Consider the following 88,289-nt stretch of genomic DNA (forward strand, 5'->3'; position numbering starts at 1 on the left):
ATGCTTGAAAGATTCAAAACCCAAGTACCACTTAACAAAATGTTAACCTACACAATCAAAGAGATAGCAGAGTTAGTAAATGAAAATAATATAGAAAAAACTATAGTAAACGATGAAAATCTAATTCTTTTAAAAGAGGGTACAGATTCTGAGAAAAATCTTTTTTTGATTCATCCGGGTAATGGAGAAGCTGAAGTATTTGTTGATTTATGTGATAACTTAGACGTAGACTATACTATGTGGGGAATAAGAGCGGATCGATTGAATAAGTATTCTCCTAAAAATAGTAAGCTAGAAGAAATTGCATCTAAATATATTAATAAAATTGAAACAATACAACAAGGTGGTAAATATAATGTTATTGGGTGGTGTATCGGAGGAAGTATAGCTTTTGAAATAGCGTTACAACTAGAGAAAAAAGGAAAAGAACTCGGCTTTTTTGGAATGATTAATAGTTTTGCACCAGATCGAAAATTCTGGGGGGAAATCCATGAGTTTACTGTAAGTACGGAAGAAAAGATGATTAGCGAGTTGCCAGAATATAAGACATTTACGGATAGATATGCTGGATTAAAAGATATACAAGATATCTGGAGCAATCTCATAGGTTATTATGATGAAATAGACTTATCTGTTGAAGTATTAAAGCAATTTGTATATGACGATATGGATAGAGCGATTCCTAATTATAATGCTGCAGATATAAATGTTAATGAAATAATATATTATATTAATGTTCTAAGAATGTTTGATAATATTAGAGCGTTATATGTCCCAGAGAGAAAATTAAAAGCAAAATGCCATTTTTTTGCTGCAACTGATGAAACTGCTGCTAATATTGAATTATGGAATGAATACTGTCATAAGCCGTTAAATATATACAATATTAAAGGTGATAATTTTTCAATATTAAGATACCCAAATGTGAAAGCGTTTTCTGATCTATTAAATAAACTATTGAGGTAATATTAATATGTAACGTTAGGATAGCGAAAGGAAAAGGTATAGATATGAAAAGTAAGCATGCAGATATGTTATTGATCTTGATTACGGCTATATGGGGATTGTCTTTCCCACTCATTCGAAACTCTTTGCCATATATTTCAGAAATTACATATTTGTTTTATAGATTTATGTTAGCCAGTATAATATTAGTATTGATTTTTTGGAAAAAATATAAATTAATTAATTCTTCTGTATTGATAAAAGGGACAATATTAGGTATTTCATTATTTGGAGCCTTAAGTTTTACAGTATTTGCATTACAATACACCACTGCTTCCAATGTTGCTTTTATTACAGGTCTAAATATTGTTATTGTACCGTTTTTTTATAATTTAATTTTAAAGAAAAAAATTGATTTAATAAAAAAAATTAGTATTATTATTGCAGTAATCGGTCTTGTTTTTATATCAGGAGGCTTACAACTACAATTTAATCAAGGTGATTTATTAGCATTTTTATGCGCATTATGCATTTCTGCCCAAATTATATTGACGGATATTTTTGCTAGATCTGAGGATTCAATTATATTAGGGTGTTTACAAGTTAATGTCGCTACCGTTATTTATTTCATTACTTGTTTTATTAGCGGTGTTGGATTTTCCTTTGATGTTAAAGAAATAGTAGTAATTACCATTGTATTTACGGGAATCGCGGGAACTGCCTTGGCATTCGTAGGACAAACTTATGTACAAAAATATACATCGCCAGCTCATGTGGCAATTATTTTTATATTAGAACCCGTATTTGGAGCTGTGTTTGCTTTAATAATACCTAATTTAGATGGTACAATCGAAATGATTTCCCCTATCAAGGGAATTGGTTGTGCATTATTGATTTTGGCGATGATTCTTACTGAAACTTTTGGACGGAAAAAAATTAGTAAAGTTAGTGAATGTGATTAATAGTAGGAGAAGATAGTTGTATTGAGATATTAAAGACAAATGCATAGAGGATAGTGAGTTCAAGAAAGACCTACATACTGATACAAGATATATCAGTATGCAGGTCTTTCTAATATATACTGTGTTAATATATCTTAATTTCTGATAGTAATAAAATAGTTACCAATTATAGTTAAATACTTCTTGACAAAGTAGCAAAAAGATACTAACATATCGATGTAGATAGTAGCTAAATAATACTAACATGAAATGGAAGGTGATAGGGATGCCAGAAAAGTTTACGAAGCTAGATAAGGAGTTTTTGGATAATTATGATAGTAGTACTTATGACAAACCGTCTATAACGGTAGATTTGCTTGTATTTACCATTGAGGAGGAAGAATTAAAGATAGTCATGATTAGACGTAAGAATTCACCATATAGAGGCATGTTATCATTACCTGGTGCCTTTGTAGGAATGGAGGAGACGTTAGATGAGGCAGCTAGTAGGGGAATTAGAGAAAAGACAGGACTTAAAGATATCTACTTTGAGCAACTCTATACATGGGGCGAGGTAAATCGTGATCCTAGAATGAGAATAATATCGGTATCGTATATGGCACTAGTATCCATAGAGGAATTATACCGGGTAGCAGGTTCGAGTGAGATTAGTAGCCATTTGTACTGTGTTGATACGCTACTTCAAAGTAAAGAAAATATTGCATTTGATCATATGGAAATGATTGCTTACGGCAGAGAGCGTATCAAAAACAAAGTGGAATACACGCAACTCGCTTTTGAGTTTCTTCCAGAAAAATTCACGTTACCACAGTTGCAAAAGATAAATGAAATATTGTTAGGTAAAGAATTGTACAAAGCGAATTTTCGTAAAAAGATAAAAGATATGGTAGTAGAAACCAAAGAGTTTACATCGGGTGGGGCACACAGACCAAGTAAATTGTACGTAAGGAAGAATAATAATGATAATATTGAGAATTAATAATCTATAAATGACTCATAGAATTTGATTAATAGAAATTAAGACGATGCGGGAGGCGAATAAATATGGAAAAGGTTAAGAAGTTTGCTAAGAATGAGTTCACTGGTTGGAAGAAGTGGGAAGTAGTATGGCTGATTCTTGCAACGATTATTATTACAGGATTATCTATATATTGGGGCGATAATCTTAGAGGAATTACTGCCGCAGTTACAGGCGTTATATGTGTAATCTTAACGGGTAAGGGGAAGATGAGTTGTTACATATTTGGGCTTGTTAATACTATTTTATATGCTGTGATTGCATTTGGCGCTAAGTATTATGGCGAAGTAATGCTCAATGCATTGTATTACGTGCCGATGCAATTTGTGGGCTGGTTTATGTGGAAGAAACACATTAATGAAGAAACACAGGAAGTTAAGAAAATAATGTTACCGATTAAATGGGATGTGATTTTGGGAGTTATTTCTGTAGCGGCTATCTATGGATATGGATTGGTCTTAAAACGACTTGGAGGAAATCTTCCGTTTATTGATAGTATGTCAACTTGTCTAAGTGTTTTGGCAATGGTGTTAAGTGTAAAGAGACTATCGGAACAATGGGTATTATGGATTGTTGTAGATGTAGTTACGGTATATATGTGGGTAATTGACTACATACAGGGGGGAACAGATGTAGCAACTTTGTTAATGTGGATCGTATATTTACTAAATGCTATTTTTATGTTTGTTAAATGGTTTAAGGAAAGTAAAGGTGGTGAAGTAGGATGAGATACAAAGTAGGAATGTATGGGGGATCCTTTGATCCACTTCACATTGGACATATACATGATATTATCCGTGCAGCAGCAATGTGTGAAGAATTGTATGTAATGATAAGTTGGTGTGAAGAAAGAGAATCAACTTCTAAAGAACTTAGATATCGATGGATACATAATAGTTGTATGCATTTGCCTAACGTAAAGTTAATTATGATTGAGGATAAAGCGGTAGACAAGGAAACTTATAATACGGATTACTACTGGGAAAAAGGTGCAGCTGATATAAAAGCTGAAATTGGTAAACCGATTGATGCTGTGTTTTGTGGTAGTGATTATCTAGGAACCAATCGTTTTGAGAGTCTATATTGTCCGGATAGTAAAGTAATTTATTTTGATAGACAAGAGGTGCCAATTAGTTCAACCGACATACGGGGGTGGGCTATGAATCATTGGGACTATATCCCGAAGGTTTGTAAGCCTTATTATACGAAGAAGGTATTAGTTGTTGGTGGGGAAAGTACCGGAAAGTCAACGCTGGTACAGAATTTGGCATTAGCTTACAATACCAATTTCGTGTCGGAGGTAGGAAGAGATGTAACAGAAGTAGCAGGTTGTGAAGACTTGATGATTATGGAGGATTTTCTTGAGATACTTCTTCGCCATAAGATGAAAGAGATGGAGGCAATTAAGGATAGCAATCGAATTCTATTTATTGATACGGATGCCATTACAACGAAATTCTATTCACATTTTCTATTGAACAATTCAGAAGAAATTGCAAAGTGTGATGCATTGGCCAATGCGATTATACATATTAATTCATTTGATTTAATTCTATTTTTGGAGCCTACCGTTGCATTTGTTCAAGATGGAACTAGAAATGAGATAATAGCCGCAGATAGAGAAATGTACAGCAATCAGATTAAGCAACTATTTGATGAAATTGGATTAAGATATAATTGTATAACAGGTGATTATCTAGACCGATTCAATAAATCTAAGGAACTTATAAAAGAGCAGCTAGATATTGATACGGTTTGGTAAAAGACAAACATAGATTTGATCATAATCGGAAAGGTGTGACTTAATGGGGAAAAAGAGGGTTATCGTATGGAGAATTACACAGACATGTAATATGACATGTAAATTCTGTTCCTATAGTAAAGAGGTTATAAGGCAACGAAATGATGCTAACTTAGAAGAAGTTGAAAGAGTATCAGATATCTTGGGTAAGTATAAGCAAAAGACAGGAGAGGAATTGTTAATTAGCTTCATTGGGGGAGAACCTTTCTTATGGGAGCCAATTCTTAATCTATCAAAAAAGATGGCAATGGAATATGGAGTTGAGATTAGTACTACCACGAATGGAATCCTATTAGCCTCAAGAGAGGTTAGAAAAACTATAATAAATTACTTTTCAGAAATCGTAATTAGCGTAGATGGTTTTGAAGAATGTAATGATGATGTCAGACAATGTGTAGGTCATTTTAAAACAGTAAGTGAGAATATTGCTAAGTTAGTTCAGGAGAAGAGAGAGGCTGGTAGCAATCTTGTTATTAAGGTGAATACTATCCTTATGAGAAAGAATATAGGACAGTTTGAGGAGTTTTGCGAATATTTAGCAAACTTGGGTGTTAATGAAATTACCTTTAATCAACTTGGAGGATATGATAGACCTGAATTTTATGGGGACAATAGACTTGAGCCAATGCAAGTAGCACAGCTGATAGAAAGATTACCTCACATAAGAGAAAGACTGAGCAAATATGGATTTATAGTTCACGGTAGTGAAAGTTACTTAGAAAGAATACTGCTAACAACAGAGAATAGAAAGAATCCGATTATAGAATGCAATCCCTGTTCGTGGTTTTGGTTTATCAATGAGAATGGTTACATAAGTCCTTGCAGCTATACATCGTATGAATATAAGTATGATACGAAACAAATCAAATCACTTGAAGACATAGCACAAGTAGAGCTGTATTACAGAGAATTGCGCCAATGCAAACGTTCAAAATGGTGTGAGGATTGCTATTGTACACAGGTATATGATAAATTTGAGTAGAAATGTTAGGAAGCAGAGGCTGTTGCAAAATATAGTTTGAATATCTATATCATATTTTCAGACAGAAAGCATTCCGTCTGAAAATATGCAAGCTATAAATTTTGCAACAGTCTCTTTTTTGTACTCTTTTTTGCACTAAAAAGACTCAATAAGGTTTCTATATAGAAATATGCAATATTTAGTAATAATTGACACTATTAGACCGGATTTTGTATAATGGGGTTATGTAAAACCATTCTTCTAGAGTATGGTTTTTTATAGCTTGTAGCAAGTGTAAGCAATAGTAGCATATTTAGGGGGAGGGATTCCAGAGACGACAGAGACAATGAAGCAAGAGTAAACAGCTATAGCGAAGAAGATGAACAAATTGGATACTTACGATAAGATAAGATACTTAAAAATACTTAGAAACGATAATTAAAAATGACAAAAGGTGAATAGTAATGAGAAAACGAAAGAAATGGGAAATTAAGCTAATAATGATCGCTACAATGGTTATGGTGGCAGTCATTATATCTGAAAGTAGGGAGTTAAAATCCTATACAACTACTAAGGCTGCAACTACTTCTTCAAGATTCTTAAGAAGAACTGGTAAAGTTAACGCAACAAGTCTTAATATTCGAAAAACTGCATCAATCTCTTCTACAAAACTGGCTACTATTAAGAAATCGACTTTAGTAAATGTATTAGATAAAAAAATAGTTGGCGGTAAAGAATGGTATAAGGTAAGTTTTAAAGTAAATGGAAAGACAATTACAGGTTATGCTTATAAGAAATATATTACCTTAGAAGCGACCACTGTACCTAGTACTACGTATACCCTTGGTAAGATCAATGAAAAAAGTGTACCGGTTTATAAAACAGCCAATACGTATGATACGAAAAAGGGAACACTAAGTAAGAATCAAGAGGTTATACTTTTAGGAACTCTTACAGTAAACAATGCAAAATGGACGAAAGTGAAGGTTAAAATTGATGGTACAGCAACTACTGGTTATATAAAAGCTAGTAAGATTACAAAGTTGACTTCTACTGCACCTTCTACTACGAATAAAAAGGGAGTTACTAGTAGTAAAGTAACGGCTAGAAGAATCGCAAGTACGTTGGCGTCAAGTAAAGGTACGTTGGCAAAGAATACGTCTGTAACTGTGAAAGCAACATTAACTGTTAATGGAAGTAAGTGGTACAAATGTACCTATAAGGTTGATGGTACTACAACAACGGGGTATATTCTTGCATCTAAAGTAAGTTTTCCGAGTGAGGCAGAGTTTTTAGAAATGCTATCTGAATTTCCGACCAGTTATCAATCTTCCTTAAAAAAGATCCATGAAGAATATCCAAATTGGAAATTTGTTGCTGTTAACACAGGGCTAGATTGGAACACGGTGATAAAGGAAGAGACTCGAGTTGGTAGAAATACGATTCAAAGTGAACTTCCTAATGGAGGAACCTATGGAGTACCATTTTCATACCTTTCAACGGAGTCCGGTGCTTATGATTGGTCCAAAGATAAATATACGTTAATGGATGGAACTAATTGGTTTACAGCGGATACGAAGGTAATCGAACATTATATGGATCCGCGTAATTTCTTAACAAGTGATAAAATATTCCAATTTGAAGCTCAAGCCTATGATTCAACTCAAAAAAGTAGTGTAGTTTCTAGTATACTATCGAACACCTTTATGAAGGGAAGTTATAGTGTAGTAGATTCCGCAACAAAAGAGACCGTAAAGGGGGCGTATACAGATGCATTTATGGAGGCAGGAAAACAATCAGGAGCAAGTCCTTACTTCCTAGCTGCAAGAGCAAAACAAGAGCTTGGAATAAATGGAAGTGATTCAGTAACAGGAACTTATCCCGGTTATGAAGGAATCTATAATTATTATAATATAGGAGCTTATGATACTGCTGGGGACGGAGCCATTGCAAATGGACTTAATTATGCAAAGACTGGGACCACATACAATAGGCCTTGGACCAATCCTTACAAATCAATCTTAGGTGGTGCAGAGTATATTGCTTCTTCTTATATTAAAAAGGGACAGAATACAAACTATTTTCAAAAATTTAATGTAGTGTATAGTCCTTATTATCTACACCAATACATGACGAATGTTCAAGCTGCGACTAGCGAAGCGAGAAGCACATATAATTCCTATAACTCTATGGGAATGTTAAAGGAAGCAATGATATTTTATATACCTGTTTATAAGAATATGCCATCTAAAATCCCAGAATTACCAGCTAGTAAAGGGAATCCAAATAGTTACTTAAAAACTATTACAGTAAATAATGGAAACAGCAATTTAGCCATAACACCTACTTTTAACTATAAAACTACTTCCTATACGATGGTCGTTCCGAATTCGGTAAGTTCTGTTACGGTAGATGCTACAGCAATTAGCAGTCATGCTAGTATAACCGGTAACGGTAATTATACATTGGAATCAGGCAAAACAAGAACAATAAGTATCAAGTGTACGGCAGGTAATGGAACAAGTACGACGTATCAAGTAAAGATTACAAGATTAGCCAAATAGATAGTACCAGAGAGGAGAGATACGATGAAAAAGAAATTAATAATTCCGGTTATTCTTGCATTAATATTAATAGGAAGTATCTTACTTAGAAATCAAAGAAATAGTGCAAAGGAAGTTCAGTTTTCCATAGAGGTAGAAGATAAAACCGTAAAAAAAGGCGATGACTTGAATTTAAAAATCAAAGTATCCAGTGATTATGAGATGAGTGTAGTAGATGCTTATATAACGTATGACGATGAACTATTAGAGTTTATCTCATCTGAAAGTGAAGGTGTTTTAGGAGCATCTGGAACTCTTCACATTACTGATCAGTTTGCTAAAGGTGCTACAGAAGCAGTATATGTAATTAGAATGAAGGCTTTAGAAGTCGGTTCCGCAGATTTCAAAGTACATGATGCGTATAGTATAGACGCAGAGAATTCTTCCTACATGAAGATTAAACAAACAAGCGCAAGTATTGATATAACAAAGAATGAAACAGAAATATCAAATGCAACTCTATCAGATCTACTTGTTATGCCAGGAACACTTGATAAAGAATTTCAACCAGAGATGTTTGAATATTCTATGAAAGTAGCCTACGATGTAGAAGAGGTAATTCTAAGTGCCATTCCTGAGTCTGAAGAAAGTGTGATTACTATAGATAAAGAGTTAAATCTAACAAAAGGAGATAATGTATTTACCATAACAGTAACGGCACCTTCTGGTGATAGGAATGATTACAAATTGAATGTATATCGAGCTTTTACAAAAGATGAGATTGTAGAGTAGATTAACGGAATGAGCTATGATAGAAATCGGATTTCTATCATGGCTCATTCTTGCAGTTCGCTATTTCAAATATAAACTAAAAAAATTAGAATTATTTATGTTCTAGCGGTAATACTAATCAAAATAAGATTAAAAGACCATAGAGAAGCTATGAAAATGTTTAGGAGTTTTGCAACAAAAACAAAGGAGATTCGAATTGATGAAAGATAAAGATATGTATACCGCTGATGATATTAAAGGACAAACAGAGCAAATTCCAGGAAAAGAAAGTGAAATGAATCCTGAACCCATTTATGACAATATAGATTGTAAAGGCTATGGAAGATTAAAGGGTAAAACGGCGATTATTACTGGTGGAGATAGTGGAATTGGAAGAGCTGTATCTGTTGCATATGCAAAAGAAGGATGCAATGTTGTTATTGTATATAACGTCGCGGATGATGATGCGAACACGACTAAAAAAGCGATTGAGTCATATAATGGAAAAGCTCTGCTTATTAAAGGCGATATCGGTGATAGTACGTTCTGTAATCAGGTAATAGAACAAACCGTTAAGGAATTTGGAGCCTTGGACATCTTAGTTAATAATGCAGCAGAGCAACATATTCAAAAGAATCTAGAAGATATTACAGATCAACAATTGCAAAAAACGTTCCAGACGAATATATTCTCCATGTTTTATCTTACAAGAGCAGCGCTCCCTCATCTTATGGAAGACAGTACAATCATTAATACCAGTTCAGTAACTGCATTCGCTGGTCATGCAGATCTTCTTGATTATTCTGCTACAAAGGGAGCGATTACGGCATTTACTAGATCGTTATCTGCTAATCTAGCTGGTAAGAAGATTCGAGTAAATCAGGTTGCACCTGGTCCAATATGGACACCTTTAATACCTTCTACTTTTGAGAAATCAAAGGTGGAGAATTTTGGCAATAACACACCACTGAAAAGACCTGGTCAGCCAGTTGAACTTGCAGAGGCATATGTATTCTTAGCTTCCGATGGTTCTACCTATATGACTGGACAAACAATACACATTAACGGTGGTACTATTGTAAATGGATAGAGAATAGTGAATGTAATGAAAGACCTTACTACTGATAGGAGCTATATCAGTAGTAAGGTCTTTCGTTATGTTGCCATGTTTCGTAGGAATGTATAGGTGATTAATACTGTTCATTCTTATGCGCTTCCAAATTACCGCATATCTTAAGTAAGATACGACAGAATGTTTCCATATCATCTTCTGAAATGTCACTACAGATTATCGTATCAAACTGGTTAAAAACTGTATCAATTTTACTTGCTTCCGCTCTCCCTTTTTCTGTTAGGCAGATTAGAAAGGATCTCCTACAGTCGGGATTTGTTTCACGGTTTAAGAATCCCATACTTTCCAGCTTGTCTAGATTTCTTGACATGGTGGCAGCATTTAGTTTGCATATATCTGCTAGCTCTCTTTGTGTAATATGATCCTTTTGTAATAAGTGAAATAATATTCCTGCCTGTCCCTGACCAGGGGTTAATCCAAGACTTGATAAGAATGGTGAGAGTATTTGTTTTCTGGCCCGTTCTTCACGTAGCAATAGTTCTCTAACAGTTTGTTTCATCATATCCGCCTCATTTGCTTTCTATTCATGATGGTTTGCGTAGTACTATTCCAGTTCAAATTGACCGGTGTGTAACTGATAATACCTTCCTTTTTCTTCGAGTAATTCTTCGTGACTGCCTCGTTCAATGATTTCGCCTTTTTCAAGGACCATAATCGCTTTGGAATTTCTGATAGTGGATAACCTGTGAGCAATAACAAAAACAGTTCGGTCTTGCATAAGGGCATCCATTCCTTTTTCAATAAGTTTTTCCGTACGTGTGTCAATGGAACTAGTTGCCTCATCCATGACAAGCACTGGAGGCTCCGATATAGCAGCCCTTGCAATGGCAATTAGCTGTCGTTGTCCTTGTGATAAATTACCTCCATCACTCTCTAGTAGCGTATCGTATCCATTAGGGAGACGTTTGATAAAGGAATCAGCATTTGCAATTTTTGCAGCAGCTTTAACATCCTCGTCAGAAGCACCTAGTCTACCGTAGCGGATATTATCTGCAATACTACCAGTAAATAAATGTGTGTCCTGAATAATTAAGGAGATGGAACGTCTTAAATCGGCCTTTTTAATATCCTTGATATCAATGCCATCATAGGTGATGGTTCCCTCATTTATTTCGTAGAATCTGTTGATTAAATTAATAATGGTTGTTTTACCTGCACCAGTAGAACCTACAAAAGCTATTTTTTGACCAGGCTTTGCAAACAGGTTAATACCGCTTAATATCATATGCTCTTTTGAGTAACCAAAGGCTACATCGTGAAAACGTACATCTCCTTTGAGTGGAGTCAGATGATAGCCGGTTGATTTAGTATCTGTGGAACAGGTAGGAGGAGCATCTATATCAGGAACTTTCCAAGCAAAATATCCAGTATACGTATCGCTTTCTGTTAAGGAACCATCCCCATGCTGTAAGACTTTGATTAGTGTAACGGTTCCTTCATCAACTTCAGGTTTCTCGGCCATCATATCGAATATCTTCTCTGCGCTGGCAAGGGCAATCATTAAAAAGTTAATCTGCATCGTGAATTGGTTCATTGGCATGGCACTTTGTCGTACATAGATTAGATAAGATGCCAAGGTACCAAGATCGGTCAACCCAGATATTGCAAATAGTCCACCAATGCACGCAGAGAAAGCATAATTAATATAAGAAAGAGAAACAATTGTTGGTACAGTCTTGCCAGTATACGTTGTGGCCTTGGTAGAAGAAATCCGCAAGTTTTCATTCAATTCACAAAATCTTTCAAAATCCTGCTTTTCATGATTAAAGACTTTCTCTACTTTCTGGCCAGCGACCATTTCTTCCACAAAGCCGTTAATATTACCGAGATTCTTTTGTTGCTCTTTAAAATACTTCTTACTCAATTTACCATTGCGTCGTATATATAATAACATAATTGCAAGGAAGAATATAACAATTAAGGAGAGTTGCCAATCAAGTACGACTAACATGATAACGGTACCAACGGCGGTAATGAAACTTTGGATTAATAAAGTAAAACTATTGTTAAGTGCTTCTGAAATCGTATCCACATCATTTGTAAAGTGGCTCATCAAATCTCCATGGGTATGGGTATCAAAATAATTTAGAGGTAGCTTTTGTGTGTGCTTGAATAAATCCATACGGATTTCACTAACTACTTGTTGGGAAATATGAACCATAATTCTATTATAAAAAAGGCAAGATAAAGCGCCCGCAAGATACATGAGTCCCATATAAAAGATCATCTTGATTAGTCCAGGAATATCTCCAGGTAATATATATCTATTTATCACCGGTTTTAATAGATAAGTACCGAGGATTCCTGATAATGCACTAATACATACTAAAGCCGCAATCAGTAGCAGCGAAATTTTATGATGCCCCAAATAGTTTAGAAGGTGTAGTAACGTTTTTTTGGCATCTTTAGGTTTTACGTTTTTGGTATTTTTCATCATGACAAATTCCCTCCTTTTTGCTGTGAATAATAAATATCCTGATATATTTCGTTATCAGTCAGCAGCTTATCGTGAGTTCCTATGGCATTGATTTTTCCATCATCTAGGATAATAATCTGGTCGGCATGCATGATAGATGAAATCCTTTGTGCAATAATAATCTTTGTCATACCTGGAAGTGCTTTTTCTAAACCTTCTCGTATCTTTGCTTCCGTAGCCGTATCAACAGCACTTGTTGAATCGTCTAATATAAGTACCTTTGGTGCTTTTAATATGGCTCTTGCGATGCACAGACGCTGTTTTTGACCTCCTGAAACATTGACACCACCTTGTCCAAGGTCCGTATCATAACCGTTATCCAGTCTGTCAATGAATTCATTCACGCAGGCAATGTTGCAGGCTCTCTTGATTTCTTCGTCGGTTGCATCTTCTTTTCCCCAGTAGAGATTTTCTTTTACTGTGCCGGAAAAGAGGGTGTTTTTTTGAAGAACCACCGCAATGGAATCTCTTAGATGTTTCTGTGTATATTCATATATAGGATGATCATCTATGTAGATATCTCCTGCGGTTACATCATAAAGCCTTGGGATAAGTTGTACCAAAGTACTTTTGGCAGCACCTGTCTGACCAATAATACCAATGGTTTGACCCGGTTTGATATCAAAGGAGATATCAGAAAGTACATACTCTTTAGCTGTTTCTTTGTATTTGAAATAAACATGTTCAAAACGGATACTTCCCTTTGTGACCTTAATATCTTTTGCACGGTCATCATTAATGGTAGGGTCTTCGTCTAGAACCTCTGATATTCTTTTCCAAGATGTAAGAGACCTCGTGAACAAAAGGAAAACACTTGAGAACATCATAAGTGAGTTCAGTACTTGTAGCACATAACTTAGAAAACTAGTTAAGGCACCAACTTTCATGTTACCAATCATAACAAGATCACCGCCAAACCATAAGATACTTAAGATTGTGCCATACATAACAAATTGAAAGGCGGGCATATTAAGAGCAGACAGACTGAATGCCTTTTCAGAGGAAGTTTGAAGATTTGAGTTTACTTCTTCAAATTTACTAGTCTCATAATCACTACGAACATAGGCTTTTACTACACGGATTGCGGTTAGGTTTTCCTGAACAATACGATTTACTAAATCAATGGCGGATTGCATTCTCGAATACAATGGTTGGACGTTTTTTATAATGAAGAATAAAATGATAGCTAGTATTGGGGCAGCAATTAGGAAAACGGTTGCCAGTTTTGCATTGATCATAAAGGAAACAACAATAGCCGTAATCATCATGACAGGGGAACGAAAAGCGGGACGCATACCGTTGGTGACTGAGTTCTGAATTGTGGTAACATCACTAGTGAGCCTTGTTACCAAAGATGGAGTACTGAAACGATCCGTATTTTCGAATGAGTAAGTTTGCATCTTCTGAAATTCCGCCATACGAATCTCTGCACCAATTCCATTTCCACAGGCAGCGGTGTATTTGGCACAGGCATGGCCAAGCAACAAGGATATGACAGCGCAGAGGACCATTTGAAAGCCCTTTAGAAGAATATAGCTTCTATCGTTATTTGCTACTCCAATATCAATGATGTTTGACATAATCATTGGTATAATCAATTCGAAAATTGTCTCAGTTTCAATGCAGATAATTGCCAGAATAAATTCTTTTTTATATTTTTTGGTATAAGACAAAAAGTTTTTCATTTTAATGCTCCTTATCCTTTTGTAATAATTGAATCAATTGACAAACCCCATATTGACAACATATCTGTGTTTTAAGGATATTGTAACAGCAGATATAAAACACTAGATTTGAATGTTGTCGTTACATAGAGTTTCACAAATAAATATAATAGTTACATATGTAACAGTTGCGTGTGAAACTAATTATAGTCTCATGAAATAAAAAGTCAAGGGTAGGATTATAATGTTTTGATATATGAAGTTTGCTCAATTAAGAAGGATTATTAGAAAAACAAAAAAGAGGCTCCAATAAGTGAGCCTCTTATATAATCATTTTACCTATTTAGGGTTCAACTCCCCAAACAAGTGTAGTATTAATATATCCTGTAACTTTTTCGGTATTAACATATTGATTACTAGTTGCATTAAAAGAGTAATCATTCGTTTGAGTATAATTGCTCCAATTTGATTTTGAGAATCTTGCCTGAATCTCAGCGCTTTGGCCAGGTTTTAAAGTTCCTGCAGAAGTTGAAAATGTTAACTCCAGATAATAATCAGCGCCTGTAACAGGATTGTCAAGCTTTACAAATTGATACTTAACATTAGAACTTCCTATACTAGCCCAATCACACCAGAAGGATTGTGAGAGATCACCATCAATTGTGTAGTAATAGCGTAAAGTAACTTCGCTTAAGTTAATATCTGACTCTCCATTGTTAATTAGTTTGAATTTAGGTGATAATCCATTGGTTGAGGTACTTATATTGCCGTTAAAAGATTGAATAACTAGGTCTCCAGTTGATACAGGAATATCTGTATTGATTACATTCACAGTTAATACAGAATCATTTCCACCACTGAATTGAAAGGTTAAACTAGTATCGCCAATAGCTAGAGTACAGAGGTAAGAGCTTAATAGGGTGATTGTATTATTTGATATAGTATAGTTTGTTCCTAGTACAAGTGTAGTATTCTTATCCAAGATATTCAAAAATTGATGACCATTAAGGGTAAGATATATTTCGATATCTTCTTGTTTATCCGTGGATTTATCAAACAATGCAGTAGATGGGGTAATCGAAGCAATTGGTGTGGTGTCTTTAATCGTAATCTTAAAAATAAGATCTTTACCTTTGTCAAAATCAAGGATAATGCTATACTCACCTGTTGACAATGTGGAGAGGAAAGTACTTGAAATCATTAGTTTAGCACCATTCAAGGTATAGTCTTGGTTTTCCTTTAATACAGTGTTTCCTAATTTGATTGCATTTAAAGTATTGCTATTGTAATCAATAGTAACTTCCACATTAGCTGGTAATTGTATATATTTATCAAATTCAGCAAAAGTAGGTGAGATAGAAGCGTTTGGTGTTTGATTATTACCCTTAAGATCTGGAAGTTCATCTAGTGTAATTACGTAATCACTTTGATAAAGCTCAATTAATGTTTCTTGATAATTAAATGCTGAGCTCATTAGATGTTCTCCATACCAAGGACAGAAATATAGCCATGCAGATTTTTCTTCTGTCAAATTCTTTACACTTGGTATTGTATCGTTTTCTGTCATTGCAACCATTTTCGTACCATCTGTTAAATCAACGAGTTGATAGAAGATAGAGGTGATAGCATCTTCGTTAGGTACTCCTGATAAGCCATCATAGCGATTGTATATAGTATTGTACTTATCATACCCGACAATATCTACCAAAGCATCACCAGGATACCATGCTGGCGAGGTGCTATAAACATAACTGTTATATGTCCATATTAAATTGTGAAGACCATAAGTTTCTGTTAAATCTGTATATAGCATTTCCCACAATTGTTTATAAACTTCTGCTCCTGCAGATGCCCACCAAAACCATGCGCCTTCTCCATTTAAACCACCATTACCTTCTGCTTCATGGTATGGTCTGAAAATGATTGGAACATTATGTTCTTGTAATATGAGCAATTGTTCAGCTAAATCCGCAGTAGCCAATTTAACATATTGATATTCTTTTGTTCCAGGAACAACTGCATTGGCAGTTTTGAAATTAGTGTCTGACGGTTTATAAGTAGCAGACTTCCAATCTACGAAATCTCCAAGTTTGTAGGAAGTAAAATCTTTGGGAACATTAATGTGCCAACAACCTGTGGCAATACCATCTCTGTTATTAACCCAATTGATAATACGATCGGTTGTTCCATCTTCCCAACCATAGAGTGGATTATAATTCATAAAATCAAAACCACGGATTGCTGGATATTTTCCAGTTAAATTATAGATCCAGTCAAACTCCAGTTCTGCATTGCCGTCATTGCCACCACCATAGATTTCTTGCTGTCCGGATATGATATTGTTACCATAAACTTCCGTTAAATAGTTCATTAAGATCTGTGTTTCCTCAGTTGCCTGCCTATCAGTAAGTATTGGTGATACATTTAGGTCGTGAAACTTAGCGTAATCTACAGTGAAGGTGTCAAAATAAGCAAATCCCCAACCTGCTTTAATTTGTATGGTATTATTACCTTTTTGTAATTTGTGCATTCCAAAACTAAAATCTGACCATTCTTTCGTATAAGGTAACATATAGGAGCCTGTGCTTTTACCATTAATGTATAAATATTGAAGTCTTCCATCAGCGCTTAGTTCTTGCATGTACCTTGTAGATATGGTATACATTCCTGTTTCTGGAACAGTGACATCAAAGGTTAATGTTCCGGAATTTTGCATCCACACAAATCCGATACCTGAATAACCAGGTTTTGGTTGTCCATATATTTCGGTGGCTACTTGAAGATCCGATGATAGCTGTGTGTCTTCACTTTCAATAACAATAAGCGCAGAGCTTGCACCAATATTAGAACTTGCCTTAACTGGTGCTACCATTGAATTAATCAATAGTATACAGGTAAAGATAATAATACTTGCTTTTTTAATGATTTTCTTCATTTACATTCTCCTTTCAGTTGTTAAAAATGTCAGGCAATTGCCTAGTTTAAAAGGTACAACAATAGAAACAATACACAGAACAAACAATCATTCTATACAACTAACTTAGCATAATAACCAAATTATGTAAATTTAATTATCGTATAATGTAGATAATATGGAATCAAGATGAAAAAAATGATTTATGGTACTTGTATTGTCTCAATTGGAGAGGTAATGAAGTGTGAAATTGGTGATTTTTCTCTAATCATGGATGCTTTCGAGAGAATTCAAAATATTGAAGAAAACAGTAGCCGGTATACAGTAGTAAAGTCAAATTGTAAGATAACTTAATTGGAGGATATATGGATATAATACGTATTTATTATGTTTGACTTTTGGTAGAAACAGTTATATTATGTTTCAATGAAATATGTTGTTTTGTTTAATATGTATAAAGGAGGAATTTATATGAGATTAGAAAATAAAGTTGTATTAATAACTGCCTCCACAAGAGGAATTGGTCTTGCTTGTGTTAAAAGATGTGCGAACGAAGGGGCAATCGTTTATATGGGAGCAAGAAATGTGGAGCGTGCCAAAGAAATTGCTAAAGAGCTTAATAGCAATGGTGCTAAGGTTAAAGTAGTTTACAACGATGCCACAGTTAAAGAAAGCTATAAAACTATGGTCGAAGAAGTTGTGAAAGCAGAAGGACGAATAGACGTTTTAGTTAATAATTTTGGAACTTCCAATCCAAAAGTTGATTTAGATATTAAGTCAACAGATTATGAAGAATTCATTCGTACTATAGATTTGAACTTAGCTAGTGTATTCTTAACAACACAAGCAGTAGTTCCACATATGGCTGCCAATGGTGGAGGCAGTATCATCAATATTTCTTCGATTGGTGGGCTTCGTCCAGATGTATCTCAAATTGCTTATGGAACAAGTAAAGCTTCAATTAATTATTTAACGAAATTAATTGCAACGCAATGCGCAAGAGATAATATAAGATGCAATGCTGTTCTTCCAGGTATGACAGCAACGGATGCCGTTAATGAAAACTTAACAGAAGGATTTAAAGAATTTTTCTTAAAACATACGCCAATTAAACGTATGGGAACACCAGAAGAAATTGCTGGAACAGTGGCTTATTTCGCTAGCGATGATTCTGCTTATACCACAGGACAAATTGTGGATGTTTCAGGTGGTTTTGGTATGCCTACTCCTGTGTATGGGGATATGATCAATTTATCAATGAAACGTTAGAAAAAAAGCAAGATTCAAAAAAGTACCGATGGAGTAACAGCATCGGTACTTTTTGAATTCTTCAACCTATATTTTCTAGTGCATTAATAAATTATAAAATGTGTGGTGGGTATAGTTCTAAACTATAGCAAACACACATTTTTTTGTATTTTTCAAGCTAATTAAAATGCTATATACTGATTGCAACAGGAAGTAAATAAAGGGATACAAATTAATTGTACATTTAACAGTTAGGTACAAGAAAGTTGCTAGACATAGTTAGTAAAATAGTTAATAGATAGGAGAGAATGCTTATGAATAAGAATGCGCCTTTTAGATTTGATATAGTAGGAAGTTTTTTAAGACCAGAATTCCTAAAGAAAGCAAGAGCAGAGTTTGCAGATAAGAAGATTACAAGTGAAGAATTAAAAAACATTGAGGATACAGCCATTACCGATTTAATTAAGAAGCAAAAAGAAGTGGGACTTCAAGCAATCACAGATGGCGAGTTTAGGAGAAGTTCTTGGCACCTTGACTTTATGTGGGCATTTAATGGTGTTGGACACCAAAAGACAAAAGAAGGAATTCCTTTTCATGGAGAGCCGGCCTTAATAGATGATACATACTTAACCGGTAAGGTAACGGTAGACCATCATCCATTTGTAGACCATTTTTCCTTTGTGAAACAATTTGAAGATGAGAATACAGTTGCACGGCAGACAATACCTGCACCAGCACAGTTCCTTTTTCAAATGATTACACCGGGGAATATGGAAAGCACCAAAGCAATTTACCCAGATGAGGAAGAGTTGATTAAGGATATTGCAAATGGATACAAAAAAGTAATTCAGGATTTATATGCGGCAGGTTGCAGAAATATTCAATTTGATGATTGTACATGGGGAGTGTGTGTTGATCCCAATGCTTGTTTTATACTAGGTACCGATGAAAAAGGTCTAAGAAGGGTTGTTGATAAGCTAGTTCGAATCAATAATCTTGCTATAGAAGGAAAGCCTGAGGACTTAGTAATTAATACACATATCTGTAGAGGTAATTTCCATTCTACATGGGCCTGTGAGGGAAGTTATGACAGCGTAGCAGAAGAACTTTTTGCGAATGAAAAGGTAGATGCATTCTATCTAGAGTTTGATGATGAACGTTCTGGTGGTTTTGAATCGCTTCAATACGTAAGTGAAGATAAGCAAGTTGTGTTAGGACTTATTACTACAAAATCACAGGTACTTGAAAACAAGGAATTGATAAGCAAGCGAATTGAAGAAGCAAAAAAGTATATTCCATTAGATCGCTTATGCTTAAGCCCTCAGTGTGGATTTGCATCAACAGAAGAAGGCAATAAGCTTACCGAAGAAGATCAGTGGAAGAAGTTAAGATTAGTAAAAGAAATAGCTGAGGAAGTTTGGAGATAAGATCATATATTCTATCTTGCTCAATGTTTAGATACGGCAAAAAGACAGACATAGTATAAAGAATCTGAAATCAGAATTTTTATATCATGTCTGTTTTTAGTATTCTTCTAATCAGGAGCATTCAACTTACTATTCAAATTCTCACTATTTCTTTCCCCTCAATTGTATTTTTAACTCTTTGGTTTACATAATAATCAAAATAGTTCTGCTCTGATGATATATAATATGGTGTAGGTTGTAGGATGACAAAATATATGTGATAATAAGTATTACTTAAATTTGTAATTTAAATGAAGCAATGGCAAAGACTTCAATTGGAGGAGATATGGATATTCGTGTTTTAAGATATTTTTTAGCAGTTGCAAGTGAAGGCAACATAACTAAAGCAGCAGAAAAACTGCATATTACGCAGCCAACACTCAGTCGTCAGATGATGGATTTAGAAGAAGAGATGGGAACAAGTTTGTTTATACGTGGGAAAAAGCAGATTATATTAACAGATAACGGAATCTTGTTGCAGCAAAGAGCAAAAGAAATAGTAGGACTTTTAGATAAAACAAAACGTGACATTGCCAATGAAGATGATTTGGTTGGTGGTGTAGTTTCGATAGGCTGTGTTGAGACGATTGCGTCACAGATACTTCCTAATGTGTTAAAGCAGTTTAGTGCAGAGCATCCTATGGTGAAATATGAATTATATAGTGCAGATGGAGATGATATCAGAGAAAAGATAGACCGTGGAGATATCGACATGGGAATCTTAATTGAACCAATAGAAGCAGCAAAATACGACTATATCCGTCTTCCCTATTATGATCAATGGGGTGTCATTATGAAGGATACGAATCCACTAGCGTCAAAAGAAACAATTAGTGTAGAGGATGTACTAAATATTCCGCTAATAGTTCCTAGGCGGACAATTGTTCGGGAGGAAATCGCTAAATGGTTAGATATATCTGATGAGGATAAACTTCATATTATAGCAAGCCATAATCTGTTGACAAATTCGTTACTTTTAGTACAAGAGGACATTGGATTAGTAATCTGTGTTAAAGGAGCATTCGCCATAAGAAAGCTGAAAGGTTTACACTTTGTACCATTTTCTCCAGAGCGTATTACGGGGCATGTATTAGCATGGAAGAAAAATGCTAGATTTAATTCAGCTACCTCATTGTTTATTCAGTTTTTGAAGAATGTATACTAAATAGATACGATAAAAAGTTATCCGAGGAACACCAGTATGGTGGTATACCTATGCACCAGCCATTAAGACGTTATTAATTCAGTATAATTTCACCAATAAAACAGTGTATCCCTTCATTACGAATGGTGGCTGGATACAACATACGGAAAGAGACGTACTTAATAATTGTAGAAATGCGGTTGTTAGGAAAGCAATTAATATTAAGTTTGATGGGGATAGACTTGCTTTATCTAATAAGGAGATAGAAAACTGGATACGTAGTCTTTTGTAGTCAATAAATTAATTAAGTAATATTACGTATTAATGTTGATAATGTCGAAGTACAGAAATGTATTTCGACTATTTTGCTTTAATGAAATACAAGTATAGTTCTAACTTTAATTAGGATAGAAGTTACTTAATGAAACTATTATTTGGAAACTACCTAGTGAACTAGTAGTAAAGTCTATACTTAAGTTCATCTTTTTAAAATTTCTTGAAAACAAACATAAGTTCTGGTAAAATAAACACAGAATGAATGTATTGTAAAGCTTAAAAAGATAGAGCTGTTACGTTGCAATAGCTCCTTCAAGGCTTATTTTGCCTGCTGCGGGTAGAGAAAAATCTTGGTAAACATAATGAAGGAATATGCTACTGGATAGAATGATAAAGTGTCTTTGTAGTATAATAAAGGATTATATCAGTAAAGTGAGGTGGCATCAGTGGCGCAAAATAAAACTTATGTTTGTATTGATCTGAAGTCTTTCTATGCTTCAGTGGAATGCATGGAGCGCGGATTGAATCCTATGACAACAAATCTTGTGGTTGCGGATCCAGAGCGTTCAGAAAAAACAATCTGTCTTGCTGTTTCACCATCGATGAAGGCATTAGGCATTCCAGGGAGATGCAGAGTATTTCAAATTCCAAAGAATATTGAATATATCATGGCACCCCCAAGGATGCAACTCTATATTGAATATTCAGCAGATATCTATGCGGTATATCTGAAATATATCTCAAAGGAAGATATCCATGTATACTCCATTGATGAGGTATTCATGGATGTAACCGATTATCTGCCTATGTATCAGATGTCTGCAAAAGAATTGAGTATGAAGATTATGCAGGATGTTTTGGATACAACTGGAATTACAGCGACTGCTGGAATCGGTACGAATCTGTATCTGGCGAAGATTGCACTGGATATTACAGCGAAGCATGTGGAGGACCATATCGGCATCTTGGATGAAGAAACCTATCGGAAAACATTATGGAATCATAAACCACTCAAGGATTTCTGGCGGATAGGGGCTGGTATCTCTAATCAGCTGGAACGAATAGGAATCTACACTATGGAGCAAGTTGCAGCTGCGGATGAATCGTTATTATATAAGATGTTCGGTATTGATGCAGAATTGTTGATTGACCATGCCTGGGGAAGGGAAATCACTACGATAGCGGATATCAAGACATATAAACCGAAGAGTAACTCTATATCTAGCGGACAAGTGCTTGGCTGTGATTATTCTTATGAGGAAGGAAAGCTAGTTGTAAAAGAAATGGCGGATCTTCTTAGTCTGGAGTTAGTGGATAAGGGACTTGTAACCGATTCGATTACTTTACATGTTGGATACACTAATCGGATAGAGCGAAAGTCGGCTCATGGAACTATCTCCATGACAGTCACAACCAGTTCTGCAAAGAAGATTATAGAATATACTTTGAAACTGTATGAGCAGATTGTACACCGATATACACCCATTCATAAAGTAAATCTGACATTTAACAATGTGGTGGATGAGATGTATCAGCAGTATGATTTGTTTACGGACCCTACAGAACTTGAAAGAGAACATAAGATGCAAAAGGCAATGTTAGATATCAAGCAAAAGTTCGGAAAGAACGCTATCTTAAAGGGAATGAACCTACAAGAAGGGGCAACAACAAGGGAGAGAAACGGCCAGATTGGAGGGCATAAAAGTGGAACATAAGATGAGTCGTGAAGAGCGTGCAAAACAGTTTATGCCTTTCGCTGCCTTAAAGGGATATCCAGATGCTTTAAGGAAAAAAGAGAAAGTTGTTGTACCGAAGATAGAACTTTCTCCAGAATATCAAGAGGAGTTAGATCTGAAACTTCGTCAAGTGCTAAAGAACGATATTGTTACGGTCGTATATTTCTGCAAAGATGAATATCTTCAATTAAGTGGTATGGTATCCAGATTTGATGAGACTGCCAGAGTATTGAAAATTGTAAATACTAAAATTTCTTTTGAAGATATATATGATATTACTGATATTCGTAGACATGATTTATCAGTACCTGTTTCAATATCAGGAATTAATAAAATAGTATAATCATAGCTTCACATTCATATTCTTTAGAATTGCAAAAGACTAGTGAGAATTCTATTCTATATGAGAATTATGATCAAGCTAGTGGAGAATACGATTCAACAAAATTACAATGGGATGGGACTAAATTTGTATCTAAATAAAAAGTACTCTTATTAATAGCTAGTAAAAGCCCACGCTGTAGTACTTTGGCTACAGTGTGGGCTTGAATATTATTAAATCAATATATATGTATTCATATACAATAAAACAGTGGCATGTCTCTTGTTCGTCTTTTATATAATTATACGTTTTGAGCATGAAATTATATACACTATAGGTATTAGACATTGTTTTTGTCCCGGTTATATAATAAATGACAGCAGATAGAATCCATTTATAAGGAGGAATTACATATGGATATGGAACAAGTGAAAAAAGACCTAGGAGAAGGTGCGGTATTTGATATCGGAGAAGAGAATACTGCGTTTGCGCAGTATTTTACAGGAGAGTGTTATTTAAAAATGTTGACTCTTGAGAGAGTCATAACTGCAAACGTAACGTTTGCTCCAAAAACGATAAATAACTGGCATGTACATCATAGAGGCGGTCAGATACTGCTTGTTACTGGCGGTAGAGGCTGGTATCAAGAGTGGGGAAAACCAGCACAGGAACTTCATGCGGGAGATGTTGTCAATATATCACCAGAGGTTAGGCATTGGCATGGAGCGGCAAAGGATAGCTGGTTTCAGCATATTGCAATTGAAGTTCCAGCAGAGGGAGCATCTAACGAATGGTTAGAGCCGGTGAATGATGAAGAATACAATGTCCTCAGATAAACTGTTTAGTAATAAAGATGTCTTCATACGCTGGATATGCGGCAACTGGAAGAATAAAGGATTTGTATAGAGTATAAGACTAAAAGAAAGAAAAGGAGGATTAGAATATGAATCGAATCGATAAATGTGAAGATGTATATGAGAAGCTGTTTGGCGGAAAACCAGCAGATCTAAAAACAGGAAATGACCCAGAGATGATGATGATCTTGCAAAGGTTTATATTTGGAGAGGTATTTGATATCGGTGAACTTAAGGAGGCTGACAGAGAATTGATAACAGTAGCATGTCTTGCTACTTTACAGGCAATCCCTCAACTGAAAGCACATACACAAGCGGCATTAAATGTTGGTAACACACCATTAACAATCAGAGAGGTCATTTATCAATGTGCTCCGTTTATTGGATTTCCACGTACTTTGAATGCAATAGAAGCGATGAATGAAGTTTTTGAGAAGAATGATATATCATTACCACTTGAACTTGGTGGAACGGTAAAAGAAGAAGAACGATATGTGAAAGGTTTAGAAATTCAAGCACCGATATATGGAAATGAGATTAAGGACAAGTATGCAGAGTTGCCTGATGGAATGGGCGAGGCACTTCCTCGCTTTTTGACAGAACTATGTTTTGGAGATTTTTATACGAGAAAAGGATTAGATAAAAAGCAAAGAGAACTTCTGATGCTCTGTGTTCTTGCAACATTAAGGGCAGACACGCAGATTTTAGCTCATGCAATTGGTAACCTTAAAGTAGGCAACAGTAAAGCAACGATGTACGGTGCAATGATTCAATGTCTCCCTTATATAGGCTTTCCAGCTGTGTTTGAAGCGATAAATATTATTAAAGATGTGGAGGAAGTATAGGCTACGAAATTGTTAATAGCAATACTAAAAACAACACTAAACAATTACAGATATAAAATGCCTATGACGATCATAAAGCTACGTCATAGGCATTCATCTATTTAAAGCTTATTTATAATTCGTACTTATTCTACTGACTTTAACGCTTCCAACATATCGACATGTTTCAATTTCTTGTTAATAAAGAATCCTAATACCACGGTTGTTACGGTTATAATGATAGCTGGAATAATAAAGGTAGTGATCCAAAGTTCCGGATTAAACATAACATCATCGGGTGGAACAGCAGTGATAATGTAACGATGAAGTAAGAATCCGAATCCATATCCCACTATAATACCAAACAAAGAAAGAATCAAAGTTTCTCTGTAGATATACATCGTTACCTCACCATTGTAGAAACCTAAAACCTTAATGGTAGAGAGCTCTCGAATTCGTTCCGATACATTAATGTTAGTTAAATTATATAAGATAACGATTGCAAGCAATGTCGCTACTAAAATTAACACTTTCATAATTTTATCCAAGGAATGAACGATTGTATCAATTTGTGTAGTCAAAGTTGTATTCTGCACAACACCTTTTACACCGCTTAATTTCATGAATTCTGTAGCTTGTATTTCTGTGTTTTCTTTGTTACTGGTAGTTAACGTAACAAGATTTGCATTTGCAGAATAATCTTTATTAAATGTTTCTTCAAAGGCATTTGCATTCATAAAGATAAAATGCCCCATGTACATTTCTGTAATATCATTTATTTTTATAGTGATTTCATTATTATCAGAATCATTTATTGTTATCTTATCACCTTTAGAAACTCCTAGTAATTTGGCTAAACGCTCAGAAACGATAGCTCCATCATCTTTCAAGGTTAATTCATCGTTTGTTTTACGATTTACTAATTCTATATATTCATTAAAAGTATCACTATCTTCTGGAACAATTAACTTAATTGTTTGCTTATCCTTTGTACTTCCTGCGACTTTGGTTAATTCTTCATAGTGAATAGGAGACTGCTGATTTACCGTATCTGAATTTAATAATTCTTCTATATCCTTTTCTTGATTTTCTGTTAAATTGTCATTCTTAGCTACAATCAAATCATAATGAATAATTTCACCAAATTGTCTTTCACCAATACCAGATATAGAGTGCTGTACTCCAAATCCTGTGAACAGAAGAGCAACAGAACCACATACACCAAAGATGGTCATGTACATTCTCTTTTTATAGCGAAATATATTACGGGCAGTTACTTTATGTGTAAAACTTAGACGATTCCAAATCGGTGTAATGTATTCTAAGAAGATTTTTGATCCACTCGTAGGTGGTTTTGGTAATAATAAATTAGCTGGTCTGTCTTGTAATTCTTTTTTAGCTACAACATATGCAGGGACTACAGCACTAATCAGTGCTAGAATCAATGCCAGTATGGATATACCCCAATTCATATGAAGTTCTATCTTTGGTACGGTAAATCCTGTTTTATAAGCACTATATACAATCGCTGGTAATACTGTGTGGCCGAGAATGATTCCGATAACCGATCCTAATATACTAGAAAGCAAGCCATAAATAGTGAATTTTTTAATAATATCATGATTACTGTACCCGAGAGCTTTCAGTGTACCTGAGTTAGTTCTTTCTTCATCAACAAATCGTGTCATGGTTGTGAAAGTTACTAACGCTGCAACAAAGTATAGGAAGATAGGGAACACATTAGCAAGAGAATCAATAATACTTGAAATACTATCATAGATTCTATATCCTTCTGATCCAGGAGTTTCTCGTCGACTATTTAATGAATATACAGGAGCTTTCAATTCATCTAAAGTTTCTTGTGCATCAGCAAGTTTTTCCTCATTTTCGGTTATTTCTTGTTCTGCTTCCACTTTACTATCTTGATATTCCTCCAATTTTTCTTTGTACGTTTTTTCCTTATCTGAGATTTTAACTTTGGCATCTTCTAGTTTTTGCTTATTCTCAGTTAAGCTAGCTTTAGCGGTAGTTAGCTGCTTTGTAGCTTGCGATATTTTTTGATTACCTTCTGCTAAATTCTGTTTTGCGGTTGCAAGTTTTTTTTCGTTTTTATCAATTTCTGCTTGCGCTACTTGTAATTCTTTCTGCTTCTGATCAATTGTATCCTGTGCAGCCTGAATCTTAGCCATACCTGGTTCATAAGTTTCAGTCGTAAATTGCTTATAGGCAGCTTTTGTTTGATTCAATTTCTCATTAGCAATTGATAATTGTGTTTTTAATGTTTCTTGTTCTTGAGCCGTAAGGTTTGGATTTTCTAAACTCTGATTGATCCCTGCAATTTGTTGCTCCAAAAGACTAATACCATCGGCATATTGTTTTTTCCCGGCCTTCAACTCTTTTTTATTCGTATCTATCTCTTTTTGACTTTGATCCAATTTCTCCTTAGCCGTATTTAATTCAGTTTTCTTTTCATTAAGTGCAGAAACGCTAGTATTATATTCTTTTTGCTTTTGCGAAAGGAGTTCTTTTTGTTTTTCTAATTCTTGTTCTTTCATACTTATTTCTGTTTCTGCATCATTTATCTTTTGCTCATTTTCTGAAACTTCTTCTTTGGCAGAATCGATTTTCTTTTTAGCATTATTTAACTTTGTTTCTGCATCATGAAGCTTTTCTTTAGCATCATATATTTTTTGTTGCCCCTCATCAATATCTGTTTGATACTCAGATTTAATAGTAGACAAACGATGTTCTGGTTGATCTTTTAGTAGGATTTTCAATTCATTCTTATGTTCTTGTATTAAGTCGATATAGTTATCCGAATAAGGATCAACACCAATGGTATCTTTGAAAGTCAATCGGGCCATCATATAAACATCGGAATCAAAAACATCGGGAATTACAACGGCATAGCCTTTCAAGTCACCTGTACCTGCAGTGGTTTGACCTAAATTAACGTTGGATATAATTTCGCTAGAATGCACATAACCTACCACTTTGAATTCGTGATTGGTTAGAACCGTATTTCCTGCAATATCATCTTTTTCAGTAAATTCAACTGTGTCACCAATGTTATATTTATCGCTATAGGAATTACTAATTGCAATCTCTTCATCTGTTTCTGGTAATTTTCCATCTACCAGTTCATAAGCAGAGATGCTTTCAGGTTTGGAAAAGATACGAATACTAGTTTTGGTATCTTCTATAACAACATCTTTTAAGTAGCCATATTCTATCTTATCAAGATTACTTGTCGCATTAATAACTGCTTGGTCATCCTCATCAATTCCATAATCACTAATAACCGTAATATCTGCTAGGTTAAGCTTAGTAAAGTAATGTTTCCCTGTTGCTCTCATGTCTGGGCCAGCTACTTTCAAACCTACTAATGCAAACGAACCTAGAATCATTAAGCAGAGAATAGAGAAGAATCTACCCCACGAACTAGTAAACGATTTACGTATATCTCTATGCAATGTCTTTTTTTTCAATTTCATCACCTACCATTCTATATCCGCAATTTCTTTTGGATGTGGATTGACTATAATATCCTTTACTTTAGCATCATGCATATGAATAACGCGGTCTGCAATTTGGGCAATCGCTGCGTTATGAGTAACGATAATTACAGTAGCGTTCTTTCTACGACTCATATCTTGCAATATCTGAAGAACTTGCTTACCGGTATTGTAGTCAAGTGCCCCTGTAGGCTCATCACATAATAGGATTTTAGGGTTTTTCGCAACAGCCCTAGCGATTGCAACACGTTGTTGCTCACCACCAGAAAGCTGAGCAGGGAAATTATTGATTCTTTTCTCTAAGCCCACGTCCTTTAATACTTGAACGGGATCCTCTGCATCTTTCACGATTTCAGAAGCAAGTTCAACATTTTCCTTAGCAGTTAAGTTTGAGACTAAGTTGTAAAATTGAAATACAAATCCAACATCTTCGCGGCGATAGGTTGTTAATTGTTTCGCATTATAATTTGAAATGTCTTTTCCATCAATAATGACTTTCCCCTCATCATTGGTATCCATTCCTCCTAGAATATTCAAAACGGTAGATTTACCTGCCCCTGAGGAACCTAATATAATAACTAATTCACCTCTTTCAATGGAAAAGGTGACCTTATTGTTTGCGATAATTTCGGTTTCACCAGTTTGGTACCTTTTATAACTATCAATCATTTCAATATAGCTCATGTTTTTGCCTCCCTTAATTAAACATCATGTTGATTTAACGATGGGTTTATTATAAAATATGTATAGGAAGCAATCAATAATCAGAATTTTTAAATGTGTTGATTTAAGGAGAAAATTTATGGTTAAGAAAAGAAATACGGAAACGAAGCAGCAAATCAAGACATCATTTACCAAATTACTCAAAGAAAAAGGAATGGATTCGCTGACAATTAGCGATATTGCAAGAGATGCTACTATTAACCGGGGAACTTTCTATCTGCATTATCTTGATAAATATGATTTAATGGAGAAACTAGAAAATGATGTTATTGAAGAACTAACCAGAATTCTTCTTAGCGATAATCCGAATGAGATTGACGATCCAATTGAAATAATACCGTATAATGCTATTCTTAATGCACTATATTATGTAAAAAGTGATTTCGAATTTATCGAAGCGTTAACGGGAACCGGAGGGGATCCGATGTTTGTTGAAAAGTTTAAAAGAATCCTTGAGAAACTAATACAAATCCAAATTGAAAAAACGGATAAACTTAATTTCTCGATGAAAGGACTTCCTGAGGATTATGCCCGTGAAATCTTGCTAAGTAGTGCTACGGCAATTGTTTTACTTTGGATCAAAAAAGGTGCATTGGAATCACCAGAACAAATAGCAGAGATGTTAAGCAAAGCAAAAGATATATCTCCATATGAATTACTGGTTTAATAGTAATGCAATATCATAAAAATTACTAAGACTTGCTTATTTTTTTTTATGTGTTATAATGAAGTTAATTAAATAAAAAAAGAACCGTCTTTTTAAAGAAGGGCTTTTGGTACTGTGCTTAATAAGTGCAGATATGAAAAGCCCTTCTTTTTTTTACTATTTGGAACTTTTTGGGATTATGAAAGGAGAGCGTTTCATGCAGTTACAGGGAAAAGCTATTAATCATGTTAAGTTTGGTAATGGAATTATTAGAGAGTTGAGAGATAAGTATTTAATTGTTGATTTTGTGCATGGAGAGAGAAAATTTCTGTTCCCCAATGTGTTTGCTGGTTTTCTTTCGCTAATAGACCACGATGCACAATTAGCAGTTGAGTCCATCATTGATGATGTAATTACAAAAGAAAAAAATGAAATAAAAGAAGAGATAAATGAGCAGGAGCGAATCATTAGAATTCAGAAGCTTAAGGTTCATCCAAGTTCACAAGTAGCCTTCGGATTAATACAAAACAATAAAAAGGATGTATTCGAGTCGTGGTCCGTATTTAGCGGCGAATATTTAAGCGGAGAATCGAAAGGTGAACCAAAACAACCAATCAGGATGAAGCTGAATTCTGCTTGTTTACTAACAGAATGTGCTAAGGGAGAACAGGAAAAAGAGAGACGCATCATAGGGGCGTTTATGGTTAGAGATGATTTCGATGGTAGAACATGTAACGATGGACAAATTGAAAGTCATAAAACGTATAGATTCAGACTTAATGAGTCTGAGATGCTACCATATTACAAATATTTTGAGACCAATTCCAAAGTATACAATTGGGGAAACACAGAGTATAAGTATTTTTCAAACGAAATCATGCAGTGTATCTTGAAAGATATACAAAAGATGATATTGGATGAGAATCGTTTGCAAGCGGTTAACGAATTCTACCAGTATTTTTGTTATGTTAATAGATTGAAAGAAACAGAGAATACAGAACTTAATACGGAATCCAGTACGGAGGAATTGGCTATGGAAGTGAAGAGTAGCTAAAGGTACATTGCAAAAGATTTGGAGGGATTCATTATTAGTTTTTTAGATTTACAAGAACTATTATTACAGGTCAATACCGTATCTATAATATTTCGGTTAATGTTATCTGTAATTTTATGTGGAATTATTGGAATGGAAAGAGGATTAAGAAATCGCCCAGCGGGCTTTATGACATATCTTTTAGTAGGTTTGGGGTCGACGATAATTATGATCACAAACCAATATATATCGACCTTATATAGTGACATTGATCCAACAAGAATGGCTGCTCAGGTTGTAAGTGGAATTGGATTTTTAGGTGCAGGAACGATAATAACGACTTCGAAAAATGAAATTCGCGGACTGACAACAGCAGCAGGAATCTGGGCAACAGCAGCAGTTGGCTTGGCAGTTGGAATAGGTTTTTATTCGGGGGCTATAATAGGAGGTATTTTTATTATAGGTTCTCTCATGTTTCTTAAGAAAATCGATGTGTATATTAAGACGCATGCCAAAACCATGGAGATTTATATTGAATATGATGAAGCGTTCTCAATGCAAAGTTTGACCGATTATTCAGATAATAATGGGTATGAGATTTTTGATATAGAAGTTGGTAGGTTAAAAACGATTAATGGTGAGTACGGAACGATGAGTTTTGTAATCGATTTTAAACAGAAAGTAAACCATTCATTAATTACCAATCAAATAAAGCAATTATCTGGTGTTAGTTATATTAGAGAAATTGCTTAGGACGACAACACCAATTTAAGGTTGGTATAGAGTGATGTCGATAGACTGGCTAGACGATGCCAATTAAGGAGGTGATCGGAAAAATATACGTGAATTATGTTTTAGAAGCTTAAATAAAAAACAAGATGGTGTAATCCAAAAAAACAGGAGGTCAATTATGAATATTTTAAATGCAGAAATCAGAAGTCCAAACCTAAAGGCAAAAGGTGTAAGAAAGAAAGGATTCGTTCCAGGTTGTATATATGGTCCAAAACTTGTAGAGTCCTTATCTCTTCAATTCAATAAAAGTGATATCATTCAGTTACTTAAGAGAAAGAGTAAAGGAAATACGCTTATGATTGATATAAATGGAGAAAAAATGGTTGCTTTATTAGATGAAGTATCCATGAATACACTAAAGCATGAAGTAGAACATATTAGCTTCCATGCGCTAGATTTAGAACAAAAAGTACTTTGCAGTGCCAATATAATATTAAATAACAAGGATAAGGTTAGTGGAATAATAGAACAAGTAATGTATGAAATACCATACAAAGCGTTTCCAGTTGATATAGTGGATTCTATTACTATTGAAATGGAAGGAATACAAACTGGAGATAAGATAACAGTAGCCGATGTTGAGTTCCCTCAGCAAGACAAGATCGAATTGGCTGTAAACGAAGATAGTATGATTTTAAAAGTAGTTGATAAAAAACTAGCAGCCGTGTAAATAGGTTAAAAAACGACAAATTTATATCCTGTTTAAGCATATCAATTTCTAATAAAATCTTTATAATAAAGATAGATAGTACAAATGAAAAGCTATCGACACTGAATCCGGATTCAGAAGATTGGAGGGTTTATGAGAAGAAGTATAAGATACTTTTTAGCTTATCTACTTGTGCTTTGTATGATTGTAGCAGTATTACAATTACCTACTGCGACAATAAGTGCAAAGTCTACAAAAGCTACCTTAACATATGAATTCACAGGTGAAGATGCCTCTACTCCTGGATATGCTGAAGGTGCTATTCGTTTGAAATCAACTACAGATGGAGATTACTATCTGTATTGGGCAAACGATAAAAAGGCCTTAAGCGGTTATTACGAGATTTCAAAGTTGTCGATAAAAAAAGGTAAAACGGGAACATTTACATTTGAAAATCATACAGCAATCCCAGCAGATGCAACAAAAGTAATTGCTGTAGAAGCTTCAAAAGCGAAAGATAATGTAAAAGTAAAAGATGCAGTAGCGGTGTTTACATTACCAAAGAATAAATTAATTGGATTTAAGTCAACACAAGCGTTGTATTCATTCAGTTCCTATTCTGATATTCATATTGATGAAGAAAAGTATGGTGAAACACCAGCATATTGGTGGATGCATTCAGAACAACACTGGGCTCAAGCACTTCAATATTCAGCTGATAAGAAGGTTGATTTTATTGTTTCCTCTGGCGATCAAGTAACGAATGCTAAATTAGCAAACCTTGAGACGGAATGGAAAGCATATCAATATATCTTATCAGATTCTGATTATGTAAATCCTATTTGGGAATCAGGTGGTAATCATGAAGTGAGAATCGATGGTGCAGTAGCTGAGGAATTAAAATCATATGTTGCAAATACTGGACTTGATAGTACTGCAGATACACTGAATAGTGGGAAATCTTATTACACTATGACAGAGCCAACGACAGGTGACATGTTCATATTCATGTCTTTAGAAGGCGGTTACAGACCTGCTCAATATGATGAATTTACGGATAAACAATTAGATTGGTTAGAAGAGGTGCTTACTGAGAATTATGGTAAAGGGAAGAATATCTACCTTATTCAACATGCTTTGATTTCAAGATATGGAGCAGGTGATGACACAGAAAATCCATATTATAGTGGATCAATTAATCCTGATTTACCATCAGCAAAGCGTTTTGTATCTATAATCGAGAAACATCCTGATATCGTCTGGATTTCAGGACATACACATGAAGCTTATCAATTAGGATATAACTATTCAAATAACGCTGGAACTTCTTGTAATATGATACACAATAGTTCAGTTGGAAATCCAACTCATATTAATTCTACAGGTAATGCACTAGATTATGCATTTAATGAAGACCTATCACAAGGTTATTATGTTGAAACTTTTGAGAATGCAATTATTTTCAATGGAGCTAATGTATGTGATCAAAAGATCTATCCAGCATATAGCTATATTATAAGTGGCAATACAAAACAAGTTTCTACAGGTGCAACCGCAGAATTTACTTGGGTTGATACGGATGTAACACCAGCTATGTTAAATTCTGCACTAGCTAATGTTAAAACAATGTTAGGTATTGAATATCGGTATAGTTCATATGATCAATACCAAACACTTAAGAAATGTTATTATAATTACAAAGATAGTGATACAAAAGAGATGACTGCAAGCAATCGCAAGATGGCATATAGTATGATTACTTCTTATATTAAGAGTTTACAAGCAATTATCAAAGTAGTTCCCCGATAACTATATAGATATTTACTTTGCAATTATCCTAAAATAATCACATTTTGATTCATCACGCAACTCTCCCCCAATTGAGATTGCGTGATGAATTTTTATGTAAAAGAGCCACTAGAGCGTGTAACTGATAAAAAAAGCTATGTTCTTCAAACGGATCGGTTTTTCTGATTTGACAGACAATATGGTGAGTGTTACCATAAAATTGTGGAGGTGAACATATGGGCTATGTATATGAAAAAGTTACATATAATAAGAATATTCCAGCTAAAATATTAATGCAAGATAAGCCAGGAGGAAGGTGTAATACAACCCTTCATTGGCATAAGGAAATCGAAATTGTATATATGATACATGGGTGCCTGCATGTTAAAATCAATGGTCACGAAAGTGAGATTAGAGATGGTGAATTTTATCTATGTAATAGTGAAGAGGTTCATATTACACGTGTTGATGATATGAAGGCAAACTATACGTATTTAGTAATTCTCTTATCCTATACGGAGATGAAGAGATTTGCTCCCGACATTGACGATTCTATTTTTAAAGTTACACATTCCGACTCATCGTATCAAAAGATAAAAAGGCAGATATTGAATCTATTAGGTACTTTGAAATCAACAGATCCGTATATTTTTCTTGTACAAGATTGTTATCTTCGTACAATATATCATACCTTGTTATCAGAGTGTAAAACATCAAAAGGTGCAAGAGCATATAGTAAGACAACGGTTAAAATTACCCACGCGAAACAGATTATTGAATATATTAATCAAAATTATCGTGAAAAGATAACATTAGACGATGTGGCACAGGAGGTCGGTTTTTCTTCCCAATACCTTTCTAAATATTTTAAAAATATTACGGGTTACAGCTTTATACAGTATCTTTTAAAAGTTCGATTAGAGCATGCACTAAAGGATATGATGAATAAAAATCTATCGGTGACAGATGCTGCATATGACAATGGATTTACGAATGTAAAATCATTTATTACAACTTGTAAAAAAGCGTATGGTGTAACACCACGGCATTATAAGAAAAAGGATGCGTAGTACTAATTTTATAGCACTACGTATCCTTTTTTTATAGTTGTTTTCAAGGCTTATTACGGTAAATTGCTGGTGTTATGCCTGCAATCTGTTTGAATTGCCGATAAAAGTGTACTTCGCTTGCGTAGCCGCAGATTTCTGAAATCTGTTCAAGAGTCAGGTTACTTGTACGGATTAGATGTTTCGCATATTCAACACGCATACGGATAAAATCCTTCTGGAAGGAAATACCGAACAACGCAGTATATAGATGTTGAAAGTAAGACTCGCTAATGTCGAGTTTTTTTGCTTCCTCTTTGATAAGATGCTTACTGGTGACAGAATTCTGTAATTCTAAGCGAAGAGACTGTAATTCATTCTGAAAAGGAAGGGACTTCTTTTGTTGTTCACGGTTTTTATATGCAGATAGCAGATGATGCAACAAAACAGAAAAAAGAGCATCTATATTCTGATTCCTGTATTCCTCCAGCTGGGTATATGAATTTTCCCAGAGAAGCTGCTGGATGAAAAAGGTCAAGGATTCAGGATTATCAATGGGAAAAGGGGTGTTTGCAATTGACTGGATTTCCTTTAGATATATACTTCCTGTGATAGAAAAATGTAGCCAATCATCGGAGTAGTTTCCTTCTGGATTACTATAGGAGTATGGTGTCTGTGGTTTTACAAGTATAGCATGATTAGGTGCTACGGTATACTCTTTATCGCCAATATGAAAGATACCCTTCGATTTAGTGATTAGGATTACATAGTGCATAAGACCTTCAGGTCGTGACATAAAAAAAGTACTGGGGTGTCTGGTTCTACAACCACCTTTTAGAATTTGAATCATTGTTTTCACCTCATTCAAAATAGCAGGATATGTTAGTTTTTGTGTAGTATACGATATTATTTTTAGAATGTCAATTATGTAAAATATATTTGTAATGATATGGTTTGCTATATGTAATTTCATGACAAGTATTTATTTGGCACTTAGGATAATAAACCCACTGTATAGAACAATAGTACAGTATATTATATATATGAATAAAGGAGAAAGAATTCTATGAATGAAAAAATATGGTTACAGGAAACGTCAGATAGGATAAAGGAAAAAATGCACAAAGTGGCAGAGCGGAATCAGCATAAGATTCCATATACAACAGTAGATGGAAGGTATGACGACTTAAGTGAAAAGGCTATCTGTTGGTGGACGAATGGGTTCTGGGGGGGAATCATGTGGCAGCTTTACTTCGCTACAAAAGATGAGTTGTATAAGGGGATTGCTGAAGAAACAGAATTAAAGTTAGATGAGAATCTGTTGACTTCAGGAGGTATGGATCATGATAGCGGTTTCAAGTGGCTTCCAACTGCAGTTGCCAACTATCAGATAACAGGGAATAAACAATCGTTTAGTCGTGGGATTCTAGCGGCAGATAATCTAGCAGGGAGATTCAATCTAGCAGGAAGATTTATACGTGCATGGAATGATAATGGTGAGGATAGTAAGGCAGGCTGGGCAATTATTGATTGCATGATGAATCTACCCCTCTTGTATTGGGCTTATGGACAGACAAAGGATCCAAGATATCTACACATTGCAAGAGCACATGCAGATACTGCAATGGAGTATTTTATTCGTGAAGATGGATCTGTAAAGCACATAGTCGAATTCAATCCAGTTACAGGTGCGTATATACAGGATTTCGGCGGACAAGGATATGGACAGGGGTCTTCATGGACCAGAGGGCAGGCATGGGCACTTTATGGATTTACCTTAAGCTATCTTCATACAAGGGAAGAAAAATATCTGGTTTGTGCTAGTAAAGTTGCGGATTATTTTATATCCAATATTCCAGAGACAGGATTGATTCCAGTAGACTTTAGACAACCTGAGGATTGTAGCTTGGAAGATTCTACAGCAGCAGCCATAGTTGCCTGCGGACTGTTAGAACTGGAAAAAGTGACAAAAGAGGAAAAGAGGAACAGTTACCGTGAAGCTGCTATTCATATGTTGAAAGCATTGACAAAGAATCGTTGTAACTGGAGCCTAGAGTGTGATAATATTGTAGAAAAATGTACCGCAGCTTTTCATGATGATAAGCATGAATTTGCAATTATCTATGGTGATTATTATTTTATTGAAGCGATTTGGAAATTAACCGAGCAGGAATTGTTTATCTGGTAGTTGAAGGAGGAAAAAATCATGATATTTGAACCTAAGACAGTGGATTATGAACGCAGTCCATATACAGGAATGACTAGAGAAAGCTGGATAGAGGCAGGGGAATTTCTATTACAAGGAATATTTCAGCATATTAAGGAATTCGAAGCACCGATTGTAATGCCAAGAAAAGAAACAGAGATTACATATCCACATTTGCATGCACCGGAGGCTACGCAGGAAGCAGAACGTAAAGCCGAGATGTTTGAAGGACTGACGAGATCCTTTTTTATTGCGGCACCCTTAGTTCACATTAAACCAGAACTGTGTATATGCAATTATTCAATAGCTGATTATTATAAGCAGCAGATACTGCGTTCCTGTACGAAAGGGGATCCAATCTGTGTAGGTAGCTACGAGCAGTTGCAAGAGATTACAAATTATGCGGATCCATTTAGGGCATTTCAGCAGACGGTTGAAACCTGTGCACTTGTGATTGGTCTGTGGATGAGTAAGGATGTAATCTGGGATACCTATACAAAAGAGGAAAAGGACAAGGTAGCAGCCTTCTTATCAAGCTTTGCACATGCGAATACGGTTCCACAGAACTGGCGATTGTTTAACATGTTAGATCTGGCGTTTTTACATAGGGAGGGATATCCAATTGATAAGGAAATAATGTTAGATCACGCACAGGCAATTCTGAATTATTATGTAGGAGATGGCTGGTACCGAGATGGACATTCTTTTGACTACTATTCCTGTTGGGCGTTTAATTTATATGCTCCTTTGTGGAATCAGTGGTATGGATATGAAAACGAACCAGAACTGGCAAGGAGGTTTGAAGAGCACTCCAATAAGTTAATGGAAAGCTATGCTGATTTTTTCGACAGTGATGGTTTTACGAATATGTGGGGAAGAAGTAATATATACCGCAATGCCGCAACAAGTGCTTTTGATGGTAATCTGTTTCTGAATAATCCTACAGTAGACCCAGGATTAGCAAGAAGAATATCATCTGGTTCATTGATGCAGTTTTTATCCAGAGAAGATTTCTTATATAAAGGAATTCCGACTTTGGGATTTTATGGACAGTTTGCTCCGTTAGTACAGGGGTATTCCTGTGCGGAATCTCCCTTCTGGCTTGGAAAGGCATTTCTATGTCTACACTTGCCACAAGACCATCCGTTTTGGACAGCCAGAGAGAATAATGGTACGTGGGAGAAATTGAAGAAGAAGGAAGTACGTTGCACCGTGCTAGATGGACCTGCGCTATGTTTTTCCAATCATGAAGCAAATGGGGAGACTGTTTTACGTAGTGGTAAGATTGTTAAGGACCCTGCGGACAATCATGGCATGTGGAATTATTCTAAGCTGTGCTTTAATACCAAGTACCCATGGGAAGCAACCCCGATTCTTGATAAAGTTGGAAATCAAGTAATAAGGAAAGAGGTGGAGTCTCAGCAGTATGTGCTAAAAGATATTACGACGGGTGAGCTTGAAAGATGTAATGTAACCTTCTGGAGCGGTGAAAGAGAGAACGTTTTATACCGAAGACAGTTCTTTTCCTATGATTTAAAGAGGGAGACACACTGGATACAAGCTATGAATTTGGCAGACTTTACAGTGCCATATGGGATTATGCGTGTTGATAAAATGAGGTTTCACCGTCATCCTGTAGCTCTGACACTGGGGGCATATGGTTTCCCGGATAATGGAACAGAGATTATGGAACGTACAAATGGTGATGCTAAGGCAATTATATTAAAAGGAACAGATTTTACTGGAAGAGAAAAACAGCTTGCCATGACAATATTCTTAGGCTGGAATAGCATTGATTATATGAGAAGTATTGGTACAAATCCAGATTCGGAAAAATCAATTATTGTCTATGCAGCGACAGAGAGAAAGAAGCAGTATGGAAGCTATGATCCATATGTGCTAATTTCACAAGTGATTACAAAAGAAAGCCATGAAGATTTTACAGAAGAAGAATTATTTCCGATTGCAGACATGAACTGCGAAGACAGTACACGAAGTGGTGCATATGGCACAACAACGATTACACTTAAAGATGGAACGGTAAGAAGGATTAATTTTGAGGGGGTAGAAGGAAGATTAAGTCTGTAATCATTTTGATTTTACCAATTTGCACAAATATATGTGTGAGCATGTTATGTCAAACGTAGTTCACTCGCAACGCTCACTCGCTTATGTGCTAATTGACGAAGGCAAGTTCACTAGAGGGTTTTGACACTATAACCAGTTATATAGAAAAACGTTCGAGGATCCAACGATCCCCGAACGTTTTTTTATATATTGGATTACTATATTCTAAACATAGAAGGTTGTTAGTAGATTCGTATTTTCTATTCAAGATATTACGAAATACATAGTATTTATGTTTTAATTAATATACGTAAGGTCGCGTTTGTACCAAGTCCTATGGTACTAGTGAATTGTAGACCAAAGGAATCACCACAATATAACTGGACTCTTTGATGTACATTGTGAATTCCATAGCCATGTGTGTTAGTAGATATAATGTTTTGACACATCTCCTTTGACATACCATTTCCGTTGTCTAAGATTCTGAAAATCAAAACCTCATCTTCCTTGTATCCATTTACGGTTAAGATACCCTTACCAGGAGTTGTTTTATGATCCAGACCATGGAGAATGGCATTCTCTACAAGAGGTTGAATTAACAGATTAGGCATTGAATACGAATAGATCTCTTCATCAATATCAAAGATAACATCAAATGAATTGGAATGCATCATACGTTGAATATCAATGTAGGAGCGAATGTTATCTAACTCTCCCTTTACAGTAATAATAGAATTCCCTTTGTTTAAGGTTGTCCGGTAAAAGGTTGATAGAAGCCTTGCCATTTTACCTATATCTTCTTGATTGTTTAATAAAGCTTTGCTGTTGATCATAGAGAGGCTATTGTACAGAAAATGTGGATTGATTTGCGCCTGTAGGGCTTTCATTTCGTATTCCTGTTTCGCAATACGGCTTCGTAATACTTCATTAATTAGATATTTTAAACGGTTTACCATATGAGTGAAGGAATCGATTAGTTGGCCGATTTCATCTTTGGAGGTGGATTTTACGGTTATTGTTAAATTATCCTGTTCAATTAAAGCCATATTTTCAGAAAGAGCCTTTAATGGTTTTACAGTAATTTTTGATAATAATAAGCTAGAACACAATACGATTGTAATACTTACAAGAATCATAATCATTACTAGAATGGTGATTTGATTTGCAGCCAGTGAAACTGTTTCAATCGGACGATAGAGGAACAGATTCCATGGAACAGATGAAAGTAATTGATATTCAATTACGTAATTTTTTGATAGTTGACTGGATACTCCATTGAATGTAAAAGCTTTCGAAGGAAGCGAATAGTTATCTGCTTTCGAAAATGAGGTATAATTAACTATTACTGAATCAAGGTCACTAACGATAACAGAGCCATAGGGAGTGTCATATAGAGCCTTAATGGGTGCAAAGATAGAGTTAGCATCAATTGTTATACAGATAATATTGATACACGAGGAATGATAATAGTAGACAGGGCATACTAAGTAAAGTGTTTTACCATCATTCGAAGGAATGAAGGTAGGGGAATTTTCCAGTCTATCTTCATGATACCACTCTTTCTCGCTGGCTTCAGTTAGTGGACGTAACACATTACCATGGGGATGTAAAGAACCATCGGAGTAAATGGTAATGGATTTTATCTCATTATTCATATTCCGAATGGTAAAAAACATAGGATCAATCACGTCCCGGTAAGCTATGTACATATCATAGTTATTGGTATAGTTTTGTGATAAAGCGGTACGCATACTTTCATTCCAAACAATAAGGTTAATTGCATCTAGGTAAGTATTTAACTTATAGTCTAAAGTCTGTACTTCTTGTTTTAGGGTTTCTTGTAAAGCAATTGTTTCCCGTTCAATCAGTAATCGTTTCATTTGAAGATAAGAAAAGGTACCAAGTAAAAGTACGGGAGCTAATCCAATAAAGAGACAGATTAAGGTAACTTTATGTTGAAAGCCTATGTTCTTTAATCGTTTTTTTAATCCCATACATCATTCCTCCAATTGTCCCTTATTACGGTATTTCTCAGGACTTATTCTGAATTCTTCCTGAAAAAGCTTGCAGAAATATGAGATATTAGGATAACCGACAGTGGTACCAATATCTCTTATTTTCATATTCGTATTTACCAATAACTCCCTGGCTTTTTCCATTCGGATATTCTTAATATACTTATTAATACTAATACCGGTAGTCTGGGAAAAGATACTACTTAGATACTTGGGGCTTAGATATACAAGGTCAGCTAATTGGTTTAAACTTATGTCTTCTCTATAATGACCGTTAATATATTGTTTAATCACATGAATAGAATATTTTGGAGCTTGCATCTCCTGTTTCATATAAGTTAAAGATTTCTCTAGGAAAGATTCTATAAATTCTTTTATCTCTTTAAATTGATTAAAGGTATAAATCTTATCTACACATGCTTGGAAGTGCATGGTTTCATGATCGGGGAGTGAAGTAAGTAGATATCGAAGCAGCGTAGTACAAAGATATCGTATATATATATGCGAGATATTCTGTGTCCCTTCATATTTCTTTAACAGAAACGATACGTTCTTTCTTAACAAATTCGGATCTTTCAAACGAGTGGCTTGTTCAATGTTTGACAGGATCATACTATCTTCTACATCCGATGAAGTTTTTTCTGTTAAATTAGTAGAACTTATAGTGCTTGGATTGTATGCATTAGTAAAGTCATAATTAATTAAATAGTCTTGCTTTTGATTGGAAATAGTTTGGCATACCTCGTTAATCGACTTATAAAATTCCTCAGGATTAACTGGTTTTAGAATATAATTAACAGCATGTAAAGACAAAGCTTGTTTTACATATTCAAAGTCATCATACCCACTGAAGAATATAATCTCTATGGTAGGATTTATTTCTTTCGCGCGTGCAGCTAACTCTAATCCATTCATAAAGGGCATCTGTATATCTGTGAAAAGGATATCGATATGCTCATGTTCTAATATGGTTAAAGCTTCTTTACCATTGGAAGCGTTTCTTAGATCTAAGGAAAAGTTATATTTTTTTATTAAATACGAAATTACATTACGTTCATCTTGTTCATCATCTGCAATAAGAATTTTATACATGAGAGTAACCTCCTTTATATTGAAAGTATATCATTTTTCATAATAGGAGGGCAATGCCTCAAAAACATAAACGGGAAATTATACAATAAATATGGATTTTATGATATTTACCTTTGTGTAACAGGAACGTATACTTGAACTAAAGTAATCAATGGCCATTGGTGAAATAAGAGATGTATATAGGAGGTATTTATGAGAAAAAAAGTTATAGTTAAGGGATTGGTTGTGACTCTTATTACTTCATTAATGACAATATCCTTGGTAGCTTGTGGCTCAGGGAACAAAAAAGAGGAAACTACAAAAGAGTCTAGCCAAGTAAATATTGAGGCTGGACAGCAAAAAGGTGGTGCTTATGAAGAGGAAGTTACTATTACCTTGGGACGTCAAACCTTACAAAATGCGAAATTACCTGATGGTGATACTTATGAAGACAATGCGTATACGAGATTAGTTAAAGACGTTTATAATATTAAGCTTGTTGATGAATTTGAGGCATCTGGTGATGATTATGGTAGACAAGTGTCGTTAGCATTATCAGCAGGTGAAATACCAGATATGATGAAAGTCGCTACTTACGATGAGTTAAAAGAATTGTATGAGAATGATATGATTGCTGATTTAAGTGGCGTTTATGAAGACTATGCAAGTGATTATTTAAAATCAATCTATGATTCCTATGAAGGACGTGCTCTAGATAAAGTAACCTTTGATGGAAAGATGATGGCTTTACCAGGAACGAACGTTGATGCTGGTCCAAGTGAAGTATGGATTAGAAGTGACTGGATGGAGACGTTGGGTATTCAAGTGGATCAAGATGGAAATCATGCAATTACAATCGAAGAATTAGAGATGGTTGCTAGTAAATTCAAAGAAGCTAATTTAAATCAAGCAGAGAATGTAGTAGGAATGGCTTTTGCTCCATGGTTAACATCAGGTGACCCAGATGGCACTTACAGTATGAACTCCATTGCTTATGCTTTGGGAGCTTTCCCTAAAACATGGTTGGAATCCGATGGGAAAGTAGTATATGGTTCTACTGCTCCAGAAATGAAAGAAGCACTATCTGTAATATCTAAATGGTTTGAAGAAGGACTTGTGGATCCGCAATTAGGTACAAGAACGTGGGATGATATCTCTGCGTTATTATCAAATGGACAAACAGGTATAACTTTTGGTACATGGCATATTCCTGATTGGCTATTAAATAACGTAAGGGTAATGGATCCAAATGCTACATTCGAAGCATATGGAATAGAAAATGCGCAAGGGGAAGTAAGTTGTAAGCATAATGATGCGGTAGCTGGATATATAGTGGTAAGTAAAGAGTGTAAAAATCCTGAAGCAGCTATTAAGATAGCAAATTTATTCTACGATACGCTTGTAACCTCTAACACGATTGAAAAGGATTATCCAGAAGTTGCTACATATATAGCGAATGGTGTAGATGGATCAACTAGGCCATTTAACATTGAAGTGAATCTGTATACTTCATTGCTGGATGATTATTCTGATGTTGAAAAGTTCGTAAGCGGTGATATTAGCATTGACGAGGTTAGAACGACTGAATCTAAGAATGTAAGCAGTAGTATACAAAAGTATCTAGAAAATCCTACTGGAGCGGAAGTCGTTGATTGGTCTAAGTATCATTCCAGAATGAAAGGAATAGAATTAATTCAGACATTCACAGAGAATGCTACATTCAATTGGATTACTCCAATTTTCCCTCAAACAACGACTACGATGGAAACGAATCAGGCGAACCTAGATAAGCTAGAAGAAGAGACCTTCATCAAGATTGCCATAGGACAGATTGATGCAGAAGAAGGCTTTAATGAATTCGTAAAAGAGTGGAATAAGCTTGGTGGTAAGCAAATTATTGCAGAAATTGAGGAACAGTTAAAGTAAAAGGTTAAGCAGTAATAGAGCAGACATATAGCAGTAATATGGCTGCTCTATATTGTTTTAAATCAGTGATTGAGAGGTATGAAGATGACGAATAAAACAGCACATAGACGGAATCGAAAGCAGCTAACACATCATCTTATGATGATGCCGGGAATGTTCTTTTTATTACTTTTTAGTTATATACCAATGGTTGGTATCGTAATGGCATTCCAAGATTTTATACCAGCCAAGGGAATTATGGGTTCAGAGCTTGTTGGTTTAAAACATTTTAGATATATGTTTCAACTACCTGATATCTTTAAAATAATAAGAAATACACTAGTTATTTCTATTGGTAAGATATTGCTTGGTACCTTTATGGCAATTGCCTTCTCTATTTTATTGAATGAAATACGTAAAAAATTCTTGAAAAAAACAGTACAAACCATTGTATATTTACCACATTTCTTATCGTGGGTTGTACTAGCAAGTGTCGTAGTCAATATGTTTAATTTAGATGGTTCGGTTAATCAAATAGTAACCCAACTAGGTTTTGATAAAATTAACTTTCTAGGTAATAGCAAGATATTCCCGGGGCTAATAATCGGTACAGATGTTTGGAAGGAATTCGGGTATAGCTCAGTTATTTACCTAGCTGCCATTACGGCGATTGACCCCGGCTTACATGAAGCAGCATCCATTGACGGCGCTTCTTGGTGGAAACGTATATGGAATGTTACCTTACCTGGTATGATGCCAATTATACTATTAATGGCAGCCATGAGTTTGACAAGCATATTAAGTGCGGGCTTTGATCAAATCTATAATCTATATACACCAATCGTATATGATACGGGTGATGTACTGGATACCTATGTATACCGTATTGGTTTGATTGGCAGACAGTATAGTTTTGGCTCAGCAGTTGGATTATTACGTTCTATAGTCGGTATGGTATTGTTGGTTTCTGCTAATAAGCTGACGAAGAAATTGACAGATCAGAAGATATTTTAGGAGGAGTAGTATGATAGAGAATAGAAGTTTTTCATCTAGAGCTAGAGTAAGTATCATTTATTGCATTGTAATCCTATTAGGATTAGTATGTCTTCTGCCATTATGGAATATTGTAGCAATATCATTTAGTAGCAGTGCAGCAGTAACAGCAAATAAAGTAGGGTTAGCACCTGTTGATTTTACTACAGTTGCTTATAAAAAGATAATCGAAGATAGCCAATTTTGGCGTTCCTTTATGATTTCAGTTGTCAGAGTTATATTAGCAGTTATCCTTAATACCGTTCTCGTTGTATTGATGGCGTATCCGCTAACAAAGAGCACAAGAGAGTTTCGCGGTAGAAACTTGTATATGAACTTACTGATCTTTGCCATGTTATTTAATGGAGGGATGATTCCTAGTTTTATCTTAGTTAAAGAGCTAGGACTTCTTAATAGTATTTGGGCACTAGTATTACCAGGAGCATTGCCTATATTTAACGTTATTCTAGTTATGAATTTTTTCTTAGGGATTCCAAAGTCTTTAGAAGAAGCAGCTATAATAGACGGAGCCAATCCATTACAAGTATTGATAAAGATATTGGTTCCGTGTGCGAAACCTTGTATCGCAACAATCGTTCTCTTTAGTATAGTAGGAAGTTGGAACGATTTCTTTAGTGGATTAATCTATATTCAAAAGCCAAGAAATTACCCAATAATGACATACATTCAATCTTTGAATGTTGATATTCAAGAGTTATTAAAATCCGGTATGAGCAGCAGTTCGTTAGGAAATTTATCGGAGTTATCCAATAAGAACCTAAATGCAGCCAAAATTGTTGTAGCAGTTATACCCCTATTACTGATTTATCCAATTCTTCAAAAGTATCTAATCACAGGTATTGTTATGGGATCAGTAAAGGAATAACGGAAAGGCAAGGGCTTTGTATGAAAAAAAGAATACGACTCATAAGTCTCCTTTTAGTAGTAATTTTGGCAATGACTAGTTGTAAGATTGATAGGGAGGAGGAAGGTATGAATACGATAACGTGTAAGATTGTAGGTACAGATAAAGTAAGATACAATCCGGGAGAAAAGGCCAGCATTACTATTGAAATTGAAAATCTATTTGAAAAAGAAAGAGATATAATGGTAGTTTTATCTGCGAACTATTTGTCAGAACCTGTTGGTGATGAGGAAAGCCTAAAGATTCAGGTAGACAAACAGGGAGTACAAACGGTAACTTTAAATTGGCAAACACCAGAAGAGGACTATAAAGGATACTTGTTAGAGGTTCGTTTGGAAGATAAAAAGGGTAAGATGTTAAGTCAGGATACAATAGGTGTTGATGTATCATCCTCATGGGTGAAATTCCCTAGATACGGCTATCTATGTGATTTTGAGGAAGGTGTAGATGCTACTGATAAAATTGATCGAATGAATCGATATCACATCAATGGAATTGAGTATTATGATTGGCAGTATCTTCATCATATGCCGGTAGCGGATACTGTTTCTGAGGATGGAGCAGGAATGTGGCAAGATTGGGCAGGCAGAAGTATTGACGGTGACGCTATTTTATCATATATTAAAGAAGCAAAAGAGAAAAACATGGTTAACATGGCTTATAATATGATTTATGCCGGTTCGGATACCTTTTTTACGAATCGTGATGGGAAATCAACCAAGGCAAATGATTGGAAGCTATATTTTGCAGAAGATAATGACAGAGGAAGTGGTGAGTTTTCATTCCATATGGGAACATCTCCAAACGGAAATGGAAATTTATTCTTTCTAAATCCCTTGAATAATGAATGGCAGGAGTATATTTTTGATCAAGAATTAAAGGCGCTTAGAACCTTTGGGTTTGATGGATGGCATGGAGATACGGTTGGAGATTGGGGTAAGATGACAACGAGTGAGGGTAAACCATTGGGATTTAATAAAGCTGGTGATCCTATCTACTTAGTCACAGATACCTATACCGATTTTTTGAATGCTGCGAAGGACGCTCTAGGGGATTATTATTTGTCCTTCAATCCAGTTGGTGCAAAGGGAATTGAAAATGCAAATGTCAGTAATTCTGATGTATTATATACGGAGTTTTGGCCATGGGATAAGGATAGGGAAGATGGGACTTACGATACGTATTCTTCACTAGTAAGCGAAGTGGAACGTACGATGGAGGATAGTAAGAATCAGTCATTCGATGGTAAAGGAAAATCTCTAGTTGTGAAGGCTTATATTAATTATGAGAAGACAAATGGAGAGATGAATACCCCTAGTGTATTACTATGTGATGCCGCTGTATATGCCGCTGGAGGAAGTAGACTTGAACTTGGTAATGGGGATAGAATGTTGCATAAAGAATATTACCCCGATGACAATGTATTAATGTCTGAAGAGCTTACTGAGAGGATGAAGCGTATGTCTGATTTTGTCGTGGCATATGAGAATCTATTACGAGACGGACAAGCAACAGTGGAAAATACGGTAGAGGTCGAGGAGCATTCCTATAGTAACACAGGTGAAAGTGATACCATATGGGTATATTCTAGAGCTGATGCGGATTATGAAATTGTTCATTTCATAAATCTATTAGGAACAGATAATTTATGGCGTGATGAAATTGGTAAGAAAAAAACTCCTGAAAAAGTATGTAATCTAAAAGTTACCTATTATTCAGATAGTAAGATTAAAAAGATCTTTCTTGCATCACCAGATACAGAGTATGGAGCAAGTACGGAATTAAAGTTTGTGAGTGTAAAGGATGAAAAAGGAATTAAATATACATTTGAGATCCCCTCTCTTGAATACTGGGATATGGTGTATATGGAAAAATAGGAAAAAGGAGTTATTAGTGTGGAAGATAAATCTTTCACACGGCGATTTGGTGCCCAAAGTCAACAAGTTGATTTGCACAAAGTCGCCAGACTTTTGAAGGGACATGGTGATTTATATGAATAATGAAAAAGAAAACACATCAAACTGGTGGAAAAATTCCGTTGTATATCAGATTTATCCAAGAAGCTTTCAAGATAGCAATGGTGATGGAATAGGAGACTTACAAGGCATTATTAAGAGACTGGATTATCTACAAAATCTTGGAATTGATGCCATTTGGTTATCGCCTGTATGCAAGTCGCCACAAGATGATAATGGTTATGATATCTCGGATTACCAGGATATTGATCCTATGTTTGGGTCATTAAACGATATGGAGGAATTGATACAGGAAGCAAAGAAGAGAGGAATTCGAATTCTTCTTGATCTAGTATTAAACCATTCTTCCGATGAACATGCTTGGTTCTTAGAGGCCAAAAAGAGTAAGGACAATCCATACCATGATTATTATGTATGGCGAGATGGAGTTGAAGGCGTATATCCTAATGATATGAAGGCATGTTTTGGAGGTCCCGCATGGGAATGGGTACCAGAACTAGGGCAGTACTATTTTCATCAGTTCTCAGTAAAACAGCCAGATTTAAACTGGGAGAATCCGAAATTAAGAAGAGAAATCTATGATATGATACGCTGGTGGATGGATAAGGGCGTTGGAGGATTTCGTCTTGATGTTATTGATCAGATTGCCAAGGAACCAGATTTAAAGATTACCAATAATGGACCACAACTTCATGAATATATTAAAGAATTGTCAAAAGAGACCTTCCAAAAAGGAAATCTTATTACAGTAGGCGAAGCATGGGGAGCGAATACGGAATTGGCGAAACTATATAGTGCGCCAGACGGTAGCGAGTTTTCCATGGTATTTCAATTCGAGCATATAAATCTAGACCAGCAGCCTGGAGGCGAGAAGTGGGATATTAAAGAATTAGATTTTATACAGTTAAAGCAAATATTATCAAAGTGGCAAATTGAATTACATGGAAAAGGTTGGAACAGTTTATTCTGGAATAATCATGACTTACCTAGAATTGTATCTAGATGGGGCAACGATGAACAGTACCGAGAAGAATCAGCTAAGATGTTAGCTACCATCTTACATGGTATGCAAGGAACACCATATATTTATCAGGGTGAAGAGATTGGTATGACGAACGTGAAGTACCAGATTGAAGAGTATAAGGATATTGAGACCGTTAACATGTATAAGGAACGTATAGAAAAGGGGTACAAACCAGAAGATGTTATGCGTTCAATCTATGCTAAGGGAAGAGATAATGCAAGAACTCCTATACAATGGGATTCTAGTCAGTATGCAGGATTTTCTACGGTTAAACCATGGATTAAGGTAAATGATAATTGTAAAGCTATTAACGTAGAGAATGCGCTAGAGAATAAAGATTCTATCTTTTACTATTATAAAAAACTTATTCAGTTAAGAAAAGAAAATCCAGTTCTTGTACATGGAGATTACCAGTTGTTATTAGAAACAAATCCAGACATATTTGCTTATTGTAGGAATCTAGATGGACAAAGAATGGTAGTAGTAGCGAATTTCCATGATAAAGAAATCCCATTCTCCTTAAAAGAAGAAGGATTTGAAGTAAAAGAGTATTTGATTCACAACTATAAAGAAGAAAAAGCAGGTTACCTACGACCATATGAAACTTATATGGCAATAGTGAATTAAGGCTTAGAATCTTTTATGAGTTAAAAAGAAAATAATTATTTAGCAAACAAGCTATGATAGTATTGGAGAGTTAAAAGTAGGACGACGGAGCAATGGTGCCGTCGTCCAAACCAGTACTGTTATAGCTTTTGTGTTATGCATACTAATTCCTACGCTTAAATTCATCTATGCGAATGGCCTTTGTTATGAATAACATGATTATGTAACATATAATAAGGAACAAACAAAAACATAATAACAATGCTAACGCACTCATAGAGGCATGATCCTTAATGTAGAGATAAGAGCGGTTCGTTAAGAAACCAACGAATGCAGTAATTAATCCAGGTTTAACAATCCAATCAATAGCGTTGAAGGTTACTTTTACATTCTTAAAGATTGCAATGGTATCTAAGGTTGATATAATAGTCTGGCTAACCAGCATGCCAATGAGATAACCATAGATTCCTTTTTGTGGTACTAAGAATAATACGAAGATGATTCTTACACTTAAACCAACCACCGTATTAAGAAAGGTAACATGAGGTTTTCCTAATCCGTTAAGTATACTTCCAAGTGTTGTTGTCAAATATAAGAAAGGACAAAGCCATGCTAGTATCGTTAGGAATACTCCGGCGGATTCATTACCAAATACCAGTGTTCCTAACGATTTACCAAACGTAATAAAGATTCCAGTGCTCATTATACCGATAATTAAACTGTATTTGATAGACAGAGCAGTAGTTTTATTAATCATAGTATTGTTATTCGCAGCCTGAGCTTCTGAAACCGTTGGTAACAGTAAAACGGCAAATGAATTGGTAATAGTAGAAGGAAACATAATGAAGGGAATGGACATACCGGTTAAGACACCATACACACTCAAGGCTTCTGTTCCACTAAGCCCATATTGTTTCAACATTGACGGAATCATAACTGCCTCAATACTACTTAAAATACTAATTAATAATCGATTACTTGTTAACGGTAGGGCTAATTTAAAAAGGCTACTAGCATAAGTAACACGTTCTTTTTTATGGGATTTGCGGCTACGGAGTGCTTGTATTTTCAACTTGTAAGCTTCGTGTAATTTAGAGGGTTTTACAATAAACATTGAAATTATGTTGTAAGAATTAGAGGCTATTTCACCGAATACAATACCCCAAACGGCAAGTTCGCAGGCTTTCTCAGAATTTCCTAAGGAAAACATAGGCGCTAACACATAGACGCTGGCAACACGGATGACTTGTTCGAATAGCTGTGTCATAGCAGGTACACCAGCACGTTTAATACCATAATAATATCCGTTAATACATGCAGTTATACCACAGAAAGGAAACACATAGGAGAGAATCTTAAGGGGAGTGGTGCATCTACTTTCTAATAGGATGTTAGTGGCGATAAAGGAAGCATTCCGATTTAATAATATAGATAAGGTTATTGCAATTAGCAATGAAAATGTCATACCGGTTCGTAGAATTCGCTTTAAATTACTGGTATCGTGCTTACCTATTTCAGCGGCTACTAAACGAGATATCGATGTTTGAATACCAGAAGCATATAAGGTGAAACAGATTCCATAGACAGGGAAGATTAATTGATAAACACCCATATCTTCAGGTCTCAGGAGATTCGATAGATAGATTCGATAGAAAAAGCCGATAATACGAGTTGCAAAACCAGCTATTGTAAGAATTAAGGTACCTTTGATGATTGAATTTTTACTCATTGAAATCAGCCTTTCTCTTAGACCAACGATTCTAAATTAAGAAGATTAATGAATAACGTTGACCTTTTTACATTTTGACATAATTAAGTATATTAGTGCAGAGAAAAATTCATGCTAAGTTCTAAAAGTATTGATTAGCTCCACCTCTATAATTTGCTTGACAAGTAAAATTGAGAATGTTATCATTAGGAATGTATCAAAACCAAGTAAAAAAGTCGGAATTAAAATACTCGGAATTGATTTACTCGGAATTAAAAAAAGAGTAAGAGGTGAAGCACATGAAGTTATCAACTAAGGGAAGATATGGTCTACGTGCGATGTTAGATTTAGCATTAAGTAGTACGGAAGATGCAGTTGCGCTTAGTGGAGTTGCAGAGAGACAGAGTATCTCAATTAGTTATCTAGAACAGCTAATCGCTAAGCTAAAAAAAGCTGGATTAGTAAACAGTATTCGTGGTGCACAAGGTGGTTATGTACTTGCAAAACCCGCGAATGAGATTTCTGTAGGGGATATCTTACGTGCCTTAGAAGGGGACTTAAGTCCAGTAGATTGTGCAGAAGTTATGGGTGGTGAGTCAACCTGTAGTGGAGCGGATTTATGTGTAACAAAATACGTATGGAAGCGTATTAGTGATAGTATAAATAGTGCAGTAGATGAAATTATGTTGTCTGAATTAGTAGATGAGAGTTTACAACTCAGAAATGAACATGGTAATAAAGTGGACTTAAAAATAGAATCAATGTGTGACAAATAGAAAATATTTAGGAGATGACGCAAATGGATAAAAAAATTTATTTAGACAATGCAGCAACAACACCAACCAGACCAGCGGTGGTAGAAGCAATGTTGCCATACTTTACGGAGTTTTATGGAAATCCTTCTAGTGTTTACGAGTTATCAAATGTCTGTAAGAAGGCCATAGTAAATTCAAGAGAGACAATTGCGAAATCTTTAGGTGCAGATGCTGCAGAGATATATTTTACAGCAGGTGGTTCCGAGGCTGATAACTGGGCTTTAATATCAACATGTGAAGCTTATAAAGCAAAAGGAAATCACATTATTACATCAAAGATTGAGCATCATGCAGTTCTTCATACCTGTGAATATCTTGAGAAAAACGGATTTGAAGTAACTTACGTAGATGTAGATGAAAACGGTCTTATTAAATTAGGTGAATTAGAAGCAGCAATTCGCCCAACAACAATCCTTATCTCAGTTATGTTTGCCAATAATGAAATAGGAACCATTCAACCTATTAAAGAGATTGGTGAGATAGCAAAAAAACATGATATCTTATTCCATACAGATGCAGTTCAGGCTTATGGACAGCTACCAATTAATGTAGATGAATATCATATTGATATGTTAAGTGCAAGTGGTCATAAATTAAATGGTCCAAAAGGTATTGGATTCTTATATATTCGTAAAGGTGTTAAAATAGGTTCATATATTCATGGTGGAGCGCAGGAGAGACATAGACGTGCAGGAACTGAGAATGTACCAGGAATCGTTGGTTTCGGAAAAGCAGTTGAGATCGCGATGGAAACAATGAAAGAAAGAACAGAAAAAGAGGTGGAATTAAGAGATTTATTAATTAATCGTATAGTTAAGGAAATTCCATATACAAGATTGAATGGTCATCGTACCAAGAGATTACCTAATAATGCGAACTTTAGCTTCCAATTTATTGAAGGCGAATCTTTATTAATTATGTTAGATATGCAAGGAATCTGCGGTTCCAGCGGTTCAGCTTGTACATCAGGATCACTTGATCCATCGCATGTATTATTATCCATTGGTCTTCCTCATGAAATTGCACACGGTTCTCTACGTCTTACCTTGAGTGAAGATATCACAGAAGAGGATATAAACTATGTAGTTGATAGAGTGAAAGAAATTGTTGAACGTCTTCGTTCTATGTCACCACTATATGAGGATTATCTTAAAAACAACCAAAATAGAAATAATGTATAAAAAATATATAGATAAATAGTAGTAGTGAATATTTTTGACATTTGTTTTGAATATCATTGAAGCAACTACAATAATAGATCGTTTGGAGGAATTTAAAATGTACAGTGAAAAAGTTATGGATCATTTCAGTAACCCTAGAAATGTCGGTGAAATAGAAAACGCAAGTGGAGTTGGAACTGTTGGTAATGCAAAATGTGGAGATATCATGAGAATGTATCTTGATATCGACGACAATGGAATTATCCAGGACTGTAAATTCAAAACATTTGGTTGCGGAGCAGCGGTTGCTACCAGCAGTATGGCTACAGAATTAGTGAAAGGAAAGACAGTTCAAGAAGCGCTACAAGTTACTAATAAAGCGGTAATGAATGCTCTTGATGGCCTTCCAGCAGTAAAAGTACACTGCTCCCTTCTTGCAGAAGAAGCAATTCATGCAGCATTATGGGATTATGCTGAGAAGAATGGAATTCAGATTGAAGGATTACAAAAACCAAAATCAGATATTCATGAAGATGAAGAAGTGGTTGAGGAGTACTAATGAAAGAAAAGGTAGTAATAGGAATGTCTGGAGGAGTTGACTCCTCGGTGGCAGCTCAGTTGTTAAAAAAAGCAGGATATGATGTTATTGGTGTAACCATGCAGATTTGGCAAGATGAAGATCGTTTCACCCAAGAAACAGAAGGTGGTTGCTGTGGTCTAAGTGCTGTTGACGATGCGAGAAGAGTTGCACAAGCTCTTGAAATCCCTTACTATGTAATGAATTTTAAGAAGGAATTCAAAGCAAATGTTATGGATTATTTTGTGAACGAGTATCTACAAGGCCGTACACCAAATCCATGTATTGCTTGTAATCGATATGTTAAATGGGAGTCGTTACTTAAGCGCTCTCTTGATATTGGAGCAGATTACATCGCTACAGGACATTATGCTAGAGTTCTTAAGTTAGAGAATGGAAGATATACGTTACGTAAGTCAGCTACTGCAGCCAAAGACCAGACGTATGCCCTTTACAATCTTACACAGTACCAATTATCTCACACGTTGATGCCAGTTGGTGAATTTACAAAGGACGAGATTCGTAAGATGGCACTAGATATCAATCTTCGTATTGCTAATAAACCAGATAGTCAAGAGATTTGTTTTATTCCAGATAATGATTATGCCAAGTTTATAGAAGAAAATTCTGGTGAAAAGATTCTTCCAGGTAATTTCGTTAACTCTGCTGGTGAAGTAATTGGAAAACACAAGGGTATTACGCATTATACAGTAGGACAAAGAAAAGGACTTAATTTAAGTCTTGGTCATCCTGCCTTTGTACTTGAGATTCGCCCAGAGACCAATGAAGTTGTTATTGGTACGAATGATGAAGTTTTTTCAGACAAATTATACGCTAATAATCTAAACTTCATGTCAATTGAAGACCTTGAGGGCAGTATGGAAGTAGAAGCAAAGATTAGGTATAGCCACAAAGGCGCAAAATGTACAATTAGAAAAGTGGATACAGATGAGGTAGAATGCATCTTTGAAGAACCACAACGTGCAATTACACCAGGACAAGCAGTAGTTTTCTATAAAGACGACTATATTGTTGGTGGTGGAACAATTATGAGAAAGTAATTGATATAAGCAGATTTATATACAAAGGTCACACTTAATGCTATGATTATGGATAGCATTAGGTGTGGCTTTTTTTGGTGGTTATATTTATTTAACAATAATTGTTCATGAAATGTAAAGCAATTAATTATCCACTATGCCATAATTAGATTGAAGGAGGCGATGATATGGATATACTTAATAAAACTCAAATAGTAATTGATTTGATTGAATCGAATATGTTAGAAGTAAATTATGAGACGATAGCTAAGGTGACGGGAATTCCAATCGGGCTCTATCAACGAATCTTTACTTACATATGTGATATATCACTAGCTGCATATATACGAAAAAGAAAGTTAACGTTAGCAGCAAAGATGATTCTACTCGACAGAAGGAATATAACAGATGTTGCTTTTGATTGTGGATATGAAAACAGTTCATCTTTCACGAGAGCATTCAAAGAATTGTTTTTGGTTCCTCCAGCCATGATTACAGAAGAGATTTATAGGGAACAAGCATATCAGCCGATTTCATTAACTGATAATGATACGTATTATGTATTGAAAGGAAGGAAGATTATGGCAGATATCGTGAAATTAGAGTATGAGGTTACAGAAGATAAACTATTAATAGGGATCTGTAATAAGGATTATGGGGTAACCACTAGCGAATTATGGAATGTGTTCTTTGGACAACAGTTTGATAAGAAATTAGAAGAACTTGAAGAAAAACAGATTGGAATGGAGGATTGCATTGGACTTGGGTATATGACTGATTTTATTAGTGATACAGGGCTTGGTGATACGTACATAATTGGAAAGTATTTTGAAGTTGGAACGCCTATTCCAGCGGGAATGATAGGTAAGATTATTAAAGGCGGTATGATTGCAAGGGCACAGGTACGTGGTAAAAATCTAGATGAAATAATTAATAATTCTTATATTCTGATTTCTAGTATGGTCGAGAAAAATGGATATAGAATTGATTCGGATTTCTATTGGGTAGAAAACTACACAGTAAGTAGATATTGTGATGCAGTAGAGCGTGGTGATAATCAGGTGATACTTGATTGGGAGATGCCTTGTAGAAAGGCTTAGTTAGTAACGTTAACATTTCTATAATTATCATATTTTTTTATAGTAAAAAATTCTTTACAACCTAAAATAATTGGATTTTATATTGACATACTCCTCGTATATGAATATAATAACATATGAACAATTGTTCATATGTTATTGAGCAAAGGTAAGTTGCAAAAAGGTTTTTAACAATATCTGGGGAGGAGCGTGTTTATGAATATGATACAAATCTTAGGAATCTTCATCCTAGGGATATTCTATCTTGCGTATTTTGGTAAGATGCTAGGACAACGAAAAAAAGGGATACAGACCAATCAATTAGGTGTGGGGAAAAAGAAAAGACGTACGATGTTCACCGAGAGATTATTAAGAATAATAACAACTGTGATTGTACTCGTAATTATAGTCAGTATATACTTGAACACTACGTTTATTAGCAATAGGATAGTTCGGTACCTAGGAATTTTATTAATTGGGATTGGTACAGGAGTGTTTATAGTGGCAATGATTACCATGCGAGATAGTTGGAGAGCAGGAATACCACAAGGGGAGAAACTACAGATTGTTACCAAAGGCATCTACCGTGTTAGTAGAAATCCAGCTTTTCTTGGATTTGACTTAACTTATATAGGTGCAACGATAGCTTTTGGAAATGTAGCTTTATTACTATTTAGTATGGTGGCAATTATTATGATGCATCTGCAGATTCTTGAAGAAGAGAAGTATATGGAAACTACTTTTGGAGGGGAGTATTTAACATATAAGAATAGAGTAGGCAGATACCTTCTATGGTGAGTCGAAGGAGTGTCATCACAGTAAACAAACTTAACAAGTATCTTATTATTGTTATTAAGGAGAGTTTGTATGAATAATCAATTGGTGTATAGGGGAATAGCAAAGTTTTATGATGTACTTGAGCATACCTATTTTCGTAACAAAGTGCGTAGCCCAAGAACTGCAGTGATGAAGTTCATTAAAGACTCTGAACAAACAGTACTGGATATCTGTACTGGTACAGGTACTAATGCATTGGAGATTGCCAGATGTAGAGAGATGTCACGGGTTTACGGTATTGATAGGTCTAAGAATATGTTGCTTATGGCAAATGAAAAAAGAAGCAGTGAAAAATTACATAACGTTGAATTCAAAGAAATGGATGCTACTAATATAGAGTTTAAGGATGGAACCTTTGATGTGGCATTATTATCTTTGGTACTCCATGAAACACAGACAAAATTAGCAAGTAAAATTATTAAAGAAGCGAAACGTGTACTGAAAGATAATGGTATGTTGATTGTAGTGGAGTGGAAACAACCGAAGACACTCTTTCAAAGAATATGTTTTTTACCAATTAGGTTATGTGAGCCAAAAGGGTTTCGTGAATTCCTTCATAGAGATATGCAGGAATATTTTGAACAATATGGTTTGCAAGTGCTTGATAAGGTGTCATGTAATTATTCTAAGGTGTTGGTTATTAAGAAGCGTTAATCAATTTTAATTTATATAATTTGGATAGGTGGGAATTTCACTGATTAAAATAACTATAATAATTCGCAATATTGATTTCCTTTAAGTACTGCATTATAATGCAATTACAAAGATAAAAACATATTCCGGTTGGTAGTCCGGAAGCAGCTTTAGCTGTCAGTAACCTGCCTCCTTGGTTGTCCGTTCTTTGGTATCCGATACAGGATATGGACTGTAACAGTCACAAATATTTATAAGGAGGCTTCTTTATGAGCAATATTCGTTTATTCGTGTATTATGATGAACCGTTCTGGGTTGGAGTTTTTGAACGTGTTGAGGAACAAAAGCTTACCGTATGTAAGATGATTTTTGGAGCAGAGCCTACAGAACCAGAAGTATTAACATCAATACTTGAGCATTACTATGATTTGCGATTTAGTCCTTCTATTGTTGTCGAGAAGGAATCAAAGAAAAGTATAAATCCAAAGAGATTGCAACGTGAAATACACAGACAGATGGATTCAGTAGGGATCGGAACAAAATCTATGCAAGCTTTGAAGTTACAACAAGAAGCAAGTAAGATAGAAAGAAAACGAAGTTCTAAAGAAGAGAAGGAAGCAAAAGAAAAACTTCTATATCAGATGAAACAGAATAAAAGAAAAGAGAAGCATCGAGGTAGATAACTTCGATGTTTCTTTTTACGAAAAAATACGAAAAAAGAACTTGTGTTCCGACTGCTGGAATGTTATTATATGTATAATCTTGCTAATATATGAATGAAGATCGATTGATAAGAGTAGGGGACAGTAATTGAGTAGACAAATATAAATAAATTAGAGGGAGGAAGTACCAATGATCCATGTTGAAAATATGTCAAAGGAATTCATATCACCAAAGAAATATCCTGGATTCAAAGGAGCTCTTAAGGGATTGTTTTCTAATGAGAAGGTACGAAAATTAGCGGTAGACAATATATCTTTTGCTATTGCCAAGGGGGAGATGGTTGGTTACATTGGCAGTAACGGTGCGGGAAAGTCTACATCCATAAAGATGATGACTGGTATCCTTACACCAACATCAGGTAAGTGTACAGTTAATGGTATTGTACCTTATGAAAACCGACAACTGAATGCAGCGAATATCGGGGTTGTATTTGGACAACGTACACAGCTATGGTGGGACTTACCACTTAGTGAAACATTTTCGATTCTTAAAGAAGTGTATAATGTTAGTGATGAAGATTTTAAGAATCGAATGGAATTCTTGCAGGAGGTTCTTGGATTCGATAGTTTCATACATAGTACAGTGAGAACCTTATCTCTTGGGCAAAGAATGCGTGCGGACCTTGCAGCAGCATTATTACATAATCCAAAAGTTTTGTATCTAGATGAACCAACCATAGGACTTGACTTGGTTGTTAAGGATAGTATGCGACAGGCCATCAAGGAAATTAATGCCGAGTATCAGACGACGGTAATCTTAACGACGCATGATTTGTCTGATATTGAACAACTTTGTGAGAGAATCATTATAATTGATGAAGGTAGGGTGATTTATGATGGTACAATCGCCAATATTAAAGAACTATATGGTAAGCGAAGAAGTGTCACAGTAGATGTTATGGATATACAAGCATTAGAAGCTATTGATTTTCACGAAGTTTTTAATTTAAGTGGGGAATTGCTTGCCGTTGCCAAAGAACAATCTAGTATTTCCTTTGATTTTGATAAGAATGTTTTGAATATATCACATATTATCTCAAAAGTTATGGAAGGTACCGCGGTTAGAGATATCAAGATCCAAGATACCCAGATAACGGATATCGTCAAAGAGATATACAAACATGGGATGTGAGGTGGTTAGTGTGAAGAAACGTTCGTTACGTCAAAGTCTGCGGATATATAAACCATTTACCATTGGAAGGATACAGGAACAACTTGCCTATAAATGGTCATTCTATCTTTTTATCTTTTCAAGTATGTTCAGCTTGTTAGTAGGCTATTATCTGTGGAGGGCTATTTACCAGAGCAGCAGTAGTGAAGCGCTAAATGGTTTCACACAAAATGATATGATTGTCTATATTTTCATGAGTTTCATTACAAGTAATTTGGTAAGGGTAAGTGTAACTAGGGATATTGGTAATGATGTAGTTGAGGGAACAATTGCAATGAATCTGGTAAAGCCGATAAATTATCAAGTCCGTTTGTTCTTCTCCTCCTTGGGAAATGTTTTGTTTCGTTTTCTTATGCCAGGATTACCAATCTGGTTAGTGATGAGTATTGTGCGATATGTAAACCTTGGGGAGTTACCACCTTCTCCAATTGTAATAGTTTCGTATCTAGTAAGTGTTTGTTTAAGCTTTGGAATTATGTTCTTGTTTGATTTTTGCTTCGGGTTACTATCCTTCTACACTACCTACGTGTGGGGTCTTAATCTTGCTAAACAAGCAATACTAGGGTTTTTGACAGGTCAATTAATACCGCTGTCATTTTTTCCAGAAGCGATACAACGGATATTTGATTTTCTTCCGTTTGCGTCGATGAATTATATTCCGGTTATGATTTATCTGAATAAGATGCCACTTGAACGAGTAATAATCTCAATGGGGATTCAAGTGATTTGGATTATAATACTATATCTAATAGCAAATTATTTTTGGAAACGGGTAACCAAGAGAATTACGGTATTAGGAGGTTGAGCAGATGAGGAGATATTTTCATCTATATAGAGTGTTTGCAACGCAGTTTATGAAATCGTTAGTACAGTCAAAGGTAGATTTTATCATTGGCCTCTTAGGATTCTTTCTTTCGCAGATGTTTGGGATTGTTTTTTTGTCGTTGGTCTTTAAGCAGATTCCTAGTTTGAACGGCTGGACATTTGAACAGCTAGTTTTTATTTATGGATTTGCGCAGATACCAAGGGGAATTGATCATTTCCTTACGGATAACATATGGATGCTTGCAATGAGATATGTCATACGAGGGGAGTTTGACAGGTTCTTATTGCGTCCAATTAATCCTTTTTTTCAGTTAATCTGTGATAAGTTCCAAGCGGATGCGGTGGGAGAATTAATAGTTGGTTTTGCATTAGTTGTTTTTTCTGTTGTTAATCATACTGTGACGGTGACACCAGTGAATGTTTTATTGTTTATGATATCCGTGTTTGCGGGAGCTTTGATTTATACATCGATCAAATTATTCTTTGCATCCTTAGCATTTTGGATTAAGGATAGTATAGCAATTCTTCAATTGGCTTATGAGACAGCAGACTTTGCAAAGTATCCTTTATCCATATATCCAAAGGGAATACGCTTCATATTAACCTATCTAATTCCGTTTGCCTTCGTAGCATTCTTTCCAGCAAGTTACTTTTTAACAGGAGAGAATGTGATAATGACAATTGGAGCAGAGGTGTTAATTGCAGGAATTGTTTGGATAATCGCATATGCAGTATTTCGTAAGGGGCTGACAGTGTACGAGAGTGCGGGAAATTAAATAGAGAAATAAACACTAATATTGTATAGAAACTACTCTAATTAATACACTATATCAAATCCAAAATTGATGCTAAAATATTGTAGTTTGTGATAATTTAAAATCAATTAGATATACTAGAAAGGCATAGAAGAAATGAGTGTAGGAACGAGTAGTATTATGATTGGATTTGCAATCTTGTTGTTTGCAGGATTGTGTCAAGGTAGTTTTGGATTAGGATATAAGAATTATCAACCATTAAAGTGGGAGGCATTCTGGGGTGTTTATTGCCTGTTTTGTGTCATTGTTCCGCTTTGTTGGGCTTGGTATCAAGTTCCTAATTTCTTAAACTATCTTTCGAATGCAGAAGTAAAGAATATCGTGGTACCAGTTATCTGTGGTACGATATGGGGGATATCTGCAGTAGGTTTTAGTAAGGCAGTTACCTATATCGGTATATCCCTAGTGTACGGTTTATCCATGGGAATATCTGCGGTAATTGGTTCTATAATTCCATTGCTTACCATGGAAAACAAACCAAGTATAACAAGTATTGTATTACTTATTGTTGGTATGCTTGTTACATTGGCTGGTATTGCTGTTATAACAAAGGCAGGAATTGTTAAGATAGCAGAACAACAAACAGTAGAGAAAGACAATGCAAACAAAGATGGTAGAGCAGGCAAGGCTAAGATTGGTTTGTTATTAGCTATGCTGTCTGGTTTTGGATCAGGTGCTATGAATATAGGATTTGATTTTGCTAGCCCAATCGGTAATGCAATTATGCAGGATGGCTATGGTGAAACAGGAGCCAGTGCAATTCAATGGTTACTTGTTTTACTAGGGGGAGCCCTTGCGGGTATTATATATTGTATCATAGATCTTTCGAAGAATAAGACATGGGTAAGCTTTACATACAAAGGTAGTAAAAAACGTATTGTAATATTATTCATTACAAGTATTGTTTGGTTTGCTGCACTAGCAAGCTATGGTATTGCTACTTTAATGTTGGGAGATATGGGAGCCGTTACCGGCTGGATTCTATTCAATGCATTGGCGTTAATTATTAGTAATCTTTGGGGAATGCAATGTGGAGAATGGAAGGGAGCTAAAAAGGGCAAGAAGATCTTGCTTTATGGAAATCTTGTATTAATTATTTCTTGGATATTCATTGGGATATCGAATGCAATATAAGCGAATGCAATATAAATAAGTGATTTAATTATGTAGTCGTAGCTAGTGGATTGTTCTGGAAGCATTCTTTCAGAATATTCCCACGCTGCGATTTTTATTTGGTAGAATTTTCGTAAGAAAGTATTCTATTACAGGACTTGAAAGGTTCCATGGAACCTTGTAATATAGAATTTATATAAATACAGTACCAATGGGAGGATACCATAATGCCATTTGAAATATCAAATGAAAACTTTCGAAATGATACCATGTATCACCAATTTGGTTCGGATTATACCAATCTCTTTGGGTGTGGTTTTTTAAATAAAAAGGATAAAAAGTGTAAAGAAGAGAATAGTATCTTTAAGCATTATGGAATCGTTCTGGTCTTAAACGGCAACGGAAAACATATTGATGAAGATGGGAATGAGACTACGGTTTACCCAGGATGTCTGATTCAAAGGATTCCGGATAAGAAACAATCCTTACATATTAATCCTGATGGTAGCTGGCTAGAGTTTTTTATATGTATCGGAAAGGGGATGTATGAGTCCTTAGTATCGATGGATTTACTAGATGGGAAACAAACTGTTTTAGTACCAGGGTTAAATCGTGCAATATTCGAACATTGTACAGAATTTCACCAATTAATGAAATTCTCCCATCCAGCAGAGATCAATATGTTGGTACCAGAGGCATTAAAAATTATTCTAATGTTCCACCGATTACATAAAGAAAATAGTAGTAATTCAAAGGATAGAGAGATTGTACATAAGGCTAGCATGCTTCTAGCAAAGCCTTCTTCATATAAGGTACCAATTGCTAACATTGCAGAGGATTTGAATATTGGATATGAGAAGTTTCGAAAGATTTTTAAAGATATCATGGGGGTATCCCCTCATAGTTACGTAATACAAAAACGTATGGATATTGCAAAGACATATTTAATAGACAAAAACAAAAGCATCAAAGAAATTGCTTTAGAGCTCGGTTTTGCAGATGCCTATGCTTTTTCAAAACAATTTAGAAAATGTGTAGGTTTGTCACCGAGTGAGTTTCGTAAGGAGTGCTAGGAAGAGCATATTTGATGTTACTAGGAATACAAGAATGTAATACCATTTTTGACATCAAGAATACCTTTTCATCAATTGTATGATTTAGAATAATTTATTAATATGGTTTTATAGATAAGGGGTTATGACTATAGGCTCTGTTTTAGTTAAAATGGAGTGGAACAGTTGAAACAAGGAAAGGAAACATGGTGAGAGAAATGAAAGCAGATATGAATTGGTTAGATGATCCAGAGGTATTTCGAGTAAATCGGTTAGATGCACATAGTGATCATAGGTTTTACAAGGATATGGAAGACATGAAGAACGAATCAAATTCATTAACACAAAGTTTAAATGGAAATTGGAGCTTTTCTTATTCGATGAATGCAAAAGAAAGACCGATGGATTTTTACAATGTGGATTTTGATGATCAAACATTTGATGAAATACAAGTCCCTGGACACATTGAACTTAACGGGTACGATAAAATACACTATATTAATACGATGTATCCATGGGAGGGACATGTATATAGACGTCCGAAATATCTACTTGAAAATCATCCAGAGGGTGCGGGTTTATTTAGTGAAGCCGATTATAATCCAGTAGGTTCTTATCGTAAAGTATTTGATCTGAATGAAGAGCTGATTGGAAAGAGAGTTTGTATCTGTTTTGAAGGTGTAGAACAAGCAATTTTTGTGTGGCTTAACGGAGAATTCGTTGGATATGCAGAGGATAGTTTTACTCCATCGGAATTTGATTTGACGCCATACATCAAAGAAAAAGGCAATGTTTTAGCAGTTGAAGTTCATAAAAGATGTTCCGCTGCATACCTAGAAGATCAAGATTTCTTCCGCTTCTTTGGAATTTACCGAAATGTTACGTTATATGCAAAGCCTTCGATCCATGTGGAGGATTTATGGGTAAGACCATCATTAAAAGAAGACAATACCACAGGAAAGTTCAAGATGGATTTGAAAATCTCATCTGCTATGGAGTCTGATATCGATACTGCAAGTGAGATTGGTACAGTGAAGGTTATACTATTGGACAAAGAAGATAATGTTGTTTTTCAAACAGAAGATGCTATTAACGAGACCGTATCTTTGAAACCAGTGGAAATTGAGAAGGTAAACCCTTGGGATAATCACAATCCGTATCTATATACCGTACTTGTTCAAGTATATAATTCAGAACAAAAACTTATTGAGGTTGTACCATATAAGATTGGCTTTAGAAGAATCGAGATAAAAGATAACATCATTCTATTAAACGGAAAGCGACTAATTATAAATGGTATTAACCGACATGAGTGGAGTGCTAATAGAGGAAGAAGCATTACGATACAAGACATGGAATGGGATATGAAGTGCATGCTAGAGAACAATATTAATGCAGTAAGAACATGTCATTATCCAAATCAGATACCTTGGTATTATATGTGTGATGAGAATGGTGTATACATGATGGCAGAGACGAATCTAGAATCCCATGGATCATGGCAAAAATCAGGTAAGGTAGAACCTTCTTGGAATCTTCCGGGTAGTCATGTAAAGTGGAGAGAGGTAGTGCTTGATAGAGCAAAATCCAATTTTGAATACTTCAAGAATCATACGTCTATCTTAATGTGGTCACTGGGGAATGAATCATATGCAGAAGAGAATCTAGCTGTAATGAATCAGTATTATAAAGAGGTTGATCCGGAACGATTGGTACATTATGAAGGTGTAGTATCCAATCGTATATTTGAAGATCGCATATCAGATATGGAGAGTCAGATGTACACAGCACCTTGGGATGTAGAAGCATATCTAGCTAACAATCCTAAAAAACCGATGCTTTTGTGTGAATATATGCATTGTATGGGGAATTCATTAGGAGGAATGATATCGTATGTTAAACTTCTAGATAAATATGAGAATTATCATGGTGGATTCATATGGGATTATATTGATCAAGCGTTGTGGGTAACCGATGAAGTTACTGGAGAAAAGGTCTTGCGTTATGGTGGAGATTTTGATGACAGACCTTCTGATTACGAGTTCTCAGGAAACGGTATTGTGTTTGCAGATAGATGTGAAAAACCAGCTATGCAGGAGGTAAAATATTGTTATGGATTGTACAAATAATAAGACAGATCAATTACAAATTATATATGGTGATGTAACCTTAGGAGTACATGGGGAAGATTTTCATTATATCTTTTCTTATCAGACCGGAGGATTAGAGTCTCTTGTAATAGGGGGAAAAGAATGGTTGTATCGTACACCAAAACCTACCTGTTGGAGAGCGACTACAGATAATGATCGAGGAAATAGATTTTCTCAAAACTCTGGAATGTGGTTCGGTTCAGACATGTTTCTTTTCTGTAGTAATGTTTTAGTAACTATCGACGGTAAGGATATAGAGAAGCCTATTGCACCTCTTAATAATGCATTTTCTGAGAGAGAAGTTGCAAGCACTGTCAAAGTAACGTTTACGTATAAAACCATTACCGTTCCAACAACAGAAATTGATGTGTCGTACGAAGTCAATGGTACAGGAAGAATACAAGTAAAGGTACACTATTATGGTAAGCTTGGACTTCCAGAGTTGCCTGTATTCGGAATGCGTTTCGTAATGCCGACGAAAGCCACAGGGTTTACTTATGAAGGCTTATCCGGGGAGACGTATCCAGATCGTATGTCAGGAGGTGTACCAGGCGTCTATACAGTGGAAGGATTGCCAGTTACCAGATATATGGTTCCCCAAGATTGTAATGTTCATATGAAAACCAAATGGTTAGAAGTTAATAGAAATACAACACAAAACAATGCTGATAAGAGTAAAGATACTTTTACGTTACGATTTTCAGCAGTGGATAAAGAGTTTGCATTCTCCTGCATTCCGTATACAGCAGAAGAGTTAGAGAATGCCACACATCACGAAGAACTTCCATTGCCACGAAGAACGGTTGTATCGATTTTAGGTGCGGTTAGAGGTGTTGGAGGAATTAACAGTTGGGGTGCAGAAGTAGAGAAAGAGTATCATATTAGTGCGGAAAAAGATATCGAATATACTTTTGAAATCTCGAAAGGATAATATAACAATTAACGAAGAGAACAGAGTATGTAGAAATACATACCCTGTTTTTTTGTGCATATATAACTAAAATTATATAAAATTTTTATAATTAGTTTACTCATTTAACAAATAAATTATATGTGGTACAATATAATTACTAAAGTTTTTATAAACTGGATTTACAAGTAAAAAGTATTCTAGGGGAGGTACGATTCATGCTAAAGAATAGCATACATCGTGTAAGTCAGGCGATGGACAATGTAAAAATCCATAATAAACTGATTATTCTATTCATTTGCTGTGTTATGATTCCAATTGTTACTACCAATTGTGCTTTGTACTATATTGTAAGTAAGAAGGCAGAAGTAGAACGAATTACGGAGATGAAGAATGTACAGCAGCGTTTGAAGTATAATATTTCTACCGTTTTTGAAGCGGCAGAAAGTGTTGCAAATCAGTTTAAAAAGGACAAGGTTCTCAATGATTTTCTAAACACCAGGTATGCAGATAATATGGAGTACTATGAGAGTTATAGTGCTCTTATGAGAGACAATGCATTCAGTTATTATTATCAATCTGAATCGGTTTATAAGATATCGTTATTCACCAATAACAAAACTGTAACAAGAAGTAGTTCATTCTACCCACTTAGTGATATTGTGAATGAAGAGTGGTATCTGAATGCAGTAGCTAAGAATAGTAACGATTGTACATTACAGGTTTATTTTAACAATCCAATTATTAAAAATCCATATGAGGCATGGACGAATAGGAAGATATCGATCTTTACTCAGCTAGATAGTTTTGGAGCGATTAAGAAATTTCTTAAAGTAGATATTAGTTATACGGATTTGGAGCAATTGGTTTTTAATGAAAAGTCTGTACAAGATATTTTAATTGTTGATGATGGTAAGATTTTATTTGATACAAGGCACGGTAGACTTGAAGGTAAGCCTTTCGAGCAATTTGTTCCAGTGGATGAACATCTACTTAAAGAAGAAGAGACTATGAAAGTGTTAGGTGATGAATGGAAGATTATAATTATCTCAGAGAGAAAGCATTTTTTTGATAATTTCATAGATAATCGTGCCTTATTATGTTTGACAATTTTGATAAATCTCATAATACCAAGTACTGCAATTATGTTAATTGGTAATTCGATTAAAGACAGAGTTCGGATTACAGAAAGTTATATAAAAAAATTAAAAGATGGCAAGTATAAGCGAATCGATTGTTATGAAGGCAAAGATGAAATAGGTAGTTTAATTAGCAGTTACAACTTGATGGTATTGCGTATACAAGAGCTCGTTGAAGTGGTATTAAAGGGGAATGCAGAACGACAAAAATTAATTATATCGAAAAAGGAGGCGGAATTACAAGCATTACAAAGCCAGGTGAACCCGCATTTTATGTTTAATACACTAGAGAGCATTCGAATGAAGAGCCTACTGAATGGGGAAGAAGAGACTGCTACTATAATTGGAACGCTTGCATTACATATGAGACGAACGATAGGTTGGGGAGATGATTTTACCACTATAGGTGAGGAAATAGAATTTCTAAAGGGGTATCTAGAGATACAGAAGTATCGATTTGGAGATCGACTTGATTATTCCATACATGTACAACAGGTGTGTGAACAGTATAGGATTCCAAAGTTTAGTATCCTTACATTTGTTGAGAATGCTTGTATACATGGAATTGAGAAGAAGAGTGATGGTGGGAGAATCGATGTCATCATTATGGAAGAGGTAGATCACCTTATTATTGAAATTATGGATAATGGAGTTGGGATAAAAGAGGAAGCGCTTAATAGAATTAATCTTTTAATTAAAACAGCTTCGATAGAGAAGGTAAAAGAAGGAAATAGTATAGGAATCATTAATTCCTATCTTCGTTTAAAGATGTATTATCATGAAGTGGTAGAATTCCAAATTGAGAGTAAATATAACGAAGGTACGGAGGTATATATGGTTTTACCTTGTAATAAAGATGTATTGGAGGGAATGGGATGATTTCAGTAATGATAGTAGATGACGAGCCTTTTATAAGGGAAGGATTGAAGGTGGTTATTAATTGGGAAGAGCACGGATTTCATATAATCGCGGAAGCTTCTAATGGTGAGGAGGCACTGGATATACTAGATGAAAAGGAGATTGATTTAGTAATAGCAGATATACGTATGCCAATATATGATGGATTAGAATTAATAGAATTAGCAAAAAAGAAAAAAGGTAGAAGAACAAAATACGTTATTTTAAGCGGTTATAATGATTTTGAATATGTAAGGAAAGCACTAAATCAAAATGTATCCGATTATATCTTAAAGCCTATACAAAAAGATGAACTAATAAATACGCTTAAAAAAGTTAAAGAAGAAATTTTGAAGGAACAGCTAGATGAGGAGGCAATTAGGCAACTTAAGAATAATCAATTAAGAAATTCAATCGAAGGTCTAGTAGGTGGGTTATATAGTGACGCTAGTCTTTGTTTAATTAGAGAATACTTTGGCAAGCTTAATTCCTTACGTTATGTACTGATTCGTATTGAGAAGAAGATTACTGAAAAATGTAGTGAAGATGTACGCACACATCTTCAATCATTACTTAAGGATTCTATTAACTCTAACTTGTATTATCTTACAGAAACAAAAAGGTTAAATACCAATACATATGACGTAGGTGTAATTATTTATAACAGAAGTAGGAAGATTATGGATACGCAGGTTATTAATATGATTTTTGATCAGTGTATAAAGGATTTAAATTATCAGTATAGTTTGTATGTTGGAATACAAGTTGAGAATGTTGAAGAGTTAAGTGAAAGTTATAAGACCGCAATGCGAGCCACGGTTAATCAGTGTATGATTAATACCAAGGATCAAATTACATATTATGATGAATTGAAAGCAAAGGAATCCACAAAATATTCGGTATCATATGAGAAAATAGAGCGTTTATCCCGTTACGTGAAAGAACATAATGCAGAAAAGATAGTGCCAGTGATTGAAGATATCTATGAAGAACTAAAAGAGGGGTTAGTAGAACCAGAACTAATACTGATTAATATACGTTATATTTTGTACAACTTGGTTGATACAACACAAAATCTATTGGCTAAAGCAGAACAAGAAGAGCTATTAGAATACATAAATGATACGATGCTTGCAGACCTCTCTTATTGTGGTGATATGGAAGGATTTATTAATTTTGTCCTTGAGTTATCGGAATACTTATATCAATTAAAGAACTATTCATCTTCTATGGTTTTGACTAAGATAGTGAAAGAAATCGATGAAAGATATGCAGAGAATATAACCTTAAAAGATCTTGGAAAGAAGTATTTCATAAATAGTGTATATCTTGGACAAATATTTAAGAAGGAAATAGGGAAGTCTTTTAAAGAGTATCTCAATATAATTCGTATTGAAAAAGCAGCAGACTTCTTGGTGAAAACGGATGAAAGAGTCTATGCGATTGCAGAAATGGTAGGATACCAAAAGGTTGATTATTTTATTAGTAAGTTTGTAAGTATTAAGGGGACAACCCCCCACCAATACCGCCTTAAATCTAAGTGTTAGTATTAACCAATAAGCATCAAGCAACTATAAACTTATACCCACAAATTAAATACAAGATGTTAAAAAGTAAAGAATGTATAAGTTTTATGTGGATGTATACTTTTGGAATCAATGCTAAGATATTGATGTATTCAAAAATACAAATACTATTAAGGAGGTAGTTTTAGTGAGAAAATGGGGAAAATTATTATCAGTAGTAATGGTTGCATCTATGTTAACAGTAGGTATGACTGGGTGTGGAAAAGACAAGAATGAAAACACTACAATTGCAACAGAAGGTAACGCTGCAGAAGGTAACGCTGCAGAGGAAGATGATACAGCTGAAAAAACGATCAGAGAGTATTCATTATTTGTTGCAACTGCCGGAAAAGAAGTACCAGATGACAACAGATTGTATCAACAGATTACAGAAAAAATTGGGGCAAAAGCAAAGGTAACATGGTTAACAGGGCAAACGGATAAAGAAAGAGTTGGCGTTATGATCGCTGGTGGCGAATACCCGGATATGATAGTTGGTTCTAATGCAACTCCTGACTTAGTTGCAGCGGGAGCATTAGTAGATCTAACGGACAAATTAGATAACTATCCTAATCTAAAGAAATTTAGAACAGATGAAGAGTGGAATATGATAAAAGGCGCTAATGATGGAAGTATCTATTACATACCTATATTTGGAAAATCAAATGGTGATTCCATGTACGTTAAACATAATGATGAAGCCTTTTGGATTCAAAAAAGAGTTTTAGAATGGGCTAATTGGCCAGAAATTAATACATTAGATCAATATTTTGATTTAATTCAAGGCTATCTTGCTGCAAATCCTAAAGATGCAGAAGGACAAGAAAATATCGGATATGAAATCTTATGCGATGACTGGAGATGGTTCTGTCTTGAGAATCCATCACAATTCTTAGCAGGTTATGCTAACGATGGTGCTGCTATTGTAGATGCTGATACAAAGACAGCTCGTAACTATGATGATATTCCTGAAGCTAAGGCATATTATTCAAAACTTAATGAGATGTACAATGCCGGTGTTATCGATCCTGAAACATTTACAATGTCATATGATCAATATATCGCAAAATTATCATCAGGACGTGTTCTTGGTATGGTAGATCAAGGATGGCAGTTTAATGATGCAGTAACATCACTAGTTAGTCAAGGTAAAGATGATTGTACATATGTTCCATTAGATTTAACAATAGAAGAAGGAGTAGCAACAAAGTACTTCACACCAGCAGCTTTAAATGTTGGCGATGGTATTGCTATTACGACTAGTTGTAAAGATGTAGACGGCGCACTTCAATTTCTTAATGACTTACTTGACCCAGAAGTAATTACTATGCGTGGTTGGGGTGAAGAAGGCGTAGATTATATGGTTGACGAAAATGGTATGTTCTATCGTACAGAAGAACAAAGAGAGAATGCTAAGGATTCAGATTGGGTTAATGAAAATCTTGCTTCTACAATCTATAGCTACTTACCAAACTATTCATCAGGATTACTTTTTGACGGTAAGAATGCTGTGAATCCAGCGGAACAACCAAGTGAATTTAGAGAAGGTTTGTCAGAATATGATAAAAAAGTATTAGATGCTTATGGATATACCAAGTGGACAGATTTCCTTACTTATACAGATGATGTTGGTCCTTGGTTCCCTATCTATTCAGCTAAAAACACATGGGAATCTAGTTCTGATGCAGCTATAGCAGCACAAAAGATGGAAGAAGTTAAGAGAGAATGGTTACCAAAAGTTATTATGGCATCAACGGATAAAGTAGAAGATACATGGAATAAATATATGGATAAATACCATAATGATACAAATTACAAAGTTTTTGAAGATGCATTGTCTGAAGCGGTAGCTGAACGTATTGCTATAGCAGAAGGAAATAACTAAGCACCGATAGGAATCTCACGGGTAACTGTTCAGAAACTCAGAAAAAGCTAGGTAGCTGAATAGTTACACTAATAAATTACATCTCAGTTACTAATTAGCAGATAGTGAAAAAGGTGTTTGCAAGGCAAGATGCAGGCACCTTTTACAAATTAAGAGAAAGGATTTTGCATATGAAAACAGAAACTTCGGTAATATCTGCAAATAAGAAAAAAAATCAATTTATTAAGGATTTACGTAAACAAAAGACATTAGTATTCATGTCTATACCATTCATTTTGTATGTATTAGTATTTAGTTATTTACCTCTTACAGGTTGGTTAATGGCTTTTCAAAAGTATAGACCAGGTAAAGGGTTATTAGATCAAGAATGGAGTGGTTTCTTTCAGTTCAAACTTCTATTTCAAGACGAGACATTCCTTAGAGTATTGAGAAATACATTATGTATGAGTTTAATCAATCTTACTTTAGGATTTATAACAGCAATTGGATTAGCTATCTTATTAAATGAAGTAAAAAGTATGCGTGGCAAAAAATTTGTTCAAACGGTTTCTTATCTGCCTCACTTTTTATCGTGGATTATTGTATGTGGTATCATAGTAGATGTGCTATCACCTGAAACCGGTATTATTAATCAGTTATTATTAAAATTAAATATTATCAATTCTCCGATCAACTTTTTTGCTGAAGCAAAATATTTCTGGGGAATTGTTGGAGCGTCTAATATATGGAAAGAAACAGGATGGAATAGTATTATTTATTTGGCAGCAATCACTTCAATTAGCCCAGAATTATATGAAGCAGCCTCAATCGATGGTGCAAATCGTTGGCATAAGATAAAACATATTGTATTGCCTGGTATAAAGCCAACCGTATTTATATTACTAATTATGAATATTGGAAATGTATTGAATGCAGGATTTGAGGTGCAGTATTTATTAGGAAATGGTATGATACAGAAAGTTTCTCAAACTATTGATATCTATGTTTTAAAATATGGTATTAGTATGAATAATTTCTCATTAGCAACCGCTGCAGGTATATTCAAGAGTGTTATTAGTATATCACTGATTGTAATAGCAAATAAAGCGGCAAAAGCAGCTGGTGAAGAACGATTATTTTAAGAAAGGAAAGGTGCCATATGAAAAAACAAGAAAAAGGGCATGCCCCACGTTATAAAGCTAGTTTTGGTGGAGTGATGTTTGATGTTATCAAGTGGATTATATTGATTTTATTTGTGATTGTTACATTATATCCTGTATTAAATACATTGGCAGTTTCCTTAAACGATGGAATGGACACCATCAGAGGAGGAATCTATCTGATACCACGTAAATTTACATGGCAAAATTATTTGACTGTATTAAGAAAAGATTCTTTAAAAATAGCTACGATAGTTACTGTTTCAAGGACGGTAATTGGAACTGTAGTACAGTTATTTGTTACAGCTATGTTGGCTTATATCGTAAGTCGTAAAGATTTTGTTTTTAAAAAGTTTTTAACAATATTATATGTATTAACTATGTATGTAAATGCAGGTTTAATTCCTGGATATCTATTAATTAAGAATCTTGGTCTTCTTAATTCCTTCTGGGTATACATAATTCCAGGTATGGTTAGTGCATTCAACATGATTGTTATTAGAACTTTCATGAATGGTATACCAGATAGTCTTGCAGAATCGGCAGAAGTTGATGGAGCCGGTCATATGAGAATCTTTATTCAAATTATCTTGCCACTTTGTAAACCAGTACTTGCAACCGTAGCACTATTTATTGCAGTTGGGCAATGGAATTCATGGTTTGATGCCATGTTATATAATTCATTTAATGAGAATTTGACAACTCTACAGTATGAGTTAATGAAATTATTATCCTCCGTAAGTAGTCAAAGTGGTAATATCGACGCATTAAAGAATACGGGTTCTATGGTAACTCCAATGTCTGTAAGAGCGGCCACAACTATTGTTACATCAATTCCAATTATATGTCTATATCCATGGTTACAACGTTACTTTGTTGCAGGTCTTACAATCGGTGGTGTAAAGGAATAGGTTGTTGGTAGTCAATTGCGAAACTCTTTTCCATGTCGACAACATATCTGAGTTTTAAGGCTGCCTACTACAATTTCTTAAAATTGTGTTACTTACCCATACAATAAAAAGCATTGTATGTGACGTTAACACAATTTTAAGAAATAGTAACGGCAGACATAAAACACATTGATATGTTTGTCAACATTACAAAGAGTTTCGCAATTGCGTATTATGACTTATAATAATAGTAGCATGGAAGGAGTTGAGTTGGCTGTGTCATTAATTCAAATTGAGTATGCATCAAAGGCACTTAAGAGAACGGTGCAAGTAAAAGCTATTATCCCAAATGATGTTATGGGATTTGAAGAAAGAAAAACGCAACCAGTATATAAAAGACCCATGAAGGCGTTGTATCTGCTTCATGGATATATGGGAAATTGTAATGAATGGTTATTGTATTCTAATATCGCAGAATTGTCAATTAAGTACAATATAGCAGTATTCATGCCATCAGGAGAAAATAGTTTCTATCTGAATAATGAAGCTATGGAAGCATACTATAGTGATTTCATAGGGGAGGAATTAGTAGCCTATACGAGAGTGATGTTTGGATTATCAATGAAGAACGAGGACACTATAATAGCAGGGTTATCTATGGGTGGGTTTGGAGCAATCTACAATGGATTTCGCTTTCCGAATCATTTTGGAAAAATTATTGCTTTGTCGTCAGCTCTTATTATACATGACATAAAAGATAAGGATGAAACCTTCCATAATGGTGTTGCTAGTTATTCATATTACCACCATACCTTTGGAGATTTAGAGAGAGTAGTTAAATCAGATAAAAATCCAGAAATTATAGTAGAGAAGAGCATCATGGAAGGCAATGTGATGCCAGCGTTGTATATGGCTTGTGGTACCAGTGATTTCTTAATAGAACAGAATCGTAGCTTTCATAAGTTCGTACAGTCACATGATATAGAGCACACATATGTAGAAGGGGAAGGAGTTCATGATTGGAGATTTTGGAATCAATACTTAGAACCAGGTTTACAGTGGGCACTTTGAGATTAATATCGTACCATATAAAAAGATTCTCCATCTTTATTGAGGTGGAGAATCTTTTGTACTACTCTAGCTATCGTGCCTTATTGTGTTTAGTGATTATAGTCTTACCTCAATCTCATTACGAATGGACATACTTTCAGGCGTTATCGCGCTGTCATAAGCTAGAATATTAACACCTGCAAGTTCCGCATTCTTTAATGCCTGAGCAAATTCAGGCTGCGTTTTAGTGTTTGGAGTAAAGTAGCGGATGCCATCCATCTGAATTACGAATAGGATAGCAGTATGAAATCCTTCTTTTACGTGTCTTGCTAACCCATCTACATGTTTTATACCACGTAATGTTGGTGCATCAGGGAATAATGCAATCCCGTCTTCTTCCAAGGTAACACCTTTCACTTCAATAAGCCAGCGTTCCATCTCATGTTCTAGGTAGAAGTCAAATCGGCTATCTTCGTATTGATATTCCGCCTTTATCTTATCTGGCAAAAGGCCAAGTCCTCCAGCTTGTAGCCATTCACCTACTGCTTTATTAGGGGCTTGGCTATCCATATTAATTAGAGTATCTCCTTTTTTAACAGCAATGAGATCCCAATTTGTTTTGCGGTTAGGATTGTCAAAATGTTGAACATAAACAGTTGCGTCAGGGAGTAATAATTCCTTACATCTTCCTGTATTCTTAACATGACAAATCTCAATCTTATTGTCGATTTCTATATGAGCAATAAAACGATTGGGGCGGCTTTTGAAACGCCCTTCGTGAATATTATTATAAATCATGAGTATGTCCTTTCATTTGTTATGTTAGATTACACATTTCTTTTATCTTAGTGGTAACCCCATCTTCATCGTTGCTAGTTGTTTCAAAGCGAGAAACTTTCTTTAAATCATCATGAGCATTTGCCATTGCAAAACTATAATAGACACTTTGCATCATTTCAAGGTCATTGAGGTAATCACCAAAAGCCATGGATTCTTCTGGTGTAATGTGATACAAGTTTTGAATTTCTTTGATGGCAGTACCTTTGTTAATACCCTTTTGCATACAATCAAGCCACACAAAACCAGCTACACTTAGCTGTATTTTTTCTTGATACGATAAGAAGTGGGGATAACTATGGTCTTCTGCCCCATTGAGATCACAAACGGTATATTTTATAACCTGTTCATTAAGTTTAGTTAAATCTTCGACTACCGTGTATTTTACATAATATTTCTCTAGTTCCATAAGGAATGCTGGTTCAGTCGACTCTACGAAGGCTCCATTCGTTGTACAAACAACAGAATATGCACGAGGAAGCTCTCTAGTAATTATTATAAGTTCTTTAATAATGGAGTTATTAATTGCATGAACTGCAATCTCTTTTCCATGGTACACAACATGAGAACCGTTGTCTGCAATATACAAAATATCTGGACTTAATGGTTCAAAACTTTGTTTTAAAGTCAGATATGGTCGTCCACTTGCTACAGAGAATAAGATTTTATGAGCACGTAGTGTATGAATTAATTCAGGTAAATCTACAGGAAGCGTATGATCGCTGTGAAGAAGAGTACCATCTATATCAGTTGCTATTAATTTAATCATGGGTATGTCCTTTCTAGATGTAAAGCTCTTGGAATTTCTCTAAGTATATATTGTAACGTAGTTTGTAGACAATCACAAGGGGAACTAAGGAAGGAATATCTTGTGAAGTATCACAAAAGAATTGGGACATTACAGCTTTCCTTAGTTGACTTGTTTTTCAGATAATGATAGGATGTCCTAAAAGAAGTAGACAGATAGGTAATTGCGAAACTCTTCTCCATGTCGATAACATATCTGTGTTTTAAGGCTTCCTACTACAATTTCCTTAAAATTCTGTTGCTTACACATACAATCAAAATCATTGTATGTGTCGCTAACACAATTCAGGCAATTGTAACGGTAGACATAAAACACATTGCTATGTTTATCGTCATTACAAAGAGTTTCACAATTACCTAATAAGTATACAGATATAAGGAAGGAGCATAGTTAGTATATGCCAAGTAAATTTTATGCTGTACGTAAAGGAAGAAAGACAGGTGTCTTTCATTCATGGGCAGAATGTCAAGCACAAATCAATGGATTTAGCGGTGCGGAATATAAGAGTTTTAAGACCAACGAGGAAGCAATGGATTACGTAATGGGAGAAAAGAAGGTAGAAAGAGAGCCAGTTGAGGACCATGAAAAAGCAGTTGCTTATGTAGATGGTAGTTATAACGTGCACACAAAGGAATATAGTTATGGTGCAGTTTTACGCCATATGGGTAAAGAATATGAATATAGTCAAAAGGGCACGGATTCAACCTTGGCAGATATGCGAAATGTAGCAGGGGAGATTCTAGGGGCGCGCAAGATGATGGAATTATGCGTGAAGAATAATATCAAGGAATTGGACCTTTATTATGATTATGAAGGAATTGAAAAATGGTGTACGGGTGCTTGGCAAGCAAGGAAAGAAGGAACACAAGCATATCGTGATGCCTATAACTCCATGAAAGAAGCATTACAGGTGAATTTCCATAAGGTAGCTGCACATACTGGTGTAGAGTTAAACGAAAGAGTAGATCAACTAGCTAAAAAAGCGTTAGGGATAGCATAATATAAAGGAAGGTAACTAAGATGGACAGTAAGAAGATGGACAGAGAGAAGATTAAAGTTGTTTGTATGGGGGATAGTATAACAGAAGGATTTGGACTTGGTGATGATCAGAGCGTGTATTATCCAAGCGTGTTGCAGGAGTTACTTGGAGATTCTTATGAGGTATTCAACAAGGGCGTTTCTGGAAGCTGTGCGACGAATACGACCTTAAGTGATGGAAGAGTAGTAGGGTATCCCTATAAAAGACAAGCAAGATATCACGAAGGACTTGCTATTAAAGGTGATATCTATATAGTTATGCTTGGGACGAATGATGCGCAAGATGGGCGATATGATGTGGAAGAAGGACAAGATCCTTGTAGCATTCTAATTGATTACGAACCACAGTTTACAAACACACTTCAAAGCATTGTCGATGATATTAGAGAAAGTAATGATAAAGCGCAAATCTATATTATAAAACCGGTTCCAATCTTAAACTGTATTTGGAGAAAGCACCAACAAAGATATCTTGATCGATTGTTTCCTCATTATGAAGAGGTAGTTCAAGCAAATGATAACATGGTTTTACTTTCTGCGTATGATGCGTTTAAGTCATATCAGGATAAACCATTAGAAATGTTGTATCAAGCAGATGGATTGCATCCGAACGCGGAAGGTGCCAAGCTAATTGCCACAATAGTATATAAGGGATTAAAAGAGAATATGTAATTACAAGCCTTTGTAGCGGATTATTAATATACGTAAGTATATGATTTCGTTTACAAAGGCTTTTTTTATTTAGCTAAGTGACATAGAAAACAAGATTCTATAATTCACAAAGATTGTATAAAAATTATATTATTGGTAATTATTGTAACAAAAGTAGCATATACTTGTATTATGCGTGCTAAGATGGAAGGTAAGAAATTCACTAATTAGTAATGCATAACATTGTCAACACATGGAGATATATGAGGAATACATGTTAGGAAATCTCGTATAAACATAGGAGGTCTAGGGTGAAACAAATACTGACGAAACAAAAAGTAGGAGATATGTTGTTATTATATCTGTATGATACGAATAACGATAGAATTGGCTTAAGTATGGTACCAGAGAGTTTAGAAGATAAGATTACATTAGATGGAGATTGGAACATAGAATCTTTGATCCATTTAAAACTTGTTGGAGATCCCTATACTGTGGGCTTTTCTAGTAGGGGATCGATGCGTTATAGTGGAGCTTCCAAAGAGTTAACGTTTTGTGAGCAATACGTAGAATACAGTATGGGTGCTAAGACAATAGTAACAGTTTTAGAGAGTAAGAAATTACTTGCTTCTCATAAGGTTAGGTATCAAGATGATGCCAAGACGGTAACGGTAAGCACAGAGATCAAGAATCGTTTTATAAATCCAATTACGCTTGAGATGGTTTCAAGCTTTTCAATCTGTGGGTGGCCAATGATTGGAACAGGAATTCGCTCTGACGATATGAAATTATATCGTATGAGGAGGAGGCAAAGTGCAAAGGGTAAACTAAGAAAAGAAATTATCATAGATGCACAGGTAGAGCCATCACGGAGTCAATACGGTGTTCAAAGTATTTGCTTCGGACAAGTAGGAGCTTCGCAAGATAAAGAGTATTTCAAAGGAGGAGTAGTAGAGGTACAAAAGTATGGAGTTTGCCTAGGCGCTACGGTTAATTATGATGGAGCTTATCAAACCGATGTGTATAGTTATGACGATCGTCGTGCTGTTGTAGGAGTATTAGGGGGGAGTAATAAAACCAACTGGACTAAAACGTTACGAAATGGAGAGAGCTTTGGCACGCCAGAAACGAGTATTAGTGTTGTGGCCGGCGAGGTTGAGATGATTTGCGCTCGCCTTGCTAAAGAAATCCAAACGTCTAAGAAGGAATCGGTATTTGCAGATGAGACAAAACTAATTCTTATCAATGAGATAGGATAGGGAACTGGGATAACGACAAGGGGCTGATTCAGCCCCTTTAGACAGATTAGGAACAATAGGAGCGAGTGACTGAAGGTATGGAATTTTATGAAGATATAAAACAAATTTTACGTGATGATGAAAGCAAACAATCTGCAACTAAGATACAATCTTATAATCACCCACAAGGCTGGCAGGCGGTAGTAAGAGAGGATAGAGAAGAACAGCAAGTACTGATTGTGGTACATCGTTTTGGAGAGGAAGAAGAACCAATATCAATACCGCTACCTAATTATAAAAGATGGACTGTGCAAGGGGATTATTCAACAAAAGGCAAGTCGTATTATATAACAGATCAGAATACACTTGAGATTCAAGGATTATCGAAATCGGATGCAGCAGGTATATGGCTTAATTAAAGCGTGTCATTCAGACGAGTTTACATTCTAATAGTCATATGAGCTATCTTTGAATGGAGGATTGCTAAGGGAATGGAAACGATATTCAGAAGGTGACAGCCCAGTTACCTTTTTGAACGCATGAGTAAAATTGTGACTATCACTGTATCCAAGACTATATGCAATCTGTGCAATCGTTTTATTAGTTGTAGTGAGTTCGGCTTTTGCATGTTCCATCATCTCTTTAATAAGATACTGTTTTAAGGAGATGCCTGACATTTGTTTGAAGAAGGTTGAGATGTATTTTTCATGATATCCAAAGTAAGCGGCCAAGTCAGATACACGAATAACACCGAACTTATTCCAGGTAATGTAATCAAGAATATCTTGATACAATTGTTCTTTACCAGAGAATTTATTATCCAGAATGTGCGCCTGTTGATTGTATAATTCTAAGAGAACACCAAGGGCTAATGTATTAGACGTGTATCCGTGATGATATCTACGATCAGTTTCTTGAAGTTGACTTAATAATATAGTAATACGTTCCATATTAGGAACAACTCCATGGTTTGGAAGGACTATGGAGTTGTTTTTTTGTAATTGCAGCTCCATATGGATACTAGATATAGGAGCAGTAAAATGTAACCAATAAAAGGAAGCATATGAAGGTTTAAAACCATATTGCTTCTTAGTTGGGTGCATAATAAGATATTCACCACGAGAGATAGAGTAATGCCTATTCTCGTCAGCGATGTGTAACGTACCGTCAATCATAAAGAATACTTCATATTCCTGTAATGCTCGGCTCATATGTGTCCATTCGGATGAAGTAGCGGTAAAGATTCCGGTCCATATGTAATTAAACTCTTCTGTATTTATTAGTTCAGTTAGAAGTAAACTCCAATTCTTATTGTATAACATCTTACAAAATCACACCTTTCATAACCTAATAGTATTTATTAATACATGGATTAATCGTAAAATATACACAAACTTCGCACTTACAGATATCTTGGAGTAGCCAACTGCTATAGCAGGCGAAAAACCAGCTATCGCTTAGCTTCACACGTAGCAGTACTGAAATCTCACGTTGCTCAATTAAGTGCTGATGTGTTCAGATAGTTTTTCTTATGAATATAGCAATTACCTACTCTAAGTGAAGTTTATTATGTGTGAAGTTTGGGTTAATAACAGATATAACGAATATGAATTAAGTATATCTAGATTACTTTGTATACACAAGGATAATCTTAGAGATATTGAAAAATCACACCATATTACGATTGAATGAATGGTGTAGATTTACTTAAGTGAAAATCATGATAGGAGGAAATAGCAATGAACCAAAAAGAGTATAGTAAACCACTTAATTTGAGAAGGGTTGATGTAACAGATACCTTTTGGAAGAAGGAGATGGAATTAATTCGGAAAGAAGTTATCCCTTATCAATGGGAGGCTTTGAATGACCGTGTAGAGGGTGCAGCACCTAGCTATTGTATGCGTAACTTTAAGATTGCAAGCAAGCTTACAAAGGAAAGAAGTTTACATAAAGATGTACCAAAGTTAATAGATATCAATTTGAATGGGTTTGAATTTCTACCAGAGGAAGAAAACAAATTGGAAAATCGTTTTTACGGGTATGTATTCCAAGATAGTGATTTTTCAAAGTGGATTGAAGCTGTTGCATATTCACTTACGCAACACCCTGATGAGCAATTAGAAAAGATTGCAGATGAAGCAATTGATCTTGTATGTGAGGCGCAACAGCCAAATGGGTATCTTGATACCTTCTACATAATCAATGATATGAATAAAGTGTTCACTAATTTAAGAGATCATCATGAATTATATTGCTTTGGACATCTTGCAGAAGGTGCGGTAGCGTATTATCAGGCAACAGGTAAGGATAAATTACTAGATGCGGCAAGACGTTATGCAGATTATATAGATTCCGTATTTGGAACTGAGGAAGGAAAATGTAAGGGGTATCCAGGACATGAAATTGCTGAGATGGCTCTTGTACGTCTATATGATGTAACTGGGGAGACGAAGTATCTTAAATTAAGTGAATATTTCATAAATCAAAGAGGACAGAAGCCATATTATTTTGATTTGGAATTCAAGGTAGAACCAAAGGATAGGGATGAACTTCGTTATCTATACAATCAGGCACACCTTCCTGTTCGTGAACAAAAAGAGGCAGTAGGGCATGCCGTTCGTGCTACGTACCTGTATTCGGGTATGGCTGACTTGGCTAGAGTTACCAAGGATGAGTCGTTGTATGAGGCTTGTGTTAATCTATGGGATAGTATTGTGGATCGCAAGATGTATATAACAGGTGGGATTGGTGGAACACACATGGGAGAAGCATTTTCGTTTGATTATGACTTGCCTAATGATACAGCGTATGCAGAAACTTGCGCTTCTATTGGATTAGTATTCTTTGCAAGAAGAATGCTTGAGATGAAAGCTGATTCCAGATTTGCCGATGTGATGGAGAGAACATTATATAATGGTGTTCTCAGTGGTATGGCTTTAGATGGAAAGAGCTTCTTTTATGTAAACCCATTAGAAGTTAATCCGCTTGCCTGTAAGAAGGATGAAAGAAAGCAACATGTAAAAGCCAGTAGACAAAAATGGTTTGGCTGCGCATGCTGTCCACCGAATATTGCTAGATTAGTAAGTTCCATTGGTTCCTATGCGTATACGGAATCAGAAAACACCCTTTATGTCCATCTTTATATGGGAGCTAATATTCAAAAGACAGTTGGAGACCATTCATTGCATGTTAAAATAGAATCTGGATTTCCTTGGAATGGAAATGTAACCCTAGAAATAGAAGCTAGTACACCAATAGAAAGTACAATTGCTCTTCGTATACCAGATTGGTGTGATACCTATACAATTAGTAAGTTACAAGACGATGAAAGAACGATAAGAGATGGATATCTCTATATCACAAAGACTTGGGAGGGCAAGGAGGAATTGCAACTTGATTTCTTAATGAAATCAAAGATTGTTCATGCGAATCCAAATGTGCGTGAAAACACAGGAAAAGTGGCAATAGTAAGGGGACCAATCGTATATTGTTTAGAGGGAGTTGATAATGGTGAAGACCTGCATCTTATTCAGATTGAGGAAAAGAATTGTATTATAGAAGAGGCTCTGGGAAAAATAGAAGAGGAATCCATTATCAAACTTACCGTGTCAGGAGAAAAAGCAGTCGTTAAAGATGAAGAAGTGGCATTGTATCGTACAAAGCCATTGGAATATAAGAAGGAAGTATTTACTTTAATACCATATTATACTTGGGCAAACCGTGGTGAATCAGAGATGTCAGTCTGGATTCGACAAAAATAATCATGTAGTTATTGAAACTATATAATTAAGAAACTGAAACTATTATTTGTTGACTATAATACTAAAGAAGTGTATACTATAATTAGTTTGAATGTCAAACTAATTATGAAGATGCTATACAAGAAGAGTATAGGAGGGTATACGTTTATGTTAATGAAGCCACTTATAATAGGACAATTAAAAGCCCGTTTACCAATTATCCAAGGCGGTATGGGAGTTGGGATAAGCCGTTGCAATCTTGCTGGAGCAGTAGCACTAGAAGGTGGAATTGGTGTTATCTCAACTGCTCAGATTGGCTATGATGAGGAAGAATTCAGTAGGAATCCAATTGAGGCGAACCTTCGCGCAATTAAGAAACATCTGCAACGAGCAAAAGAAATTGCAAAAGGCGGTATTGTAGGTGTTAATATTATGGTAGCAACGAAACAATACGCAGAATATGTAAAGGCAGCTGTGGAGGCGAAAGCAGATGTTATTATTAGTGGGGCTGGTTTGCCTATTAATTTACCAGAATTAGTAAAAGGTAGTGTTAGTAAAATTGCACCTATAGTTTCTAGTTTAAAAGCAACATCCATTATACTTAAAATGTGGGATAGAAAGTATAACACAACAGCAGATTTTCTGGTTATTGAAGGTCCTTTAGCAGGTGGCCATTTAGGTTTTCATGAAGATGAGCTGGTTGATATTGACATGGATGCTTATCAGGAAGAGATTAAGAAGATTATTAGTCTTAAGAAAGAGTACGAAGAAAAGTATAATCAAGAAATCCCTGTTATCGTGGCAGGCGGTATTTTCGATAAAGAGGATGTAAAACGAGCATTACTTAATGGAGCAGATGGAATTCAAGTGGGAACAAGATTTGTTACGACCAAAGAATGTGATGCATCAGATGCCTATAAACAAGCGTATATTAATTGTAAGAAAGAAGATATTCGTATTATAAAGAGTCCAGTAGGAATGCCTGGTAGGGCAATATGGAATCCGTTTCTTGAGAAGCTTACGAAGGGTAGAAGTGAGATTAAACATTGCTTTGGCTGTTTGGAGCACTGTAATCCTAAGGAGGTGCCGTATTGTATAACAAAGGCACTTACTAATGCAGTGGAAGGTAAGTTAGAGGAAGGATTAATATTCTGTGGTGACAATGCAGATCGGTTAAAGGAGATTACTACAGTTAAGCAGGTAATGGAAGAGTTGACGGTGTAATTGACAGTATATGTGAGTAATGAACTTTAAACCTTTAAGTTCTTTACCGTTCTCGATTAAGGTTTTGAGCAATAACGGAATAAAGAGAATATAGATAGGTATGTTCGTAATGTTATATGTAATCTGATTAGATGACGCCCTATGTAAAAGTGATATATTTTATTGACGTTTTGAATGGATACATGATACAATTAGTTTAATGATTTAAAACGATGAAGTGCTTACTTTAATACTAAATGTATCGGTATATTGACCTGTACAAAGGTTGAAGATTTGGGCGATAGAAGCGCAGAAAAGAGGAGAAATATGGATTACAGAACATACCTAAGAAACTACCCTGATAAAGAAGGAAGATTTGGACCTTACGGTGGAGCTTATCTATCAGATGAATTGACACCAGCTTTCGAAGAGATTAATGATGCGTATCAAACAATTTGTCATTCTTCGCAATTCATCAGTGAATTGAGAAGAATTCGTAAGGAATTCCAAGGAAGACCAACACCAGTATATCATTGTGAAAGATTATCTAGAAAGTATGGTAATTGTCAAATCTATCTTAAGAGAGAAGATTTAAATCATACAGGCGCGCATAAATTAAATCATTGTATGGGTGAAGGGTTACTTGCCAAATACATGGGTAAGAAACGATTGATAGCAGAGACTGGAGCAGGGCAACATGGTGTTGCGCTGGCAACAGCAGCAGCATTCTTTGGACTAGAATGTGAGATACATATGGGCGAAGTGGATATTGCAAAACAAGCTCCGAACGTAACGAGAATGAAGATTCTTGGTGCAAAGGTGGTTCCAGTCACATCAGGGCTTAAGACATTGAAAGAAGCAGTGGATTCTGCATTCGAATCTTATGCTAAGAATTATAAAGACTCTATTTACTGTATTGGTTCTGCACTTGGACCACATCCTTTTCCGTTGATGGTACGTGATTTTCAATCAGTTATTGGATATGAGGCAAAGGATCAGTTCAAAGAGATGACAGGGTTATTACCAGATGTAGTAACTGCTTGTGTTGGTGGTGGAAGTAATTCAGCAGGAATGTTTATTCCATTCTTAGAGGAGCCAGTGGATATAGTTGGTGTAGAGCCACTTGGTAGAGGCACTAAGCTTGGGGATCATGCCGCTTCTATGACATATGGCGAGAAAGGTGTCATGCACGGATTTGAAAGTATTATGCTAAAAGATGATAAGGGAGAACCAGCACCAGTGTATTCCATTGCCAGTGGCCTTGATTATCCATCTGTTGGACCAGAGCATGCATTCTTACATGACCTTGGTAGAATTGAATATACAACTGCAACAGATGAAGAAGCTATGTCAGCATTCTTTCAATTATCACGATTAGAAGGTATCATTCCGGCAATTGAAAGTTCACATGCTGTAGCATATGCAATTCGCAAGGCACAGGAGATGAGGCAAGGTTCCATACTTGTTTGTCTAAGTGGTCGTGGTGACAAGGATATTGATTATGTAGTGGAACATTATGGTCTTGGAGAACAGTTTTTATAGAATAATTTTGGTATAATAATAAAGATATCGAGAGAGGGGATTTCACAAATGTGAAATCCCTTTTTAGTTTTTTTCTTTTGATTGAATTTATTGTACAATTGTGGTAACTTCACATCAAAATAGCCATGGGAAAATGGGGTAAATTATTAGATTGACAATATTAATAAACTATAGTAGATTAAAGATATAACAATTAGTTTGGTCACTAAACTATATAAGGAGGAAATAAGTATGAGCTATTTTAACGGTATTGGAAAAATCAACTATGAAGGACCTGAAAGCAAGAACCCATTGGCATTTAAATACTATAACCCAGATGAGGTAGTAATGGGAAAAACCATGAAAGACCAGCTTAGATTTGCTATGTCTTATTGGCATACCTTCACTTACATGGGAAATGACCCATTTGGTGGGCAGAGTATGTTTCGTCCTTGGGATAATACAGAAGATACTATGCAAAAAGCTATTGAACGTGTTCACGCGGCATTTGAATTTATGGAAAAAGCGCAGATTCCTTTCTTTTGCTTCCATGACAGAGATATTGCTCCAATGGGAAAAGATTTAAAAGAAACAAATGAAAGATTAGACATAATTGTAGCAGTAATCAAAGAAGAGATGGCTAGAACAGGAATCAAATGCTTGTGGGGAACTACCAATGCATTTGGTCATGAAAGATTCGTTCATGGAGCTGGAACTTCTTGCAATGCAACGGTATTTGCTTACGCAGCAGCTCAAATTAAAAAAGCTATGGAAATCACGAAAGACTTAGGTGGAGAAAACTACGTATTCTGGGGTGGACGTGAAGGCTATGAAACTTTACTCAATACAGATACTGAATTGGAACTTGACAACCTTGCAAGATTACTTAAGATGGCTGTTGAATATGCTAAAGAAATCGGTTTTACAGGACAATTATTAATCGAGCCAAAGCCAAAGGAACCAACCAAACATCAATATGATTTTGATGCAGCAACGGTGCTTTCCTTCTTAAGAAAATACAATTTACAAGACTACTTCAAACTTAATATTGAAGCAAACCACGCAACACTTGCACAACATACATTCCAACATGAATTAAATCAATGCCGTATTAATGGTGCACTTGGAAGTGTAGATGCAAACCAGGGAGATATGTTACTTGGCTGGGATACAGATCAATTCCCTACTAATGTCTATGACACCACTCTTGCAATGTATGAAATCTTACTAGGTGGCGGGTTTACAAAAGGTGGATTAAACTTTGATTCTAAAGTAAGAAGAGCTTCCTTCGAAGAAGACGATCTATTCTATGCTTACATTGCAGGTATGGATGCGTTTGCGAGAGGCTTAAAAGTAGCGGCTAGATTAATTGAAGATAGAGTGTTCGAAGACTTTAAAGAAAAACGTTATGCAAGCTATCAAGAAGGAATTGGAAAAGATATTGTAGAACATAAAGTAGGATTTAAAGAATTAGAGGCCTATGCTTTAGAAAATGGAATTACACCTAATGTATCAGGTCGTCAGGAACTATTAGAAAGTATCTTAAATCAATATATTATGGAAACAAGGTAGAGATTATTTAATCAATATATCTAATTAACCTCACCCTAGAAATAACCCAGATAAGTGTTTGGTAATAAAAATGGAAAGGGGCTGTTGCAAAATGACTGATTTTCAGTCATTGAGCAGCAGCCCTGTTCTTATTTTTACTTAATGGAAATGTATTGAAATTCATTTTGTTTTTATGCGCACTTTAATAAAGAGTAGCCATTCTCTCTTTTTAAGCTGATCTTTTCAAACTGTGCAGATAGGATTTCAGCCTGTCATTCTGTATCTTGGCATGGAGCTTGTTAATGTTATAGCCAAAACACAGTAGCATAAATTCAGTTTTTACTCGGTTTTTGCCACGTGTTAAAAATCTTTGGAATTCATAGTCGCTTTTGAGCACACCGAATGCACCTTCAACCTGAATGGAACGGTTCATTCGAAGCCTTTTCCCTTCTTC

74 protein-coding genes (1 of these 74 running past the window's edge) are annotated in these 88,289 nt (G+C 35.3%); 60 read left to right on the plus strand and 14 right to left on the minus strand.

What is annotated here, in order from left to right:
* The 9 genes from BUB90_RS11330 to BUB90_RS11370 all read left to right on the plus strand — a co-directional run.
* Positions 1 to 966 carry the 3' end of a non-ribosomal peptide synthetase gene (locus BUB90_RS11330; protein WP_073287743.1) on the plus strand. The gene continues 975 nt to the left of window position 1, outside the view, so 966 of the gene's 1,941 nt are visible here — the last part of the coding sequence; its start codon lies beyond the left edge, outside the window; the stop codon is at positions 964 to 966.
* Positions 967 to 1,010: 44 nt separating this feature from the next.
* Positions 1,011 to 1,907 carry a DMT family transporter gene (locus BUB90_RS11335; RefSeq protein ID WP_073287745.1) on the plus strand — a complete coding sequence of 299 codons (897 nt, stop codon included), beginning with the start codon at positions 1,011 to 1,013 and terminating at the stop codon, positions 1,905 to 1,907.
* A 265-nt stretch (positions 1,908 to 2,172) separates the two neighbouring features.
* On the plus strand, positions 2,173 to 2,886 hold the full coding sequence (locus BUB90_RS11340; protein ID WP_073287747.1) for an NUDIX domain-containing protein: 714 nt from the start codon (positions 2,173 to 2,175) through the stop codon (positions 2,884 to 2,886).
* Between the two features lie 65 nt (positions 2,887 to 2,951).
* The gene (pnuC, locus tag BUB90_RS11345) at positions 2,952 to 3,653 is read left to right on the plus strand and encodes a nicotinamide riboside transporter PnuC (protein WP_073287749.1); all 702 of its coding nucleotides are present in this window, start codon (positions 2,952 to 2,954) and stop codon (positions 3,651 to 3,653) included.
* Positions 3,650 to 4,687: an AAA family ATPase gene (locus tag BUB90_RS11350; RefSeq protein ID WP_073287751.1), complete on the plus strand. Its 1,038-nt coding sequence runs from the start codon at positions 3,650 to 3,652 to the stop codon at positions 4,685 to 4,687. Before pnuC ends, BUB90_RS11350 begins: the two co-directional genes overlap by 4 nt.
* 43 nt (positions 4,688 to 4,730) lie before the next feature.
* A complete protein-coding gene (locus tag BUB90_RS11355) occupies positions 4,731 to 5,708 on the plus strand; it encodes a radical SAM protein (RefSeq protein WP_073287753.1) in 978 nt (325 codons plus the stop codon).
* Between the two features lie 443 nt (positions 5,709 to 6,151).
* Positions 6,152 to 8,251, plus strand: a complete 2,100-nt coding sequence (locus tag BUB90_RS11360; RefSeq protein ID WP_073287755.1) for an SH3 domain-containing protein — start codon at positions 6,152 to 6,154, stop codon at positions 8,249 to 8,251.
* A 24-nt stretch (positions 8,252 to 8,275) separates the two neighbouring features.
* Positions 8,276 to 9,022, plus strand: coding sequence for a cadherin-like beta sandwich domain-containing protein (locus BUB90_RS11365; protein WP_073287757.1), 747 nt, complete (start codon positions 8,276 to 8,278; stop codon positions 9,020 to 9,022).
* Positions 9,023 to 9,221: 199 nt separating this feature from the next.
* On the plus strand, positions 9,222 to 10,091 hold the full coding sequence (locus tag BUB90_RS11370) for an SDR family oxidoreductase (protein WP_084139212.1): 870 nt from the start codon (positions 9,222 to 9,224) through the stop codon (positions 10,089 to 10,091).
* Positions 10,092 to 10,191: 100 nt separating this feature from the next.
* Here the strand turns inward: BUB90_RS11370 and BUB90_RS11375 are convergent, their stop codons facing one another.
* The 4 genes from BUB90_RS11375 to BUB90_RS11390 all read right to left on the minus strand — a co-directional run bounded on the left by BUB90_RS11375 (position 10,192) and on the right by BUB90_RS11390 (position 17,208).
* Entirely contained in the window at positions 10,192 to 10,635 is a 444-nt protein-coding gene (locus tag BUB90_RS11375) for a MarR family winged helix-turn-helix transcriptional regulator (RefSeq protein WP_073287759.1), read from the minus strand.
* 42 nt (positions 10,636 to 10,677) lie between these two features.
* Entirely contained in the window at positions 10,678 to 12,570 is a 1,893-nt protein-coding gene (locus BUB90_RS11380) for an ABC transporter ATP-binding protein (protein WP_073287762.1), read from the minus strand.
* Positions 12,567 to 14,294, minus strand: a complete 1,728-nt coding sequence (locus BUB90_RS11385; RefSeq protein ID WP_073287764.1) for an ABC transporter ATP-binding protein — start codon at positions 14,292 to 14,294, stop codon at positions 12,567 to 12,569. Before BUB90_RS11385 ends, BUB90_RS11380 begins: the two co-directional genes overlap by 4 nt.
* 322 nt (positions 14,295 to 14,616) lie before the next feature.
* On the minus strand, positions 14,617 to 17,208 hold the full coding sequence (locus BUB90_RS11390; protein WP_073287767.1) for a glycosyl hydrolase: 2,592 nt from the start codon (positions 17,206 to 17,208) through the stop codon (positions 14,617 to 14,619).
* Between the two features lie 168 nt (positions 17,209 to 17,376).
* Here BUB90_RS11390 and BUB90_RS23510 point away from each other — a divergent pair, with 168 nt between their 5' ends.
* The 9 genes from BUB90_RS23510 to BUB90_RS11430 all read left to right on the plus strand — a co-directional run bounded on the left by BUB90_RS23510 (position 17,377) and on the right by BUB90_RS11430 (position 25,078).
* Positions 17,377 to 17,541, plus strand: coding sequence for a hypothetical protein (locus BUB90_RS23510; RefSeq protein WP_170865481.1), 165 nt, complete (start codon positions 17,377 to 17,379; stop codon positions 17,539 to 17,541).
* A 117-nt stretch (positions 17,542 to 17,658) separates the two neighbouring features.
* Entirely contained in the window at positions 17,659 to 18,456 is a 798-nt protein-coding gene (gene hdhA / locus BUB90_RS11395; protein WP_073287769.1) for a 7alpha-hydroxysteroid dehydrogenase, read from the plus strand.
* A gap of 293 nt (positions 18,457 to 18,749) precedes the next feature.
* Positions 18,750 to 19,862: a 5-methyltetrahydropteroyltriglutamate--homocysteine S-methyltransferase gene (locus BUB90_RS11400; protein ID WP_073287772.1), complete on the plus strand. Its 1,113-nt coding sequence runs from the start codon at positions 18,750 to 18,752 to the stop codon at positions 19,860 to 19,862.
* 325 nt (positions 19,863 to 20,187) lie between these two features.
* Positions 20,188 to 21,066: a LysR family transcriptional regulator gene (locus tag BUB90_RS11405; RefSeq protein WP_073287774.1), complete on the plus strand. Its 879-nt coding sequence runs from the start codon at positions 20,188 to 20,190 to the stop codon at positions 21,064 to 21,066.
* A 19-nt stretch (positions 21,067 to 21,085) separates the two neighbouring features.
* The gene (locus BUB90_RS24285; RefSeq protein WP_084139213.1) at positions 21,086 to 21,337 is read left to right on the plus strand and encodes a flavodoxin; all 252 of its coding nucleotides are present in this window, start codon (positions 21,086 to 21,088) and stop codon (positions 21,335 to 21,337) included.
* Between the two features lie 430 nt (positions 21,338 to 21,767).
* Positions 21,768 to 23,036, plus strand: a complete 1,269-nt coding sequence (locus tag BUB90_RS11415; protein ID WP_073287777.1) for a Y-family DNA polymerase — start codon at positions 21,768 to 21,770, stop codon at positions 23,034 to 23,036.
* Entirely contained in the window at positions 23,026 to 23,400 is a 375-nt protein-coding gene (locus BUB90_RS11420) for a YolD-like family protein (RefSeq protein ID WP_330393783.1), read from the plus strand. Before BUB90_RS11415 ends, BUB90_RS11420 begins: the two co-directional genes overlap by 11 nt.
* Before the next feature lie 392 nt (positions 23,401 to 23,792).
* Positions 23,793 to 24,215, plus strand: coding sequence for a cupin domain-containing protein (locus BUB90_RS11425; protein WP_073287779.1), 423 nt, complete (start codon positions 23,793 to 23,795; stop codon positions 24,213 to 24,215).
* A 107-nt stretch (positions 24,216 to 24,322) separates the two neighbouring features.
* Positions 24,323 to 25,078, plus strand: coding sequence for a carboxymuconolactone decarboxylase family protein (locus BUB90_RS11430; protein ID WP_073287781.1), 756 nt, complete (start codon positions 24,323 to 24,325; stop codon positions 25,076 to 25,078).
* 125 nt (positions 25,079 to 25,203) lie between these two features.
* Here BUB90_RS11430 and BUB90_RS11435 read toward each other — a convergent pair whose 3' ends face one another.
* Both BUB90_RS11435 and BUB90_RS11440 read right to left on the minus strand, forming a co-directional pair.
* Complete coding sequence (locus tag BUB90_RS11435; protein WP_242952526.1) at positions 25,204 to 28,551, minus strand: FtsX-like permease family protein; 3,348 nt, start codon at positions 28,549 to 28,551, stop codon at positions 25,204 to 25,206.
* Between the two features lie 3 nt (positions 28,552 to 28,554).
* Complete coding sequence (locus tag BUB90_RS11440) at positions 28,555 to 29,256, minus strand: ABC transporter ATP-binding protein (protein WP_073287783.1); 702 nt, start codon at positions 29,254 to 29,256, stop codon at positions 28,555 to 28,557.
* A gap of 118 nt (positions 29,257 to 29,374) precedes the next feature.
* Here BUB90_RS11440 and BUB90_RS11445 point away from each other — a divergent pair, with 118 nt between their 5' ends.
* The 6 genes from BUB90_RS11445 (at position 29,375) to BUB90_RS11470 (ending at position 35,273) form a co-directional block, all read left to right on the plus strand.
* On the plus strand, positions 29,375 to 29,962 hold the full coding sequence (locus tag BUB90_RS11445; RefSeq protein ID WP_073287785.1) for a TetR/AcrR family transcriptional regulator: 588 nt from the start codon (positions 29,375 to 29,377) through the stop codon (positions 29,960 to 29,962).
* 196 nt (positions 29,963 to 30,158) lie between these two features.
* Complete coding sequence (locus BUB90_RS11450; protein ID WP_073287787.1) at positions 30,159 to 30,995, plus strand: hypothetical protein; 837 nt, start codon at positions 30,159 to 30,161, stop codon at positions 30,993 to 30,995.
* Between the two features lie 99 nt (positions 30,996 to 31,094).
* Complete coding sequence (locus BUB90_RS11455) at positions 31,095 to 31,727, plus strand: MgtC/SapB family protein (RefSeq protein ID WP_073287884.1); 633 nt, start codon at positions 31,095 to 31,097, stop codon at positions 31,725 to 31,727.
* A gap of 157 nt (positions 31,728 to 31,884) precedes the next feature.
* Positions 31,885 to 32,436, plus strand: coding sequence for a 50S ribosomal protein L25 (locus BUB90_RS11460; RefSeq protein WP_073287789.1), 552 nt, complete (start codon positions 31,885 to 31,887; stop codon positions 32,434 to 32,436).
* A gap of 132 nt (positions 32,437 to 32,568) precedes the next feature.
* Positions 32,569 to 34,224, plus strand: a complete 1,656-nt coding sequence (locus BUB90_RS11465) for a metallophosphoesterase family protein (protein ID WP_073287791.1) — start codon at positions 32,569 to 32,571, stop codon at positions 34,222 to 34,224.
* A gap of 215 nt (positions 34,225 to 34,439) precedes the next feature.
* Positions 34,440 to 35,273, plus strand: a complete 834-nt coding sequence (locus BUB90_RS11470; RefSeq protein ID WP_073287793.1) for an AraC family transcriptional regulator — start codon at positions 34,440 to 34,442, stop codon at positions 35,271 to 35,273.
* A 43-nt stretch (positions 35,274 to 35,316) separates the two neighbouring features.
* Here the strand turns inward: BUB90_RS11470 and BUB90_RS11475 are convergent, their stop codons facing one another.
* Positions 35,317 to 36,099 (minus strand): AraC family transcriptional regulator, encoded by a 783-nt coding sequence (locus BUB90_RS11475; protein ID WP_073287795.1) that lies wholly within the window; start codon positions 36,097 to 36,099, stop codon positions 35,317 to 35,319.
* Positions 36,100 to 36,315: 216 nt separating this feature from the next.
* On the opposite strand from BUB90_RS11475, the gene BUB90_RS11480 reads away from it, so the two are divergent.
* Positions 36,316 to 37,437 carry a glycoside hydrolase family 88 protein gene (locus tag BUB90_RS11480; RefSeq protein WP_073287797.1) on the plus strand — a complete coding sequence of 374 codons (1,122 nt, stop codon included), beginning with the start codon at positions 36,316 to 36,318 and terminating at the stop codon, positions 37,435 to 37,437.
* Between the two features lie 18 nt (positions 37,438 to 37,455).
* Positions 37,456 to 39,543, plus strand: coding sequence for a DUF2264 domain-containing protein (locus tag BUB90_RS11485; RefSeq protein WP_073287799.1), 2,088 nt, complete (start codon positions 37,456 to 37,458; stop codon positions 39,541 to 39,543).
* Between the two features lie 269 nt (positions 39,544 to 39,812).
* Here the strand turns inward: BUB90_RS11485 and BUB90_RS11490 are convergent, their stop codons facing one another.
* Both BUB90_RS11490 and BUB90_RS11495 read right to left on the minus strand, forming a co-directional pair.
* Positions 39,813 to 41,516, minus strand: coding sequence for a sensor histidine kinase (locus tag BUB90_RS11490; protein WP_073287801.1), 1,704 nt, complete (start codon positions 41,514 to 41,516; stop codon positions 39,813 to 39,815).
* Between the two features lie 3 nt (positions 41,517 to 41,519).
* Complete coding sequence (locus BUB90_RS11495) at positions 41,520 to 42,629, minus strand: response regulator transcription factor (protein WP_073287803.1); 1,110 nt, start codon at positions 42,627 to 42,629, stop codon at positions 41,520 to 41,522.
* A 192-nt stretch (positions 42,630 to 42,821) separates the two neighbouring features.
* Here BUB90_RS11495 and BUB90_RS11500 point away from each other — a divergent pair, with 192 nt between their 5' ends.
* From BUB90_RS11500 to BUB90_RS11520, 5 genes are all read left to right on the plus strand, one after another.
* The gene (locus BUB90_RS11500; protein ID WP_207650242.1) at positions 42,822 to 44,534 is read left to right on the plus strand and encodes an extracellular solute-binding protein; all 1,713 of its coding nucleotides are present in this window, start codon (positions 42,822 to 42,824) and stop codon (positions 44,532 to 44,534) included.
* Between the two features lie 84 nt (positions 44,535 to 44,618).
* Positions 44,619 to 45,527 (plus strand): ABC transporter permease, encoded by a 909-nt coding sequence (locus BUB90_RS11505; RefSeq protein ID WP_207650243.1) that lies wholly within the window; start codon positions 44,619 to 44,621, stop codon positions 45,525 to 45,527.
* Positions 45,528 to 45,537: 10 nt separating this feature from the next.
* On the plus strand, positions 45,538 to 46,431 hold the full coding sequence (locus tag BUB90_RS11510; RefSeq protein WP_073287807.1) for a carbohydrate ABC transporter permease: 894 nt from the start codon (positions 45,538 to 45,540) through the stop codon (positions 46,429 to 46,431).
* Positions 46,432 to 46,538: 107 nt separating this feature from the next.
* Positions 46,539 to 48,347, plus strand: a complete 1,809-nt coding sequence (locus tag BUB90_RS11515) for a glycoside hydrolase family 66 protein (RefSeq protein ID WP_073287809.1) — start codon at positions 46,539 to 46,541, stop codon at positions 48,345 to 48,347.
* A 115-nt stretch (positions 48,348 to 48,462) separates the two neighbouring features.
* Positions 48,463 to 50,097, plus strand: a complete 1,635-nt coding sequence (locus tag BUB90_RS11520; protein ID WP_073287811.1) for a glycoside hydrolase family 13 protein — start codon at positions 48,463 to 48,465, stop codon at positions 50,095 to 50,097.
* A gap of 142 nt (positions 50,098 to 50,239) precedes the next feature.
* Here BUB90_RS11520 and BUB90_RS11525 read toward each other — a convergent pair whose 3' ends face one another.
* On the minus strand, positions 50,240 to 51,805 hold the full coding sequence (locus tag BUB90_RS11525; protein WP_073287813.1) for a putative polysaccharide biosynthesis protein: 1,566 nt from the start codon (positions 51,803 to 51,805) through the stop codon (positions 50,240 to 50,242).
* Positions 51,806 to 52,083: 278 nt separating this feature from the next.
* Here BUB90_RS11525 and BUB90_RS11530 point away from each other — a divergent pair, with 278 nt between their 5' ends.
* From BUB90_RS11530 to BUB90_RS11630, 21 genes are all read left to right on the plus strand, one after another.
* Positions 52,084 to 52,560 carry an RrF2 family transcriptional regulator gene (locus BUB90_RS11530; RefSeq protein ID WP_073287815.1) on the plus strand — a complete coding sequence of 159 codons (477 nt, stop codon included), beginning with the start codon at positions 52,084 to 52,086 and terminating at the stop codon, positions 52,558 to 52,560.
* Between the two features lie 23 nt (positions 52,561 to 52,583).
* Positions 52,584 to 53,780 (plus strand): cysteine desulfurase NifS, encoded by a 1,197-nt coding sequence (gene nifS, locus BUB90_RS11535; protein WP_073287817.1) that lies wholly within the window; start codon positions 52,584 to 52,586, stop codon positions 53,778 to 53,780.
* A 97-nt stretch (positions 53,781 to 53,877) separates the two neighbouring features.
* Positions 53,878 to 54,318 (plus strand): Fe-S cluster assembly scaffold protein NifU, encoded by a 441-nt coding sequence (nifU, locus tag BUB90_RS11540; protein WP_073287819.1) that lies wholly within the window; start codon positions 53,878 to 53,880, stop codon positions 54,316 to 54,318.
* A complete protein-coding gene (gene mnmA, locus BUB90_RS11545; RefSeq protein WP_073287821.1) occupies positions 54,318 to 55,397 on the plus strand; it encodes a tRNA 2-thiouridine(34) synthase MnmA in 1,080 nt (359 codons plus the stop codon). Before nifU ends, mnmA begins: the two co-directional genes overlap by 1 nt.
* Positions 55,398 to 55,564: 167 nt before the next feature.
* The gene (locus BUB90_RS11550) at positions 55,565 to 56,476 is read left to right on the plus strand and encodes a helix-turn-helix domain-containing protein (RefSeq protein ID WP_073287823.1); all 912 of its coding nucleotides are present in this window, start codon (positions 55,565 to 55,567) and stop codon (positions 56,474 to 56,476) included.
* A gap of 195 nt (positions 56,477 to 56,671) precedes the next feature.
* Complete coding sequence (locus BUB90_RS11555; protein ID WP_073287825.1) at positions 56,672 to 57,253, plus strand: methyltransferase family protein; 582 nt, start codon at positions 56,672 to 56,674, stop codon at positions 57,251 to 57,253.
* Between the two features lie 69 nt (positions 57,254 to 57,322).
* Positions 57,323 to 57,946: a class I SAM-dependent methyltransferase gene (locus BUB90_RS11560; RefSeq protein WP_073287827.1), complete on the plus strand. Its 624-nt coding sequence runs from the start codon at positions 57,323 to 57,325 to the stop codon at positions 57,944 to 57,946.
* Positions 57,947 to 58,194: 248 nt separating this feature from the next.
* Positions 58,195 to 58,608, plus strand: coding sequence for a YjdF family protein (locus tag BUB90_RS11565; RefSeq protein ID WP_073287830.1), 414 nt, complete (start codon positions 58,195 to 58,197; stop codon positions 58,606 to 58,608).
* A gap of 169 nt (positions 58,609 to 58,777) precedes the next feature.
* Positions 58,778 to 59,779, plus strand: a complete 1,002-nt coding sequence (locus BUB90_RS11570; protein ID WP_073287832.1) for an ABC transporter ATP-binding protein — start codon at positions 58,778 to 58,780, stop codon at positions 59,777 to 59,779.
* Between the two features lie 10 nt (positions 59,780 to 59,789).
* Positions 59,790 to 60,623: an ABC transporter permease gene (locus tag BUB90_RS11575; RefSeq protein WP_242952528.1), complete on the plus strand. Its 834-nt coding sequence runs from the start codon at positions 59,790 to 59,792 to the stop codon at positions 60,621 to 60,623.
* Positions 60,624 to 60,627: 4 nt separating this feature from the next.
* On the plus strand, positions 60,628 to 61,419 hold the full coding sequence (locus BUB90_RS11580; protein WP_073287836.1) for an ABC transporter permease: 792 nt from the start codon (positions 60,628 to 60,630) through the stop codon (positions 61,417 to 61,419).
* Positions 61,420 to 61,554: 135 nt separating this feature from the next.
* Entirely contained in the window at positions 61,555 to 62,592 is a 1,038-nt protein-coding gene (locus BUB90_RS11585; protein ID WP_084139215.1) for an L-rhamnose/proton symporter RhaT, read from the plus strand.
* 206 nt (positions 62,593 to 62,798) lie between these two features.
* On the plus strand, positions 62,799 to 63,644 hold the full coding sequence (locus BUB90_RS11590; RefSeq protein ID WP_073287838.1) for a helix-turn-helix domain-containing protein: 846 nt from the start codon (positions 62,799 to 62,801) through the stop codon (positions 63,642 to 63,644).
* Between the two features lie 197 nt (positions 63,645 to 63,841).
* Positions 63,842 to 65,752, plus strand: coding sequence for a glycoside hydrolase family 2 TIM barrel-domain containing protein (locus tag BUB90_RS11595; RefSeq protein ID WP_073287890.1), 1,911 nt, complete (start codon positions 63,842 to 63,844; stop codon positions 65,750 to 65,752).
* Positions 65,736 to 66,704, plus strand: coding sequence for a beta-galactosidase small subunit (locus BUB90_RS11600; RefSeq protein ID WP_073287840.1), 969 nt, complete (start codon positions 65,736 to 65,738; stop codon positions 66,702 to 66,704). Before BUB90_RS11595 ends, BUB90_RS11600 begins: the two co-directional genes overlap by 17 nt.
* A gap of 197 nt (positions 66,705 to 66,901) precedes the next feature.
* A complete protein-coding gene (locus BUB90_RS11605) occupies positions 66,902 to 68,701 on the plus strand; it encodes a sensor histidine kinase (protein ID WP_084139216.1) in 1,800 nt (599 codons plus the stop codon).
* A complete protein-coding gene (locus tag BUB90_RS11610) occupies positions 68,698 to 70,266 on the plus strand; it encodes a response regulator transcription factor (protein ID WP_073287842.1) in 1,569 nt (522 codons plus the stop codon). The genes BUB90_RS11605 and BUB90_RS11610 overlap by 4 nt, the downstream gene beginning before the upstream one ends.
* A gap of 166 nt (positions 70,267 to 70,432) precedes the next feature.
* Positions 70,433 to 72,169, plus strand: coding sequence for a type 2 periplasmic-binding domain-containing protein (locus tag BUB90_RS11615; protein WP_242952529.1), 1,737 nt, complete (start codon positions 70,433 to 70,435; stop codon positions 72,167 to 72,169).
* A gap of 170 nt (positions 72,170 to 72,339) precedes the next feature.
* Complete coding sequence (locus BUB90_RS11620; protein ID WP_073287844.1) at positions 72,340 to 73,290, plus strand: ABC transporter permease; 951 nt, start codon at positions 72,340 to 72,342, stop codon at positions 73,288 to 73,290.
* 17 nt (positions 73,291 to 73,307) lie between these two features.
* Positions 73,308 to 74,219, plus strand: coding sequence for a carbohydrate ABC transporter permease (locus BUB90_RS11625; RefSeq protein ID WP_073287846.1), 912 nt, complete (start codon positions 73,308 to 73,310; stop codon positions 74,217 to 74,219).
* Between the two features lie 255 nt (positions 74,220 to 74,474).
* Positions 74,475 to 75,269, plus strand: a complete 795-nt coding sequence (locus tag BUB90_RS11630; RefSeq protein ID WP_073287893.1) for an alpha/beta hydrolase — start codon at positions 74,475 to 74,477, stop codon at positions 75,267 to 75,269.
* Positions 75,270 to 75,365: 96 nt separating this feature from the next.
* Here the strand turns inward: BUB90_RS11630 and sfsA are convergent, their stop codons facing one another.
* Both sfsA and BUB90_RS11640 read right to left on the minus strand, forming a co-directional pair.
* Positions 75,366 to 76,046, minus strand: a complete 681-nt coding sequence (gene sfsA / locus BUB90_RS11635) for a DNA/RNA nuclease SfsA (protein WP_073287848.1) — start codon at positions 76,044 to 76,046, stop codon at positions 75,366 to 75,368.
* Between the two features lie 19 nt (positions 76,047 to 76,065).
* Complete coding sequence (locus tag BUB90_RS11640) at positions 76,066 to 76,854, minus strand: HAD family hydrolase (protein WP_073287850.1); 789 nt, start codon at positions 76,852 to 76,854, stop codon at positions 76,066 to 76,068.
* 436 nt (positions 76,855 to 77,290) lie between these two features.
* Here BUB90_RS11640 and BUB90_RS11645 point away from each other — a divergent pair, with 436 nt between their 5' ends.
* The 4 genes from BUB90_RS11645 (at position 77,291) to BUB90_RS11660 (ending at position 80,239) form a co-directional block, all read left to right on the plus strand.
* Entirely contained in the window at positions 77,291 to 77,893 is a 603-nt protein-coding gene (locus BUB90_RS11645; RefSeq protein ID WP_073287852.1) for a ribonuclease H1 domain-containing protein, read from the plus strand.
* A gap of 20 nt (positions 77,894 to 77,913) precedes the next feature.
* Positions 77,914 to 78,603, plus strand: a complete 690-nt coding sequence (locus BUB90_RS11650; RefSeq protein WP_073287854.1) for an SGNH/GDSL hydrolase family protein — start codon at positions 77,914 to 77,916, stop codon at positions 78,601 to 78,603.
* 290 nt (positions 78,604 to 78,893) lie between these two features.
* The gene (locus BUB90_RS11655) at positions 78,894 to 79,841 is read left to right on the plus strand and encodes a hypothetical protein (protein ID WP_073287856.1); all 948 of its coding nucleotides are present in this window, start codon (positions 78,894 to 78,896) and stop codon (positions 79,839 to 79,841) included.
* A 77-nt stretch (positions 79,842 to 79,918) separates the two neighbouring features.
* The gene (locus BUB90_RS11660) at positions 79,919 to 80,239 is read left to right on the plus strand and encodes a hypothetical protein (RefSeq protein WP_073287858.1); all 321 of its coding nucleotides are present in this window, start codon (positions 79,919 to 79,921) and stop codon (positions 80,237 to 80,239) included.
* A gap of 27 nt (positions 80,240 to 80,266) precedes the next feature.
* Here the strand turns inward: BUB90_RS11660 and BUB90_RS11665 are convergent, their stop codons facing one another.
* Positions 80,267 to 81,142: a helix-turn-helix transcriptional regulator gene (locus BUB90_RS11665; protein ID WP_084139217.1), complete on the minus strand. Its 876-nt coding sequence runs from the start codon at positions 81,140 to 81,142 to the stop codon at positions 80,267 to 80,269.
* 417 nt (positions 81,143 to 81,559) lie between these two features.
* Between BUB90_RS11665 and BUB90_RS11670 the strand changes: the two genes are divergently transcribed.
* From BUB90_RS11670 to xylA, 4 genes are all read left to right on the plus strand, one after another.
* The gene (locus tag BUB90_RS11670) at positions 81,560 to 83,581 is read left to right on the plus strand and encodes a glycoside hydrolase family 127 protein (RefSeq protein ID WP_073287860.1); all 2,022 of its coding nucleotides are present in this window, start codon (positions 81,560 to 81,562) and stop codon (positions 83,579 to 83,581) included.
* Positions 83,582 to 83,728: 147 nt separating this feature from the next.
* Positions 83,729 to 84,784, plus strand: a complete 1,056-nt coding sequence (locus BUB90_RS11675; protein WP_073287862.1) for an NAD(P)H-dependent flavin oxidoreductase — start codon at positions 83,729 to 83,731, stop codon at positions 84,782 to 84,784.
* Positions 84,785 to 85,090: 306 nt separating this feature from the next.
* On the plus strand, positions 85,091 to 86,305 hold the full coding sequence (gene trpB / locus BUB90_RS11680) for a tryptophan synthase subunit beta (RefSeq protein ID WP_073287864.1): 1,215 nt from the start codon (positions 85,091 to 85,093) through the stop codon (positions 86,303 to 86,305).
* A gap of 231 nt (positions 86,306 to 86,536) precedes the next feature.
* Positions 86,537 to 87,856: a xylose isomerase gene (gene xylA, locus BUB90_RS11685; protein ID WP_073287867.1), complete on the plus strand. Its 1,320-nt coding sequence runs from the start codon at positions 86,537 to 86,539 to the stop codon at positions 87,854 to 87,856.
* Positions 87,857 to 88,064: 208 nt separating this feature from the next.
* Here the strand turns inward: xylA and BUB90_RS11690 are convergent.
* Positions 88,065 to 88,289, minus strand: a 225-nt coding sequence (locus BUB90_RS11690; RefSeq protein WP_170865482.1) for a transposase, incomplete at its 5' end; no start/stop codon positions are given.

Origin of the sequence: Anaerosporobacter mobilis DSM 15930, assembly GCF_900142955.1 — a bacterium.
Lineage (GTDB): Bacteria > Bacillota > Clostridia > Lachnospirales > Lachnospiraceae > Anaerosporobacter > Anaerosporobacter mobilis.

What these genes read in the sequence shown, in the direction of transcription:
- BUB90_RS11610 (WP_073287842.1), top strand. Translation starts at nt 68,698, where the DNA reads ATGATTTCAGTAATGATAGTAGATGACGAGCCTTTTATAAGGGAAGGA.
- BUB90_RS11360 (WP_073287755.1), top strand. Translation starts at nt 6,152, where the DNA reads ATGAGAAAACGAAAGAAATGGGAAATTAAGCTAATAATGATCGCTACA.
- BUB90_RS11620 (WP_073287844.1), top strand. Translation starts at nt 72,340, where the DNA reads ATGAAAACAGAAACTTCGGTAATATCTGCAAATAAGAAAAAAAATCAA.
- BUB90_RS11520 (WP_073287811.1), top strand. Translation starts at nt 48,463, where the DNA reads ATGAATAATGAAAAAGAAAACACATCAAACTGGTGGAAAAATTCCGTT.
- BUB90_RS11390 (WP_073287767.1), bottom strand. Translation starts at nt 17,208, where the DNA reads ATGAAGAAAATCATTAAAAAAGCAAGTATTATTATCTTTACCTGTATA.
- BUB90_RS11670 (WP_073287860.1), top strand. Translation starts at nt 81,560, where the DNA reads ATGAACCAAAAAGAGTATAGTAAACCACTTAATTTGAGAAGGGTTGAT.
- BUB90_RS11525 (WP_073287813.1), bottom strand. Translation starts at nt 51,805, where the DNA reads ATGAGTAAAAATTCAATCATCAAAGGTACCTTAATTCTTACAATAGCT.
- pnuC (WP_073287749.1), top strand. Translation starts at nt 2,952, where the DNA reads ATGGAAAAGGTTAAGAAGTTTGCTAAGAATGAGTTCACTGGTTGGAAG.
- BUB90_RS11340 (WP_073287747.1), top strand. Translation starts at nt 2,173, where the DNA reads ATGCCAGAAAAGTTTACGAAGCTAGATAAGGAGTTTTTGGATAATTAT.
- BUB90_RS11380 (WP_073287762.1), bottom strand. Translation starts at nt 12,570, where the DNA reads ATGATGAAAAATACCAAAAACGTAAAACCTAAAGATGCCAAAAAAACG.
- BUB90_RS11335 (WP_073287745.1), top strand. Translation starts at nt 1,011, where the DNA reads ATGAAAAGTAAGCATGCAGATATGTTATTGATCTTGATTACGGCTATA.
- BUB90_RS11580 (WP_073287836.1), top strand. Translation starts at nt 60,628, where the DNA reads ATGAGGAGATATTTTCATCTATATAGAGTGTTTGCAACGCAGTTTATG.
- BUB90_RS11460 (WP_073287789.1), top strand. Translation starts at nt 31,885, where the DNA reads ATGAATATTTTAAATGCAGAAATCAGAAGTCCAAACCTAAAGGCAAAA.
- BUB90_RS11605 (WP_084139216.1), top strand. Translation starts at nt 66,902, where the DNA reads ATGCTAAAGAATAGCATACATCGTGTAAGTCAGGCGATGGACAATGTA.
- BUB90_RS11365 (WP_073287757.1), top strand. Translation starts at nt 8,276, where the DNA reads ATGAAAAAGAAATTAATAATTCCGGTTATTCTTGCATTAATATTAATA.
- BUB90_RS11500 (WP_207650242.1), top strand. Translation starts at nt 42,822, where the DNA reads ATGAGAAAAAAAGTTATAGTTAAGGGATTGGTTGTGACTCTTATTACT.
- trpB (WP_073287864.1), top strand. Translation starts at nt 85,091, where the DNA reads ATGGATTACAGAACATACCTAAGAAACTACCCTGATAAAGAAGGAAGA.
- BUB90_RS11565 (WP_073287830.1), top strand. Translation starts at nt 58,195, where the DNA reads ATGAGCAATATTCGTTTATTCGTGTATTATGATGAACCGTTCTGGGTT.
- BUB90_RS11595 (WP_073287890.1), top strand. Translation starts at nt 63,842, where the DNA reads ATGAAAGCAGATATGAATTGGTTAGATGATCCAGAGGTATTTCGAGTA.
- sfsA (WP_073287848.1), bottom strand. Translation starts at nt 76,046, where the DNA reads ATGATTTATAATAATATTCACGAAGGGCGTTTCAAAAGCCGCCCCAAT.
- BUB90_RS11640 (WP_073287850.1), bottom strand. Translation starts at nt 76,854, where the DNA reads ATGATTAAATTAATAGCAACTGATATAGATGGTACTCTTCTTCACAGC.
- BUB90_RS11560 (WP_073287827.1), top strand. Translation starts at nt 57,323, where the DNA reads ATGAATAATCAATTGGTGTATAGGGGAATAGCAAAGTTTTATGATGTA.
- BUB90_RS11625 (WP_073287846.1), top strand. Translation starts at nt 73,308, where the DNA reads ATGAAAAAACAAGAAAAAGGGCATGCCCCACGTTATAAAGCTAGTTTT.
- BUB90_RS11455 (WP_073287884.1), top strand. Translation starts at nt 31,095, where the DNA reads ATGTTATCTGTAATTTTATGTGGAATTATTGGAATGGAAAGAGGATTA.
- BUB90_RS11550 (WP_073287823.1), top strand. Translation starts at nt 55,565, where the DNA reads ATGGATATACTTAATAAAACTCAAATAGTAATTGATTTGATTGAATCG.
- BUB90_RS11510 (WP_073287807.1), top strand. Translation starts at nt 45,538, where the DNA reads ATGATAGAGAATAGAAGTTTTTCATCTAGAGCTAGAGTAAGTATCATT.
- BUB90_RS11585 (WP_084139215.1), top strand. Translation starts at nt 61,555, where the DNA reads ATGAGTGTAGGAACGAGTAGTATTATGATTGGATTTGCAATCTTGTTG.
- BUB90_RS11465 (WP_073287791.1), top strand. Translation starts at nt 32,569, where the DNA reads ATGAGAAGAAGTATAAGATACTTTTTAGCTTATCTACTTGTGCTTTGT.
- BUB90_RS11645 (WP_073287852.1), top strand. Translation starts at nt 77,291, where the DNA reads ATGCCAAGTAAATTTTATGCTGTACGTAAAGGAAGAAAGACAGGTGTC.
- BUB90_RS11665 (WP_084139217.1), bottom strand. Translation starts at nt 81,142, where the DNA reads ATGTTATACAATAAGAATTGGAGTTTACTTCTAACTGAACTAATAAAT.
- BUB90_RS11495 (WP_073287803.1), bottom strand. Translation starts at nt 42,629, where the DNA reads ATGTATAAAATTCTTATTGCAGATGATGAACAAGATGAACGTAATGTA.
- BUB90_RS11515 (WP_073287809.1), top strand. Translation starts at nt 46,539, where the DNA reads ATGAATACGATAACGTGTAAGATTGTAGGTACAGATAAAGTAAGATAC.
- nifS (WP_073287817.1), top strand. Translation starts at nt 52,584, where the DNA reads ATGGATAAAAAAATTTATTTAGACAATGCAGCAACAACACCAACCAGA.
- BUB90_RS11480 (WP_073287797.1), top strand. Translation starts at nt 36,316, where the DNA reads ATGAATGAAAAAATATGGTTACAGGAAACGTCAGATAGGATAAAGGAA.
- BUB90_RS11425 (WP_073287779.1), top strand. Translation starts at nt 23,793, where the DNA reads ATGGATATGGAACAAGTGAAAAAAGACCTAGGAGAAGGTGCGGTATTT.
- mnmA (WP_073287821.1), top strand. Translation starts at nt 54,318, where the DNA reads ATGAAAGAAAAGGTAGTAATAGGAATGTCTGGAGGAGTTGACTCCTCG.
- nifU (WP_073287819.1), top strand. Translation starts at nt 53,878, where the DNA reads ATGTACAGTGAAAAAGTTATGGATCATTTCAGTAACCCTAGAAATGTC.
- BUB90_RS11555 (WP_073287825.1), top strand. Translation starts at nt 56,672, where the DNA reads ATGAATATGATACAAATCTTAGGAATCTTCATCCTAGGGATATTCTAT.
- BUB90_RS11650 (WP_073287854.1), top strand. Translation starts at nt 77,914, where the DNA reads ATGGACAGTAAGAAGATGGACAGAGAGAAGATTAAAGTTGTTTGTATG.
- hdhA (WP_073287769.1), top strand. Translation starts at nt 17,659, where the DNA reads ATGAGATTAGAAAATAAAGTTGTATTAATAACTGCCTCCACAAGAGGA.
- BUB90_RS11435 (WP_242952526.1), bottom strand. Translation starts at nt 28,551, where the DNA reads ATGAAATTGAAAAAAAAGACATTGCATAGAGATATACGTAAATCGTTT.
- BUB90_RS11490 (WP_073287801.1), bottom strand. Translation starts at nt 41,516, where the DNA reads ATGGGATTAAAAAAACGATTAAAGAACATAGGCTTTCAACATAAAGTT.
- BUB90_RS11400 (WP_073287772.1), top strand. Translation starts at nt 18,750, where the DNA reads ATGAATAAGAATGCGCCTTTTAGATTTGATATAGTAGGAAGTTTTTTA.
- BUB90_RS11485 (WP_073287799.1), top strand. Translation starts at nt 37,456, where the DNA reads ATGATATTTGAACCTAAGACAGTGGATTATGAACGCAGTCCATATACA.
- BUB90_RS11440 (WP_073287783.1), bottom strand. Translation starts at nt 29,256, where the DNA reads ATGAGCTATATTGAAATGATTGATAGTTATAAAAGGTACCAAACTGGT.
- BUB90_RS23510 (WP_170865481.1), top strand. Translation starts at nt 17,377, where the DNA reads ATGAAAAAAATGATTTATGGTACTTGTATTGTCTCAATTGGAGAGGTA.
- BUB90_RS11590 (WP_073287838.1), top strand. Translation starts at nt 62,799, where the DNA reads ATGCCATTTGAAATATCAAATGAAAACTTTCGAAATGATACCATGTAT.
- BUB90_RS11375 (WP_073287759.1), bottom strand. Translation starts at nt 10,635, where the DNA reads ATGATGAAACAAACTGTTAGAGAACTATTGCTACGTGAAGAACGGGCC.
- BUB90_RS11600 (WP_073287840.1), top strand. Translation starts at nt 65,736, where the DNA reads ATGGATTGTACAAATAATAAGACAGATCAATTACAAATTATATATGGT.
- BUB90_RS11385 (WP_073287764.1), bottom strand. Translation starts at nt 14,294, where the DNA reads ATGAAAAACTTTTTGTCTTATACCAAAAAATATAAAAAAGAATTTATT.
- BUB90_RS11405 (WP_073287774.1), top strand. Translation starts at nt 20,188, where the DNA reads ATGGATATTCGTGTTTTAAGATATTTTTTAGCAGTTGCAAGTGAAGGC.
- BUB90_RS11355 (WP_073287753.1), top strand. Translation starts at nt 4,731, where the DNA reads ATGGGGAAAAAGAGGGTTATCGTATGGAGAATTACACAGACATGTAAT.
- BUB90_RS11475 (WP_073287795.1), bottom strand. Translation starts at nt 36,099, where the DNA reads ATGATTCAAATTCTAAAAGGTGGTTGTAGAACCAGACACCCCAGTACT.
- BUB90_RS11370 (WP_084139212.1), top strand. Translation starts at nt 9,222, where the DNA reads ATGAAAGATAAAGATATGTATACCGCTGATGATATTAAAGGACAAACA.
- BUB90_RS11505 (WP_207650243.1), top strand. Translation starts at nt 44,619, where the DNA reads ATGACGAATAAAACAGCACATAGACGGAATCGAAAGCAGCTAACACAT.
- BUB90_RS11350 (WP_073287751.1), top strand. Translation starts at nt 3,650, where the DNA reads ATGAGATACAAAGTAGGAATGTATGGGGGATCCTTTGATCCACTTCAC.
- BUB90_RS11450 (WP_073287787.1), top strand. Translation starts at nt 30,159, where the DNA reads ATGCAGTTACAGGGAAAAGCTATTAATCATGTTAAGTTTGGTAATGGA.
- BUB90_RS11570 (WP_073287832.1), top strand. Translation starts at nt 58,778, where the DNA reads ATGATCCATGTTGAAAATATGTCAAAGGAATTCATATCACCAAAGAAA.
- BUB90_RS11430 (WP_073287781.1), top strand. Translation starts at nt 24,323, where the DNA reads ATGAATCGAATCGATAAATGTGAAGATGTATATGAGAAGCTGTTTGGC.
- BUB90_RS11530 (WP_073287815.1), top strand. Translation starts at nt 52,084, where the DNA reads ATGAAGTTATCAACTAAGGGAAGATATGGTCTACGTGCGATGTTAGAT.
- xylA (WP_073287867.1), top strand. Translation starts at nt 86,537, where the DNA reads ATGAGCTATTTTAACGGTATTGGAAAAATCAACTATGAAGGACCTGAA.
- BUB90_RS11445 (WP_073287785.1), top strand. Translation starts at nt 29,375, where the DNA reads ATGGTTAAGAAAAGAAATACGGAAACGAAGCAGCAAATCAAGACATCA.
- BUB90_RS11675 (WP_073287862.1), top strand. Translation starts at nt 83,729, where the DNA reads ATGTTAATGAAGCCACTTATAATAGGACAATTAAAAGCCCGTTTACCA.
- BUB90_RS11660 (WP_073287858.1), top strand. Translation starts at nt 79,919, where the DNA reads ATGGAATTTTATGAAGATATAAAACAAATTTTACGTGATGATGAAAGC.
- BUB90_RS11470 (WP_073287793.1), top strand. Translation starts at nt 34,440, where the DNA reads ATGGGCTATGTATATGAAAAAGTTACATATAATAAGAATATTCCAGCT.